The sequence below is a fragment of the Myxococcus qinghaiensis genome (assembly GCF_024198215.1).
Classification (GTDB): Bacteria; Myxococcota; Myxococcia; order Myxococcales; family Myxococcaceae; genus Myxococcus; species Myxococcus qinghaiensis.
The window spans coordinates 112,838-228,180 of record NZ_JAKCFA010000001.1 but is presented as its reverse complement, the minus strand read 5'-3'; the positions used below and the strand labels follow the sequence as shown (position 1 = coordinate 228,180).

The following is a 115,343-nucleotide window of genomic DNA, read 5'->3' as shown; positions in this document are numbered from 1 at the left end:
AAAAAAACCGGCTGCCGCCGGTCCACCTGCCACCTCGTGGGCGGGAGCCCCGAAAACCAGTCCGGAGCCCGCTCACCCGCCGAGGGTCATGCCTGGAAGTCTCGCACGCTCAGGCGCGCTGGCGCCACTCGGAGCCCTGCTGCTCCGGGGTGGCCGGCACCGCGACATTCTTGTCGCCTTCCTTCAGGTCCGACGTCACCAGATCAAGCAGCTCCGTGGCGATTCCGATGACCTGGTGCGGGGTGTACCCGCTCGCGCGCAGCTGGTTGAAGAAGGTGCGCGCCAGGATCCGGGTGCCCTTTTGATCGGTGCTCACAGTGAATGCCTCCAAATGGGGCGGCGAATTGAGGGGGGCCGCCGAGTAATCACGCGAGCCCTGGTCTTCAACCCCCGTGCCAGTTGATCTCTTCCAAAAGGATTCCCCAGCAGTTCCCGGTGGTTGAGGGAAAATGAGGCCCGGCATGGCCTCGCGAGGGGTGCGAAGCCACCTACGCACCCAGGGGGCCCCCCGGGGGAAGCCGATGGCGGGGTGCATCACGGGATACGCACCCGGATGAGGCCTCGGCCCTCAAGTGGTTTCAAGTGCTTGCAATCTTTCACCGGGGTGAAGCAGATACGCGCCCCCACCAGGAGCGAACGGCAATGGCGTATCGGGTGAACAACATCGGGCTGTGGCTGGACGAGCCGGAGGAGCTGCTCGGTCAGCGGGCCGCGGAGAAGCTGGGCGTCACCCGCTCCGACCTCGCCTCCGTGCGGGTGGTGCGCTCCGTCTTGGATGCCCGCAAGAAGGGCAGCCCCCGCTACATCTACACGTTGGAAGTGGAGATGGCCCCGGGCCGCAAGCCGGCCCACATCCCTCCGGACGTGGGTGAAGCGCCTCCGCCGCCCGAAGTCCTGCCCCCCGTGAAGGCGCCGGACCAGCGGCCCATCATCGTCGGCACCGGCCCCGCGGGGCTGTTCTGCGCCCTGGGCCTGTTGGAGCGCGGCGTGCGCAGCATCCTGATTGAGCGCGGCCGTGAAGTCGTCGCGCGCCGCAAGGACGTGGCGAAGCTGATGCGCGACGGCACGCTGGACCCGGAGAGCAACATGAACTTCGGGGAGGGCGGCGCCGGTGCGTACACGGACGGCAAGCTGTCCACGCGCATCAACCACCCCATGGTGCGCAAGGTCATCGAGGCCTTCGCCCGCTACGGCGCGCCGGACCACATCCTCATCGAGGGCAAGCCGCACATCGGCTCGGACCTGTTGCCCGGCGCGGTGGCGAAGCTGCGCGAGGAGCTCATCGCGGGCGGCTGCCAGGTGCATTTCGAGCAGCGCGTGGACGACCTCCTCTATCGCGACGGCACCGTGGCCGGCGTGAAGCTGGCCGACGGGCGCACCCTGGAGAGCAACCGCGTCATCCTCGCGCCGGGCAACTCCGCGCGGGAGCTGTACGAGCGCTTCGCCGCCGACGGCCGCGTCCTCGTGGAGGCCAAGCCCTTCGCGCTGGGCTTCCGCGCCGAGCACCCCCAGACGCTCATCAACGGCATCCAGTACGGCAGCGCCGCGAAGAACCCGAAGCTGCCCCCCGCCGACTACAAGCTGGCGGAGAACCTGGACGTGGACGGCGAGGTGCGGGGCGTCTACTCGTTCTGCATGTGCCCGGGCGGAATCGTGGTGCCCACGCCCACGCAGGACGGGCTCCAGTGCACCAATGGCATGAGCAACTCGCGCCGCAACGCGCGCTACGCCAACGCCGGCATCGTCGTCTCCGTCTCCGTGGCGGACTTCGAGCGCGAGGGCTTCCGGGGCCCGCTGGCCGGCCTGGAGTTCCAGCGGCACTGGGAAGAGAAGGCGTACGAGTTGGGTGGTGGACGCTTCTTCGCGCCCGCGCAGACGATTCCGGACTACCTGGCCGGCCGCGTGAAGAAGGACCCGGGCGGCACCAGCTACCGTCCGGGGCTGGCGCACGTGGACCTCAACCGCCTGTTCCCGGAGCGACTCACCACGTCGCTCAAGCAGGCGCTGAAGACGTTCGACCGGAAGATGCGCGGCTTCATCTCCGAGGAGGGCAAGCTGATTGGAATCGAGAGCCGCACCTCGTCTCCGGTGCGCGTCACCCGGAACGAATTGCTCCAGTCGGTGTCCATGAAGGGCCTGTACCCCGCGGGCGAGGGCTGCGGCTACGCGGGCGGCATCGTCTCGTCGGCCATTGATGGCCTGCGAATCGCGGAGCAGATTGCCACCGAGCTGTCGTGAGGCGCGGGCGGTGCCTCACGAAAGGAGACCCGCCATGCGTTACGTCGTGCGCACTCCGGACGGAGAGCTGACCTATCCGAGCATGGGTGACGTGGAGCGCGCGTACACCCAGGGCCTGGTGGACCCGGAGGACGAGGTGCGGGAGGAGAGCGCCAGCGTGTGGCGCAAGGCCGGCAGCATTCCGGTGCTCGCCCAGGCCCGGCATCCCTCCTCGGGGCTGGCCGCCCGGGGGCAGTGGCTGACGGTGGCGGGTGCGGTGCTGGTGGGCGCGCTCGCCCTGGCGCTGGTGCTGCGCGACTCCTGGCACCTGCGAATCCTGGGCATCGTCCTGGCGCTCGTCGTCAGCTCCCTCCTCACGCGGGTGACGTTCAAGGCGTTCAAGCGGCCTCCTCCCCAGCACTGAGGCTCGCTCCCTCCCCTGCCCTCCAGCGCGGGGGCCGGGCGCAGGCCGACATCGGCAAGCGCACGGCCCATGTTGTCCGCTGGAAGCACGCCACGGGCTTTCGTGCCGGTGGCTCCACGCGAGAGGGAGGACGCACCTTGCTCAGCACCTATCTGTCCCGGGATGCCGCCCGTCGCCTGAAGCATGGCGCCCCCTGGCTCTCCCGGGAGGACATCGTCTCCATGGAGGGAACGCCCCAACCCGGTGAGCCCGTGCAGCTCCGGGACGAGGACGGCGCGGTGCTGGGCCTGGGCGACGTGGACCTGGAAGCGTCGCGCGCCGTGCGCCGCCTGGGCCTGCAGGACGAGGCGGTGGAGGGCCTGATTCCGCGCCACCTCCGCCACGCCTTCGAGCGCCGGGGCCGGCTGGTGGATGACCCGCGCTTCTGCCGGGTGGTCAACGATGACGGGGACGGCCTGCCCGGCCTCATCGTGGACCGGTACGACACGCACTTCGTCGTGCAGACCCTCACCCGCTCCATGGACGCTCGGCAGCAGGAAATCACCCGCGCGCTGGTGGAGGTGACGGGCGCCGCCTCCGTGCTGCTGCGCAATGATTCCGCGCGCCGTCAGGCCCTGGGCCTGCCCACGCAGCGGCCCCACGTCCTCTATGGCACCCCGCCCCGCTGGTGCCGGCTGCTGGAGCTGGGCGCCCGCTTCACGGTGGACCTCACCTACGGCCAGGGCACGGGGTACGCGTATGACCAGCGCGAGCTGCGCCGTGTCGTCGGGCGCATGGCCTGGGACGGCCGGGTGCTGGACGCGAGCTGCAACGTGGGCGGCCTCTTCGTCCACGCGGGGTTGCATGGTGCCCGACACATCCTCGCCTTTGACTCGGACGGCGACGCGGCGGACCTGGCGCGGGAGAACGCGGAGGCCAACGGGCTGCTCGGGCGGGTGATGGTGGAGAAGGGCACCGCCATCCAGGCCCTCAGGGCGGTGCGGGAGATGTTCGATTTGGTGTTGTTGGACACACCCCGGGTGGGCTCCGAGGAGGAGTTCGTGGAGCAGGTCCGGTACGCGCTCAGGCGCACCCGCCACGGGGGGCGACTGCTCGTGGTCGGCTACCACCCACCACTGGCCCAGGGCGGCTTCGACGAGCTGGTGGCCACCGCCTGCGAGGCGGAGGCGCGCATCGCTACACGGCTGTCTCGCCCGGGACTGCCGCCGGACCACCCCACCCTCGTGGGCTCGCCCGGCGCGGAGTACCTCGATGCGGTGGCACTCGAAGTCACCTGACGCGAGTCCCCCGCGCCGCCTTCCGGGGTGCTAGTGTCCGCGCCCGCGATGACCAACGAAAACGTCCCAGAGACCGCGACCCCGGAAGGTTCCGTCGAGACCGTCCGCAAGGTGTATGCGGCCGACCTGCGTGAGAAGGACCGCGTCAACACCGTCTTCCGTGTCACCAAGAAGGAGAAGGTGACGGCCCGGAGCGGCAAGGTGTTCCTCGCCATGACGCTCGCCGACAAGAGCGGAGAGGTGGACGCGCGCGTCTTCGACAAGGTGGACGCGCTCGAGCCCACCTTCCAGTCGGGCGACTTCGTGCTCGTCCAGGGCGGCGTCATCCAGTTCCACGGCCGCACCCAGATTGTCGTGGAGGCCGTGGAGCGCCTGGACCCCGAGCCCCTCGACCCCAAGGAGTTCGAGCCGCCCCCGGCCCCGCCCCAGGAGGCGAAGCCCGCCGCCGAGGCGAAGCCCGCTTCCGAGCCCCGCGCGGAGAAGGCAGACAAGGCAGAGAAGATCGACAAGACGGACAAGGGTGACGGCCGTCACGAGGGTGGCGGTGGCGCGCGCGCCGCGGGCCTCATCCGCGAAATCGTCAACGAGCGCATCAGCGACCCGTACGTGAAGCAGCTGCTCATCGCCTTCCTGGATGACCCGCAGGTGGCCGCGGGGCTCCCGGTGTCGCCGGCGGCCAAGGGCATGCACCACGCGTGGCGCGGCGGACTGGCCGAGCACCTGCTGTCGGTGATGCGGCTGACGCTGCGGGTGGCGGACCACTACCCCATGGCGGACCGCGACCTGCTGCTGGCAGGCGCGATGCTGCACGACGTGATGAAGGTGGCTGAAATCTCGCCGGACAAGGGCTTCGACTACACGGACGAGGGCAAGCTCGTGGGTCACCTGGTGATGACGGCCCAGAAGATCCGCGAGAAGACGCTGGCCATCCCCGGCTTCCCGCCGCTCCTGGAGCAGCACCTCACGCACCTGGCCATCTCCCACCACGGGCAGCTGGACTACGGCAGCCCCAAGGTGCCGATGACGCTGGAGGCGCACATCGTCCACGCGCTGGACTCGCTGGACTCGCGCATCGCCTCGTGGCTGGAGGCCATGCAGCGCGACCCCAACGACAAGTGGACGGACGTGCTGCGCCACTACGACCGTCAGCTCTGGAAGGGCCCCTCGCCCACCACCCGGGGCCGCGCTCCGGTGGAGGGTGGCGGCGGCGCGGGTGGAGGCCGTCGCAAGTCGCGCGAGGAGAAGCGCAAGGCCCGGGGTGAGAAGGCCCCGAACCAGGGCACGCCTCCCGCCGAGGGCACCGCCCCCGTCGCCGCGCGCGAGGAGTCGCCGCGTCCGCCCCGCGAGGACCGCCCGCCGCGCAGGGAGCGCCCGCCCCGCGAGGAGCGCGCCCGGGACGAGCAGCGTCCGCCCCGCGAAGACCGTCCGCCGCGCGAGGACCGTCCGCCCCGCCCTCCCCGTGAGGACCGCCCGCCGAGAGACCCCAGCGGGCTGCCCAAGGAGCTGACGTTCAAGCCCTTCAGCGCGCTCACCACGCTGCCCCCCGCCTCCGAGTCCTCATCGAAGAATGGAGAGGGCTCCTCGGAAAGCTGAGTCGTCATGGCGAAAAAGCTGGGTGAGCGCCTCATCGAGGCGGGACTCGTCAACGCCGGGGCCGTGGAGCAGGCCCTGGAGCACCAGAAGATCACCGGCCACAAGCTGGGGGACTGTCTGGTGGAGCTGGGCCTTCTCCAGGAAGCGGCGTTGCTGCGCTTCCTGGCCGCGGAGTTCCAGACGCGCTTCGTGAGCGCGGACAAGCTGGCCAAGGCGAAGATTCCCACCGAGGTGCTGGACAGGCTTCCGGTGCGACTGGCCGAAGCGCAGAACGTGCTGCCGCTCGCGGTGGACCCGGACCGGAAGCTGTTGTCCGTGGTCGCCGCCGAGCCGCAGAACAAGGCGCTGATGGACGAGATTGCCCTGGTGACGGGCATGTCGGAGGTCTACGCGTACGTGGGCCTGCGCGGTGCCATCGCCGCGGCCATCCGCAAGCACTACTACGGAGACCCCACGGCGTTCGCCGCGCTGCTGGAGTCGGCGAGCGCGCACTCGAATCCCACGGAGTCGACGTCGCGCACGGGGGCGGCGGAGCACAACCGCACCTCCACCAGCAACCGCAGCAGCCTGTCCTTCCGGATGGAGACAGACGCGCGCATGCGGCTGCAGCGCGCCAGCGGAACGCAGGTGGCGGGGCGTCCCTCCTCCACGCAGCGGCGCGAGCCGGGCGGACCTCGCGGGCTGGTCAGCGACATCGACTACGTGGAGACGCTGGGCATCCTCGTGGGGCTGCTGGAGCAGGACCGCCAGCGCCACCGGGGACACTCCGCGCAGCTCGCGCGGCAGGCGGGCATCGTCGGCCAGCGCATGGGCATGCCCCACAAGGAGCTGGCCGCGCTGTCCATCTCCGCGTACCTCCATGATTTGGGCAAGCCCTCCGAGCGGCACTTCTCGCTCGCGAGCAACGCCGTCAACTCCGAGTGGAAGGCGCAGGCCCGCGCGGCCTGTCGCGCGCCCACCAAGCTGTTCGAGACGGTGCACCTGCCCACGCAGGTCAACACCATCCTCGCGCAGCTCTATGAAGCCTGGGATGGCTCCGGCACTCCGCAGGGCGCCAAGGGCGAGGAAATCACCCTGGGCGCGCGCATCCTCGCCGCGGTGGACAGCTTCCTGGAGCTGACGAAGAACCCTGGCAACGCGCTGGGCAAGGCGATGACCAAGGAGCAGGCGCTGGAGCACCTGAGGACGAACTCGGGCGTGCTCTATGACCCCGTGGTGGCGGACATCGTCATCCAGCTCCAGAGCGGCGAGCTCTTGCGCCACCGGCTGGAGTGCGAGGGCCGTCAGGTGCTCGTCGTGGAGCCGGACGAGACGGCCCGGGGCGAGCTGCTGGAGGCAGTGCTCAAGCAGGGCCTGGTCGCCCACGCGCTGTCCACCCCGGAAGGCGCGCAGGACGGGCTGGCCCGGCAGGACTGCGACGTGCTGGTGGTGAGCCTGCGCCTGGGGCAGCAGGAAGTGCTGGATTTGCTCCAGCAGGCGCGCTCCACGCCGGAGACGGCGGGCCTGCCCATCGCCGTGGTGGGCGAGCCGGACGCGGCCACGCGCGAGCGGCTGATGATGGGCGGCGCCACGGAGCTGCTGCTCCCGGGAGACAAGTCGCTGGTGGCCAAGGCGGTGCGCGCGCTGCTCGATGACCGGGTGCTGCACAACGGCCCGGGCCGCGTGGTGCGTGGCAGCTTCGACGAGCTGCCTCCGCGTGAGCTGCTGCGCACGCTGGGCGGCGGGAAGAAGAGCGGCAAGCTCCAGCTGCGTCAGCACACGCTGGAGGGCTCGCTCCACCTGGAGGGAGGCCGCGTCGTCTTCGCGTCCTTCGGCGGCCACACCGGAGAGCCCGCGCTCCAGGCCCTGCTGAAGATGAAGCAGGCCGACTTCCAGTACGACCCGGACGCGCTGCTGCTCGACGTGCCGCAGATGGACCAGGACCTCCAGGCCCTGGCCAGCGGCATCACCGCAGGTTGAGGTTGAAGAGGGCGGCGGCGTTGGCGGTGGTGACCTCCGTCACCGTCTCCAGCGCCACGCCCTTCAGCTCCGCCAGCTTCCGCGCCGTCTCCACCACGTGCGAGGGCTCGTTCTTCCGGCCCCGGTGCGGAATGGGCGCGAGGAACGGGCTGTCCGTCTCCACCATCAGCCTGTCCAGGGGCGCGAAGCGCACCGCGTCCTGGAGCGCCTCCGTCTTCTTGTAGGTGATGACGCCGGACAGCGAGAGGAAGAAGCCCCGGTCCAGGTAGCGCCGCGCGGCGTCCGTGTCGCCGGTGAAGCAGTGGATGACGCCCTTGGAGACGCCCACCTCGCCGAGAATCGCGTCGCAGTCCTCGTGCGCGTCACGCACGTGCACCACCAGCGGCTTGCCCAGCTTCACCGCGAGGGCGCACTGGTGCCGGAAGATGCGGGCCTGCACCTCTCGAGGAGAGTGGTCGTAGTAGTAGTCCAGGCCCGCCTCGCCCACGGCGCGGACCTCCGGCCGGGCGCAGGTGCGCTCCAGCGTGGCCAGGTCCTCGTCCGTGGCCCGCGCGGCCTCGTGCGGATGGATGCCGAGCGTGGGCGACAGGAACTCCGGATGCGCGGCGGCCAGCTCCAGCGCATTGCCCCACTCACCAGGGCCGTGGAACTGCCCCACGACGATGGCGTGGACGATGCCCGCCGCACGGGCCCGCTCCAGCACGGGGGCCACGTCCGCGAAGTCCTTCACTTCCAGGTGGCAGTGCGCATCCACCAGTCTCATGTCCCCTCCTGAAACAAGTCGTCCAGCTCTTGCCGGGCCTCAGGTGACGTGAAGGTGCTCACCGACGCCCGAACACGCTCGCGGCCGTCCGCATCCCCCATACGCCACACCCCGTCCGCCGCATCCAACCGGTCTTCTTCGTCGGCGCTCATGTCCTGGAGCAGCGCGAGCAGCCAGGGCAGCGCCCGCGTGTCCCCCAGACGCCCCAGGCCTCGCGCGGCGGCGCCACGGCAGGAATCCTTCGCGTCGTCGAGGATCTCCTTGAGCCGCTCCAGCGCGCCAGGGGCCTTCACCTCGCCCAGCAGTTCCACGGCGAGCGCGCGGTCCTGGCTCCACTTCTTGCGCGAGCGCTGGAGCAGGTGCGCCGCGCCCGCGGGGTCTCCCAGCTTCGCCAGCACGCCCGCCGCCTGCGTCCTGTCGAAGGCGGGCAGGAGCCAGCGGCCGAACAGGCGCTTCACCGCGGGCAGGGCCCGTGGGTCCTCCAGCTCGGCCATGGCGCCCAGGGCGCGAAAACGGAGCAGGTCCGCGTCCAGCGCTTCAATCAGCACCTCCAGCCCCGCGGGATGCTTGAGCGCGGCGATGCCTCGCGCGGCCTCGAAGCGAACCTCCGGGACGGAGTCTTCCAACATGCCCGCCAGCGCCCCGCGCAGCTCCGGCCGGTACAGGTCCGCCAGTCGCCCGGTGGCCTCCAGGCGCACCACCGACTCCGCGTCCCGCAGATAGGAGATGAGCAGCGCGGGCAGCTCGTCGGGAGGAAGGACCACCGTCGCGAGCGCCACCCCCGAGCGCTTCACCTCCGGCTGGGCATCCGACAGCAGCCGGGGCATCACCTCCGCGAAGTCCGCCGCCGGCGCGGGGGCCTCCAACGCGAGGTGGTGGAGCTGTTCCGCCGCCTCCGCCCGGAACGCCGGACGCTTCTCGCGCTCCAGGGTCAGCAAGGCCCGGTCCCGCTCCGCACGCCAATCCGTCACGTCCAACACCTCGCTGCCCGGCGGCCTCGGCCCCGGACCCGTGAAGGGGGAATGGCCCCAGACACCACTGGTGGGCGGAGCACCTTCGCTCCGCCCCACCAGCCCATCACTTCACGTCGCTGCCCGGCGGGACATTGCCAGGGTCCAACAACGACAGGTCCTTGCCGCCGGGGCCCGCCGTCAGGAGCATCCCCTTCGACTCGATGCCCTTCAGGCTGCGCGGCTTCAGGTTCGCGACGACCACCACGTTGCGCCCGACGAGCGACTCGGGAGCGAACGCCTCGGCGATTCCGGAGACGATGGTGCGCGGACCGCTCGCCTCACCCACGTCCACGGTGAGCTTGAGCAGCTTGTCCGCCTTGGCGACCTTCTCCGCCGCCAGCACCCTGCCCGACTTGAGCACCACCTTCGCGAAGTCCGCGTACTCAATCTCCCCCGAGCCGGCGGCCTCCGTGGCCCCCGCGCCCGAGGAAGCCTGCGTGACAGGCGCGGGCTCGGCCGGCTTCTTCTCGGCCTTCTTCTCCTTGCCCTCGGCCTTCTTCGCCTCGGGCGCCGGCGCGGCGGCGACAGTCCCCTCCGGCGTCACGATGATGGCGTTGACGCGGTCCTCTTCCAGTCGCGGCAACAGCGGCTCCGGGGTGCCGATGGGACGGCTGCGATCCAACAGCGGGTACTTCGCCCCCTCCAGCGCCTGGAACGTGAGCGGCTCCGCGCCGAGCTGCGCGAAGAGCTTCTCCGACAACCGAGGCGTCACCGGCGCCAGCAACGCGCCCAGCAGGTACACCACGTCGGCGGCGTCGGACAGGTCCGCGCGCGCGGCCTCCGCGTCCTTCTTCACCAGGGCCCACGGCGCCGCCGTCTGCACGAAGGCATTCGCCGCGGAGGCGATGTCCGTGATGACGCGGATGGCGTTGCGGTACTCCAGCTTCTCGAAGGCCTCGCGAACCTCGGGGATGCGGGCGAGCACGGACTCCACCAGCGCGCGGCCCGGACCCTCGGACCGACCCGGCGCCAGCTTTCCGCCCAGCGGCCCGGCCAGCAGCGACAGCGCGCGGTTGGCCAGGTTGCCCACGTTGTTCACCAGCTCCCCATTCACCCGCAGACGGAAGTCCTTGAGGTTGAGGTCCAGGTCCTCCACGCCCGCGCCCAGGTTGGCCGCGTAGAAGTAGCGCAGGTAGCTGGGGTCCAGCTGGTTGAGGTAGTCGCGCACCGGCACCATGGTGCCGCGCGTCTTCGACATCTTCTCCCCGTTCACCGTGAGGTGGCCGTGGACCTTGATTTCGCTCGGGATATGCAGGCCCGCCACCTCCAGCACCGCGGGCCAGAAGAGCGCGTGGAAGTAGACGATGTCCTTGCCGATGAAGTGGACGATGCGCGCGCCGCTGTCCTTGGCCCAGTAGTCCAGCGCGCTCTTCGCCTTGCCCGTCTCCTTCGCCCACTTCTCCGTCGTGGCGATGTAGCCGATGGGCGCATCCAGCCAGACGTAGAAGTACTTGTCCGTCTCGCCCGGAATCGCGAAGCCGAAGTAGGGACCGTCACGGCTGATGTCCCAGTCCGCCAGCCCCTTCTCGAAGAAGCCCTGCAGCTGCGTGGCGAGACCAGGGTGGATGAAGCCGGGCTTGCGCAGCAGCGCCTGCAGGAAGTCGGCGTGACGGGACAGCTTGAAGAACAGGTGCTCGGACGACTTGCGCACCGGCGGGGTACTGCACAGGGAACAGCGCGGGTCGATGAGGTCCGTGGGGCTGTACGCCTTGCCGCACTTCTCACAAACATCGCCGTACTGGTCCACCGACTTGCAGTTGGGACAGGTGCCCTTGATGAAGCGGTCCGGCAGGAAGCGACGGTCCGTCTCGCAGTACGCCTGTTCGACGTCCTTGCGCTCGATGTCGCCCTTCTCCTTCAGCCGCCCGTAGATGAGCTCCGCGTACTGACGGTTCTCCGGCGAGTTGGTGGAGTGGAAGTAGTCGAAGCGGACATCCAGGTCCTGGAAGTCCTTCTGATGCTCGTCCTGGAACCGGGCGATGAAGTCCTCGGGCTTGAGGCCCTGCTTCGCCGCGTTGAGTTCGATGGGTGTGCCGTGCGTGTCGTCAGCACAGAAGTAGACGACGTCCTTGCCGCTGGAGCGGAGGAAACGGACGTAGATATCGGTCTGGATGTACTCGACGGCGTGCCCGATGTGGAGGGGGCCGTTCGCGTACGGAAGTGCACTGGTGACGAGGATTCTCTCCGCCATGGACTCTCCTGGGGGCGGCGGACATTAGCCGCTCGGTGGGCCGAGGTCATCGACGGCGTGGGGGCCGCGAGCACGAATGCAACGCGGTGCCGGGAATGTTATCGACCCGAAACGCATGTGCACCATCATCATCCTTCGCCAGGTCCATCCTGAGTGGCCGCTGGTGCTCGCGGCCAACCGGGACGAACTCCTCGCTCGTCCCGCGACGGGCCCACAAGTCCTGCTCGAGTCTCCCCGGACCGTGGGGGGACGTGACGTGGAGCGCGGCGGGACGTGGATGGGGGTTACTAACGAGGGCCTCTTCGTGGGCCTGACGAACCAGCGTGGCGGACAGGCCGGGGGCCCGGCCCCCCGCTCGAGGGGAGAGGTGGTGCTCCAGGCCCTCGCCGCCGGCACCGTCGAAGGCATCGAGCGCTACCTGGACACCCTCTCGGGCACGGACTTCCTCCCCTTCAACCTCCTGTATGGCGACGCGCGGACACTTCGGGTGGCCTATGGCCGGCCCGGACAGTCCCGGCTTCGACGCGAGGACGTCCCGCCGGGCATCCACGTCCTGCCCAACGACGTGCTCGACTCCGCGGAATTGCCCAAGGTCCAGCGGGCGAAGACGCTCGCCACGGGACTGGTGCTCCAGCCCTGGCCCCGCTTCGAGGAAGGCCTGAAGGCCCTGCTGGCGGACGAGGCGCTTCCGCCCCTGGAGTCCTTGCCCGCACAGCTCTCCGGAGAGTCGTTCCCCCCGGACTTCCGCCAGCGGCTCCAGGCGCTGTGCATCCACACGCCGGCCTATGGCACGCGCTCCTCGGCCATCGTCGCCCTCGCCCCCGGGCGCGTGGGGCACTACCTGACGTCGGAGACGCGCCCCTGTGACGGTCCCTGGCGAGACGTCACGGCGATGCTTGAGACGCCGCATTCCCCCGCCTGAACCCCGCCTGTCCCGTCTCCAGTCGCGACAGCAGGGCCGACAGCAGGGCCCACAGCCGGGGCTCCTTCAAGAGTCCGGGAGCCCGCAGCGCGCGGTGCAGCGCCACGAAGTCCCGCGCCACCTCGGGGTCGTCGAGCACCGCGCCGCCCCCGAGCAGCAGCTCCTCCGCGGGAGGCTCACCCTCCACCTCCTGCACCGCCTGTCCCGAGGGAGCAGCGCCCCTCAGGTACGCGGCCGGCACCAGCATTCCGTAGGACACCCCGGGCCGCCCGCCCTCGCCGCGCAGCGCGTGGACCTCTCCCGGAGGGATGACGACCAGGCTCCCGGGCGGCGCCATCAGATTCGCGCCCCCACATGACACCTGCTGGACATGTCCGGCATCCAGGGTGAGCTGAAGCTCGTCATGGACGTGCAGGGCCTGCGAGGTCGCTCGACCGCTCACCCGGTACAGCACCAGCCCTGGATACGACGCCGGGCGCCAGACCTGCGCCGTCGCATATCCCTCCCACTCCGTCACCATGTGCGCTGCTCCCGCCCCGTCACGCACGGGTGACACGAAAGCTAGACGCGACGAAGGGTCCCCACACGTGGCCGCGCGGTCATGGGTCGATGTCCGCTGGAGGGCACTGCCCGCCTCAGCGCGGCGAGACGGGCGCGGGCTCGCCCACCAGGACGCGTGCACGGCCGTCCATGGTGAGCGTCACCTCTTCCACCGTGGCGAAGCCCCCCGTGCCGCGCGCCAGCTCGGCCAGGTGTCGCATCCACGGGTTGTAGGGCATGCCGTTGTCGGAGCAGCAGGGCACCACGGCGAAGGGCAGGCCATGCCGGGCCGCGTACTCGATGATGACGCGCGTGGCCCCGTCGGGGTGCATGCCCACCACCAGCTCCGCGTCGCACGGCTCCTCCAGCGTGAAGATGCGCTGGGCGTACGTCACCGGCAGGTGCTTGTGGCGCAGGTCGAAGGTGGTGACGGCCCGGCCACGCCGGGTCAGCGCCTCGTTGAGACGCCCCTGCCCGCCCGCGACGTCGAAGACGCGAGGGGCCACGAAGCGCGACACGATGAAGTCCGCGAAGAGGTCGAAACGACGCTTGTCCGCCATACGCGGCCTCCTCTACCCGAGCCGGACGCCAAGTGCACGTCCCCGCCGCCCGCCTGGCCCCTCAGGCGCCGAGGCACACCGTGGCCAGCAGTCGCTCGATGACGAGCCGACCGTTGCCGGAAGACTTGAGGGACAGGTCCGCCTCCGCGCACGCCACCAGCGAGCCCAAGAGCTCCTTGCGCTCGTACCCGGCGGCGGCCTTCATGCTGAAGGTGAGCGCCCAGGCGTTGGGCATCTTGCGCCGCGTGCCCTTCAGCTCCACCTCCAGCTTGGGGAACACCCGGGCCTCCACGTCCTTCGCGGAGCGCGGCGGGGTGCCCCCGGCGTAGCGGAACATCCACTCGTGGGCCTCCAGCAGGCCGCGCACGATGGAGGCCACCGCGCCCAGCAACTGGAGCGCATGCGTGCCCTGCCCCATCGCGTCCTCGGCGTAGGAGAGCGCGCCACGGAAGTCCCGCTTCTGGAGCGCTTCGGACAGCTCGAAGAACTCCTCCTCGCGAGCGTGGTGCACCAGCGACACGACGTCGGAGCGCTCGATGGCCGGCCCTTCCGAGTACGTGGCCAGCTTCTCCAGCTCCGACTGCAACAGACGGATGTTGCCGCCGACGCGCTCCTTGAGTTCCTCCAGCGCGCCCGGCCCCAGCTTCTTCTTGAAGGGCGCCAGGAACTCCTTGGAGATTTCGGAGAGGTCCAGGTCCTTGTGGCGCGCGGCCACCTTGCGCTCGACGACGTGGCCCTTGTCCTGCGCCAGCTTCAGCAGCGGGTTCTTCGCGTCCACTTCCGTGGCCGCCATCACCAGCGAGTGCCCCGCGGGGACGCCCTTCTGGATGAGGTCCATCAGCACCGTGGCGTCGCCCTCCGGCGCGGTGATGCGCTCCTCCTTGCAGAACGCGGCGGCCTCCTTGAGGAAGGCCACGTCCGCCTCGGCCAGGTCGACGTTCAGCTCTTCCTTCCACTGCTCCACCGATGGAGCACCGGACGAGGACGGGTCCAACTTGTCCACGCCCCAGCCCGCGCGCGCGGCCAGCGCCAGCAGTCGCCGGGCGCCTTCCTTGCGCTTGCCCGCCTTCCACGCCTCGCGAGCCTTGGCCAGTGGATCTCCCCGGCCCTTCTTGGGCGCGAGGAACTCCGGGTCCCTCACCACGACGACCTTGCGCCCGGGGAACAGCGGCATGGTGGCCAGCTCCTGCGCCACCTCGCGCGGGCTGCCCGCGTCCAGCGTGACGAGGTTGAGCCCCACCGCCGCGTCGGGGACCAGCAGCTTCACCAGCTCGTCGGCGCCCTTGCGGACCAGGTACTCCTCGCCCCACAGCAGATACAGCGGAGAGACCTTCCCGGCCTTCACGCCCGCGAGCACGTCCTCCAGCAGGTCCTTGCTCATCGCGCGGTCTCCGTGAACAGGTCGATGAGCATGCGCTCCAGTTGCAGCCGGGGCGCGCCGTTGCGAGCCACCGCCGCGCGAGCCGACTCCAGCAGCGAGTGACGGCGGTGCAGCCATGCATCGGAGATGCGCGAGGCCACCTCCACCGCCAGCGCGCGCAAGTCGCGATTCGCCAGCGAGTCCTCTCGTCCGGCCCTCACCAGCGCCACGTCGCGCGTCCACAGCACGAGCAACTCCAGCGTCGCCTCCGCGTCCTCGCGCGAGCCACCATGCTCGTCGGCGAAGCGCAACAGGCCCACCGCGTCCTCGCCGCGCAGGGACTCGAAGGCGGTGACGACGTCCTTGCGCCGCGCCAGCGCCTCCACGTCCAGCGCCAACGCGCGGCCCAGGCTGCCACCGGCCATGATGGCCGCGAGCTGGGCTGTGTCCGCGTCCAGCTTGCGCACGGTGCGCACGCGCTCGGCGACCAGCTCCACCGAGAGCGGACCGAAGTGCACCTTGCTGCACCGGCTGCGGATGGTGGGCAGCAGCTTGTCCATCGCGTTGGCCACCAGCACCAGCGTGGTCTCCGACGGAGGCTCCTCCAGCGTCTTGAGGAACGCGTTCTGCGCCTGCACGTTCATCGCCTGCGCGGAGATGATGATGGCCACCTTGCGACGGGACTCCAGGCCACGCAGGGCCAGCCGCTCCTGGAGGTTGCGGATCTGCTCCACCCGCAGCTCCCGGCTCGGCGTCCCCGTGAAGTCCGAGCGCCCCGCCAGTCCCCGCGACACGCGCTCATCGTCCGGCATCACCCAGGTGACGTCGGGATGGAGGCCCTTCGCCACCCGCACGCAGCTCGCGCAGGCGCCGCAGCCCACGTCAGGCTGCTCGGGGCAGGTCAGTGCCTGGGCGAGCCCCACGGCCGCCAGCTCCTTGCCCACCCCCTCCGGCCCAGCGAAGAGATACGCATGGTGCACCGCACCACCGCGAAGTGCCGCCTGAAGTGAATCAATCGCGCGGGGCTGTCCCAGCACCGATGCGAGCGTCATGGCGCGTGTATCCCTGCTTGCGCGCCACGCGTCAACCGCTGCCTTGACCCCTCGGGCGAGCGCGAGTCAAAGTCAGGGGCCCTTGCTGCCTTTTCTCCAGAGCAATCTGTCGCTGGCCGTGGGAGCGTTGCTGGTCCTGGTGCTCCTGGGGACGCGGGCCACGAGCCAGGACCCGGACCTGAAGCGGGACCTGACGGGCGCCCTGCGGCTGCTGGTGATGTTCCTGGCGCTGCGGGTCGCCGCCTGGGCGCTGCCGCACACGACGCCCCCGGGGCCGCTCAAGGCGCTCCAGGTCGCGTGGATGCTGACGTTCGCCTTCGGCGTCATCCGCGCGGGCGTGGGCTTCGGCCTGAAGCTCCTCCGGCTGCGCTCGTCGTCCGTGGGGACGCCGAAGATTCTCCGCAACGTCATCGACTTCCTGCTCTACACGCTGGCGGCCGTCCCCATCTTCCAGACGCAGCTGGACCTGGACCTGACGGGGCTCGTGGCCACGTCCGCGGTGCTGTCGGTCGTCATCGGCCTCGCGCTCCAGGAGACGCTGGGCAACCTCTTCGCGGGCCTGTCGCTTCAGTTGGACAAGCCCTTCGAGGTGGGCGACTTCATCCGCATCGGCGAGCACACCGGGCGCGTGGCGCAGGTGAACTGGCGCTCCATCCGCATCATGACGTTCCGCCGCGAGCTGGTGACGCTGCCCAACTCGATGGTGGCCAAGGAGCAGCTCAAGACGTTCTCCCAGGACCGGGAGCCGGTGGGCGTGGACACGCAGGTGCGGGCCTCCTACGACACGCCGCCCAACGTGATGAAGGCGGCCCTGCTGGACGTGGCGCGAGAGATTCCTCAGGTCCTGGTGGACCCCGCGCCCATCGCCCGCACGCTCGCGTTCGACGAAGCGTCCGTCCGCTACATGCTCCGCTTCTTCGTGAACGACTTCTCGCTCGCGGATGCGGTGACGGCGGAGGTCCACACCCGCCTGTGGTACCGGCTGCGACGCGACGGCGTGGAGGCGCCCGTGCCCCACCGTGTGCTGCGCATCCGCGAGGACGTGCCCAAGCCGGAGCTGCCCGCGCACACGGTGCTGAGCCTGCTGCGCGCGGTGGACCTCTTCCAGCCGCTGGCGGACGCGGACCTGGAGCGGCTGGGACAGGAGGTCCACGTGCGGCGCTTCGGCCGGGACGAGCACGTCATCCAGGAGGGAGACGACGGCCGCACCTTCTACCTGGTCGCCTCCGGCAAGGTGAGCGTGCGCGCGGGCAAGACGCAGGCGGAGGTCGCCCAGCTGGGACGAGGCGACTACTTCGGCGAGATGTCGCTGCTCACTGGAGAGAAGCGCGCGGCCACCATCGTCGCCTTGGAAGACGCGCTGCTGCTCGAGGTGGACCGGCCGACCTTCGCGCGGCTGTTCGCCGAGCACCCGGGACTGGCCCGCCAGCTCTCCGCCATCCTGGCGCAGCGGCGCACCCAGCTCCGGGCCGTCGCGCAGGCCAGCGGCGCCAACACGGACCCCATCCCCGCCGAAGTGGGCCGGATTCTGGGGCGGCTGCGCCAGATTTTCGGGCTCCACGCGTCGCACGAGTAGCCCCGCGGACCCGTGCCCGAGGGGGCCGTTTCCGCCCCGGTTGGGCCCGCTCGCCCTACCCGCCAGGGGGTGCATCTTCCGGCGCCCGCGAGCCCCTCCCCGTCAGAGGGAATGTCAGACCCCTCCGGTAGTATCTCTTCATTCCCGCTACCGGAAAGGAAGTCGACATGACCACCCTTCGTGAGACCCCGTGCGTTTCCGTCAACCAGTTGGGCCAGTACCTCACCGGAACGCCGTCCCTCCGCAAGCGCATCATCCACGGGCAGCGCAACCCGGTGGACCCGCAGTACCTGCGTTATCCCGCCGCCGCCCAGGCCATCACCGAGTACCTCTGCGAGGGCCGTGACGAGGTCATCCTCCGCTATCACCAGCGGCGGCTGCTCAACGCCCAGCCGGACTCGGACTTCGACGCGCACCGGCTGGCCCTGTGCGCCGAGGCCCTCCAGCGCTGCCTCCTCGCCGCGGACGACCTGGCCTCGTGCGCCATCGCCAGTCCCGCGGACATGGACCCCGCGCCCCTGGAAGTCGCTGGCGTCTCCGTCAAGGTCCGGCCGGAGGTGCTGCTGCGCGGCGTCGATGCGCGCGGGCAGATGCGCTCGGGCGTGCTGAAGCTCTACTTCTCCAAGCACGTGCCGCTGGATGAGCGCGCCGGCCAGTACATCGCCACCGTGCTCCACCGCTTCGCCGAGGAGCGCCTGGAGCAGCGCGGCCCCGTGGACCCTCGGCTCGTGGGCGTGTTCGACGTGTTCGCGGGCCGGCTCTTCATGGCGCCCAAGTCGCAGCAGCGCCGGCTCAATGACGTCCTCCTCGCGTGCGAGGAGATCGCCGGCTGCTGGAACCGGAACTGACGGACCGCCGGCCCCGCCCGTGCCCACATCGGCGCGGGGCCGGTGTTCATTTCCGGGACGCGACTTCCCGCATCCGCGAACGCACTTGGGGGAAACCCCTGTCACCCCCTGGGAAGCCAGGGGTTTTCCTCGCGGGTGAAGCTGGCACGGCCTTCGCTTTGAGGGCCGCCATGGACTCGCTCCGGCAGGATTTCCGCTATGCGCTGCGCACGCTGAGGCACACCCCGGGCTTCACCATCGCCGCGGTGGTGACCCTCGCGCTGGCCATCGGCGCGAACACCGTCCTCTTCAGCGCCATCCACGCCATGCTGCTGCGGCCCCTGCCCTTCCAGGAGTCGGAGCGGCTGGTGCGCCTGTGGTGCGAGCAGGAGACCATCAAGGAAGCCTCGGTCTCACCGCCGGAGCTGCTCGGCTGGAGGGAGCATGGCCGGGGCTTCACGGAGCTCGCGGGCTTCACTCGCCGGGACTTGAGCCGGACGGGCGGCGACGTCCCCGAGCGCGTGCGGGCGGGCCGCGTCACCCCCAACTTCTTCAAGCTGCTGGGTGTCACCCCCGCCCAGGGGCGCGCCTTCCAGGAGGAGGACGCGCAGCCCGGCGATGCGTCGAGCGTGGTGGTGGTGAGCCACTCCTTCTGGAGCAAGTCGCTCGGCGGCGCCGCGGACGCGGTGGGCAAGCCCCTCTGGCTGGACGGGCGCTCGCACACGGTGGTGGGGGTGCTGCCGGAGGGCTTCACCTTCCCGGAATTCAACGAGGACGCCGACGTGTGGCAGCCCATCTGGTTGAACCCGGAGGCGCATGGCAACCACTTCATGAACGTGGTGGGGCGGCTGGCGCCGGGCATCACCCCGGAGGCGGCGACGGAGGACGTGCGGCGGGTGGCGCTGGCCATCGCCCGCGTGGAGCCGGGCGAGAAGCCGCATGGCGTGACGACGGCGCTGTGGCAGGCGCACCTCACCTCCAGCACCCGCCCGGTGCTGTGGACGCTCTGGGCGGCGGTGGGCTTCGTGCTCCTCATCGCCTGCGCCAACGTGGCCAACCTGCTCCTCGTGCGCGCCCTGGCGCGGCAGCGGGACGGGGCCATCCGCGCCGCGCTCGGTGCCAGTCGGGGCCGGCGGATGCAGCAGGCGCTGGCGGAGAGCGTGCTGCTGGGCCTGTTCGGTGGAGTCCTCGGCCTGCTCTTGGTGATGTGGGGCATGGAGCTGGTGCGCGCGCTCCTCCCCCAGTCGATGCTGCGCCTGGCGCCCGTGGAGCTGAGCGTTCCGGCGCTGTTGTTCAGCCTCGCCCTCTCCGTGGGAGCCGGGCTGCTCTTCGGACTGGCGCCCGCGCTGCACACCGCCGGCATGGATGTGCTGCCGCTCCTGAAGCAGTCGGGGAGCTCGGTGGGCGCGCGCGCCAACCACCCCCTGCGCAACGCGCTGGTGGCGGTGCAGCTGGCCCTGGCGCTGGTGCTGCTGGTGGGCACCGTGCTGATGGTGCAGACGCTGCGCAACGTGCAGGCGGTGGACCCGGGGTTCGACGCGGAAGGCGTGCTGACGGCGCGGCTGTCGGTGCCAGACCTCAAGTACGGGACTCCGGACCGGCTGCGGGGCTTCTACGGCGAGCTGCTGGAGCGCCTGCGCGCGCTGCCCGACACGGAGGCGGTGGGCCTGGTCAACGACGCGCCGCTGGGCGGCACCAACTCCAACGGCGACTTCGCGCTGGAAGGAGCACCCGACCACTCCACCGCGCGCTACGTCGCCGAGTACCGCGTGGCCTCTCCGGACTACTTCCGCGCCATGCGCATCACCGTGCGCCAGGGCCGGGAGTTCGGTCCCCAGGACTCCGCGAAGGGCGCTCCCACCATCATCGTCAATGAGGCCTTCGTGCGGACGTTCCTGGGCGGCGGCGAGGCGTTGGGGCGGAGGGTGCGGGTGGACTGGAGCGACAATCAGCCCTTCCGGGACATCGTCGGCGTGGTCGCGGACGTGCGCCACTGGCGGCTGACGGAGCCCTCCACGCCGGAGGTCTACCTGCCCTACGAGCAGTTCCCCCTGCAGACCATGTCCGTCCTGATGAGGACGCGCCGCGAGCCGGCGACCCTGGTGTCGTCGGTGCGCCAGGAGCTGAAGGCCGTGGACGCCGAGCAGCCCATCTATGACCTGGCCCCCTTCGCCAGCCGCCTGGACCGCCAGCTCTCGCGCCCCTTGGCCACCGCGCGCCTGCTCGCCGCCTTCGCGTTGCTCGCCGTCATCCTGGCCGGCGTGGGCGTCTACGGCGTCATGGCCTACGCGGTGGGCCAGCGCACCCGGGAGCTGGGCATCCGCCTGGCATTGGGCGCGCATCCCCGACAGGTGCTCGGGCTGGTGATGCGCCAGGGCCTCCAGCTCACGGCGGTGGGCGTGGGCGTGGGCCTGCTGGCCGCCTTCGGCTGCATGAGGCTGCTGGCCACGCTGCTGTACGGTGTGAATGCAAACGAGCCGGGCGTCTTCCTGGGTGTTGCCGTGGCGCTGGCGGCCGTGTCGCTCTTGGCCACGTGGTTCCCCGCACTGCGCGCCAGCCGGGTGTCGCCGTCCGTGTCGCTGCGCTCGGAGTAGCTCCGCCCTCCTGCTCGCCCTGAGACTGGGCGTGACAGCAAGGCCGCCCGAGGCGCCCTTCCCATCTGGGGCCCATGGGGTGACTTCACCCCACCGGCCCCTCGTCGGGCGGCGGGGAGCGGACCAGCGGACGTCCCGGACGGTTGGCCCTTTGACGCTTGGCGATGGAAGGGTTTAAGAGTCCGCATGCACTTCGACTGGACCTTTCTGGTTCGCGTGAGCGCGCTGGTGTTGCCCGCCATGCTGCTCATGGTTCTGCATGGCGCGACGGCGAAGGCCGTGGAGACGAGCGCTCCGCTGGAGAAGCTGGCGAGCCGCCGCATCTTCTTCGGGCACCAGTCGGTGGGTGGAAACATCCTCGACGGGGTGAAGCAGATTCCCGCCTCCTCGCAGGGGCTGGCGCCGCGCGTGGTGGAGGTGAAGAACCCCACGGAGTCGCTGGCGCCCGGCACCCTGGCCCACGCCATGGTGGGACAGAACGAGAAGCCCGAGTCCAAGATCGCCGACTTCGAGCGGATGATGGACGCGGGGCTTGGGAAGTCGACGGACGTGGCCTTCTTCAAGTTCTGCTACATCGACTTCAACGGCGCCACGGACACGCGCGCGCTGTTCGAGAAGTACCGCGTGGCGATGGAGGGCCTGAAGGCGCGCCACCCGGGCACCACGTTCGTCCACGTCACCGCGCCGCTCACCACGGTGCAGCGGGGCGCCAAGGCGTGGCTGAAGGAGCTGCTCGGCCGTCCGGTGTGGGGCATCGCCGAGAACGTGCAGCGCGAGACGTTCAACGAGCTGATGCGCAAGACGTACGGCGGCAAGGAGCCCCTCTTCGACCTGGCGCGGCTGGAGTCCACGGCGCCCGACGGCACGCGGGAGACCTACGAGCTGAACGGGCAGACGTGGCCGGCGATGGTGCCGGGCTACTCGGACGATGGCGGACACTTGAACGCGACGGCGCAGGCGCGCCTGGCGAAGGAGCTGCTCAACTTCCTGGCGGGCCTGCCCGCGCCCGCGGTGCAGCCTCCCATCCCCGCCGTCCAAACCACGCCGTGACATGACGCCGTTACGCCAATCACTGTCACGCGAGCTTGGGGGTCTCCTGTCCCGCCTGAAGTTGAGGCGTTGTCAGGAGGTGGGGGACTCGCCCACGGTGCTGGGCCGCGTGTGGATTCACGGCGCGGGCCGCGTGCACGTGGGCTCCCGGGTGGTGCTGGATGGACGGCTGGCGCCCATCGAGCTGCATGCCATGTCCAGCGACAGCCTCATCATCCTGGGAGACGACGTCGCCATCGAAGGTGGCGCCTCCCTGGAAGCGCTGAGCTCCATCACCGTGGGTCCGGGCGCGAGGCTGGGAGCCTTCATCAAGGCGATGGACAACCAGCACCACCCGCTGAGAGGCAACCGCCACGAGCGGCCTCCGTCGGTGCCGATGGTCATCGCGGAGGGGGTGACGGTGGGCAGCCGCGCCATCCTCCTGCCGGGCGCGCAGCTCCAGAAGGGCTGCACCGTGGCGCCGGGCACCGTCATCTCGCGCAAGATTCCCGCGGGGGTGACGGTGGGCGGCGCGCCTGCCCGGGTGTTGCGCAGGGAGGTGACGGGATGACGTCGCGAATGCCGTTCGTCCGGGTGCCCGCCGTGCTGGCCCAACTGGAAGCGCTGCGCAAGTCCGTGGAGCCCCGCGCCCAGCGCGCGGTGGCCATGGTGCGCGCCCGGTGGCTGTTCCGCGACGTCCAGTCGCTGGGGCACAACGTGGCCGCGTACGGGCCGCTGTCCGTGCACAACGCGGGGGAGATGGTGCTGGGAGACCGGCTCACCTTCGTGGGCGGGATGCTGCCCAGCTCGCTCGTGTGCCATGCGGGCGCGCTGCTCACCATCGGCGAGGAGACCCAGTTCAACTACGGTGTCTCGCTGGAGGCGTGGAAGTCGGTGAGCGTGGGGGCCCGGTGCATGTTCGCGTCGTTCGTGCGGCTCGGGGACCGGGACGGACACCACACCGCGCCCATCGTCATCGAGGACGACGTCTGGGTGGCCCATGGCGCCATCATCATGCCCGGGGTCCGCGTGGGGACGCGCTCGGTGGTCGCCGCCGGCAGCATCGTCACCCAGGACGTGCCGCCCGACACGCTGGCCATGGGCAATCCCGCACGCAACATGAGCCTGGAGCTGGTTGCTCGCGACACAGGCAGCTGAGCACCTCAAGCCTTTGTTCCGGGTGCGTCTTCTTCACGCCCGGATTGTTTCCGAACCCATCCACCGTTTTTCCAGACAGGACTTCCTACCGTGAGCATTCGTGAACGCATCCGTACCTTCATCGTCGACACGTTCTTCGTGGACGAGTTCGGCGACGACGACTCCTTCCTGCGCAAGGGCCTCATCGATTCCACGGGGATGATGGAGCTGGTGGCGTTCGTGGAGCAGGACTTCGGCATCAAGCTGGAGGACAAGGAGCTGGTGCCGGAGAACCTGGACTCGCTCACGCGCGTCGTCGCCTTCGTCGAGCGCAAGCAGCAGCAGCGCCTGCCGCAAGCAGGCTGAGAGCGAGCGCGCCATGTGTGGAATCGCTGGCTTCACCTACCCGGCGGGAGGGGGCGCCGGGGCCGCGCGGGCGGAGTCCGCCGAGCGGCTGCGCCGGATGACGGCCAGCATCCGCCACCGGGGGCCGGACGCGCAGCGGGCCCTGCTGCTGGACGGCGTGGCGCTGGGCCACACGCGGTTGTCCATCGTCGACCTGGAGGGCGGACACCAGCCCATGCGTGACGCGGCGACGGGGCTCACCGTCGTCTTCAACGGGGAGATCTTCAACCACGTGGAGCTGCGCGAGCAGCTCGCGAGTCAGTACGCCTTCCGCACGCGCTCGGACACGGAGGTCATCCTCGCGGCGTTCCTGACGTGGGGCATCGACTGCGTGCGCCGCTTCGAGGGCCAGTGGGCCTTCGCGCTGTGGGACCCGCGTGACGCCACGCTGTGGATGTCGCGCGACAGGGTGGGCATCTGCCCGCTGTTCTACTCGGAGCTGCCCGGTGGGCACCTGGCGTTCGGCTCGGAGGCCAAGGCCCTGTTCGCCAGCGGGCTGGTGACGCCGTCGCTGGACGCGCGCGGGCTCAAGCAGACCTTCCAGCTCTGGTCGCCGGTGGCGCCGCGCACCTCGTTCGAGGGCGTGCGGCTGTTGCCCCCCGCGCACTCGGCGCGCTTCCGCGCGGGGACGCTGGAGACATTCAGGTATTGGGATTTGGACTTCGGCGTGGAGCCGAGCACGGCGAGCGACGCGCGCATCCAGGAGGAGCTGGGCGAGGCGCTGGAGCGCGCCGTGAGGCTGCGGCTGCGCGCGGACGTGCCGGTGGCGGCGTACCTGTCGGGGGGACTGGACTCCAGCCTCCTGTGCGCGCTGGCGCAGGGACAGTTGGGCGGGACGCTGCGGACATTCTCCGTGGGCTTCGAGCGCGCGCGCTTCGACGAGCGCCAGCACCAGGCCACGGTGGCCCAGGCGCTGCGCACGGAGCATCGCGTGGTGGAGATGCGGGATGGCGACATCGGCACGCTGGTGCCTGGCGTCATCTTCCACGCGGAGCAGGCGATGATGCGCTCGGCGCCCGCGCCCTTCCTGCGGCTGAGCGAGTGGGTGCGGGAGAACGGCATCCGGGTGGTGCTCACCGGAGAGGGCTCGGACGAGATGTTCCTCGGCTACGACCTCTTCAAGGAGACCAAGGTCCGGCAGTTCTGGGCGCGGCAGCCGGCGTCGAAGTGGCGGCCCCTGCTGTTGCGAAAGCTCTACCCCACCCTGGCGGTGAGCCAGCAGAACGTGGAGCTCTTGCGCGAGTTCTTCGGCATGGGGCTGGAGGACCCAGGGAGCCTGGGCTTCTCACACCTGGTGCGCTGGTCCAACAGCGGTCGAATCCTCCGCTTCCTCGCGCCGGAGTTCGCGGCGAGCGTGGTGGATGAGGACCCGATGGCCTCGGTGCTCGCGACGGTGCCGAAGCACGTGGCCATGTGGAGGCCCCTGGCGCGCGCGCAGTACCTGGAGGCGAAGACACTGCTATCCGGATACCTCCTGTCCGCGCAGGGCGACCGCATGCTCCTGGGCAACGCGGTGGAGGGGCGCTTTCCGTTCCTGGACACCTCGGTGATGGAGCTGGCGGCGAGAATCCCCGAGCGGGTGAGGCTCAAGGGGCTGGACGAGAAGCACGTCCTCAAGCGCTTCGCCAAGGGCCGCGTTCCCGAGTCCATCCTGGAGCGCAGCAAGTTCCCCTACCGCGCGCCCATCGCCGGAGCGCTGGTGGGACCGGAGGCACCGGCGTGGGCCAAGGAACTGCTCGCGCCCGAGGCCGTCGCGAAGGTGGGTGTCTTCGACGCGCGCAAGGCGGAGCGACTGGTGGCCAAGCTGCGTGCGCCCAACTCGACGGAGAGCGAGGCCGACACCATGGCCCTGTTCGCCATCGCGTCCACGCAGTTGCTCGCACAGCACTTCCTCACCCCGCGTCCATTGCCGCAGGCCGATGTGGACGCCGTGGTGCTGGAGGCCGCATGAGCGCGACGGACTTCGCACCCGCGTGGGTGTCTGGCCATTCCGGGCACCCGACAGCCGCTCCTTCCCTGGGACGGGAGGCCGCATGAGCGCGACGGACTCCGCACCCGCGTGGGTGCTTGCCCATGCGGAGCGCACGCCGGACGCATCTGCCGTGGACTCACCGTGGACGCGGCTCACGTATCGACAACTCTCCGAGCGGATGCGCTCCCTCGCGGGGCATCTGCACGCGGCTGGAGTCGTGCCCGGAGACAAGGTGCTCATCGCCCTGCCCTTGGGCTCGGCTGGCGCGGTGGCCGCGCTCGCGGTGCAGTCCCTGGGCGCCTGCGCGGTGGAGCTGGACCGGGAGACCGGAGCGACGTCGGCCGACGCCATCCTCGCGCAGACGGGCGCACGACATGCCTTCATCTTCGGGCAGGACGCGCGCAAGTGGACGGGCAAGCCGGGCCTGAGCCACCTGTACGTGGTCCACTCCGCGCGACCACCGGAGCGGATGCTCCAGGCGCTGTCACCTGCAACGTGCACATGGGTGCAAGAGGACGGAGCGCTCGACGCGGACGTGAAGGTGACGCCGCTGGACACATTGCCCTCGACGTCCGCGCAAGCCCACGCATCCATCGTCTACACGTCCGGCAGCACCGGCACGCCTCGCGGTGTCATCCAGACCTTCGGCAACATCGCCGCGAACACGCGCTCCATCGTCGAGTACCTGGGACTCACTTCGCGTGACAGGGCGCACCTGGTGCTCCCCCTGCACTACTGCTACGGCAAGAGCGTGCTCCAGACGCACCTGCTCGTGGGCGGCTCGGTGTTCCTGGACCCGCGCTTCATGTATCCGCAGGTGGTGCTGGAGGCGATGGCCGCCGAGAAGAGCACCGGCTTCGCGGGCGTGCCGCTCACCTTCGAGCTCTTGCGCAGACAAGCCGGCGCGGAGGCGCTGTCGAAGCTGCGACTGCGCTACGCGACGCAAGCCGGCGGAGGCATGTCCCCGGACACGATTCAGTGGACGCGCGACGCGCTCTACCCCGCCGAGCTGTACGTCATGTATGGCCAGACAGAGGCCACCGCGCGACTCAGCTACCTGCCGCCCACTCGAGCCTCCGAGAAGGCCGGTTCCATCGGCGTGGCGATTCCCGGCGTCGAGCTGCGCGTCGTGGGCGAGGATGGCAAGGCGCTGCCGACTGGCGAGACAGGCCACCTGGTCGCGCGCGGCGCCAACGTGACGCCGGGCTACCTGGGCGACCCCGAGGAGACCGCGGCCATCCTCAAGGATGGCTGGCTTTGGACCGGCGACCTGGCCTGGAAGGACGCGGATGGCTTCATCTTCCTCGTGGGTCGCGCCAAGGAGATCCTCAAGGTGGGGGGCCACCGGGTGAGCCCCGCGGAGATGGAGCATCAGCTCGCGCGGCACCCGGCGGTGCGAGAGGTCGCGGTGGTGGGCGTGCCGGATGCCCTGGGTGGCGAGGCGGCGTGCGCCGTGGTGGTGCTCCAGGAAGGCGTCGCGGTGAAGGAGGACGACCTGCGGCGCTTCTGCAGGGAGTCGCTGCCGGCGCACAAGGTGCCCAAGCACGTGGTGTTCGTGGAGGCGCTGCCGCGCGGGCCCAGTGGCAAGGTGCTCAAGGCGGAGCTGCGCACTCAATATTCGTCGATCGGTTCTTCGTGAAGGGTTTGAGAGGGGTCCACAAATGAAATTCTCCAAGCAGGTGCTGGAACTGGATTGGGAGGCGAAAGCCACCGAGCTGTCCGAAGGGCTGCGCGAGACGGTGACGAAGAAGCTGCGCAAGCGCGGCCTCGTGGTGGCCATCTCCGGCGGCATCGACTCCGCGTGTGTCGCGGCGCTGGCCGTGCGGGCACTGGGTCCCGAGCGAGTCTTCGGCATCCTCCTGCCGGAGAAGGACTCGAGCGGGTGGAGCTCGCAGCTGGGCCGCAAGCTCTGCGAGAAGCTGGGAATCAAATACCAGCTCCACGACATCGCCCCCATCCTCGAGGCCGCCGGCTGCTACCGGCAGCGCGACGAGGCAGTGCAGTCCGTCTTCCCGGAGTTCACGCCCGACATGAAGTGGAAGATTGTCATGCACGGCGACCGGCTGAACACGGACGCGGTGAACTTCTTCTACGTCGTGGTGCAAGTGAATGGCGAGGAGCGCCGCTTCCGGCTGTCTCCCCAGGCCTATACGCAGATTGTCGCCGCGACGAACTTCAAGCAGCGCACGCGGAAGATGATGGATTACTTCCACGCGGACCGGCTGAACTTCGCGGTGGCGGGCACGCCCAACCGTCTGGAGTATGACCAGGGCTTCTTCGTGAAGCTGGGCGACGGCGCCGCGGACGTGAAGCCCATCGCCGGCCTCTACAAAACCCAGACATACAACCTGGCGAAGCACCTGGGCGTCATCGACGAAATCACCAGCGGCGAGCCCACCACCGACACGTTCAGCCTTCCCCAGTCGCAGGAGGACTTCTACTTCTCCGTGCACTACTCGCAGCTGGACTTGCTGATGTGGGCCAAGAACCACGCGGTGTCCACGGACGAGGCCGCACAGGTGATGGGCCTGACGCCCACGCAGGTGCAGCGCGTCTACGACGACATCGACCAGAAGCGCCGCAGCACCGCCTACCTCCACTCGCCGCCGCTGCTGCTGGAGAAGGTGCCGGAGCTGGAGCCGTACAAGCTCGGCTGAAGCCCAAGCCTCGCGTGGACGGGAAGCACCCTCGCCTCCCGTCCCTCGCGAGTCGGGACTACTCCTCCTCGCAGACCTCGGCCTGCACCGGGATGCCCTTGCGCGCGTCGTCACGCACGTAGAGCGCGCCTTCGCGGAAGTAGTCCTTCCCGCCCTGCAGGTGAATCACGTTCCGCTTCGCATCCGCCACCGTCCACTTCAGCGTCTCACTGGCTCCACCCGGGAAGGCCACCTGCAGCGTCGAGCCGCCGCGGGCCTCTGGCTTCACGGCCTTCACCTGGCCGGTCATTTCATCCTGGCCGAAGTCGACGAGAATCGAACCGGAGGCCGCCAGCGTCACCGAGGGCGTGTTTGCCCCGCACCACTCTTCGATCATGTAGCCCTTGCCCTTGCGCCGCACCTGCACCCAGCGGCCCACGAGCGCCTTCACGTCCACGCCCTCCGCGCTCGCCGTCGCCGCGCCCGCCGTGGGGAGCGGGCAGTCCAGGTCCGAGGACCGGAGCTGCCCCACCAGCGTCTGCTTGCCCCGGAGGACGCGCACGGGCACCACGTCCGGCGGCGGCGACACCGCGTACACCTGCACCGCGTCACCCGACGCCACCGTCGTGGCCTGGTTCGAGCCATCCACCGTCTTCAGCGAGGCCTGTGCCGCCTTCACCTTGCACGCCAGCAGCGCTGAAGAGGCAGTGCGCGTGAAGGCGTCCTGTCCGGACCACCCCGCCCCGCAGCACCCCGTCCCCGGGCCCTTCAACACCAGGCGCTCGGATTCCAGGCTCAGCGTCCAAGTGCCTCCCGGTTGAAAAGTCGACAGTGTCCAATCCTTGGCGGACTTCTTCCGCACCGACAGGGTGCATTCACATTCACCCATGCCGCTGCCCTGCGGAAAAGTTGACTCGTATTGGACGAGCGTCTGGTTGTCGCCCTCGAGGACCACGAGGGTGCCGCCCTCCCTGGCATAGACGCCGGAGAGGGCCTGAGGCTGCGCGGCGGCAAGGGTGGCCCATAGACACAATGACGCGCCTGTCACGAGGCCGTAACGCAGTGCATTCATTCGCGACTCCTTGTGCGAGCTTCGCTGGAAATCGAGCCAGTCCTAGCTGGGGCGCCCCCTGGAAGTCAGTCAAATCCGTGGGGGGTGTGGCAACTCTGATTCTCATCGTCCGACAATCCGGACATCAGTTGTTCCCACACCCCTCTTTCTAAATCGCGGAGCGCCCATGTCCCCCCGCATTGAAGGTCGACAGCAGACGTACTCGCCCACCTCGGCGCAAGCCGCGGGTCTGCCCCAGGGCCGAGACGCGCAGCTGAACCTCCAGCAGCTCTGGCCGTACATCGAGAAGTACGCGCAGAAGTACGGCGCGGACCCGAAGGTCCTGGCGGGCATCGTCGCGCAGGAGTCGTCGTTCAAGAACCACGGCGTGCACCGCGACGGCACGGGCCACGGGCTCATCGGCCTGGATGACAACGGCCTGCTGCCCTCGTTCGAGAAGTGGTCCGGCATGCAGGTGGGCCGCGGGGCGAACGCGCAGACGATTCCGCCCGAGAAGCAGATGGAGTTCCTCGCCAAGACGATTGGCGATTTGACGAAGAAGCACGGCAGCAGCCTGGCCGCCGCGCGCGAGTGGCACCGGGGCGCGGGCAACATGAACGACGCTCGGGGCTACGACTACCAGAGCAAGATCCAGAACCACATGAACAGCCTGTTCCCCGGCGGCAAGACGCCGAGCGGGACGAACACCAACGTGCCCGACAGCACGGTGACGGGCGGCAACAACACGCCGGGTGGCAACAACACGCCGGGCGCGAAGCCGGGTGTGGCGCCGAACCAGGCGGACCCGCGCAAGCCGGTGGGTGAGTCGGATTATCAAATCAAGAAGGGTGACACGCTCTGGGGCATCGCCTCGAAGCTCAAGAGCCAGGGCATGCAGGGCTCGCACTGGGATGTCATCAACCAGATTCGCGAGATGAACCCGAAGATCACCAACCCCAACCTCATCCTCGCGGGTGACTCGCTGAAGCTGCCGGGTGTCGCGGGCAAGGATCAGAGCACGTACACGCCGGGCACGAACAAGCCGGGGCCGGTGGACCTCAATCCCAAGCCCACGGGCCCGCAGGCCACGGACGGCGCCGCGCCTGTCACGGGTGACGGCCGCGTGGACCCGAGCAAGGTTCCGCAGATCAGCCAGTACAACCCGGCCGGGAAGAACGGCGCGTACACGAATGGCCCGGCGAACTGCGGCCCCACGTCGATGGCGCAGATTGCGCGCGCCTTCGGCTATGGGAAGGACATGACGGACGCGCAGCTCATCAACCACCTGGGCAAGATTGGCGGCACGTCGTCCAACGGCACGGGCGTCAACGGCATCGCGTCCATGGCGAAGGCGATGGGCAAGAACGCCGTGACGAAGGGCCCCGGCGCCAACGTGGAGTGGATTACCGAGCAGCTCAAGGCGGGCAAGCTGGTGGTGGCCAACGGCGACTACCACGCCATGCCTCCGCACCAGAACGAGGGCCGCACGTCCGGCCACTACGTCACGGTGGCCGGCATGGACTCGAAGGGCAACTTCATCGTCCGGGACCCGGCCGATGCCAATGTGAAGACGATCACGCCGGAGCAGATGCGGCACTTCCTGAGCTCCAACCCCAACGGTGGCTATCAGATGGCCATCGGCTGATGTGGCGGGAGTGAAGTAGGCTTGAGCGCGGACCGACACTCCCTGGGTGCCGGTCCGTTGCGTTTCCACACCCCGAGGTTTCGTGATGACGCAGAGCAACCCGACGCACACCTGCCTCTCCTGCAAGAAGACCGAGGGGGGCGAGGTGATTGGCTCCACCTACACGTCCACGGGCGAGAACGGGATGATCGTCCGCTTCTGGATGTGTGATGCGTGCGCCCTGAAGATGGGACCTGACCAGGGCCCCATCGACATGGACGCGCCGGCCGGGGCCGCGCAGCAAGGCTGAGACGAGCCCTCGCGCGGGGCGAGGAGCCGCGCGAGGGCCCGTACCGGTGGGTGGCCTGGGGCCCACACCGGGGTGGAGCACGGGCGGCGGGCGGGGTATGGAATACGACGTCCCTGCCCCCGTCGGAGAAGTCATGAACAAGCTCCTTGGCCCTGTGTCCTTCGTCCTCGCCTCGGCCGCGCTCGCGGTGGCCCTCTGGGCCCCAGGGCGTACCGAGGCGCCTTCCGCCTCCGAGCAGCCCGAGCCCGTGGCCGCCCTGCCCGCCAGCCAGGAAGGCCTGGAGCGGCGCATCCAGGCGCTGGAGGACACCACGCTGAGCCTGTCCCGGCGCCTGATGGAGGTGGAGCGGCGGCCGGCGGGGACGGGAGGCGACGGGGGTGGCGCGGCGCCCGCGCTGACGGCGGAGTTGGATCAACTCCGCGCGGAGGTGCGGGGGCTGATGACCGGGGAGACGCTGAGCTCGGAGGGTGGCCGCGAGGCGCTGAAGGACGCGATGCGTTCGGTGCAGGAGGAGATGCGCACCGAGCAGTTCCGCTCGCGGCAGGAGGAGTGGATGCAGGCGCAGGTCCGCTCGACGGAGCAGCGCACGGAGCGAATCAAGCGGCTCGTGTCCGAGGCGAAGCTGAACTACTCGCAGGAGCAGGAGCTGACGCGCCGACTGGAGGCAGAGGAGACCACGCGCAACGCCCTGTTCGAGGAGGTGCGCACCGGCGCGAAGAACCCGCGTGAGATTCGTCAGGCCTTGCGCACGCAGCGCGAGGAGACGGACCAGGCGATGAAGGCCCTGCTCGATGAGGAGCAGCGGGCCAAGTACAACATCATGCGGCGCGAGGAGCAGATGAACTCCCGGCCCCGTGGACCTCGTGAGGGTCGGTCTCAGGATCCGTAGTCTGAGGTTGGGAGCGCGGGCATGTGGCGGCAAGATGCGCCCATGCCCACGGTGCTCCTCGTTGTCGTCGCGACATTGCTTGCCACCAACGAGGCGCCTCGGGAGTCACTCTCGCTGGCGGAGATGGCTGCGGACCACTGTCTGTATCAGGTCGCGCTGAACATCCTCGTGAAGTCCCCCTCCGCCGAGCAGGAGTCCCGAAATGGGAAGCTGCTCAAGGCACGTCTGCTCATTCAGCTCAGGAGGGGTGAGGAGGCCATCGGGATTCTCCAGGCACTGGAGACCTCGAGCAGCCGCGAGGAGGAAGCAGACCGGCACCTGGCGCTCGCCCTCGCGCAGAGCGCCGCCGAGAAGCTTGGAGCGGCGGAGCAGTCACTGGACCGCGCGGCGAAGGCAGGGGCGGACCGGGACCTCGTCGAGAGCGCAAGGGCGGGACTTCGCATCCAGGCGAAGCGCTTCGCGGTCGCGGAGAGAATGCTCCGTGCGGTGCTCAAGCGCTCACCGCTGCTGTCGGGAGCGCTCTACAATCTGGCGGTCATCCGTGTTCAGCAAGGCGATCTCGCCGAGGCTGCGGCCCTGGTGCGGCAGGCCTGGCACGCGGGGCTGCAGGACCCGAATGAACTCAAGAATGACCCCGACCTGAAGAAGCTCAGGGAGACAAAGGGGCTCATCGATGACCTCCTGTCCGCGCAGCCCGCGAGCTGTGGAACCTACTGATTGAACGCGGGTCGCCGCATCGGACTCGGATCATAGGCAATACCCTGGCACTGATTGGCCTCCGAATCAGCATTGCGCCACAAACACACACAGGCAGTGATAACGCCTGTCGCCCCAAGCGGTTGGACCATGATGAATTTCAGCCCAAGCGCTTTAATTCAGCACACACAAAATCCATTGACTTATTCTGAACAGATTGAGTTTATCTGCCTTGGAAGTTGGGAGGATGGATATGCGTGTGGGCATTGAATGCAGGCAGACCCTGGGATTGTGGCTTCTGCTGAGTCTGGCGAGCTGCGGGGAAAGCGAGACTCGGCGTGAAGCAAGTGCAGCCCAGCCACCGCCCATCCTGACGGAGCATCGAGCCACGAAAGCCGGCTCAGGGCAAATGGCGGTGGGGGAGAACTGCGCGAGTGGCTCACACTCCGACTGCGCGTCCGGCCTGTGCATCCACGCTGCGGCGCAGGGGGCCGCGCATAGGGATGCAGGGTATGTCTGCAGCAAGAGCTGTCAAAAGATGATGGATTGCCCCTCGGGATGGAGTTGCAAGCAGTTGCTCCCCTCCGCCGCTGAGCGACTCTGCGTGCCCCCGACCGAGCGGCCCAATGCATCAAAGCCCCTGAATCAAGTCGCCCCGGCGCCCTGAAGACGTTCCTTCTCATTTTTCCTCATTCAAATCAGACGTCCTGCGATGGGGAACCCCTCGGGACGCATGGAGTTTCGCCGTGCCTTCTCCAGGTAGATTTCTCGTCTTGCTAACCCTCGTCAGTCTGTCCTTCCCAGCCGCCAGTCAGGCACAAGGGTCCTGTAGCGGGTTCACCTACTCATGCGACGCAGACAACAATGAAGTGATGTGCGCATGCGGTGATGACTATGCCTGCAGCGACGACGCGGACTGCACAGACAATCCCTACTGCAACTTCTATACGCCGCGCGTCTATGTCGCGGGTCTCTGGCGCGCCAAGTGCTGCTCCAGAACACCCACGCCCGGGCAGGTCTGTGATTCGAACTCCCTGCCATCGAACTCCTGCAGCGGGGACTGCGCCACGCCTCCGCCGGATTGCGAGGACGGCGAATGCTCGTGTGGCCCCGGTGGAGTGCCACTGCCGACACTGGGAGACCCGGTCCATTCCGTCACCGGTGAGAGCATCCTGGTCGAGACAGACCTTCGCCTGAACAACAACGTCTCCCCCGTGACGCTCCGGCGCCACTACACCTCCTCGAACCGGACCTGGCTGATGGAGGACTTGGTGCGCTCGGTGCCCAAGCCCTTCGGTGCCAGCGTCGCCCAGCGCGACACCCTGAACTGGTGGCACGAGCACTACAGCTTCGTTCACGTGAGCACGTCCCGCTGGGTGGCCGTCAAGGGAACGGGCGCGGTGACACGGTTCACGCCGTGCACAGGGACGCCCTGCTCGGCAACACCCGAGACCAGCTCCGCCAGCAAGCGTGAGCGCCTGCAGCGTACGGCCACGGGCTTCGTGTTGACGGACATGGACGGACGCAAGCTGCACTTCGAGTCGAAGCATGTCGAGAGCGGAGGAAGCCAGGAGCGCTACTTCCTGAGCAGGATCCTCTCCCCCTCGGGTACCCAGGAGGCCGCTCTCACCTACTCCGTGCCGTCGGGACTCACGTGCCCTGCGGGAAATACCGGCACCGCGGCGGGCGTGCCCTACCTGGCCTCGGTCGGCACCGCGTCGGGTGCCCTGGACTTTCAGTATGCGCAACTGACCTCGGTGCTCGGCGCCAGTGAGTGCGTGGTGCGCAGCGTCACGCGGCGAGGCGAGTCAGTCCCCGCCGTCACCTATAGCTATAAGCAAGACTCGGGCAGCGTGGAGCGGCCGGGATTGATTGCCCAAGCCTCGCTGGGCAGCAAGGTCCTTACCTATGGCTACTCCAGCACCGCGCTGGAGTCTTCCGTGGGAAGCCTGCTGGTGACGCGGCATGACTACGCCACCGATGGCACCGTCACCAGCGACACCTCCGCAGGCGGGCAGTTGAACCTTGGCGCGCTGGTGGCCACCACCTGCCAGCCAGGAAGCGACTGCTGCGGCGTGCAACCCCAGGCCCGGCCTACGACCGATGTCACTGCTGGGCGAGGCGACGGCCTTACGGGAGCCCCTGGATTCGTTCGCACCTACGAAACCCTCTCCAACACCAGCCAGACGACCTCTCCACGCCTCTACCAGACGACGGACGCATGCAGCGTCACGGGAGCCTGCAGTCCCGGCACGGACCGCTATGAGTGGGTGTGCGCAGCGGGCAGTGTCCCCGCCCACGAGAAGGCTCGCAAGAACAAGCGCGACTTCTGGGAAGTCTACACCCACGCCTCTCCGGCCGTAGGCACTGGGATTCCCGCTTCCATCCTGGAGAAGACGAACGTCAAGCGAGGCGCGGTGGACATGACCGGCACAGGTGCGCTCGAGGAGGAAACCTTCTCCTACACCTACGGGCCCAACGGAGAACAGCTCCTTGCCACCGCGGAGAAGCCCAGCGTGCTCGGCGCCGCGGGGCAGAAGGCGCGCACATTCAACCGCTACGACTCTTCGGGACGGCTGGCAGCGACCATTCGGTCTGGATGGACACGCGTCTTCAATGCCTCCACGGGTGTATGGAGCAGTCAGCAACGCTGGGTGGGCACGTTCTTCCTCACCACACGCACGGGTGAGTCCACTGCGGACGCCTTGAACCGGACCCTCGAGAAACACGGCCCCTGCCTGGTGGCCAACGAGGCCGCGACTGACTGCCCCTCTGGCACGCCCTTCGCAATTACTCGCACCTACTATTGGCCAGACACGGAGACGACTCCTCGGCGCAACCAACTGCAGAAGGTGGCCACATATCCCGCAGGCCTCTCTAGCACGCCCATCGAGACCTTCTACAACGTCTATGACGCCAGCGGGCACGTCACCGAAAGCGTGGATGCCAACGGAGTCACCACCCTCTCCAGCTACCAGGACGACCAACTGCTGACGAGCACCGTGCGCGTCACCGGCCAGCCCGACGTGGTGACGACGTATGGATACGACAGTGCCGGCCACCAGCAATACGTCCTCTACCCCGAGGGCAACTACGAGGTTTCCTGCTACCGGCAGGGCACCACTTCGGGCTGCTCTGGTGGCACCCTCACGGACAAACTCCAGTGGAAGGCGAAGTCGTCAACCGCCACGGCCACCACCTGGTCCGAGAAGCTGACCTATACCTACTGGCCCGATGGCACGGTCAACGAAGAGCGGTACCTGGACGCCTCGGGGACCACGCGAAAGCTCCTGTCCTACGCCGCGGACGCCCATCGGCGCCAGACCCGCGAGAAGGTTGGCACGGGCGCTGGCAGCTTCACCTCCGCCAGGAGTCATGACGGTGCGGGTAGCATCACGGGTAAGAGCTTCGCGTTCAACTCGCCACCGGCCTGGTGCGCAGCGGGCACCGACGGCCAGCCCACTTCCACGGCGTGCACCTCGCTCCAGTACGACGGAGCCAATCGACTTCTGAGCGTGGACGAACATCCCACCAGCAGCAGCACGACGCGCACGTGCGTGAAGCACGATGTTCACGGCAACGTCATCAGCGTCGACAAGGGCCTTGCCGCGACGACGAACTGCGCCACGGCCACCCCCTCCGCCAACGCCTCGCGCTATCAATACGACGACTTTGGCCAACTCGTGGAAGCGACACAGGCGGCCAACGGAGCCGGCATCACCGCCGGAACCACCCGCTTCACGCATGATGCCGTGGGCAACCTCCTGGTGAAGCAGACCCCCGCGATGTCCGCTTCAAGCGTCAGGGCTCACCTCGCCTACACCTACGACTCCATGAGCCGACAGCTTTCAGCGGCCCACCACTCGCCACTGGTTTCCGGAGGCTCCGAGGGATTGTACGCCCTTGCCTACGACACAACAGCCCCACTGCCCTCATCGTGCGGCACGCTTGCCAATACCCTCGGCAGACCGCTCTACCGTAACGACTCTTTCGGTCGCACCTGGTTCAGCTACGACGCGTGGGGTCGCCTGGTGAAGGAGGTGAGACTGCGCACGGGAACCACCATCTGCAGCCCATCCACGCCTTTCCAGAATCCTCATACGCTCTACGCCTACAGCCTGAATGGCAACCTGACACAGGTCACACATCCCTATGGCCGCACCGTGACCTATACCTATGGCATCGGTGCCCTCGCCGACCGCGTCTCGAGCGTCAACGTATTGACCTGGGGCGCGTCCAGCACCTCGTCATCACCGCTGGTTTCGCAGGTGACGTGGGAACCGTATGGCGGGCTGCGGGGATACCGCACTCACTATGCGACTTCCGCCACGACTGGCAGCATCGAATACGCCCTGGGTGACAACTCCTCGGCGGCGCCCTCTTCCTGTCCGTCCGCGCCTCCATCCGTCACCTCCGGCGATGCGACGGGGCGCCAGCGAGCGCTGTGGGTTTCCACACTTGCCTCGGGAGTCAATTTCACTCCCGGCAGTGGCAATGGCAGCGTGCTGAAACAGCTCTACACCTGGCAGGCCGACCAGCTCATTCGAACGGATACCTGTCTGCTGGGGACCTCCTCGCCTCGCACGGAGACCTACGGCTACGACGGCCAACTGCGGCTGACAGGCGGCACCGGCACGCTCACCACGCAGGGTGGCCCCTTCGCGACTCGCGCCTTCAGCCACGACAATCGAGGCAATCGAATCACCGAGTCTGGTGAGGCCAACACCTGGACCCTCGACTATTCCAACCTCGGCCACCCCGACCAGCTCACCTCCCGCTATTCCAACCAGGCAGGCTCTCAGCTCGGCTATTCGTATTTCTACGACGCCGATGGCCGGGTCTCCAGCAAGCAGTGGCACGCGGGCCCCTACAGTTCCGCTTTCACGCTGACCTTCAGTTCGGGCCCTTCCTCCAGTGGCGCCACCGACTCCGTCTTCAAGTCCGTCAACGTCGAGGGCCTGACGTACAACTACTTCTATGACGGCACCGGCAAGCGCCGGCTCAAGGACTACCCCACGGGCATCAAGGACGAGTACTTCTACAATGCCACCAAGGGTCTCCTGGTGGATCAGGGGAACTCGTCCACCTTCTCCGCCTCCACGCATCCGGTTGACGAGTATGTGTGGCTCGACGGCCGCCCCATCGCCGTCATTCGCGGCAAGCTGGATGCCTCGTGGGCGCACCTCTCCGATGCCACCGCCGACTGCAAGCGCCTCGACGAGGCCGCCTCCTGCGGCATCTATCATCTCGTCACCGACTACCTCGGCAAGCCTGTCCTGATGTTGGACTCCCAGGGACGCGTCACCGGAACCGGCGAGTACGATGCGTTTGGCCATGTCAACCGCGTCAGCGTCGACATCGAATCGCCGCACCCGTACACGACGTCCACGGGCGTCGTTGGCGCGGTCATGAAGCAGCCTGCCGTCGCTGGCACCACCTTGAGCCAGCGCGTCCTCATCGACTCGTTGGACCTCTGGCGTGACGCGGACAACTGCCCGACGGCCCCCGTCCCTGACCACATGGACAACCTCAACATCAAAGATGTAGCGAGCAGCGGCAGGCTGACCTACATCGACCCTTATTATGCGGGGCGAATGTGGACGGAGTGGGTCATACCCGGTGCATCAGGAATCCAAGCAGCTATCGACAACTCTGCTTTCAGCCATTGTTCCCAGAGCCAGGATTGCAGCGGCATCCAATGTGTTTTCACATGCACCTGCACGCCTGCGGCGCCCAATGTCGCCAAGCCCTACACAGGCGTCGTCATCTCGGCCTACGAGTACCGTCGAGTCCAAACCGGGGCGTCATACTTCTGGACCCCGTTGCGGCTGCCTGGCCAGTACCACGACACCGAGACGGATCTCTTCGAGAACTGGAACCGCTTCTACGACCCCAACGCAGGCAGGTATCTGCAGCCGGAGCCGCTGGCCGCGCCCGACCCGACCATGGCGACGGAGCCAGCCTACGCTTACGCCAGAAGCAATCCCGTGAAGTTCGAGGACCCGACCGGCCTCTTCATCAAGGACCCGAAATTTTCGTGCCCGAACTGGTCTGCGGCCCTGCAGATTGCCAAGCACTGGGCTGGCTGCGATCCGACCGGCACCAGGAAGTCCTGCAAGTGTCAGATGGAGATGAAGAAGCAGAAGATGTGTGACATCTGTCCCTTCCTCGAAAACGGGCGGCTTCCTTATGTGTTCTTCGAGGATTGGAACATGTTTCAGACAGACGGCCTTACGAGTGTCCCTCGCGATACCGTGAGGCTCAAGGCTAAGTTCTGCGAGAATTCCTGGTTCAGCTCAAACACGGAATACCTTGCGCAGTTGATGATTCACGAGGCAATGCACTACTGCGAGCGCGTCACCGGAATCCCCGTCGACGACGACCTCTCTTGGGGCGCGTCTTCAGGCGCCAACAACGTCGCGGAGTACTGCAGGGACGCCGATGGGACATGATTCATCGACCTCCCAAGACGGCACATGCTGAGGCAAACCCTATGAGGAGCAAGCTCCCGTTGCTCCTCGTGGGCGCCGTTGCCACACTGGTCTCGGCGGCCGCCGTATCCTTGGTCGTGAGAGTTGTCATCTTCCCAGATGGCACCTGGCTCATTGCTCGCACACAGGAACAACGTGCTCCCAATGGCCACAAGTATCGGCCGTACATCGTAGGCGTTGATGCCTTCGTGCGAATCGAGCTCGATACGAACGGAGATGGCATCTACGACTTACGAGGTGACAACTGGCAGGGGGCCAAGCCCGTATGGTGCTGGAAGCGCGTTGAAGCACGTTGGGAAGCGGCGGCGCCGTCTCTGTGCGAGAGTAGTTGGCGGAGCATCCAAACGTGCTGCGAGTAGCCTGGCGAGGAGGTCATAGCGGCCTCCCGCCAGCCCGACTTTGCTCGCGAAGCTACTCCTTGAACGTGGGCGGCACCGGGCGCGGATCGCAAGCGATGCCCGGGCACCGCTTGTTCTCCGAGCAGCTCCCATCGCAACACTGGTACTGACGCGGTGGGCACACAGGGGCGCCAGCGTCTTCCACCTGGGGCAACTCAGGGCTGACCTTCGCCTCACTCGACGCATCCGGAGGTGGCGGCGGAGGCGCCTCGCGCTTCAGCTCGTCCCCAGGCCCCCTGCACCCCAGCCCCACCAGCAACGCCCCCGCCACCATCCACCGTGCCCAGTGCGGGCGCTGAATCGACTTCGCGAACATCGTCGTCCTCCGTGTGTCCAGGGCCTTCCGCCCAACACGCGGCAGCCCTCTCAAAAACAAGGGGCGGTCCCGGAAACCTCCCGGGACCGCCCCTCACACCTTCCGTTCCGGCCTCAGACAGAGGCCGGACGATTCACTAGCTCCTGCGACGACGGCGCAGCGCGAGCGCCAGCATGGCCAGGGCCGGCACCAGCGCGCTGGTGGCACTACCACCCGCCGCGCTGCAGCCACCCTCGTCCGCCAGGTTCCGCACCGTCACCGACACTTCGACAGCGTCGCTCGTGCTCACGCCATCGCTGGCGCGGACACGGAAGAGCAGCACCGACGTCTCGGACACGTCTGGGGCCACGAAGGAGGCCTCCGCCTTGTCCGCATTTTGGATCTGCACGGACGGACCCGCGATCTGCGACCACGTGTACGTGAGCTCATCACCGTCGGCATCCGTGCCCGTGGCGCGCATCTTCACGCCCGAGCCCTCGTGCACCGTGTAGCTGTTGTTCGCCGTGACCACCGGCTTGCGGTTGTCGCGCGTCACGGTGACGGTCACCGTGCTCGCCTCGCTGGCCTGACCATTGGCCGTCGCCACCAGGCTGAAGCGCAGCACCGTCGACGCCCCCGTCACATCCGGCGCCGTGAAGCTCGCGGTGGGCGTGTCCGCCCCCGTGAGCGCCACCGTCGGACCCTCGGTCTGCGTCCAGGCGAAAGTGAGGGCCTCGCCGTCCGCATCCTCGGCGCTGCCATACAGCACCACCGTGGAGCGCGAGCCGACTTCCTGGTCCACACCCGCGCTCGTCACAGGCGCGCGATCCACCTGACGAACGGTGATGGTGATCGTCGCCGGGGCGCTCGCGCTGATGCCGTCATTCGCCACCAGGCGGAAGGTGAAGGCCGTGTCCGCCGTCACCTCCGGAGGCGTGAACGTCGGCGTGGCGCTGGTCGTGGAATCCAGCACCACCGTCGGACCCGCGGTCTGGGTCCACGCGAAGCGGAGCGTCTCACCGTCCGCGTCCGTCGAACCCGCCGCGTCGAGCGTGATGCTGCCGGAGCGCTCGTCCACCGTCGTGGGGCCGCCATCCTTCACCCGAGCCACCGCGACCGGGAGGATGTTCACGTTCTGCACCAGGACCTGCACCACCCTGGGCTGGCTGGAGTCCGTGCCATCGTTCACCACGAGCTGGAAGGTGAAGATGGTGTTCGTCGGGACGAGCGCGCTGAACGACGGCGTGGCCGTGTTCGCGCCGTTGAGCGTCACCGCCGGACCACCAAGCTGGGTCCACGCGTAGCTCAGCGTGCTCTGCGCGGAAGCATCCGGGTCGACGCTGCCCGTGCCGTTGAGCGTGATGACGCGTGGGGTCCGCCCGCCACCAGCGTCCACGACGACCTCAGTCACGGTCTGGGCAAGCCCCGCCTCCGCCACCGGCGCCACGTTGCACGCCGGAGCGTTGCCCGTACCGGTGTAGGACTCCGCGACGAGCGAGTAGAACGGCGTCGTGTTGGTGATGCCCCCGAGGCGGATGTTGGCGATATCCCAGCCATACGCCCCCACGCCTCCGTCGGACCCATGACGGAACCGCACGCGCACCTGACGGCCCGCGAAACGCGTCCCGAAGTTGGCCGTGTACGCGGTGAACGAGGGATAGCCCACGCTCAACTGCGTGAATCCACGCGCGCCACCCAGGTACGCATTCCCCACATCAATCAACGCCACATTGGGCAGCGGGCTCGTGGGGGTAGGGGGAGGAATGAAGGGGTACCAGTTCTGCCAGGGCCCCTCGTCGACTGACAACTCGATGGCGCCACCGTCGAAGTGGACCCACGCCCCGCTGAGGTACGCCGACTCGAAGCTGAAGCGGTGGTAGAAGGACAAGGTGAAGTTCGCATTCGCCGCGACATTGAACAGCGGCGACGTCAGCCGCTTGTCCAGCGCTGTCGCCTCATTGGAGGCGTGCCAGAACCCGGTCGTGGCGTAGCCGTTGTCCCACATTGGCCTGTAGTTGAAGGTCGAGGCCACCCACGGCGTGTTCTGCGACTCGACATAGTCGGTGTCCGACGAATTGGCCTTCTCGTCGTAGTTGACCTGGGTGCGGAACTGACGAACGACCGTGCCGTTCAGCAGGTTGTACGGGAACGTCACGTCCACGCCCAGGACCGCGAGCGCGCCCGAAGCCTGTGCGGGAGCCGCCGTCAGCGCGACATCCACCGTCGCGGTCGCGGTCGCGCCCTGAGCGATGTTGCCGAACGAAAGCGTGGCGCCGTTCGAGAAGGTGCCCACGACGCCCGGACTCGAGCCGTTGAACGTCAGGGTGCCCGACACTCCGCTGAGGCTCCCGGCGCCCGCGTTGCGCACCGTCACCTTGAGTTTGCCGGTCTCGCCGGCATCCAGCACGCCGTCCTTGTCGCAGCCGATGCTCGAGTCATCCAGGGTGATGCTCACCACCTCGAGCGCGTTGCCCGTCTGGTAGCTCTCCACGACACCGATGTGGTCCGCGCTGTTGCGGTCAGCAACGCGCGCACCGAGCCCAGCACCGCGCTTGGCGAAGGCGTTGAGGAAGCGCTGGTAGTCAGCCGGGTCGCTGGCGGCGGCGACGGACAGCAGCGCGTCACGCCCCTCGATGAAGGTGGGGCTGACCGGCGTCACCTTGTAGGACGCAACCAGGTAGCGCTTCATGCGGTCCTGCGCCTCCGCGAACGGATGGGCGTTCAACAGGCTCACGTAGCACTCCCACAGCATCGTGGCCCAGACCTCACCTGAGTTGTGGACCTCAGCGTTGTTCGAGCCCCCGCTGAGCGGGTGGGACGGAAGGGCCGTGCCGTCCGCCATGTGGCGGAGCGTCAGGCCGTTCTTGCTCATGTCCGTGCTGTAGGGAACGCGGCGGATGCCGAAGTAGTAACCCTGGTTGCGGCCACCGCTCTGCGTGTAGCCGGCCATGCCATAGGACCCCTGCCACTGGTTGTTGCCAGTCCGGTTCACATCCTCCGCACGCACCGACAACAGCATGGCGTGGAAGTCGCCCCAGCCCTCGCCCATGGAGCCGCCCTGGTTGTTCGTCAGACCCGAGCCGTTGCCGACGAGGCGGTTGGAGATGTAGTGCCCCCACTCGTGCGCGACGATTTCATTGTCGAGCGTGCCATCGCGGTCGAGGTCGGAGTTCCTGCGCATGCGGCCCGTGATGGGCGCGGTGGCCAGTGCCGTGCGCCAGGCATCACCATCCGCCTTGGCCACCATCAGCGACGGGATGGTGATGGCGCGGTCGACGGCTGTATTGCCACTCACGCCCATCGTCCCCAGAGCACCCGCAGCGGTATTGGTGATGATGACGGCAACGGCCCCCGCGTTCTGCGCGTTGAAGACCTTGTAGGCGAACGAGCACTCTCCCCGCTCGATGAGCGCGATCTTCCCGGCGAAAGGCTTCTCGCCACCGTACGGGTCGGCGCCGGTGTCATTCACACACCCCACCCGGTAGTCCTGGGTCGTTTCCGCGTCCGGCCCGGTGGGGGGCAACGCGAACCCCACGTTGACGTCGTAGACCGTCGGTCCGAAGGACGCGTTGTACGTGAGGTAGCCGCGCGCCAGGGGCGCCGGCTCGCTCACCGTGAGCTCCGCCACGCCGTCGAAGACGTACTGCTGCATGCGAGGACGGGCGCCGTCGGCCGGGGTCGCCATGTTGGCGTTGTTACGGCCGCCGGAGTCCTGCGCCTCCACGCGGAGGCTGTCGCCCTCCAGGCCACCGCGCCCGAAGTTGCTCATCTGGGCGTTGCCGGAGGCCTCGTCGAAGCCCGCGTCGTAGAACCAGTCGTGCAGGAAGTTGGTGATGTAGAACAGGTTCACCACGGCGGCCAGGCGCTGCGTCTCATTCGCCGCGGGCGACCGGGTCAGGTCGAACGTGTAGTCGAACCCGCGGCCCGCCACGTCGCTCAGCGGCGCGCGCAGGTCGAAGCCCGGCTGGAAGCCGTCGCCCCCGCCCAGGTCCGCGTACGCGTCGACGTTGTTGCCCGTCGTCGTCGTCGCGTTCGCCGGCAGCCACGGGTCATTGTGGCTGAAGGGGAAGTTCTGCAGCGTCACCAGGTTGGACGGGACGTTCAGGGGCGCCTGATAACCATCCGGGGTGCCCGTGGGGTGCGGCGTGGACTCAGTGCCCTGGGGACCGTCGTAGGGCAGCTTGGAGATCGGGTCCGCCCACACGCGGTAGGTGAACTGCTCCGACTGCACCAGGCTGTGCTTGAGCAGCAGCGAGCCGTCCCGCGCGTCGATGACGTAGGCGGTGTACGAGGCGTCCGGGTTGGCCGCCGGGCCCGCGTTGACCTCCACGTAGTACGCCGGCACCAGCCCGTCCGGCATCGGGAAGAGGACCTGCTTCGAGCGCGGCGCCTCACCGATGCCGTGCGTCGACAGCAGGTTCGCGTCCACCGTGTAGTGGCTGTAGTCGCCCTTCGCGCCCGCGGGCACCAGGGCCCGGGCGTCGAGCGGCGTGCCCGTCATGTCCTGGAACGCGCGGGAGATGGCCTGCGGCGCCGAGACGCGGAAGGCCGACGCCTGGGCGTTGCGCTCGTCGTCCTGCTGACGCGGCTGCAGGTAGCCGGAGATGGCCACCAGCTGCTGGCTGGCGTCCATGACGACCTTGACCTCGTTGCGGAACACCTCGATGCCGTTGACCCGACGGCCGTAGGTCGCGATGACCGCGCCCTCGCCATCCTTGGGCAGGTGCACCGAGCGAAGCTCCGCGCTGTTCACTTCGGAGGCATTCAGACGGTAGAGGTCCGCGACTCCCCGCAGGTGCTCACGCGCCGCGGTGTTCGCGTTGGCCTGCGTCAGCGGACGCGAGGCCTTGGACTGCTGCGGACCCGCGCTCAGGGAGCGCTCACTGAAGACGAACGTCGGTACGCCGAGACGACCTTCCACACTGTTGATACGCAGCCCACGCTGGGATGCGGTTGCCGCGGACTGAGGCAGGGAGCGATCCGCCGGCGAGAGGAGGAAGGCATCAACCGCGGCCTGCCTTGCGAGTGCCTGCGGGGACCACATCAGCACGGCGAGCACGGCACTCACCGTGCCCATCCAAAGACGCTTCATGAACGACGACCTCTCTCGGGTGGTGTTGAGAGCCCACGCCGTCGGACGCCTGCTCGGCAAGGGCGTCCAGAGGTTATTGATTATTGCGTTTCCAACACAATAGCCCCCCGCAACTCGCCTGCTCCCCGTGCAAGAATACCAAGAATTGCCACGATTCCTGGCTGGCAATTCGGAGAAGGCAGGCTATTTGCCACACAGTTGCGTTCCCGGCGAAGCCATGCATCAGCCGAACGGTGGGCGGGCGTTGTGTGCGATGACCAGGACTTCCTCGGGCCGGGCCTCCGCGCGTGAATACGCGAGGAGCGCGGCCAGCCCATCCGAGTGCTTGGGCCCGGCGGTCTCCAACACCACATCCTCGCGGTGCGGATGGAAGAGGTCGGCCTCGCCCAGGTTCTGCTCCATCCACCGCCGCCAACCCGGCATCGGCGTGCCCAGGGACGGCTGCAGGCCCACGACGTCATAGCCCTCCGGCGTGAAGGCGCGGTGCAGCCCCACCACCGTCGCGCCCGTGCCGAAGCCGCTCACCACCAACCGCACCGTGGGAAACGCCTCGCGCACGAAGTCGCGCAGTTCGCTGGCCCAGCCCTCCACACAGCCCACCAGCGCGCCGTTGGAGAGCTGACGAGGCCAGCACCAGCCCTGACGCTCGTAGCCCAGCGCCACCTCCCAGGCCTCGGACAGCTGGCGCACGGTGCGCACCTCTCCGCCGAATCCATGCCCTCGCAGGTAGGCGGCGCCAGCCGTGTCCGTGAGCGCGAGCACCGGCAGCCCGCGCTCCTTGCCCAGCGCATCCAGCGCGAGCGACGACGAGGAGCCCGACAGCTCCACCAGCCCACAGGCGCCCTCGGGCACCGTCTCCAGGTAGCGTGAGAACGTCAGATACTTGAGCCCGCCGGAGGGAAGCTCTCCCCCCCACAGCACCAACGGCCCATCGGGGGACAGCCGTGACAGGGGAAAGTGCATCAGCGGACCTCCCTTCGGTTGAGGCCCGCGTGGACACCTCGGGCCCACGGCTGAAGCTCGGCACCGTCTTGCCCCGGCGGCCAGTCCCCCCGGCCTTCCGCTGTCGCCCCGTGGACCGCGAGGCCGCCTGTCCGCTGGCCCGGGACACTCGCCAGCCCTGGGGGGCGATGCAAAAGGTCTCCGAGGGCACCTTCCTGTGCGATAGTCACCCTCAGCGAATCGCATGTTGCGCAGGCTCCTCCCGACGCTCATCGCCCTGGGTTGCGGGCTCCTCGCCCTCGGCTGGGGGCTGGTGAGCCTCCAACGCATCTTCACGCGCGAGCGCGAGGACGCGCACGCCCAGGTCCGCTCCCGCCGCGACGCGCTCGCCCACGCCGCCACGGAGTCCCTGCGCCAGGTCCTGGCCCGCCACCTCGAGGAGCAGGTCTCCGCCATCCACGCCGCCGTGGACAACCCGCTCGCCCCCGGCGAGGGCTTCTATCTCCAGTTCCGCGGCCACCAGTTCCTCCCGCGCCTCACCCATCCCCTGCCGGGCCTGGACATGCCCGCGCGCGCCCTCTACGAGATGCTCTCCGACCACCTCCGGGGCAGCGTCCACACGGAGGGCTGGGAGCCCCGGCTCGCGAGGCTGCGCGCGGCCCAGGCCGCCCTGCTCTCGGGAGAGACGTCGCGAGCCAACGCGCTGGTGGAGGAGCTGCTGCGGCACCACTCGAGCCAGACGCTGCCCGCCGAGCAGGAGCTGCCCTTCCTGCTGCTCGCGGTGGAGCACCTGCAGCGCGGCCCCACCACCACGCCGCTCATCCGCGCCCTCTTGCGCGAGGGACTCCCGGAGGAGTTCGGCGGCATCAGCCGGGGCGCGGGGTTGCAGCGGGACCTGCTGCGCGCGCGCTCCCGCTTCTCACAGGCGGACTTCGACTTCCTCCAGTCCCGGATCCTCCGGCTGAGCGCCGCGCTGGGCGAGCCCACGCGCGACTTCCTGGAGCGCTCGCGCGAGGCGGGCGCGGGCATGCTCGTGATGCCCGAGGGCCTGGTGGAGCCCACCCTCCTGGGAGAGCAGTGGTACGTGGAGCCTCGCGGCGAGGTGCTGTACGGCATCGCCGTGGACATCCCCGCGCTGCTCGTCCCCATCACCCAGGACATGCGCACGCGCGGGCTCTTCGGCGCGGACGGCAAGGTGCGCCTGGTGGGGGACCGCCCGGCGATACCGGCCCGGGAGCTTCCGCTGCTCGTGGAGCTTCCCGAGTGGGCTCGCGCGGAGGTGGATATCGAGGCGCGCTATGGCCTGAAGACGCTGCTCGTCGCCGTGTGTGGCGCGCTCGCGGCGGCCATCGTCGCGCTGGCGCTGGTGTCGCAGCAGCGCAAGTACCGCTTCCTGGAGCTCAAGAGCGACTTCGTGGCCACCGTCTCCCACGAGCTGCGCACGCCGCTGGCCTCCATCCGCCTGCTCGGCGAGACGCTGGAGCGCAAGCTGGCCCATACGCCCGAGGTGCGCGACTACCCGGCCCGCATCGTCCAAGCCGCCGACGGGCTCCACTTCCTGGTGGAGAACATCCTGTCGTTCAACCGCATCGACAAGGGGCGCTGGACGCTGCGCTCCTCCCGCGTGCGTCTGGAGGAATTGGTCAACCCGCTGCGGGACGACCTGGCCTCGGCGACCTCAGTGCCGGTGGAGCTCACCACGGACATGGACGACGCGGAGCTGGAGGCGGACCCGTCCCTGTTGCGGCTGCTCTTCTCCAACCTGGGCCGCAACGCGTGCGCCTACAACCAGCGCAGCCCCGTGCGCATCTCCGTGAGCGCGCGGATGTTCGAGGGCCACGGCTGCACCATGCTCTTCCGCGACAACGGCGTGGGCATCCCCGAGTCCGAATGGGAGAACGTCTTCCAGGACTTCTATCGTTTGACACCTCCCGGACAGGAGGTTCACGGCAGCGGGCTGGGCCTGGCGCTGTGCCGGAAAATCATGAAGCTGCATCATGGCGACATCCAGGTGGCCTCCTCCACACCCGAGGGGACCACGTTCGCGCTGACCTTCCACGAGCCGCGTCGATGACCACCTCCACCCCACCCTCCTCCACCCGTCCCTCCATCCTCATCGTCGAGGACGATGCGCACCTGCGCGTCGGGCTTCGGGACAACCTGCTGGACGAGGGATACATCGTCTCCGAGGCCCCGAGCGCCCGCGACGCGGAGCCGCTCCTGCGCCAGCGCGAGTTCGACCTGCTCATCCTCGACGTGATGCTCCCCGGCGAGGACGGCTACAGCTTCTGCCGCCGCCTGCGCGCGCAAGGCGTGAAGAGCCTGGTGATGATGCTCACCGCGCGCTCGCTCGAGGACGACATCGTCCGGGGCTTCGACGCGGGGGCCCAGGACTACCTCACCAAGCCCTACCGCCTGCGGGAGCTGCTCGCGCGCGTGGGCGCCCTCGTCCGCCGGGCGGGCACGGCGCCCGCGCAGGTGACGACGTTCGGCGGCTACACGCTGGACCTGGGCCGCCGCACCGTGGCGAAGCCGGATGGCGCGGGCGTGGAGCTGACGCGCACGGAGTTCGACCTGCTGGCCTACCTGCTTCGCCACCGCGAGCGCGCGCTGCCCCGAGGAGAAATCCTGGACGCGGTGTGGGGCCGCGACGTGGTGGTGGACCCGCGCACGGTGGACAACTTCGTCTCCAACCTGAAGAAGAAGCTCGGCTGGACGAGCGCCTCGGGCTTCACCATCCACACCCTTCGCGGGGTGGGCTACCGGATGGAGGTCTCCTCGTCATGACAGAACCATGACGAACAGATGGACTGCCTCCGGCCATTCCACATCACCGACTCCGTAGTTTGAGTGGTGCGTGGACGGGGCGCTCCAAGCCAACTGCCCACGCCGGAGAACCACCGCGTGGTGCGGTGGACTCCGGGAGCGCCTGTCGGTGGGAGGAGGCCTTCCGTGTTCAAGTCGGTCATCGAGCGGCAGCGTGCAGGGCGGTTGGGCATGGGGTTGTGGTGGTCCGTGGCCGTCCATGCGGGATTGTTCGGCGCGGTCCTCGTCATCTCCTCGCGACCCGCGGAGCTGCCCGAGGAACCGGAGAAGGACCCCGTCCTGACCCTGTACCAGGGCCGCCAGCAGGTGGCGAAGGGGTACGCGGCGCCGGCCCAGCCGAAGCAGGCCACTCCGCCCAAGCCGCGCAAGCCCAAGCGCACCACGATGCCCACGCAGATCAACCCGCTTCCGTCGGACCCGCAGCCGGTGGAGCCGGAGCCGGTGGCCAATTCGTCGGACACCGACGAGGTGGTGCCTCCGGGTGACGGGGTGCCGGGGGGCGACCCGAGGGGAGATCCGAACAGCACCGTCATCGGCGTGCCGTACATCCCCGACCTGGGGCCCGGCGGCACTGGCACGGGCGAAGAGGTGCTCCCGTTCGGCCAGGGCATGACTCCGCCGGTGCTCATGGGCGGCCCTCCGCTCGAGTACACCGAGCAGGCCCGCATGGCCCGCGTGGAGGGGACGGTCATCGCCAAGTGCGTCGTGACTCGCGAGGGGGACGTGCGCGACTGCCGCATCCTCAAGGGCCTGGCGCACATGGACGAGGAGGTGCTGGATGCCCTGCACCACCGTCGCTACAGCCCCGTGACGTTCCAGGGCCGTCCGCAGAGCGTCTCCTACGTGTTCACCCTCCGCTTCAAGCTGCCTCGCTGACCTGGGCCCGCCGAGCGTCCGTCACAAGTCGTAGCCGCCGACGGCGGACGCCGGCACCAGGACGTGCTTGAGCACATACGCCTTGAGCCGCTGACGAACGGGGTCCTCCAGCGTGAGGACGACCTGGGGGTGGATGCGAGCCCCCACCTCGAAGAGCACCGCCTGCATCAACATGCCGTCATCGGTGATGGCGGCCAGGCGGTCCAGCGTCGGGTCCGAGCGCTCCGTCGCGCCTTTCTGCTTCTGGCTCGCGTGGACGAGAAGCGCCGAGCCCAGGCACTCCATCTCCTCCACCGTCGTGTAGTGCTCCTTCGTGGTGCCCGTCATCTCCTCGCGGTGCGACGGCTCGCCCAGCCACAGCGCCTTGCAGTTGGCGAAGGCGAGCCAGGAGGGGTCATGGTCCGGGTCGAACTGGACGGAGACGCCCTGGCCGGCGCGCTCGGCGTAGCCACGCGGGACGATGGCGTCCTCTCGGACGACGAGCCCCAGGCCGGAGTTGGTGCGGAAGAACTGACGGATGATGGGATAGCGCGGGTTCAGGACCAGGCACCACGCCCAGGACTCCAGCGCCTCATCGAAGCGACCCAGCCGCGCGTACGCGTTGCCCAGGAAGAACCAGGAGCGGTGGTCATTCGGGTTGATGCGCGTCGCGATTTTGTAGTGCTCCAGCGCCGTGGCCCCATCGCCCGCGAAGTACGCCGCGTCGCCCCGGAAGTTCCACGCGAGATAGCAGTCCGGGCACACCTTCGTGGCCTGCTCGTACAACTTCGCCGCCTCCTCATAGCGCTTCGCCTGGAAGTGAGGCTCCGCCGCGTCGAGCAGGGCCCGCGCCTTCGGGTTCTCCGGCCAGTCGAGGATGACGAGCTCGCCGTTCTCCTTCACCACGCGCGGGGCCTCACGCGATGCCACCCGCTGCGGCCAGAGCTGGTCCGCCCAGCCTCCGGGAGGCGAGTCCTTCCCTTCGATGTTGTAGGAGACCTGGGAGGACTCCAGCCGCTTCATGATCTCCGCGGGGTTGAGGAAGGGTGGCTTCGACGGCGCCGTCGACTCCACCTCCGGCGCCGGGGTGGGCACGGGTTTCCCCGTTGAAGCGCAGCCGGCCACGAGCACGAAGCAGAGGAGGACAAGGGGGCGGCGCACGGGAAGCCCTTTCGGTGAACGTTCTCTCCCAGTCTACGCCGCCCTCGCCCGTGGCTTGCCCGCTCTCGGACGATTGAAGCTCTTCCTCCCTGGAGGCTCCGCCGCCCCTGACGCGACCTGGCTCGTTTTACAATGATGTCGGATTGTGCCTGAGTTCGAGGCGCTGCAATGACGCATCCGCCACGCCCACGAAACTGGAGGCAGGTCATGGAGCGAAGCAACGCGAGGGCATTCGTCTTGGTGATCCTGCTGGCCTGGGGTTGTGGTGGAGGGCTGGAACCGGTGGAGCCCGACGTCACCGCTTCGCAATGCGGGACGGAGGCCCCCACGGAGCAGACGCTGACCCGCGTGGCCCAGGAGGCGACTCGGAGCGCGAGCGTGGTTCGGCCGCCGGGCTCGGTGCGAGTACCGACCTATGTGCACGTCATCCGCCGGGGTACTGGGGTGGCGAATGGGGATGTCCCGCTGGCGGCGATCAACGCGCAGCTCGACGTGCTGCGCGCGGCCTACAGCGCCACGCCCTTCGTGTTCGACCTGGTGACAGTGACGCGGACGACGAACGCGACGTGGTACGTGATGGGGCCCGGCAGCGCGGCGGAAGTGTCGGCGAAGAACGCGCTGCACCGGGGCGGCAAGGAGTCCCTGAACCTGTACCTGGCCAATCCCGGGGGCGGGCTCATCGCGTGGGCGACGTTTCCGTGGGCCGTCGCCGGAGCACCGCTCAAAGACGGCGTGGTGTTGCTGAATGCCACGTTGCCGGGTGGCACCGCGACGCCGTTCAACCAGGGGAAGACGGCGGTGCACGAGGTGGGGCACTGGCTGGGCCTGATGCACGTCATGACGGGCTGCGCGACGGACGATGGCGTGAGCGACACGCCTCGGGCCCAGCCCTCATACACGTGCGCGGTGGCGGTGGACTCGTGTCCGGCCGACCCGGGGCTCGACCCGATCCACAACTACATGGGCTACGCCGATGATGCGTGCATGACCGAGTTCACCCCGGGCCAGTCGGTCCGCATGGACTCGATGGCGCTCATGTATCGCTGACGCAGGCACGCGGACGTTCACCGCGCGGGCTGCGTGCGGTGGACAGTGTCGAGCGGCCCACGTTCGGCGGGAAAGACTCGCGAGCGGGGCGCGACTTCATTAGGAGCGGCTCGGGCCCGGGTGCAGGGGTCCGAGCTTCTCGGGACCTCGTCCCACCGACGCAGACCTGGACGATGTCGACCCTCGATTACGACGTGGTGGTGGTGGGCGCGGGCTTTGGTGGGCTGGCCACGGCCCTGGAGCTGACGCGGCGGGGCGCTCGGGTGGCGCTCTGCGAGACGCTGAGCTACCCCGGTGGCTGCGCCAGCACGTTCCAGCGGGACGGCTACGCCTTCGAGGCCGGTGCCACGCTGTTCTCCGGCTTCGAGCCCCACCAGCTCTTCGGCCGCTGGATTCGCGAGCACCGGCTGGACGTGACGGTGGACTGGTTGGAGCCCGTGGTGGAGTTGCGCACGCCGGAGCTGCGGCTGGCCGTGTCACGGAACCGCGCCCGGTTCATCGATTCGCTGTGCGCGCTGCCAGGGGCGCCGGCCTCGGCGGTGCGACGGCTGTTCGACCTTCAGGCGCAGGTGGCGGGAGCGCTCTGGCCCTTGTTCGATGACCCGGACCTGTTGCCGCCCCTGAATCTCCGGGCGCTGCTCCGACACGCGGGGCGGCTTCACCGGTACGCGCCGCTCGCGCGATGGATGGGGAGACCGCTGGGGGCCGTGCTGGAGCACCTGGGGCTGTCGGGCTTCACACCGCTGCGCACGTATCTGGATGCACTCTGTCAAATCACCGTTCAGTGCTCGGCCATGGAAGCAGAGGCGCCCTTCGCGCTCGCGGCCATGGACTACTACTGGCGTGGCACGGGCCATGTGAGGGGTGGAATCGGTGTGCTGGCGAAGGCGCTGGCGCACGCGGTGGAGGAGCGCGGAGGGACGGTGCTGCTGGCGAACAGGGTGAAGGCCATCGAGCCTCGGGACGGAGGCTGGTGGGTGCGGACGCGGAGAGGTGAGCTGCGCGCACGACACGTCGTGGCCAACCTGTTGCCGAGCGGGTTGATGAAGCTCGCGGGACTGTCACCCGAGCGCTTTCCCCTACTGAGGGACTTGTCCGAGCGTGTCGCGGAGGGCTGGGGCGCGGCCATGCTCTATCGCGTGGTGACGGCGCCTCGCGTCGGTGCGGCCGAAGCGAGCCACCTGGAGCTGGTGCAGGACCCGGCGGCGCCCTTCATCGAAGGCAACCATGTCTTCATGTCCATCAGCGGAGAGACGGACACGGGCCGTGCGCCCGAGGGACTCCGTACGGTGACGGCGTCGACGCATGTCCCGCTGAAGACGCTGCACGGAGGGTCTCCGGAGGAACAGGCGCGATACATCGCGGCCATCCAGTCGCGGATGCGTGAAGGACTGGAGCGACTGGCGCCCGAGTGGATGACTGAGGTCGCCCATGAGCTGACGGGCTCGCCGCGCACGTTCCAGCGCTTCACACAGCGGGAGGGCGGCGCGGTGGGTGGCGTTCCCCGACGCGCGGGATGGAGCCACTACCGACAGCTGGGTCCGCTGCGTGTCACGGAGGGACTGTGGCTGGTGGGCGACTCCGTTTTTCCAGGTCAGAGCACGCTGGCCACCGCCGTGGGCGGCGTGCGCACGGCGGCGAGCATCGCGAATCAGCGGTGAGCTTGCTCCGGCACCGCTTGCAACTCCGGCACCGCTCGCAGCTCCGTCAATCTGCCCTCGGACGGCAGCTTCATCTGCGTCGTGGCGGTCAGCTCCGCGAGGATGCCCACTGCCTCTCGCGCCGCGGCCTGCGGACGAACGCTTGTGTCGGAGATGCCCGCGATGAGCCGGGTGATGTCGTGGTCCGCCCTGCCCTGCCGCCACCACGTGCTCGCGGCAGGCGCCGTGAGGTACGCGGAGAAGGCATGGTGCCCGGAGCCCGGGCGCTCGCCGATGACGTGGATGAGCGCTCTCGGTGAGCTGTCCTCCGCGTCACCGAACAACAGCTCACCCACCTGATAGCCGGCCCTCACGCGTCCGTGCTTCAGCACCAGGTGCTCCGGCGCCACCTTCCACCCTCCCGCCTCCAGCTCCCGCCGCAACTCCGTCAGGAACGGGGACAGGTGCCCCTCGTCCATCAGCGAGCGCGCATCCAAGCCGTCCGAGACAAGAATCTGCGCATTCCAGCGCCCCTCGTGCCGCAGCCGCAGCATCCGCACCGCCAGTTCGGAAGCAGCATCCAGCCGCTCCCCCGCCGGTGGATGCAGGATGTAGTCGCGACGGTCCTCCGCGCAGGTGCGCAGCATCACCGCCTCGGGAATCCCAGCCACCGCCGAGTCCATGAGTTCCGACCAGAGCCCCACCTTCGCGTCCTCGTACAAGGCACGCAGCTCCCGCTCCAGCGAAGGCTCCAGCTCCCACGGCGCTGCGCCATGCCCCACGGCCAACGGCACGCCCCGCTCACGCACCGCCGCCATCTCGGAGCGCGCTTCCTCCAGGAGGCTCGCGTCCGAGCGAACGTCCCCCTTGCGCCGGCGATACTGCAGATAGACCCAGGCCGGGTCTCCGAAATGCTCGGTGGGGCGCCCCGCCTCGTCGATGACGCCGAGCGACTGGAAGAAGGCCCACATCCGGTCATCGACCTTCAGCCCCTTCGTCTCTCGCAGGCGCACGTGGTCCTGGAAGCTCGTCGTCAGGTAGCTGAGCATCGGGTCATTGCGCGTGGGCAGCGCCATCAGATAACCCGGCGCGGCCTCCACCACCTGCTCCAGACACCAGGACAGGTCATCCAGCGACACGTCCATGTGCAGCGTCGAGCACACGTCCAGGCCAATCATCAGCCCATGCAGCTTGCCCATGACGATGTCTTCCAGGCAGCAGCGCACGAGCTGCTCCCGGGTGCGGAACACCTCCGGACCGATGAACCCCGCCACGTCATTCACATGCACCCACGGCGCGGGCACCCGCCCCGCCCCGAGCTGCGCCAGCGCCACGCGGGCCTTCAACGCTCGGGCGAAGCCGTACTTGCGTGACTCGTGCACCAGCATGTCGCAACCGAAGTGGTGTCCGTTCGTCGCGTCCGCGCCCTGCCCCGTCTCGAAGTAGAGCCCGTAGCGCCCCGTCCGGCTCGCCGCGTGCGCCGACATCTTCTCGAGCGTGAGGTCGAAGGTCCGATTCGCCGCCTCGTTGCCCGCCAGGCTCTGGAACCAGATGCCCGTGGAGCCGGGCCGCATCGCCTCCACCTTCGCCTGCACGTCGATGTGCGAGAGCACGCAGTGGGGCATCACTTCCGTGAGCCCGAAGGTGACAAGAATGTCGTGCAGCGCTGACTCCACCGCGGCCACGGACTCCGGCGCGGACGACACCGGGTTCGTCCCGAGCACCACGTCGCCCACCGCGAAGGACCAGCCGTTGAACACCTGCCAGCGGATGTCGTCCGGGTGGTCCGTGGGCGAGTTCGGCTGGAGCCGCGCGCCCAGATACCCCTTCGCGCCCAGGTTGCTGCCCGGCAGCGAATGGAAGATGCGCGAGCCCACCGCCTTCAGCTCCGCGTCGCTCATCAGCTTCACGACACACGCGATGACGTCGCTGCCCAGGCCTCCCAGGATGGCCTTCACGTCCGCCTCGGCGGCCGTGAGCAGGTACGACTTGAGCTGTCCCAACGTCCAGTCGCCCAGCCGCTGGAGCAGCTCGACGTCCAGCGCCTCCATCATGAAGGCGTGGAGCCGGTCCTCGAAGGGAGGGTGCGAGTGCAGCTCGCCCAACCGCGTGCGAGCCAGCAGCGCGCGGGCGTTGGCCCGGGAGACCTCGTCGTCGGCGGCGATACCGAGGGCCTCGTCGCCCTCCTTGAACGCATTGGCGGCGCCGAGAATCCGCTGGAAGAGACGCGAGTCGAAGGAACCCTGAACCCGATGGATGTAGCCGAACACGTCCTCACCTGTGAGGACGTCACGGAGACTGACGCTCATGACGCGGGACAATGTATCCGGCGTTCCATTCCGGTAGCCATGCCCGCACCGCGCTGTCCGGTGGATGACGCCTGAGGGCTCGCCCACCAGTCGGACGGGGCCCGGGGCCGACTCACTCGGCCAGCAGGCCCGACCAGAAGCGCACCATCCGGACCACGTCCCCCACCCCCGCCTTCTGATCCACCTCCGCATGGCTGATGAGAGGCGTGGAGAGCTGGTGTACCTCCGTGTAGGGGCGCAATGCCTCCGCCAGCAACACCGACTCCATCGCTGGAATCACCGTGTCCCCGGCTCCGTGGAGCAGATACACGGGCGAGGCTGGCGCGGGAGACCGGGCTGGCGACATGGACGGGTCCGCAGCGAACTCCTGGACCAGCGGCAGGAGCAGCGGCCCCAGCGCCGCCACGTCCCGCGTGTTCACATACCCCATCAGCTTCGACGCCGGCTCGGGCATGCGGGTCTGCAGCACCCGTGCATGGGCGAACGTCTCCTCCGCGAGCTTGCCGTCCTTCTGCGTCTGGTGAGACGCGCGCAGGAAGGTCCGGATGCCCTCGCGCAGCGGCTCCACCTGCTCCGGTGGAACCAGCCGGTCGGCCACGTTGAGCAGGATGATGACCACGCCGTAGTCATGCGGCGCCAGGCGCGAGCCATCCGGCAGCACCCCACTGCACAAGAAGGCCAGCACCCGGGGCAGGTCCCCATGCCCTCCGAAGGACAGCGTGGCAGCGACCTTGTCTCGCAGCGCGGGCCGTCCCGCCGCGACGACGGAGAGCCCTCCCGAGAAGCTGATGCCGAACAGGTCCACCTTCCCGCCAGGCGCCAGGTCCTCGCGAGAGGCGGTCCACCGGGCCGCGTCCTCGATGACGTCGGGGAGCCGGGGGGTGATTTCGTAGCGCAGGAGGTCCGGCGGCTCCGGCGTGAGCACCGTCTGCCCGCCCGTCGCCAGGTCCTGGGCCAGCTTCACCAGCCGAGGCTCGTCGATGCCCTCGGCATGGACACCCGAGGTCAGCACCACCGTGCGCCCTCGCACCTCGTGGGGACGGTACAGCCGCGCGCGCACCTCGCCGTGACGGGTGGGAACACGCAGCTCGCTGACTTCATAGGGGCCGTTGCGCCACCGGGCCACCCCCTCGGGCACCGAGCCCTCCATCCCCGCCGCTCGCACCACGAATGACAGGCCCGGCAGCCAGTGCACGGCCAGCAGCACCACGCCCACCAGCACCACGGCCAGGCCCAGGCCCAGGTTCCGCCAGGTGGCTCGCCTCACGGGAAGAGGTGCTCCACGAACGTGCACAGCCGCTCGCGCTCGAAGGGCTTCTCCAGGAGCCCTCGCGAGTGACGACCCACGAACTCGCGCGCCTGCGCGGTGAAGGCCCCACCTGTCATGAGCCCGGTGCGAGGCACCAGCTCGGGCGCCAGCCGCTCCAGCTCCACCACGAAGTCCATTCCACTCATTCCCGGCATCATCAAGTCACACAGGATGGCATCGAAGCGCTCGCCCGTGGACAGGCGTCGCAGCGCCTCGCGCGCGTCCTGCACCGCGTGCACCTCGTAGACATCACGCACCAGCCGGCTCACCGAGTTGCCCACGGACGGCTCGTCATCGATGAGCAAGACCCTGCGGCGCACCGCCAGCGGCACCACCACGCCAAGCAACGGCGCCTCGGGCGCGGCGACCGTGCCCACCGCGAGGGCCGGCAGCACCACGCGGAAGGTGCTCCCCCAGTCCTGCACGCTGGTCACCTCGATGCGGCCCCCCATCGCCTGCACCAGTGAGAGACAGATGGACAGTCCCAGCCCCGTCCCCTCGCCCACGGAGCGCGTGGTGAAGAACGGGTCGAAGATGCGGCGCTGCACCTCCGGCGCCATGCCCATCCCGTTGTCGGCGACCTCCAGCTCCACCTGCCCCGCGCGTCCGGTGCGCAGGCTGACGCGCACGCGGTTCTCCTCGGCGGGACGGGCGGGCAGCGCCTGGAGCGCGTTCACCAGCAGGTTCAGCACCACCTGCCCCAGCCGCACCTCGTTGCCGAGGATGGGCGGCACATGCTCCAGGGTGCACACCACGCGGGCCCGATGCGTCAGCTCGTTGCGCACCAACCGCAGCGCGCCCTCCACCGCGCGCAGGACATCCACCGGGCCGTGGCGCTCCTCGTCCCCGCGAGCGAACGTGCGCAAGTCCCGGACGATGGCGTTGACGCGTCCCGCGCCGTCAATCGCATCCGCCACCACCTCGCGCAGCTCCGGCAAGTGCTCCGAGGACAGCGTCGGCTGCGCCAGCAAATCCTTCACATACGCGAGGTTGGAGCTGACGTAGGCCAGGGGGTTGTTGATTTCGTGCGCCACGCCCGCCGCCAGCGTGCCCACCGACGCCATCCGCTCCGCGAGCAGGAGCTGCGACTCCAGGCGCTTGCGGTCGGTGACGTCACGGATGATGGCCACCAGGAACGTCTCCCCGGCACCATTGAACGTGGCCTTCTTCGTCACCAGCACCCGGGACAGTCCCGTCCGGTCCGTGTGCGTCTCCTTGCTCTCTTCGGGGACACCGGAGTGGAACACCTGCTCGTCGCCGCGCCAGTAGCCGTCCGCCTCGTGAGCGGGGACGAACTCGTGGTCGGAGCGGCCCAGCAAGGCCTCCGCGGGGTGACCCATGAAGCGGCAGAAGGCGCTGTTGAGCGCCACCCAGCGGTGCTGCCGGTCCTTCACGAAGAGCGGCTCCGGCACCGCATCCAGCGCACTGCGGAGGAACTCACACGTGCGGCGCAGCGCCTGGAGGTCCCGCTCGCCCGTCTCCGTCTCCAGACGCCGACGCAGCATCACCAGCCTCGCGCCCCAGCCCCGCTCCGGGGATTCGACACACTCGTCAGCGCCGGCCTCCGCCAGCGCCTCGGCCTCCATGCCCTCGCGAGTCGTCAACACCACCAGGTGCGTGCGCGAGGAGACTCGGAGCGCGTGGAGTCGCCGCACGTCCGCGAGCACGTCCTCCAGCGGGCCACCGGAGTCGAACGTCACCAGCAGCCCCTCATCCACCGGAGAGGCAATCACGTCGGCTCCCGTCACGCACAACACGTGGCAGGACTGTCCCGCGCCCGACGCGCGCAAGCCGCGCTCCACCGCAGCCGCCACCGCCGGGGGCACCGCCACCAGTGTCGCGAGCACCGCTTCACACTCCTCGGCCCTGAGAGGCCTTGATGTCACATGGAATGAGACATGGAGACATCCGGCCGGATTGCAGCGCTCCGGCGCCCCAGGGTCAACGTCCGTCCCCATCCGACACCGAGGAACCTCGCCGTCGCGAGGCACCGGAGACCCGACGGGTCGCCGTCGCCACCACACGCGGCCCCACGAGGCAGGCGGCCAGCAACGGACAGCGCTCGCAATTCTCCGGCACCGGCTGCGCGGGACACGCGCCACTCATCCCATAGTGGCAGAGCGCGAAGTCGTAGCGGACGGGGTCCTCCGCATCCAAGGCTCGCAGCGACGTCGTCACCTCTTCCGCCGTGCGCCACGTCAAATCCTTCCGGCGCGTAAGACCCAGATGGCCGGCGATGCGGCCGATGTGCGTGTCCAACGGAATCATCAGGACCGAGGGTGCCACCCGCTTCCAGATGCCGAAGTCGACCGCGTCCGGCCCCCGAACCATCCACCGCAGGAAGAGGTTCAAGCGCTTGGCCGCGCCCGGCCCCAGCGGCGAAGGCAGCAGGTGGTGCAGTCCCCGCTCGGGTCCCATCGCCGCGCGCAGGGGCTCCATGGGCACCCGGCGCAGCGCGGTGGTGAAGGCCCCGAGCGCGCCATGCAGGCTGCCCTCGGCGGCGAGCCCCTGGACGAAGAGGGACTCCAGGTCTCCGTGCTCCCGCAGCGCGCGCCCCATGCCCAACAGCAACACGGCGACATCCGTCCCCACGTTGAAGCGATAGACGAAGCCGTCCAGCAGCGCCTTCGCGCCGGGGATGTCGAGCGCGCGCACGAAGGCGGCGGGTGATGGGCCCATGCGCTGGAGCAGCGAGTCCACCTTGGGGCGGAACAGGTCCGCGCGCCCATAGGCCAGCGCACAGGCGAGCAGCGCGCTCACCTCGATATCGCGAGCGTCCGTGTAGCGGTGGGGGAACTCCACCGGGTCGAACCCGATGCGGGCCCGGGCATCCGTGGAGGCCAGGAAGGCGTCGAGCCGGGGGCGCAGGTGCTCGGCCGCCCGGGGGCTCAGACCGGAGTTCGACTTCGAGCGGCGTGTCACGTCGGGGCTCCCAAATGCTCCTGGAACGGCGGCCCGCCGCCCACGCTTCCCGGGATTCGTCGTCCCGGGAGTCCACGCCCCCTTCCACCAGCGGAAGGGGGCATGGGGGCATCCTACGGAACTACGGACTGACGGCGAACACGATGTCGTCGTGGTCGTCGTACGACGTGGTGCCGCAAGGCGCCGCGCTGCCGTTGTAGCGGAAGCGAGCGCGCACGGCCTGCAGCGTGCCCGCGGGCAGCGTGTACGTGGCCGTCAGCGTCTGCTGACCCGTCGCGACAGGAGCGACGGTGGCGATCTTCGTCCACACCGGGCTGTTGGCGTTCGGCGCGTGGTACAGGTCCAGCTTGTCCGGACGGACGGCGAAGACCCACACGGTGGCCTCGACACGAATCACCTCGCCGGGGGCGAAGGAATTGCCGCTGACGGTGGACACGCGGATGCGGTCGTTCGACTCGTCGGTGTGATACGCGCCGGAGACGCCGTCCGCGCAGGAGTTGTTGATGGTGTTGGGGGCGTGAGCCTCGGGCCCCAGGCCGGCGCGGCCGTTGAGCAGCGTGGTGGAGTCACACACGTTGCCCACGTTGGAGCAGCGCGGAACGCGCAGCACCGTGTCGTAGATGGCGTTGCTGGAGGCGTTGGCGCTGGTGACGGTGACGGCGGTGCTGGTGGTGGCGTTGCCGATGAGGTCATACGCCCTCGCCGTCACGACGTGGCTGCCGTTGGCGACCGCGGCGGAGTTCCACGCGGACGCGTGAGGCAGCGTGGTGGCGGTGCCCACGAGGTTGCCGTCCACCAGGAACTCCACGCGGCTGATGCCCGTGTTGTCCGTGGCGTTGGCGGCGAGCGTGACGAGGCCAGAGACGGTGGCGCCGGCGGTGGGCGCGGTAACGGCCACGGTGGGCGGCACGCTGTCGGAGACCGCCGCGGTGCCCTTGGCCAGCTCCGCCATGTACGCCCCCGCGACCTTCGCGAACTTCAGCGCGTGGTTCGCGTTGTTGCCGCTCTTCACCAGCGTGTCACCCGAGGTGTGGATGAGGTTGTTGTGCTGGCCCATCAGCGCCTCGAAGGGAATCGACGCGGCGAAGCCCGCGTTCGTCCACGAGGCGTGGTCCGAGCACGCGTAGCCGCACGTGGAGTTCGCCGCCTGGATGCCCGGCACGTAGGTGGAGATGAGGCTGGTGATGAACGCGTTCTGCGCCGCGTTCGTGAAGTCCGTCATCAGCGCGACGTCGATGGTGGAGCCCTTGAAGTTCGTCATGTCGAGCTGCAGCGCGCCAATGACGTTGGCCCCGGAGTTCTTGTGCGAGTCGGCGATCTCCTTGGAGCCGCGCAGGCCCACTTCCTCGGCGGCGTACGCCATGAACTTCACCGTCTTGGCCGGCTGGTAGCCGTTGGCCATGGCCACGCGGATGACCTCCGAGATGGTGGCGATGCCGGACGCGTCATCGTCGGCGCCAGGGGCCGCGCTGGAGGAGCTGGTGGAGTCCAGGTGACCGCCCAGGACGACGATCTCCGACGGCGTCACCGAGCCGGTGATGGTCATGATGACGGACGGCTGCGCCCACGCCGCGTGGGTGAACAACTGGACGGTGACGTCACCGCCCGCCTGCGCGCGCGGACCCGCATAACCCTCCCACAACGTCTTCAGCCAGTTGGCCGCCTGCACGCCCGTGGTCGACGTGTAGTAACGCGTGGTGTAGCTGGACAGGTGGGTGATGTTCGCCAGGATGTTCGGCTCGGCCATGCTCGCCAGCAGCGTGTTGACGACCGGGCCGTTGTCCAGCGTGTACGTCACCGCCAGCGGGCTCAGGTGCGTCTGGCCGCCACCGGCGACCGCCGCCAGGGCCTCAGCCTCCGTGTCGTGGTAGACGAAGCCGCCGCAGCGGTTGAGCTTGTCGTGCATCACCCGGGAGACCCGGTCGATTTCCGACTCGGGCAGCTTGAGGGCGACGACGTCACCCTTCTGCCCCGCAAGGGAGGGAACCTTCGCGCCCGCGACGATGAACGCGGCGTTCACCTCCGACAGGGCGTCAGCGCCGAGAGTGATCCACACCTCTCGCTCCGACGCCTTCGCGAACGCCGAGACACAACCGAGCATCAACACCAACGAAGCCAGTCGCTTCATGTGCATGGGGCTCCTCCTCTTTCGGGAGGTCTGCTTTGTGGGGAACGACCTGCAAACCTATTCGCGACAGAGCAGCGAATGTTGACTACTCTGCGTAAACGTTGCCTGCGGGTCAATCCTCAAACCAGCCCCAATACAGAAAAGCAGTATCAACGGCCAAACGGCTGAATTCCCGGATGTTGATTATCGAGTGAGTTCCCGCACCGCGTGGCCGAGTTCCGGGAGGATGAGCGCGTCCAGCGCCAGTCGCGCGGCCTGCGGAGAACCCGGGAGCGCGAAAATTATCATTCCTTGATACGTGCCTGCGGTCGCCCGGGACATCATCGCGGGGCTGCCAATCTGGCGGAATGACAGCATGCGGAACAGCTCTCCGAAGCCGGGCAGTTCCTTCTCAAACAAAGCCCGCAGCGTCTCCACGGTGGTGTCGCGCCGGCCGATGCCGGTGCCCCCGGTGAAGAGGATGGCTCGAGCGCCCGCCGCCTGGGCCTCCGCCACCGCGGCGCGGATGGCCTCCGGGTCATCCTTCACGACGATGTAACCGGCGATGCCGTGGCCCGCGGCCTCCAGTCCCTCGCGGAGCACCTTGCCGCTCGCATCACGCGAGGCGTCACGGCTGTCCGAGCACGTCACGACGAAGGCACTGACGTGAACGGGCGCGCGCGACTTGTGCTCCTGAGGCACGTTCCCCTCGGGGGCCCCCTGTGAGTGGCCCCCGTGCGAGTGCTCGTGGCCGTGGGAGTGGCCCCCATGCGAGTGCTCGTGGTCATGCCCGTGGCCCCCGTGCTCGTGGCCGTGGGAGTCGCCCCCGCGCTCGTGCGTGTGGCCGTGCTCATGCGTGTGAGGGTGCTCGTGCGCATGGGTGTGCTCGTGCGCGTGGGTATGCCCGTCCTCGTGCTCATGAGGATGGCTGTGCCCGTGCTCGTGCTTGTGTGCATGAGTGCGCACTTCGCCATGGTCATGCCCGGGCTCGTGGCCATGGTCATGCCCTTGGCCGTCGCCATGACGGGGGTCGTGGTCGTGTCCGTCGTGTGCCATGTCAGGACTCCGTTGCGTCTGGCGCTTCAGGAATTGTCGGGGAGGTCGACGACGAGGGAGCCGTCCTGCACCTCGACCGTCACTGTCGGCTGGTCGTCACAGACCCCCGGGGAGGTCTCGTTGCGGCCCGTGTCCATGTCGAAGCCGACCTCATGACACGGGCAGACGACGAGGTTGTCCTCGATGCGACCTCCGGACAGCAGGCAGCCCGCGTGGTTGCACCAATCATCAAGGCCCTTGTATCGGCCGTGAATCTTCGCGATGCAGACGTTGCGCTTGCCCACTTCGTAGCCGCGCATTTCCTTTTCGGCGAAGTCCGCCGGTCCGAGCTTGATCTTCGTCATCGCCGTCCTTTTCCCACAACGAGGAGCGGCCTGCATCCCCGTTCCCCGGGCATTACCTTCCTCCGCGTGACTCCCGCCGTGACCGCTCCCATCGTCGACAAAGCCACCGTTGCCCAGGTCCTCCGGGACATCTCCCTGCTGCTCCAGCTCCAGGGCGAGAACGGCTTCCGCTCTCGCGCCTACGACATGGGGGCCGACCGCATCCTCGGCCTCACCCAGGACCTGGGCGCCATCGTCTCGGAAGGACGCCTGGAGAGCCTCCCAGGCATCGGCCCCGCGCTCGCCGAGAAGATCTCCGAGCTGGTGACCACCGGACGGATGACCTACTTCGAGGACCTGCGCGCGAAGTTCCCCCCGGGCCTGCTGGAGCTGATGAAGCTGCCGGACATCGGCCCCCGCAAGGTGGCCACGCTCTGGAAGGAGCTGGGCATCGGCTCCGTCGAGGAGCTGGAAGCGGCCTGCCGCGAGGGCCGCGTGCGCGAGCTCAAGGGCTTCGGCGCGAAGAGCGAGGCGAAGATCCTGGAGGGCATCGCCCTGTTCAGGCGCGCTCGCGGCGAGCGCAAGCTCCTGGGGGACGTCCTCCCCCTCGCAGAGGCCCTCCTGGAGCGCGTGCGCGCCTCGCCCGGCGTGGTGCGCGCCAGCCTGGGTGGCAGCGTGCGCCGCCGCGCGGAGACGGTGTCGGACGTGGACATCATCGCCTCGGCCCCCGACGCCGGGCCCGTGCTGGACGCGCTGGCCACCTCCCCCGGTGTCGCCACCGTGCTGGGCAAGGGCGACAGCAAGTGCTCCGTGCGCATGGAGGCCGGAGACCTCCAGGTGGACCTGCGCGTGCTACCGGACGAGGACTTCGCCACCGCCCTCCATCACTTCACCGGCTCCAAGGCCCACCACATCCGCCTGCGCAACCTGGGCCACGAGCGGGGCATGAAGATCTCGGAGTGGGGCGTGCACCGCGACGACGGCACCAAGCTCCCCGTGAAGGACGAGGCGGCGCTCTACGCGCTGCTCGACATGCAGTTCGTGCCGCCGGAGCTGCGCGAGGACAACGGCGAGGTGGAGGCCGCCCGCGCCGGCACGCTGCCCACGGACCTGGTCACGATGGAGGACGTCCAGGGCGCCGTCCACGCGCACACCACCTGGTCCGACGGACGCAACTCCCTGGAGGAGATGGCGCGCGCCGCGAAGGCGATGGGGCTGAAGTACCTCACCATCACCGAGCACAGCGAAGCGGCCATCTACGCGGGCGGACTCAAGGTGGACGCGCTCAAGCGCCAGTGGGAGGAGATCGACCGCGTCAACGAGGCAGTGCCTGGCATGCGGCTGCTCAAGGGCATCGAGGTGGACATCCTGGAGTCCGGCGCGCTCGACTATGAAGACCAGGTGCTGGAGCAGCTCGAGGTCGTCATCGCCTCCATCCACGTGCGGCACAGCATGGACGAGGAGCAGATGACGCGCCGGGTGCTCACCGCGCTGGACAACCCGTACCTGCACATCCTCGGACACCCCACGGGCCGGCTCCTCCAGAGCCGCGAGCCCTATCCGCTCCGGATGGAGGACGTCCTGGAGCACGCCGCGAAGCGCGGCGTGGCGGTGGAGATCAACGGCAAGCCCGCACGGCTGGACATCAAGGCCGAGTACGTCCGGAAGGCCACGCAGCTCGGCGTGAAATTGGTGGTGAGCTGCGACGCGCACCGCCAGGAGGACCTGGGCAACCTGGCCTATGCGGTGTCCACCGCCCGGCGCGGCTGGGCGCGAAAGCAGGACGTGTTGAACACGCTGCCGGCGGAACGCTTCCTCGCCGCGCTGCGCGCCGGGCGGTGATAGGCTCCGGCGCGCGCCGATGTCCCGCCTGTCACCGCTCGCCCTCGCACTGTGCCTCGTCACCCTGCCCGCCTCCTCCGCGGACCCGGGCAAGCCCTCGCGCGCCGACCTCCAGCGGGTGATGGAGCAGCACAGCCGCTCGGTGGTGACGGTCAATGGCCCCCGCCGCGCCAGCCCGGGCGTCTTCGTGGGCTCCGCCGGACAGGTGCTCACCTCCATGGAGCCCGTGGGCCTGGAGTATGTGGGCCTCAATGTCGCCACCGTGGAGCACGAAGGCCAGGCCCTGCCCGCGCGCGTGCTGCTTGCCAACGTGGCGCTGAAGGTCGCCGTCGTCGCCGCTCCGGACGGCACCTACCCCGCGGTGCCCGTGCGGCTCCTCAAGGAAGGCGACAGCCTGGAGGGGCGCTGGGTCGTGGGCGTGGTGCCCGGCGCCCGGAACCGTCCCGCGAAGCCGGAGGCCGCCCAGGCCACGCGCGCGCCGGCCCCCTTCTATGACGTCCCCCTCGCCCTGCCCCCCGGCAGTCCCCTGTTCGACTCGGATGGACGGGTGGTGGCGGTGGTGGTGCAGCGCACCCGACGCGGCTGCAGGGTGCTCCCCCTGGGCGAGGTGAAGCTCACCCTCGCCTCCTCGAACGAGCCATGAATCAGACGGTGGCGACTCCCTGGCGTCCCAACGCCGTGCAGGAAGCCGTGGGCCTGTGGGCCCTGGGCTTCGCGGGCATCATCGCCGCGTTCCTCATCTTCGGCGGCACCAGCGTCCCCAAGCTCGTGGCGACAGTGGGCTTCCTCTACCTGCCGCTCGTCCCCATGCGCTGGCGCGACGAGGACTACCGCGACTACGGCCTGTCCCTGCGCGCCTGGCGCGAGGACGTGCGCCTGTTCCTCGTGCTCTCCGCCGTGGTGGGCCCGCTCTTCTTCCTGGCCTTCGCCGGCTTCGCGGAGCTCCTGCCGCACCTGCCGGAGACGCTCGCGCGATACCTCACGCCGCTGGGAGGCGAGGTCCACTTCCGCCTCCGGCTGCCGCCGCGCTTCGGGGAGTGGGTGGTGGATCAGCTCTTCGTCGTGGCCCTGCCCGAGGAGTTCTTCTACCGGGGCTTCGTCCAGACGCGCCTGCGGGACGCCTGGCCCCAGGGCCGCAAGTTCCTGGGCGCCCGGCTGGGGCCCGCCTTCTGGGTGACGGCGGTGCTCTTCGCCCTGGGGCACCTGGCCATCTTCCAGGCGTGGCGCCTGTCCGTGTTCTTCCCCGCCCTGCTGTTCGGCTGGATGCGCGAGCGCACCGGCACCGTCGTGGGCGCCGCGCTGTTCCACGCGGCCTGCAACCTCTTCATCCGAGTGCTAGAGGTGTCGTTCTTCGGCGGGCCCTGACGGAGCCTCGCCTGGAGCCGTCATGTCTTCGTTGGACCCCGCCACGAGCGCCTCGCTCGACGCCCGCTGTGCCCTCCACCCCGACACCGTGGCCACCGCCGCGTGTCAGCGCTGTGGCACCTTCGCGTGCCACCTCTGCCTGCAGTGGGCGCGCGACGGGCGGCGCTACTGCGGCGCCTGCGCGGAGAGGGCCCTTCCACCTCTAGCCTCCCGGGAAGACCGCTTCCTCGCCAACCTGGTGGACTCCTTCGTCGTCTTCGTCCCCTTCATCGCGGGACTCGTCATGTTGGCGCTCACCAGCGAGCCGACGGACGAGGAGTTCGTCTCGTTCGGCTTCGTGCTGTTCGGACTCCTCGGCTCGCTCGTGCTGTGCCTCGTGCAGCTCTACCTCTCCGGGCAGAACGGACAGAGCCTGGGCAAGCGCTGGCGCCACATCCGCGTGGTGAGGATGGACGGAAGCCATGTTTCACTCGCGCGAATCATCTTCTTGCGCAACCTGCTCCCCAGCTTCCTGAACCAGGTGCTGTGCGTGTTTGGCCTTGCCGACGCCATCTGCATCTTCCGGGACGACCGGCGCTGCATCCACGACTACCTGGCGGACACCCAGGTCATCCAGGTCCCCGAGCACGAGCGCGGCGGCACCCCGTCCTACCGGGGTTGATTCCACCCCAGCTCCCGGGAAACCCGTTATTCCCTTCCCCTGGGCGGGTGGAAAAATGCCGGGATAATTCACCGATAATTCTCGTCCGCTGCGACAGGAGTCACCCTGGACTCCAGTAAAGGTCCTGCCCGAATTCCACCCTCAGAAGAATGAGACATACGTCCAGTCTCACAAAAGGGCCGGAATCACTGAAACACTGGCAAAAATAAGCGGAGAAAGCGGGGATGGCGCGTCGCAGCACGCAGATCCGAAACTCCATGTGACGTCAGCGCGACAATCTTCACATCCCCCGCTGTCAATGAGCTTCGAATGACCATCCGTCGAGTCGACACCAAGCCTGTCAGCGTCCGTCCCGCAACCACCGAGACCCAGCCGAAGAACACGGCGAAGGCCGCCACCCCGCTGACCACCAAGGACGGCTTCGGCCCCTCGGCGCGTCCCACGGAGCTGGCGCGTGCGGAGAAGACGCTGACCCAGGCCCCCGCTGGTCCTGGCCGGATTGCGCTGACCAGCCCCGAGGCGCAGCAGGCCGTGCAGGCCTCGCTGAACCACATCAACCCGCTGAAGGGCGCGCAGACGCTGCTGCCCCAGCCCACCACGTTCGTTCCCGCCAACGTCGAGCGCGACGCGCTCGGCATGACGCACGTCCGCCTGGACCGCGTTCACGAGGGCGTGAAGGTCTTCGGTGAGCAGATCATCTCCCACCTGAACAAGGACGGCCAGGTGACGGGCGTCACTGGCGAGCAGTCCACGGTGCCGGCCGGCCTGGGCCGCGAGCTGCCCAAGCTGAACACGCAGTCCGCCATCGACATCGCGCGCAAGGAGTTCGGCCTCAAGCCGGACAAGCAGCCGAACGCCGAGCGGGTCATCTACCAGGACAAGGCCGGCCAGTACCACTCCGCGTACCGCGTGCAGATGCAGGCGATCGAAGGCCAGGACCGCCCCCAGAAGATGAACTACCTGGTGGATGCGAACACCGGGAAGATCTTCGAGTCCTTCAACGAGATTGGCGGGTTCTACGGCTCGAACCGCGCGGCCCCCAAGGGCGCGGCGGCTCCGGAGCCCATCACCGCGACGTCCACCACGAAGGCGGAGATCGTCGACCAGGGCACCGTCACGTCGAAGCTCGCCTTCGACAAGGACGTGACCATCGACAAGCTGAAGCTGGACCTGGACATCGCCCACACGTTCAAGGGCGACCTGAAGGTCACGCTGACCAGCCCCTCCGGCACGAGCGCCGTGGTGCACGACCGCAAGGGCGGGAGCACGGACGACGTGAAGGGCTCGTTCGACCTGAGCGCGTTCGCCGGTGAGAGCGCCAAGGGCGAGTGGACGCTGACCGTCGAGGACAAGGCCCGGCTGGACAAGGGCACGCTGAACGGCTGGGGCGTGAGCGTCACCCCGACGGAGACCAAGCCCCCCGTCGAGGAGCCGCCCACGAACAAGACGGTGGACGACACGTCGCTGTACAGCGGCAAGGTGGCCCTGGAGACCACGAAGGGCGCGGATGGCAAGTACACGCTCGAGGACAGCACGCGCGGCAAGGGCGTGAACACCTACGACGCGATGAACAAGACGACGGCGTCGGGCAAGACGCAGATGACCGACGACAACAACGTCTGGGGCGAGGCCTCCGACGGTCCGCGCACCAAGGCGGCCGTGGACGCGCACTACGGCGCCGCGATGACCTACGACTTCTACAAGGACGTCCTGGGCCGCGACTCCATCGACGGCGCGGGTGAGGCGCTCAACTCCTTCGTCCACGTGCGCACCAACTACGTCAACGCGTTCTGGGACGGCACGAAGATGAGCTACGGCGACGGCGACGGCAAGACGTCCGGCCCGCTCACCGCGCTGGACATCGCCGGCCACGAAATCACCCACGGCCTGACGGAGCGCACCGCCGGCCTCATCTACCGCAACGAGTCCGGTGGTCTGAACGAGGCGTTCAGCGACATCATGGGCGCGGGCGTGGAGTGGTACGCGTCCACGAAGAACCCGGACGTGAAGTTCAACTGGACGGTGGGCGAGACGGCCTGGACGCCGACGAACGGCTCCAACGAGGACGGCCTCCGTTACATGAACGACCCGAAGAAGGACGGGTACTCCATCGACAACTACAAGGACTACCCGAAGCAGACGGAAGTCCACGGCTCCAGCGGCATCGCCAACAACGCCTTCTACCTGCTGGCGAACGGCGGCACGAACAGCACGTCCAAGCTCGAGGTGAAGGACGGCATCGGCATGGACAAGGGCCTGAAGATCTACTACCGCGCCCTGGCCCACTACATGACGCCGAACACCACGTTCGCCCAGGCCCGCGCCGCGACCATCACCGCGGCCACGGACCTGTACGGCGCGGACTCCGCCGAGGTGGCGAAGGTCAAGGAGAGCTGGACCGCCGTCGGCGTGAACTAACGCTGATGGCGGGGCCGAGGGCGGGGACCGAACTCCTCGCCCTCCGGATCCAGCCGCCACGACTGTGATTGCAGTCCCGAGGCCTGGGAACTCACGCCAGCCCACTGGCGCAAGAGCTCCCGGGCCTCGTCGCGTTCGGCCTCCGGCAGCTGCGATATCCGCGCGCCGTGATTGCCCCCCGCCACCGTGTAGAGCACGGCCTCGCGAGCGTTGCCCAGTTCGACCGCGGCCGCGGTCCACGGGTCATGGCCGCCGTAGATGAACATCAGCCGCTCGCCTTCCGTGGCGACCCAGCGCTGGATGTCCGGCATCGCCTCCGGACGGAAGACGGTGCTCACCCCGCTCGGGACGTACTGCGCCGGCACGTCGGTGCCCGGGTACTGGAGCACGTCCGCCAGGTGGTTCTCGAAGGGACTGGGGAAGCCCAGCTCCACCGCGGCCTGGTAGTGATACGGGCCGTAGTCCTCCACGTCCGCGTCGGAGAAGAAGTCGAGCCCCATGCGCCCGTCCAGTTCGTCCATGAGCGCGGCGTCGCTGGCGGAGGGCTCGGGCACGGTGCCGCAGCGGGAGAGGCCGTCGTACTGCCAGAAGTAGAAATAGTGCTCGATGACGGCATGCTCGAAGGCGCGCTCCCGGCCGAGGTGCTCGAAGGTGAGGCCGCGCTGGAGGGCCCGCGCATCCATCAGCGGCAGCAGGGCCGCGCGCCGCGACAGGGCCGCGCGCTGGAAGGCCTTCAGCCGCTCGCGGCAGGACGCCTCGCTTACGGCCTCCTGGAAGGTGATGAACCGCTCATCGTCGAAGCGGGCCAGGGGCGCCACGTAGGCCACCGTCGCGTCCACGTCCTGGGGATGGAAGCGGCGGAAGAACACCATCGTCTCGCCGCCCTTGCTCGCGCCCGTGGAGAGCCAGCGGGTGGGATACAGCGGCTTGAAGGCCTCGACGATGCGGTGGAAGTCGTCCGCGGACTGCCGGATGGTGAGCTGGCTCCAGTCGGTGGGTACGGGGCGGCTTGGGCCGAAGTAGCGGTGCTCCACGGAGAGCTGGTTGGCGCCGAGCATCTGGGTGGGCTCGCGACGCGAAGGCTCCGTGGAGACGAAGTAGCCGCCCGAGTAGAGCACCATGGGGCTCGCGCTCGAGACGTGCAGGAGCGTCAGGCGCTGCCGGAAGCGCTGGCCGTCCGGACGCGCATGGTCCACCGGCTGCTCGAACTCCATGACGAAGAAGCGATGGCCCGGCAGTTGCGCCCCCGCCGGCTCCTCGCGCACCGTGAGGCCCGGAATGGCGGCCAGCCGCGCGAGGAGGTCCTCCTCCGTCGGCGGAGACTCCCCGTCGTCACAGGCCGTCAGGAGGTACAGCAGCAGCACGCAGGCGAGACGCCCGCGACGCGAGAGGGGCTCGGCGAAAGACATGGCGCTCCCGTTCCGGCCGGGCACCACCGCCTGCGACATGCGAGCACGGCAGCCCGGCGTGTGGCGGCGAGGCTACTCCGATTCGCGCGACATCTCTGACCGGTCCCGGCGCGCGCGCCCAGGGCGCCCAGGACTCGACGCTGGCGAGCCCGGTGCGCGGGGCTCGGGCCCAGGGCACCGCGGACTCGGCGCTGGTGAGCCCGGTGCGCGGGGCTCGCGCTCAGGGCGCCGAGGACTCGGCGCTGGTGACCACCGAGGCGACCGGGCGCCGGTCATCCTGTGGCACCCCGTCCATCAACAACATCATCGTGTGCGCGCTCACGTGACGCAGCGCCTTCGCGGCGGCGTACTCAGGAGAGGACCACCACGCGCGCGCCTGCTCGACGGAGGGGAACTCCAGCAGGACGAAGCGCGGCGGCTGCCACGAGCCCTCGAGCGCCTCGGTCGCCCCACCCCGGACCAGGTAGCGGCCTCCGTAGTGGGCGATGGAGGGCGGCGCGAGCTGTTTGTAGCGCTCGTAGGTCTGCACGTCATGCACCGAGACTTCGACGACGACGTAGGCAGGCATGGGCGCTCCTGACGTGGCTCAGAACACGAAGGGGAAGCGCACGGGGCCTCCCTGCTCCTGGTGCTTGGGGAAGACCCAGGCGCCGACCTTGGCCTCGATGCAGCGCGCGAACGGCGTGCCTCGCAGCGAGCCCGTCTCGGTCACGACCTCGGACACCTCTCCGCTCGGGAGGATGGACCAGCGCACCACCACGCGAGCCCCCGCGTCCACCGGGCGCGGCTTCACGTCGGCGCACGCCGTGACTTCGCCCTTGTTGGCGAGCACCACCTCGAACACATCCGACTGCGCCAGCGACACGCGCGGATTCTGGATGGGCGCCACGGGCGGGATGTAGACGGACGGCGCCTCGTCGCGCGAACGCGAGCCCGCCGCGGGCCCCGACAGCTCCCGCGCGAAGTCCTCGTCGAGCCCCAGGTCGTCATCCGAGCCCGCCGGCGCGGGAACGGCGCGCGCGGGCTCCACCGCGGGCACGGGCGGCGGCGCCACGGGCCGCGCTCCGGAAGCGAGCTTGACCTCGGGCACGCGAGGCGACACAGCGCCGACACCTGGCGCGGCCTCGACGTCCCGCTCCTGGCTGGACGAAGCCGCGCTCGCCCTCACGGACGTCGCGAGCCCTCCGCCCGCCACGGCCAGCACCGGCACCGCGCCACCCCGCTCCACGGCGGCGACGCCCGCGAGCGAAGGACGGGCCTGGGCGACCACCGGCGGCGTCGGCAGGAGCGGGGCCGCCGTCACCGCCACGGGAGCGACGGCGCCCCCCAGCGGCGCGGGAGTCGCGGCCACGGCCTCGGCGGGCACTGGCGCGGCGACCACGGCTTCGACAGGCGGCGTGCTCACCACGGCCACGACGGGCGCGGCCACGACTTCCGTCGGTGCGGGCTTGAACAGCTCCGCGACATTCATCCGGGCGAGCAGCGCCGAGGCGCCATCCCAGCGTCCGAACAATCCCATCACGAGCGCGACAGTCACTCCGCCCGCGACACCACCGGCCAACGTGAACCACCAGCCGCCCACGCGAGTGCGGGCCTCCACCTGCTCGGAGACCTCGCTGACGTCCGCGAGCACCGCATGCTTTCCCACGACGTCCGCGGGCGCACTGGACGCAGCCCGAGGGGAGGCCTCGACGGCCCATGCGGGGATGCCCGAGGACTCCGCTGCGGTCGCCGCCATGCTCGCGGGCAGTTCGGGCCCCTCGGCGAAGGCGGCCGACAGGGCTTCGTCCACGGCGGCGCTGAGCTCCAACGCCAGGGGGAGCGGCGACAGCGATTGGATCAGCTCCGGAACCTGTCCCACCGGCTGCCACGCCTCGAAGCCCACGCGCCAGCACAGCGAGTCAGGCCCCAGTTCGCCGCGCTCCCAGGGCGCCTTGAGGGCCTCCGCGTCGAAGGGCCCCACGGGCTTGGCGCCCAGCACGATGAACCAGGCGTGCTTCTCGGTGGGGACCGGCGTCGGCGCGGGCTCCTCTTCCACCACGGACGACACGAGCGAGCGACGCACGCCCTTGTGCAGCCGCTCTCCATGCACGTCGCCGCGAGCGCGTGACGCCGCCTTCGGCACCCGTGGGTTCTTGTCCGTGCGCAGCTTGCTGACGAAGACGTCCAGCTCCGCCTCGGACACGCCACCGAACACGGGGGTGCCTCCGCCTTCAGGCTCCGTCGTGCCCCCCGGAACGTCCTCCGGCAGGCCCTTTCCTTCCCGTGAGTCGCCGACCATTCGCCAGCTCCTTGATTCCGCCCCCGCCCAGGCTCCGTGTGAATCCCTCAATGGAATGCCGATGGGCGATTTCGTCAACGGAGAGTCTCTGCGCGAAGGTGGCCAGGATCCACACTCAATGAGGATTCCAGATGGAATTCTCCATCCTCATTCCGGATAAATCGGCACACCTCCTCACATGGACGCACGAATGCGGTGAAATGCCTTCAACCGCGCCTGGGTCAGAGTCGCTCTATTCCTTCAGGGCGGCGGTGAACTGCATCAGCGTCTTCTTCGCGTCCCCCAGCACCATCATTGTGTTGGAGCGGACGAAGAGCTCGTTCTCGATGCCGGCGAAGCCCGGGTTGAGCGAGCGCTTGAGCACCACGCACGTCTTCGCCATGTCCGCGGAGAGGATGGGCATGCCGTAGATGGGGCTGCTCTGGTTGGAGCGCGCCGCTGGATTGACGACGTCATTGGCGCCCACCACCAGCGCGACGTCCGTGGCGGTGAAGTCGTCGTTGATGACGTCCAAATCATACAGGTGGTCATACGGGACGTTGGCCTCCGCCAGCAGCACGTTCATGTGCCCCGGCATCCGTCCGGCCACCGGGTGGATGGCGTAGCGCACGTCGCAGCCGTTGGCCTGGAGGATGTTGGCCAGGTCCCGCACCGCGTGCTGCGCCTGCGACACGGCCATGCCGTAGCCCGGGACGACGATGACGGAGCGGGCCGCGCGCAGCACCTCGGCGGCCTCCTCCACGCTCCCCACGTTGGGAGCGGGCCCCGACGGCGCCGCGCCCTCCGTGACGGCCTTGGCCTCCGGCGCCGCGCCGAACGCACCGAAGAGCACGTTGGCGAACGAGCGGTTCATCGCCTTGGACATCATCATGCCCAAGAGGAAGCCGGAGAAGCCGTCCAGCGCGCCGCAGATGATGAGGACGTTGTTGCCCAGCGCGAAGCCCGTGGCCGCCGCCGCCAGGCCCGCATAGGAGTTGAGCAGACAGATGACCACGGGCATGTCCGCGCCGCCGATGGGCAGCACCAGCAACACGCCAAGCAGCACGCCCAGCGTCGCGACGGAGTAGAAGGCCCACGACGCGTCGGGTGAATAGACGAGCAGGCCAATCAACCCCAGCGTGCCGACAATCATCAGCATGTTGGAGATGTTCTGCCCCGGGTACGTGACGGGCCGGCCGGTGATGAAGCCCTGGAGCTTGCCGAAGGCCATGATGCTGCCGGTGAAGGTCAGCGCGCCGAGCGCCACCTCCAGGCCCGTGGCGGTGATTTGCAGCGTGCTCATGTTGGGGCCGCCGTGCTGCAGGTACTCGACGACGCCGACGAGCCCCACCGCCAGGCCACCGAAGGCATGCGAGAGCGCGATGCGCTCGGGCATCTTCGTCATGGGAATCCACAAGCCCATGCCCGTGCCCACCGCGGAGCCGATGAGCAGCGCCACGACAATCCACTCCCACCGCACGATGACCTGCGTCACGCCCACGCCGTACAGCAGCGTGCCGGCGACGGCGGCCACCATGCCAATCTCCGCCAGCAGCACACCCCGCCGGGCCGTCTGCGCGTCGCCCAGGTCCTTCAGGCCGAGCACGAAGAGGATGGAGGCGCCCAGGTACAGCAGTTGGACGAACGTCTCCGTGAGGGACAGGGTCATCGCGCGCCGCCCTTCTTCTTGAACATCCGAAGCATGCGGTCGGTGATGAGGAAGCCGCCCACGACGTTGATGGTGGCGGCCAGCACCGCCACCGCGCCGAGCATCGTGGACACCGTCCCGTAGTGCCCACCCGCCGCGAGCAGCGAGCCCACCAGGGAGATGCCGGAGATGGCGTTGGTGAAGGCCATCAGCGGCGTGTGCAGGAGGTGCGGCACCTTGGAGATGACCTGGTAGCCCGTGAAGGCCGCCAGGAAGAAGACGTAGAGGCCGAAAATGAGCGTCAGCGACATGTCAGCCCTCTCTCCTGGCCAGGTCCGCCATGGCCATGTCCGCGACGGCCGGGTGCACCACATCCCCGCCCCGGGTGATGAGCATCCCCTTCACGATTTCATCCGCGACATCCAGCTTGAGCACGCCGTCCTTGTCGGTGACGTGCGCGAGCAGCTTCTCCATGTTGCGCGAGTACATGGAGCTGGCATGCACCGACACCTGGCTGGGCAGGTTGCGCTCGCCGATGACAGTGACGCCCGTCTCCGTGCGGTAGCGCTCCCCCGCGCGCGTCAGCTCACAGTTGCCGCCCTGCTCCGCCGCGATGTCCACCACCACCGAGCCGCTCTTCATCCGCCGCACCATGTCCGCGGGCAGGAGCACCGGCGCGCGCCGCCCCGGCACCAGCGCCGTGGTGATGACGACGTCCGACTTCGCCACGTGCGTCGCCAGCACCTCCGCCTGCTTGCGCTTCGCCTCCTCGCCCAGCTCCTTCGCGTAGCCGCCGGAGCCCGCCGCGTCCGCGATGTCGATGTTGACGAAGCGCGCGCCCAGGCTCTCCACCTGCTCCTTCACCACCTTGCGCACGTCATACGCCTCCACCACCGCGCCCAGCCGTCGCGCCGTGGCGATGGCCTGGAGGCCCGCCACACCCGCCCCCAGCACCAGCACCTTCGCGGGAGGGATGGTGCCCGCCGCCGTCATCAACATGGGGAACAGCCGGGGCAGCGCCTCCGCCGCCAGCAACACCGCGCGATAGCCGGCAATCGTCGCCTGCGAGCTGAGCACATCCATCATCTGCGCCAGCGTCGTGCGCGGAATCATGTCCGTGGCCAGCAGCGTCACCCGCCGCTTCGCCAGCTCGCGCGCCAGCGCCGGATTCGCCAGCGGATACGCCAGGCTCACCAGCACCGAGTCCGCCTTGAGCCGGCCCAGCTCCGTCTCATCCGGCGGCTGAATCTTGAGCAGCAGGTCCGCGGCGGCGTAGAGGGCCTCGACGCTCGACTCGACGCGGGCACCCGCGGCCCGCAGCTCGTCGTCGGAACACTCCGCGCCCTGGCCCGCACCGCTTTCGACCACCACTTCGTGCTTCTTGCCGACGAGGCGTTTCACGCTCTCCGCCACGAGCGCGATCCGCCTTTCGCCCGGCACCGTTTCACGGGGAATGGCGATGATCATGCGGGCCAGCATAGGCCCATCCCCTCCACCCAATTCAATCCCAGCCAACGAAAGCCTTTGCAATCCATGTCAAGCACACCCGCGTCATGAGTGTTGACCGTGCAAGTGATTGGCGTCGACGTAGTGGTTTCCACCGAGCCCGGCGCCTGGAGCGTTTGAGCCCGAAGCCTGGAGCCCCGACATCGTCCCACCCGGCCGGCCCGCGAGCGTCCGGGCTCCTACCGGCCCGACTCTTGCTGTCGGAGGCGGACGCACCCGTCCCCCCGTCGGATAGACTCCGCGAGAGAAAGCCACCATGCCCTTCGACCTCCGGGAAATCCTCCGCCCCACCGACGCCGCCTCCGACGGGGCGCTCCCCACCTGGCTGCGGGAGAGCTGGAGTGACTCCGAGGGCTTCATCGCCGCGCTCGCCACCCACCACGCGGGACGCGGCGGCCCCGCGCCGAAGAGCCGCCCGGGCCAGCACCATGACTTCTTCCATGACCTGGTCGTCCGCCACGCCGACTCCACCGCACCCGCCTTCCGCGCCTGGGACGCCACGCGAGGCTGGCAGGCCCTGGGCTACCGCGAGCTGGGCGAGCGTGCATCCCGCCGCGCCACCGAGTGGGCCGCCCAGGGCGTCAAGCCGGGCGCGAAGGTCGCCCTCGTCCATCCGCTGGGGCAGGAGCTGCTCGTCTCGCTCATGGCCTCGCTGAAGCTGGGCGCGTGCATCAGCGTCCTGCCCCCCACCGGCCCCCTCTTCCTGTCGCGCAGGCTCGCCAAGCTGGAGCCCCAGCACATCTCCGCGGAGGCCCATCAGGCGCCGCTCATCAAGGGCTTCGAGAAGCTCCTGCTGCGCTCCAAGGGAGACGCGGCGCCCTCCTTCGCCTCGCACACGTACCGCCCCGCCGATACGGTGGCCCTGCTCTTCTCGCCGCGCGTCGACCCGCCGGACACCCCCGTGCCCCTCAGCGCCGAGCGCGCGTGGACCGGGGCGCTGTGCGACGGCCTGCTCGCCTTCGGCCTGGCCTCGGGCGACGTGCTCGCCGCGCCGGGCCTCCACTTCCTCCAGCACCAGCCCGCGCTCCTCTTCGCCTCGCTGCTGCGGGGCGCCACCTTCGTCCATCTGGAGCCCGCGGACCTGGAGCGCACCCCTGGCCTGCTCCTCGAGCATCCTCCGCGAGCGCTCGGCGTCTCTCCCGCGCTCCGGGACGTGCTGACCCGCGTCCGCGCCGGGCCGCTCAAGGGCGTGGGGCACTGGTTCCGCTCCGTCGATGCCCTCCATGACTGGGAGGCCTGGCGGGAGTGGGTGCGACAGTCGGAGCTGACCAAGGTGCCCCACTCGCTGGTGCTCATCGACGCCTCGGAGGGCGGCGTGGTGCTCGCGTCGCCCCGCCGCGTCGGAGAGCTGAACGCGGCCATCGCCCCCGCGCCGGGACGCGCCTGGACGCTGAAGGACCTCAACCTGAGCGGGCAGGAGGCCGCGGGCGACGTGGGCGTCTTCACCGCGCTGCCGGACAAGGACCGGCCCCCGGGCCACGTCATCCTCACGCGCCAGCGCGAGCAATTCCTGTATGCGGGAACGCGCGACGTGCGCCGCGACGGCCGCATCTACGCCGCGGCCGAGGTCGTGGAGGCGCTCGCCGACCTGCCCTTCTGCCAGGGAGCCTGCGTCAGCACCGCCGCGTCGGGTGGCAGTGTGCAGCACACACCTCACGTCCTGCTCGTCTTCACTGGCGCCGAGGACGCGGAGCGCTTCACGCAGGAGGCGGGCAACCGTCGCCTGGAGATACGCCGCCGGCTGGAGCTGCGCCTGGGCGCCGAGCACCTCCCGGACCGCATCGAGCTGTTCCCGCTCCTTCCCCATAGGACGAAGGACGGACAGCTCAATGAGGACTGGTGCCGCTCCCAGTACCTCACCGGCGCGCTCCACCAGAAGTCCTCGGACCCCGTGTTCCAGGCCCTCACCGCGCTGAGGGGCCGTGCTCGCGAGAGCGTCCGGGGCCCCGGCGACGACGAGCGCTCCCGCTAGCGCGCGTACGCGCCGGACGCGCCCGCGTTCCCTGGCGACGCGTCCTGGCCGACCCGGCCCCCCTTCCTCCTCCCGCTCCAGGGGGAAGCGGGTGGAATCGAACGCTGGCACGCGCCGCGCAATGGCGTGACTCCGCGTCAGACGTTCCATCCCGGAACCCACGACGCACGAGGTGCTCGCATGGGAGCCCAGGTCGTCATGGGAGCGATGCTGCAGTGCAGTTTCGGCGTCGCCCCGTCGTCGCTGGTCGTGCTGCCCACCAACAAGGTGGTCGGCCCGACGCCCGCGGCGAACGTCCTCGACAACAAGCCCCTGGTGAACATCCTCCCGTTCGGGATGTGCCAGTCGCTGGCCAACCCCATGGTGGCCGCGGCCACGGCGGCGGCGCTCGGTGTCCTCACCCCCATGCCCTGCATCCCCGCCACCGCGGCGCCGTGGGTGCCCGGCTGCCCCAAGCTGATGCTCGGCAACGCGCCCGCGCTGGAGAGCAACTCCAAGCTGATGTGCTCGTACGGCGGCGTCATCCAGGTCGTCTCCCCCGGACAGATGAAGGTCATCGATGGCTGACGCGGCCCTCAACCTGGCGCCCTTCGACGGCACCTTCCTGGAGACGCCCCTGGAGGGTGAGCCTCCCCGCGCGGCGACCGCCGACGAGCCCGACACCCGCGTGGAGGCCGTCACGGAGGCCGTCGCCAGCGGCGACTACGCCACCGCGGCTCGCGGCGCGGAGGCCCTGCTGCGCGAGGGACAGCGCGACACGCGGCTCGTCGGCGCCTACCTCTTCGGGGCGTTCCAGGAGCAGGGCCTGCTGGCGATGCCGGGGCTCTTCCGCTCCATCCTCCTGGTCCTCACCACCAGCCGTGCCGCGTTCGGCCCGGTGGCCAAGCGCGACATCTTCCTGGAGAGCGGGCTGCGTTGGCTGCTCCGGTCGATGAACAAGCACCTGGCGCACAACGAGAAGAAGCAGGAGGCCACGTGGCGGCGCTGGTGCGAGGCCGACAACCGCGCGCCCATCGAAGAAGCCCTGGCGCTCTCCGAGCCCATCCTCGCCGAGCTGCCCTCCCTCCCCAAGAACGGCTGCGAGGAGCCGATGCGCAACCTCAGCCTCTGGCTGAGGCGGCACCTGGAGTTCCTCCCCGCGCCCGCGCCGCCCGCGCTCGCGCTCGCACCCCAGCCGGGCGCCGAGCCTGAGCCCGCGCCCTCTCGCGCCGACGCGCCCGCACAGAAGGCCGCGCCCCGCGCCGAGCCAGCCGCGCCCGCAAGGCCCGCCGGGCCCACCGTGCCCGTCGCCCCGCCGCTCGCGCTGCTGCTGCGCAAGCTGGAGGCGTTCGACGCGCTGCTCGCGCAAGGCGAGATGACCAAGGCGGGCGTGATTGCCGCGGACGTGCTGGCCACCGTGGAGCGGTTCGACCCGCGCGTGTACCTGCCCTCGCTCTTCACCCGCTTCTACGCCGGCCTGAGCGGACACGCGCGCGGCTTGGAGCCATTCCTGCAAGAGGCCGACTCGCTGCCCATGCGCGCGCTGGAGCAGCTCTACCGGGTGGACCTGGACGCGTTCCTCGGCCAGCCCCCGCTGAACTCCGGAGAGGAGGACTGACGCCATGCACGACATCACGCCCACCTCCTCCACCCCGGCCCTCGGAGCGCCCTCCATCGAAGCGCGCATCAGCGAGCGCGCCCACGAGTTCGACATCCCCGCGCTGCTGGAGCTGCTCTCCAAGGAGGGCTACGGCCCGGATGACCTGGAGCTGCGCAGCCACCGCGGCACCGTCCACGCCCCCCAGCTCATCCACTCCGTGGAGTTCGTCCGCAACCCGCGCCGCGCCATCATCACCGTCAACCTGGGTCTGCTCAGCGTCCAGTCGCCCCTGCCCTCCTTCTTCCTCAAGGCGATGGAGTCGCTGGACCACGACACGATGGAGAGCTTCCTCGGTTACTTCGACCACCTGCTCCTGCGCGCGCGCTTCGCCGGCCTCTTCCCGGAGCGCGACAGCTCGCTCCTGCCGGGCTGGGAGGGCTCCGCCGCGCACCGCCTGCGCCTGCTTCGCCCCGCCTGCCCCTCCACGCTGCACTGGCTGTTCGCCCACGCGTACCCGGAGGCGGAGGTCCGCGTGCGTCGCGCCACCCGCCGCCAGCGCATCGACACGCGCGGAATCCAGCTGGGCGGCGCGGCCCTGGGCGACGGCACCTCCATGGGCGGCTTCGCCACCGTGCCCACCGGCGGCCTGGAGGCCTGGCTGCACATGAGCGAGTCCTTCAGTGGCACCGGCACTGCATGGGCCATTGAAGCGCGACGCCGGCTGCGCTCGCGCGTGTTGCCCCACCTCATCGATACACCGGTGTTCCTCACCGTGGTGCTGGTCATCAAAGACCAGCACGGCCACGCCCGCGTCGAGGACACCAGTCACCTGGGCTACGAGCCCATCATCGGCGGACCCGAGCAGTCGCGTCAGGTGGTCCTGTTCTCCGGTGACACCACGCCGACCTCACCGCCTCCGCAGTGACGCAGGACCCCGGCGCGTCCCGCCGGGTCGCAGAAAGGCCTTCCACCCGAGGGAGTAACGTAGCCATGTCAATCCAGGAACAACTGCCCAAGTCGCGCATCACGCTCACGTACCGGACCACCATCAATGGCGAGCAGGAGGCGGTCGACCTGCCGCTGCGCATGCTGATGCTGGGAGACTTCTCGCTCGGCTCCTCCGAGGACCGGAAGGTGGACCTCGACGCGCGCAAGCTGCGCTCGGTCAACGGACGCAACCTGAACGAGCTGATGGCGGACATGAAGATGTCCGTGAACTTCCAGGTGCCCAACCGCATCAACCCGGACGTGGAAGCCGACCTCAACGTCGAGCTGCCCATCACCAAGATGAAGTCGTTCCACCCGGACGAAATCGTCAACCACGTCCCCAAGCTCAAGGCGCTGCAGCTGCTCAAGAAGCTGCTGTTGGAGATGCAGTCCAGCATCGACAACCAGAAGGCGCTGCGCAACATGGTCTACGAGCTGTTCTCCAACAAGGAGGCCCTCAAGGCCGTCCTCGCGGAGCTCAAGGACTACGAGTCGCTGAAGCTGCCCAAGGCGATTCCCGCGAACGCCTCGCCCGCCACCACCGGCGCCGCGGCGACCACCGCGACCGCGACCGCGCCGGCCACCGTCCCCGCGAACGCCACCGTGACCTCGTAATCCCGCTCACGTCCACACCATTTCCACAAAGGTAACCGTCATGGCTGAAACCTCTATTCTGCCCGGGTTGTTCAAGAGCGTGCGGCTGGAGCGTCCCGTGGACGCCAAGCCGATGATCTCCGAGAAGTTCGTCCCCGCTCTCGATGAGAAGGAAGTCACCATCGAGGCGCGCTTCATGTCCTCGCTCGCCGCGCTCGTGCAGAACGTGCCGCCGGCGACGACGGACTCGGGCGACGCGCTGCGCTTCGACAAGGGCCAGGTGCTGGCCGTCGTCGACCGCATCGACGCGATGATCAACGACCAGATGAACGAAATCCTCCACCACGAGCGCTTCCAGAAGATGGAGTCGGCGTGGCGGGGCCTGGAGGACCTGGTCTCCAACACCAACTTCAAGGCGAACGTCGCCATCGACCTGCTGGACGCCGCGCAGGACGAGCTGGGTCAGGACTTCGAGAACAACTCCGCGGACGTGTTCGCCGGGTCGCTGTTCAACAAGGTCTACATCCAGGAGTACGACCAGTACGGCGGCCAGCCCTTCGGCGCCATGATTGGCCTGTACGAGTTCTCCTCCACGCCGGGCGACATCAAGTGGCTGACGCAGATGGGCAAGGTGGCCAACGCGTCGCACTGCCCCTTCATCGCCGCGGTCAGCCCCAAGTTCTTCGGCTGCGACAAGGTCGAGGAGATGGAGGCCATCAAGGACCTGGAGGGCGCGCTCGCCCACCCGCGCTACGGCAAGTGGAACGAGCTGCGCAACAGCGAGGAGGCCGCGTACCTGGGCCTGACGTTCCCCCGCTACGTGCTGCGCCTGCCCTGGCATCCGGACAAGAACCCCTGCGACGACCTCCACTTCACGGAGGATTCGCAGGGTGACTCCAACAAGTACCTCTGGGGCAACTCGTCCATCCTCTTCGCCCGCAACATGGTGAAGGCGTTCGAGAACTCCGGCTGGTGCCAGTCCATCCGCGGCCCCAAGGGCGGCGGTCTGCTCACCGGACTTCCGGTGGACACGTTCTTCCTGCGTGGCCAGGAGGAGCTCAAGGCGCCCGTGGAGATCGCCATCCCGGACTTCCGCGAGTTCGAGTTCGCGCGGTGCGGCTTCATGCCGCTCGTGTACAAGAAGGGCTCCAGCGAGGCGACGTTCTTCAGCACCCAGTCCGCGAAGGTCGCCAAGCGCTTCAAGGACCCGAAGGACTCCGAGAACTCGCAGCTCGTCACCAACCTGGCCTACACGTTCTCCATCACCCGCCTGGCGCACTACGTGAAGTGCATCATGCGCGACAACATCGGCAGCACCGCCGATGCGCCCTACATCCAGCGTCAGCTCGACGCGTGGCTGGCGGGCTACGTCACGACGGTGGCCAGCCCGGATGACCTCACGGTCCGCCGGTTCCCGTTCAAGGCCACCAGCGTGGTGGTGGAGCAGCGCACTGGGGAAATCGGCTGGTACGACTGCAAGGTCGCCGTCCTGCCGCACATCCAGTTCGAAGGCCTCAACGTGGAGCTGATGCTCGAGTCCCGGCTCGGCTAGTTCCGCTTCGCTGTACTCAAACCCCCAACCATTCAGGAGTGAGTCATGCCTCAGTTCGCACGTGACCTGGACGTCTATCAGGGCTTCAACTTCAAGAAGGACAAGCAGACCCCCGTGGGCTTCATCACCTCCATCACCGTGGGCGGCATCGCGCTGGCGGCGGACCAGGAGACCATCTACGACCCGGAGCAGCCGGACAAGACGCTGGCCACCAAGTGCGTGGGCGTGCTGAGCAGCTACCTGTGGGAGACGGGCGCCACCGACGCGCTGTACCTCTCCGCGCAGATCTCCACGACGAACAAGCAGTCCATCGCCACGATGCTGCTGGGCACGTTCTCCAACATCGAAGTGGTGATGAAGTACGTCATCTACGAGTACGACCCCATCGCGAAGAAGTACTTCAAGTCCAACTTCGTGGACGCGGACCTCAACGGCATCCTGGAGAAGAACGGGGACCGGCTGAACATCGCGGTGGCGGACAACGAGTCGCGCGAGGTGCAGTCGCCCAAGAACTTCACGTTCCAGATTGGCGTGAAGCCGAAGACGATTGAGCAGTCCATCAACGTCGCCGCGGCGTCCTCGAAGAACATCGTCAAGAAGTGGGGCGTCACGGAGACGGCGTAGTCCTTCGCCGCCACACCGAGCACAACATGCCCCCCTTCAAGCTCGCACGGGTCCGGTGGCACGTCGGCCAGACGCTGCTTCCGGAGCATTTCGAGGCCCAGGATGAGTCGCTGGAGGCCCAGGTCCGCCTCCACGCCTCGCTGTCTGGCACGCCGGGCTACGGCGTGGCGGCAATGGCCTGGAGCGAGCCGTTGCTGGCCGGTGGAAGCCTGTCCGTCTCGACGATGACGGCGGTGACACCGGCTGGCTTCGTGGTGGACGTGCCCGGCAACGCGGTGCTGCCGCCCTTCTCGCTGGAGGGCACGGGCCGCGCGGAGGCCACCGTCTACCTGCATGTGATGGGGGACACGACGAACGCGCAGAGCGTGAGGCTGTACGCCGAAGACCCGCCGGTGGTGGAGCGGGTGATGCGGCGGCTTCGCCTCTCCGCGGAGCCGGTCCTGGACGGAGCGAAGGACACGCTCCCCCTGGCCGTCTTCCGAAGGGACACCGAGGGCGTGTGGCGGCTGGCGGAGGACCTGGTTCCTCCGCTGCTGCTCGTCGGCCCCCACCCGTTCCTCGGGGCCCTGCTGGAGCGGCTGGAGGCGCTCCTGGAGCAGTCGCGGCTGCAGCTCATCGCCCGGCTCTCCGACAGCTACCTGCGCACGGACCGGCTGAGCAATGCCCGCCGCGCGCTGTGCGAGGTGCAGCGGCTGCAAGCCCTGCTGGAGGACATGCACCGCCATGTCTCCCCGCACCCGTATGTCTTCTTCGATTCGCTGCGCCGCCTGTACTTCGAGGCGTGCTGCTATCTTGAGCTGATGCCCGACAAGTCGCTGCCCACCTACCAGCACGAGGCCCCGGGCAAGGGGTTCGGCCGCTGGGTGGAGTTGCTCACGCGCGCGCTCCAGCCGGAGGCCACCCGCGCCACGCACCGCGCCTTCGATGCGCGCGATGGCCAGTTCATCTTCACCCCGCTGCCGCCCGAGGTCCGGGAGAGCGGCGAATTGTACCTGCTCGTCCAGCGCCGCCTGGCCGGCGAGCCGCTGCCCATGGACGGCGTGAAGCTGGCGGGGCCCTCGCGCCTGGCCACGGTGCGCCGCATGGCCCTCAAGGGCATCACCTTCGAGTACGTGGCCCACCCGTCCTTCCCGCACGCGCTGGGCCCGGAGATCGACTGGTACAAGCTGGCCCAGGGCGAGGAGTGGCAGTTCGCGCTGCGCGAGGACGGCCTGGCCTTCTACGCGACCCCAGCGCTCCAGGGCGCCCAGGTGTCCCTCTTCTGGCGCAGGTCCTGACATGGGTCGCGCCTCCTTCCTGGACAAGTTCGCCGTCCGTGGCGACAGCCGCGCCCCCAGCCGCAAGGGCTCCAATGAGCTGGAGCACGTGCTGCGCAACCTGGAGGCCGTGCTGAACACCAAGGCCGGGTACGGCTTCTTCCGCCGCGACTTCGGCCTGGGCGAGTACACGGAGAAGTACGGCACGCGCGAGCTGGTGGAGTCGCTCACCGGCGAGCTGCGCGACGAGATTGCCCGGTACGAGCCGCGCCTGTCGGACGTGGAGCTGACGCTGCGCGGGCGCGACGCGGGGCTGTGGCTGCACTTCGGCCTCACGGGAGTCGTGGCCGGCGAGCGCCGCAAGCTGAAGCTGCGCTTCGACACCCTCAGTGCCCACGTGCGCGTGGAGGAGGAGCCATGAAGTCCAGCGGCTTCAACGACAGGCTGGTGGTGTCCGTCACCCTGACGGCGGGCGGCACCGCGCACGCCATCCCCGCGGGCGACGTGAAGTCCTTCGCGCTGGAGCTGAGGCCCTGGGGCTTCGAGGGCCGCGTGGAGTTCGACCTCGCGGACAACACGTCCGCGGGAGGCCTGGAGACGGACCCGCTCAAGGCCGCGTTCCTGGAGCAGGACCTGATGGAGGTCCAGCTCGAAATCAAGGGCACGTACACCGATACGGCGAAGCAGCCGGCGCTCACGTCCCTCAAGGTGAAGGGCCTGGTCTCCGAGCGCTCCCTGGTGGAGATGGCCGCCGCGCCCGAGCCCGGCTCGCCCCTGCTCCACCGCCGCTACGGGGTGACGTTCCAGGACGCCGCGCAGCTGCTGTGGAGCCAGCACTTCCCCTGCATCCTGTACACGCAGAAGTCGATGAAGGACGTGCTGGACGCCCACAAGGGCTCGCACATCACCTTCAACTACGACTGGAGCGCGGGCCTGGACACCGCGAGCCCGCAGCTGTTCCTGGGCCTCACGCCGGAGGAAGGCGTCAGCTTCTACGACTTCCTCGTCTGGTACGTGGACACGCGCAACGGCGTGCTGGCGTACGACTACGCGGCGGCGAAGTACTCGCTGTCCACGGCCAAGGCGGCGACGGGCACGCCCGTGCCGCTGGTGGGCCCGGAGATGGACCGGGTGGCGCTGCGCTTCCCCGAGGTGGCGCGCCACGACGTGAATGTGCTCAACGCGGTGGCGGAAGGGCCCGCCACGCGGCCCATCACCCAGCAGCGCGCCGTCACCGGCATCCGCCAGGACGTGCTCGTGCGCACGCCCATCACCACGGAAGTCGACGCACGGGTGACGCTGGAGACCGCGCGGCTCAAGCTTCGCGGCATGGAGGTCGACCTGACGTGGAAGCGCTTCCCCGCCACCGCGCTGACGCCGGGGATGCTGGTGAAGCTGCCCACGACGCAGGCCTGGGCCGCCGCGGGACTGGCCGCCGGGCAGACGTTCCGGGTGCGCTCCATCGCGTTGCGAGGGGACGCGCTCGCGTCCTCACCGGACGCGGAGCACCTGGCCAAGAACACCGGCTTCGACTTCGCCATGCACACCGTGCTGGAGCCCCAGGCGGAGACATGGGTGGAGCTGCCCGCGTACTCCCCGCCCACCTGGCCCCGCTACGTGGAAGGTCTCATCGTCAGCGAAGCGGGCGAGCAGCCGCACGAGACGTGGCAGGCGTACACCGACTCGGCCACGTCGCAGGACGGCTACAAGGTCAAGATTCCCCTCTGGGCGAATCAAATCGTCACCCTCCCCTTCAACCCGAACCTCCTGCCCGGGCACTTCTACTTCCCGGCCTACAAGGGGGAGCGGGTGCTGGTGGGGCTGGACTTCCAGAAGGCCTGGCTCAAGCGCTTCCTGGACTGGCGTGACACGGCGCGTATGCCCGCGGACGGCCAGGGCACGCATCTGTTGGTGGGCAAGACGCCCGAAAACGGCACCTCCATGCGGCACTCCTATGCGGAGGGCAAGCCGGTCTTCCTCTTGCAGAGGACCAACGCCAAGGACACGGCCCGCATCGAAATCAAGGAGGGGACGCTGACCATCCGGGTGAAGGAAGAGCCCGCGTAGGTGCGCTTCGGAGGCGTGAAGGAACCATGGGAACGCTGGTCTGCACCATCGAGCTGGACAAGCAGAAGGGCATCACCGTCACGGTGGACAACGCCGAAGGGCAGATTGTCCAGACGGTGACCATGGACGGCACCAGCATCACCCTCAAGGTGGCGGGCCAGGCGGACACCAGCACCGTGGTGCAGAAGGCGGACAGCATCGTCGTCACCGTCAAGGACTTCAAGGTGGACGCGGAGACCATCACCCTCCTGTCCTCCAAGACGTCCGACTGGAAGAGCCAGGACACGCTGACGGTGGAGAGCACGAAGGACATGACCTTCACCTCGTCGGCGAAGCTCACGCAGAGCGCCACGCAGGACGCCAGCCTGTCCTCCTCGGCCAAGATCAACGTGGAGGCCACCCAGGCGCTGGCGATGAAGGGCATGACGGCGTCCATGCAGGCGACCGGCGGCGAGGCCAAGGTGGACGGCCTCACGCTGAAGCTGTCGGGGGCGACGGACGCGTCCATGAGCGGGCTCAACGTCAAGGTGTCGGGCCAGGCCGCGCTTGACCTGGAAGCCCAGGGCATGGCCAACCTCAAGGCCTCCGGAATCACCAGCGTGTCCGGCGCGCTGGTGAAGCTGGGTTGAGGGAGTACACCCGATGAGCGGTACCAAGGACCGGCTGCACCAGGACTTCCTCGAGGAGATGGCCTCGCTGGAGCGCTTCCGTCAGCGCTTCCACGAGCGCTACCCCGCCGCCCCGCTGGAGCGCGAGGACCCGGACGTGCGCCGCCTCATCGAGGCGATGGCGTTCTTCTCCGTGCAGACGCGGCAGGCGACGCTGCACAACCTGCGCTCCACGTGGCGGCGCCTGTTCGCGGGCTTCTTCGACTTCCTGCTGGAGCCGCTGCCCACGCGCGCCGTCGTCCAGGCGATGCCCGCGGGGAAGATGGGCGAGCCGGTGCTCCTGCCGCGCGGCACGGAGCTGCGCCTGTCTCCCACCGAGGGAGAGCCCGGCATCTTCCGGCTGCAGCGCGACTTGCGCGTGCTGCCCGTCACCCTGGAGTCCACCCAGGTGCGCCCCCTGGTGCGCGGCGGGCACCGGCTCATCCTCCACTTCGAGTCGCGCCACGAGCGCGCGGACGCGGTGGAGACGCTGAGCCTTCACGTGCGCCACCTGGACGAGTACCTGCCGTCCCTGGCGGTGTTCCACTCGCTGCGCCAGCACCTGCGCGACGTCAGCGTGGTGTACGGCGAGCTGGCGGACGAGCACTCCACGGGCGCGAAGTGCGCCGTGTCGTTCGACCGGGAGCCGCCCGCGCCGGATGACTCGGCGACCTTCGCCCACCCGCTCCAGCGGCTGCGCTCGTTCTTCCTCTTCCCGGAGACGGAGCTGTTCCTCCACGTCGCGGTGCCCCCCACGCGCGGCGCCTGGCGGCGCTTCAGCCTCTGCTTCGACCTGGCCCAGGAGTGGACCGTGGGCCGCTCCCTGCGGCCGGACTTCCTGGTCCCCTTCGCGGTGCCGGTGGAGAACCTGCGCGCGGAGCCCGCCCAGGTCATCACCACGGACGGCACCCGCTCCGAGCACCCCATCCGCAACATGAGCGCGGCGCGGGAGCTGGCGCTGCACTCGGTGACGGGCGTGTACGAGATGACGAAGTCGGGCCTGGCCCCGCTCAGGCCCGCCCACCTGCCCGGCAAGGGGCCCGGCTACGAGGTGGAGGAGGTCCCCAGCCAGTACGGGCCTTCGCCCCACCTGGTGCTGCGCATGCCGGAGGCCTTCTCCACGCCCCGCAAGCTGCTGGTGGAGGCGCTGTGGCACCAGCCGCGCTTCGCCTCGGAGGCCCTGGGCCGGCTCACCGTGGGCATCCCGGGGCGCCACATCGAAGGCCTGGACTGGCGGCTGGTGGGACAGCTCCAGCCGGACCGCGAGAGCCCGCTGCGAGATGACCTGACGGCCCTCACCCAATTGCTCGCCTGGAAGGCCCAGCCCACGCTGGGCCTGGAGGAGCTTCGCGCGGTGCTGGAGCACCTGGGCACGCCGGGCGAGGGCCCCTTCCGCCGCGTCCTGCCGCTGCTGCGGGAGCTGAGCGTGTCGCGCGTGCCGGACAGCGCCCGGCAGGGCTCGGGCCTGCGCCACGTGTACGAGGTGGTGCTGGAGCCCTTCGAGGAAGGGCACGAGCCCCTGGTGGTGTGCTTCCTCACGCGGGTACGGGAATTGCTGGACGTGTGGAACAACGAAGCGACGGTGGAGCTGCGAGCGACCATCGCCGGAGCCGGTCCCCTCGTCCTTCCGGGAGCCTCCTGACATGAAGATGTCGCACTGGAAAGCCATCCTCCTGGCCTATCGACACGTGGAAGAGCTGCTCGAGCGTGAGCTGGGCTCGCCGGGCATGGACTCCGCCCTGCGCGAGCGGCTCTCCCCGGGCGCCATGGAGGCCATGTCGCGCGGCCTGCTCTACGAGCTGGAGCAGCTGCGCATCCACCTGGGAGAAGCGCTGCGCTCCGACGACGTGGAACAGGTGCTCCAGCCCTTCGCGTTCCTCGTGGACGAGAAGGTGCTCGGCAGGCTGGCGAACGACGACGCGCAGCACTGGCCGCTCTTGCAGCTCAAGGCCTTCGGCGTGGACTCCGGCGGCGACCTCTTCTTCGACCTGGCCGACGCGGGCCTGCGCAAGCAGGACACGCCGTCGCTGCTCTTCGAGATGCTGCACTTCTGCCTCACCGCGGGCTTCGTGGGCCGGCACGTGGGCCACCCCGCCCGGCTTCGCGACTACCGCGAGCAGCTGGTGGCGCGCATTCCCCGGCCGGAGGCCGTCGCGCCGGAGGTCACCACCGAGGACATGGGCCCCCCGCCCACCCTCTACGACTTCCCCTGGCGCTACTACGCCGTGACGATGTCCATCATCGTCGCGGTCCCCGTGCTGCTGTGGCACCTGTCCAACTGAGGCCCGCCCCGTGAATCCGCCGCCCCCCGCGTCGCGAATGGACGCGGCCGCGTCCCGGAAGGCCATGGCCGAGCTGGTGGAGCGGCTGGAGCAGGTCGTCACCTCGTCCCTGGGAAGCCTCGCGGAGGGCACCCGCCCCCTGCTGGACGTGCTTCGTGAGGGGGCAAAAGCCCTGGAACCCGGCCCTGGCGGCGCCCGGCTCTCCCCCAAGGAGCGGGAGGCATGGGGTGTGCAACTGGAGGCGACATTGGAGCGACTGGAGGACGTCCTCGAAGGACTCCAGCTCGCGGCCCGCGCGAAAGCGGGCGGGAAGAGGGATTGAGTCATGGCGGGCGAGAAGACCCCTGTCGCCGCGGCCGCGAGCGCGGCGGCGAACGCGAGTCCTGCGACAGTGGAAGCAGCGAAGCCCTATCTGACGTGGGTGTTGATAGGGCTGGCGGTGCTGCTCGCCGTGGCCCTCGTGGTGGGCCTGGTGTGGTGGTGGCGCAAGCGGCGCCGCGCCGCGCCGCAGGTGGAGCCGCGCAGGAAGCTGGACGCGAACGCGCTGGTGCGCATCCGCAAGCAGTTCCTGAGCGCGCTGCCGTGGCGCTACCGCGTGGCGGTGATGGACTTCCCCACGGTGGTGGTGTTCGGCCCGGCAGGCGCCGGCAAGACGACGCTCATCGACCTGGAGGTGGACTGGCGGAGGCAGGAGCGGCAGTTCATGCCCAGCTTCACCTCGGACCCGCTGCTGCAGATCTTCCTCGGGCCGGACAAAATCGTGCAGGAGGTGTCCGCGTCCCTCTTGGAGGATGACACCCAGGAGGCGCGCCGCGCGCTGCGCCGCCTGTGGGAGGCGAGCTTCCGGAGGCAGAAGGGCCGGGTCGCCATCGCGCTGGACGCACGCTGGCTGGCGGAGACGCCGCCGGACGAAGTCCGCCGGGTCATCCAGCTGATTCGCGGGAAGATCAACCTGCTGTCCGAGGTGTGCAAGGGCGCCGTGGAGACGCGGCTGTGCCTGACGCACATGGACGCGATGGTGGGCTTCCCGGACTTCGCCAAGCTGCTGAGAGACCACGGCATCCCGCTGCACTGGGACGTGCCGCCGCCGGGTGAGGAGGCGAAGCTGGCCGCGGGGCTCCAGCCGATGGAGCAGTACTTCGCGCTCGGCCTGGTGTCCCTGTCGGTGGAGGCCTTCAGCCGGCTGGAGGAGTTCTACGCGCGCGGTGGCGAGTCCTTCGCGGCGCTCTCGCGCTTCGTCACCGGGCTGTGGGAAGGCGGCACGCTGTCGTACCGCCCGGAGCTGTCGCGGGTGTACCTGTCGTCGCCCATGCCGGAGGCGCGCTCCACGGGCGTGTTCGCCATCGCCCCGGAGAAGCGCAACATCGAGCTGCGCGCGCGCTACCGGGGCAAGCACCTGAGCCGCTGCGCGCTGCTGCTGGCGGTGGGCTGTCTGCCCGTGCTCGGGGCCTACGGGAACTTCTACAAGAAGCTGGAGGAAGCCCAGCGGCACATGGAGGACTTCGAGGCGACGGTGCAGCGGCTGGGACAGCAGCACCTGACAGCCTCCGGCGAAGTGGTGGTGGACAAGGGCCAGGGCGCGATGCAGTCCATGGACACGCTGCTGGCCGCAGCGCGCTACTTCCCGCTGTTGAATCACAGCTTCATCGACGAGCAGGAGGTGCTCCGCCAGCAGCTCGCCAACACCGTCCGGCTGTCGTACCTCAAGCCACTCCTGGAGAGCTGCCAGGAGCAGTGCCAGCGCTGCGGCACGCTCATCCCCGGCTGCGCTCCGGCGGAGCTCGCGGGCAACCGCTCGCGCTGGGCGCCGACGCACGCGGACGAGCGCTGCGAGCGAGAGACGCTGTGCCGTCCGGAGCAGATGCTGCACCTCATGGCGGTGACGCGCGCGTCTCGCGGCGACGACATGGGCCGCTTCGTCCTGTCCGGGCTGAACGTGGCGTACCGCAAGCGCTGGAACTGGGCGGCGGATTCCCTGAGCTTCATCGGCACGAACGCCTCCGAGAAGGAGTCCAACTGGATGCAGGCCACGAAGCTGCGCGAGGAGGTGGTGGGCGACTACATCATCTCCAGCGACCAGGCGTGGCGCGCGGGCATGCAGGCGCAGGGGCAGTTGCCGTGGATGCGCTGGCCCTACGAGTGGCTGACGGAGGAGAGCTACCTGGGGCCGTGGAGGGACCACCTGCAGCGGCTCCAGCTGGTGCTGGGCGCCAGCGAGCTGGACCTGGAGCAGTGGCGGGTGCTGGCCAGCGAGCGCCAGCGGCTCCAAGTCACGTTGGCCCAGAGCGTCGCGTACACGTCCGCGCGCAAGATGCTCGCGCTGCTGGACGCCTCCGGCTCGCCAGAGAGCCAGGCGACGCTCAAGGGCGTGGAGAGCACGCTCGACTCGATTGACTGGCACCGCGAGCACGAGCCGATGCTGGCCGCGGTGCTGCGCATGGAGGAGGAGATCGACGCGGGCCTGAAGGCCGCCGCGGAGATGTCCACCGCGGAGCTGCTGACGCGCACCGGGGGCCTCTTCGTGCCCACCAACGGCGACTCGCGCCTGGAGGTCCGGGTGCTGCAGCAGTCCTTCGAGTTCCGTCCGAAGGAGCTGTCGCGCGTGCTGCTGGACAAGCTGCTGCGGCAGATGGAGCAGGGCCAGCGGCCCTTCCAACGGCAGACGGTGCGCCTGCCTCCGGGCGCGGTGGCGTCCGCGTCGGAGATGGGGATGGGCATGGCCATGGATGACGCGATGGACCTGGGCCGCGTGGACGCCCTGCCCTCGCGCCAGGGCTCGGAGTGGCTGACCTTCGAGACGGACATCCGCCCGCTGGTGGACGAGTTCACCATCCGCATGACGGACTCCAAGCTGTCCCGCGCGGAGGCCGCGCAGCGCCAGGGCTACGTGCTGAAGAAGGTCTCCAACTTCGGGCAGCGCTACCGGCAGGACCTCTTGGTGAAGTACCGCGACTACCGCTTCACCGCGCTGACGACATCGCTGGCCTCGGAGCTGTCGGCGGTGACGCAGCCGACGTCGGAGCTGGTGTCCATGCTGCGCGAGGTGGCGACGGGCGCGGGAATCGGCCCCATGGAGGGGCCGTACTACGAGCCGCTGCGCCAGGAGCTGTCCGCGTTCCGTCCGATTGTGCAGCTCATGACGCCGGACAAGGACGGGCAGACGGCGCAGCTCGCCGCCTATCTCTTGTTGGTGTCGCAGCTGCACACGGAGGTGTCGGGCTTCAACGCGGCGCCGGTGCTGGGGGAGCGCACCGTCATCCCCGCCTCGCTGCGCACCGGGGGCGAGGAAGCTCCCGCGACCAGCGAGGAGGGCGGCCGTCAGTTGACCGACCTGCTCTCGCCGCTGGGCCGCGTGGGCCTGTCGATGCTGCTGGACGAGGAGGGCTCCTACCTGCGCCGCGTGGATGCGTGGCTGGACAAGCAGGGCATCCTCGGGGAGCTGCGCCGGCCGTTCCGCGAGCCGTTCCTGATGACGCGTGAGCTGGGCCGGGCGGAGCTGGAGCGCGTGCTCGAAGAGCAGTGGGAGTGGCGCTACCGCACCCTGCTCACGCCGCTGCTGCGCCGCTACCCGTTCGCCGTGGAGGCGAGCCAGGAGCTGGACCCCACGGAGCTGGAGGTGCTCAAGCGCAAGGACGGCGCCTTCTGGCAGTTCGTGAACCAAGTGCTCTCCCCCGTGGTGGAGGAGCGCGGGACGGAGTGGATGCTGCGCCGCTCGCTGCGTCAGCAGCTCTCCGTCCCCCCGCGCATGCTGGCGATGCTCGGGCGGCTGTCGCGCCTGGCGAAGCTGCTCTGGAACGACGAGGGCAAGCCGCAACCGCTGATGCTCCAGGTGCGCCCGTTGCCGCTGCCTCCGTCGGGAGAGAACGGCTTCGTCACCATGTCCTTCCTGAAGTGCGGCGCGGCGGCGGCCTTCGGCTTCAACCAGACGCCCGCGTGGCAGGACTTCGCGCTGGCGTGGTGGGAGCCCCGGTCGGCGTCCGTTGGAGTGGAGCTGCGCGTTCCGGGTCGCGAGGCCAAGCGCTACCGCTCCACGGAGCTGTCGCGCTCGTCGTGGAACTGCTTCCGCATCCTGGACGCCGCCACGTTCGACGCCGAGCACAACGCCATCTGGCCGCTGCCGGGTCCGGATGGTTCGGAGCACTCGGAGATCCGCCTGCGCTTCGGCATGCGGGGCGGGCCGTGGACGCTGTTCCAGGAGGTGACGCGATGAACGCCACGAAGTGGCCGTGGCTGATGATGCTGGCGCTCGCGCTGGGCACCGTGGCCTGCGCGCCCACGCACCTGACCATCAACGTGAAGTCGCCGCCCGGGACGAACCAGGGTCGGCCCCTGCACATGGTCGTCCGCGCGGTGGACTCGCAGCGCTACATGACGGAGTTCTATGCCGACGTGGCCGAGCGCGTGGTCCACCCGGACGACTCGGTGGTGGAGACGCTCGTCGTCTACCCCGGCGAGAAGACGCAGACGCGCGTGAAGATTCCCGAGGAGTCGCCGCTGGCCATCTCCTTCCTGTTCACCACGCCAGACGGTGCCTGGCAGGTGCTGCTGGACGCGCCCATCCCGGGGCGCGTGGATATCGAGCTGGAGGAGAGCCGCATCCGCACGGACGCTCCGAAGAAGAAGCGCTCCTCCAAGGGCGGCGAGGCACCCAAGGCCGAACCGCCGAAGGTGGAGCCGCCCAAGGTCGAGCCTCCCAAGGTGGAGGGCCCGAAGCTCGAGGCCCCCTCCGCCGGGAAGTAGCCCCTGGGGCTCCGTGCCGTCGTGCGGGGCCTCGCCAACCGAAGCCCCTCACTTCGAGCAGACCCCATGAGCTACGACGACGTTCAGTTCATCGGCTATCACCATCAGCTTGGCTACAACGCGAAGAACCCTGGCGCGCCCGGGCGCATCTGGGGTGGGCAGCACAAGCTCCTCCCGGGGCCCCCGCACCAGGTCGTGTCCGGCAAGGGGACGCAGGCGTACAAGGGCCACGCGGACGACCGCACCGACCTGACGAACCGGTGTTCCTACGTGAAGAACGCCATCCTGGCGGCGGCCAACAGTCCGAACATCGACCTGGATGCCACCACCCTCAAGGTGTTCGTGATGCCCGAGTTCTTCTTTCGGGGCGTCAAGGGTGGCTACAAGCTGGAGCTCATCGCGGAGGTGCTGAAGGACTTCCGCAAGTGGGCGTTCAACGCACGGCCGGACCGGTTCAGGAACTGGCTGTTCGTGCTCGGAACCATCATCGGATACATGGATGTGATGGACCCCGTGGTGCCCAACAGGAAGACGGGCGTCGAGGTCTTCAACATCGCGCTCATCCAGCAAGGAGGCTTCCTGAACCCGGATGGGAAGCATGAGCGGCTCGTCTACAAGGAATACGTCTCCGGCATCGACTACATCAACGAGACGACGACGACCTTCGACGCGCTCTGGAACCGCACCGGACACACGGACACGCGCGGGATGAGCCTGCTCGGCGCGGTCAACAAGTACCGCACCACGGTGCCCACCCTCGGCTCTCACGACGTCTTGTCCCAGGCGCCCACCCGGAGCCGGAACCGGAGCGAGTGGTCCGACAATTCCTTGCAGGGTGGCTGCATCTTCCGGCTCGGCGATGACCACGAAGACATCAACGAGGTCTGCATCGGGGTGGAGGTCTGCCTGGACCATCTGCAGGCGCGCATGAGGAACAGTCCGGAGGGCGTGGACACCATCGAGCCCATGATTCAAATCATCCCCTCCGCCGGGATGAGCATCCGGGACCCCGCCGTCAGCGTGGTGAACACGGGCTATGTCTTCAACGTCGACGGCCTGCGCACCCAGGCGAGCGCGCCTCCCGCCATCGAGCTGAAGCAGTGGAACGGGGCGGCGACGGTCGCCCTGGAGACCGCGGGCACGTTCAACCTCCACGCAGTCCCGAATCCCGTGCGCGCCGGTGGCGCGCTGATGGCCACCGACTACTTCGCCTCCGCGGGCCAGGTGAAGATCTACGACACGCGGGTGATGCCGCCGCGCGTTCCCGTCGGCAACTTCCTGGCCAACTTGTTCGGAGCGCCCTGACGCGCGCGCTCAGCGGCACCGCATGCGGTGCCGCGGCCGTCCTGAGACAGAGCGGCTCACGCCCGGAGCGGGCCTCCAGGAACTGGGGGCACTGAAGGCACTGGCGGAACGGAAGGCCCCGGCGGCAGCACCATCCGCGCCTCCAGTGAGTCGAGCGACGCGCCAACAGAGCTCGCCACGCCGTCCACCTGGGACTTCATGCCCGAGCGAGCCGTGGTGACCTGCTCCTCGGCGGAAGCGCCCGCGGCCTCCATCTGCGACTGGGCCGCCTGCGTTCCCGCGTCGACCTGTTGCTCCAGCGCGGGGAGCCGCTCCTTCACCTGGGACTTCACCGCGTCCACCCTCGCGGCCATCTGGTCCTGGATGGTCGTGACTTGCGCGACAGCCTGGTCCCTCGCGGTCCCCACCTGCGCGACGGCGGCGGACACCGCGGCATCCATCTGCGCGCTCGCGGGCTCCACCTGCGCGAGGACGGCCTGCTTCAGCGTGTCCACCTGCTGCACGAGCTGCTGCTGGAGCGTGTCCACCTGCTGGAGGGCCTGGGTCCGTACGGTGTCCACCTGGGCGAGCACCTGCTCCTGGAGCGAGGACATCTGCGTCGCCATCTGCGAGGAGAACGTGCCGAGCTGCGTGGTGATTTGCGTCACCACCTGCGTGATGGCCTGCACCGCCGGAGTCACCAGCGGCTTGGGGAGGTTCGCGGCCGGAATCGCGTCCAACAACGTGCTCACGCGCGTGAGCAGTGCTTCCAGTGAGCCGGTGAGCGTCTGATACAGCGTCTGGAGTTGCTCCAGCACCGCGGGCAGCGGCGTGAAGAGCGCCAGCACCTGCTCCTTCACCGTGGCCAGCTGCGCGAGGACGGACTCCAGCGTCGCGAGCGCGGTGGTGACCGCCTGTTGCAACGGCTCACGGATGGCGGCGACGGCGGCGACAGCGCCTTTCACCAGCGCATCCAGCGCCTCACCCGCCTGGGTGATGATGCCTTCCACCTGCGCCTGGGCGGGCACCACGGCCTTCTCCACCGTCTCCACCTGCGCGAGCAGGGACTCGACCTGCCCGGACATCGTCGTCTCGAGCGTGCCCAGCGACGTCGTCGCGCCCTCCTGGCTCGAACGCAGCGGCGCCACCACGCTTCCCTCCAGCGCGGTCAGCGAGGACGCCATCGACACGGAGGCCCCATCCACCTGAGCGCGCAAGGGAGACAACTCCGCGCGCAGCCGGGCCGCGTCCTCGTCGTCCTTGCGCGACGCCAGCTTCGCGTCCAGCGCGTCGATGCGCCCCAGCAGCGCCGCGAGCACGGGCTCCAGCTCGGGACGAATCGACGTGATGAGGGCTTCGATGCCGCTGCCCACGGACTCGACGGCCGTGCGCGAGGAGCCCACGCGCGCCGTGCAGCCCGACCCGCATGACTCCAGGTCGCCCCGGAGCTCCGTCAACGTGCCCAGCAGTGCCTTCACGACTCGACCTCCCTTCGGCTCACTCGTGCCTCGCGCGTCACTTGAGTCGCTCCAGCGCCGCGCGCGCTTCGGCCGCGGCGCCATCCAGTGGAGCGGTGCTGCCATTGAGTCCGGACAGGGCGCCGTTGAGCGCGGCCCGCGTCTCCGCGACCTTCGCGTCCACCGCCGCCTGCGCTGACTCCAGCTTCGCCTGCGTCTCCGTCGTGGCGCCGTCCAGCTTCGCCTGCGAGGCGCCGGCCGCCGTCTTGTACGCGGCGGTCGTCTCGCCCATGGCGCCGCTCACGCCCGCCGTGAGGTCCGCGCGCGCCGTCTCGACTTGCGGCGAGACATCGTAGGTGGACTCGGCGGCGGCGACGCCGGTCTCCTCCTTCGTGCGGAACATCATCACGCCCTCGGCCATGCGCACCGTCTCGGTGTCCGGACCGGAGACTCGGCGCAGGTGCCATACGGGCTTCATGTCCTGGTAGTCGTGGACGATGGAGGTCTGACTGGTGTCGTTCTTCCCCAGCAGGATTCCATCACCCTGCCCGTCCTGGGGAAGCCGCGCGGCGTCCGCCCAGTCGAGGTGCCGGTGCAGCTCCGCCCGGTCGAAGTGCAGCTCCACCAGCACGCGCGCGTTCTTGTATGGCGGGAAGTAGAAGTGTCCGGGGAAGAAGCCCGGCTCGGCCGGCACGCTCACCGCCTTGTTCCACAGCGGCACCGTCACGCGCCACGTGAGCACCGAGGTCTTCTTGTCCTCCGACAGCAGGTAGATGCGGTCCTTCTCCCCGCCTCCGGGGCTGAGCACCTTGCCCTCGACGTGGATGGGATAGCGCGGCGTGCGATGCGCGGGCAGCGTCACCGTGGTGTCCGTCGTGCGCTCCACCAGGAGCGACATCTCCACCTCGAAGCCCGCGTCGGTGTTCTGCAACCCCGCGTGAGGCCCCTCGTCGAGCGACCGAGCCGAAAGCACCAGCTCCACCGAGCGCAGGTCCTCCCCCGTCCCCACCGCCGCGCGGCCCCACCTCGCACCCTCCAGCCGGATGCCCGCGCCGGGGCTCACCGCGACGGTGGGATAGTGGCGGAACGAGAGTCGCAGCCGTCGCTGGGGAACGCGCAGTCGGGAGACCTCCAGTGTCTGCCGCTGCTCCACCTGGGAGACGATGGGCGTGCGCACCAGGTAGTCCTGATGGAGCCCCGCGACACCGACAGTCGCCGGGACATCCAAAGTGGAGGACTGGAGCGCGGAGGCATTGAGGACGCGAGCCGCGTGCCGGGGCACCGGCGGCATCACCACCTCCACCCGCTCTACCTTCTCCCACGACAGCGGCGCGGCCCTGGCCACGGGCGCCTTGCGGCCCAGGAACGCATAGCGGTCCTTCACGCTGTCATAGGTCCAGAGTCCTCCCCGGCTCGCCGCCAGCCAGGCGACGAAGTCATGGAAGCCCACGCCCGGCGCGTCCTCCCCCAGCGCCAGACAGATGAGGGGCCGCTTCTCGTCGAGCACGTCCCAGTCGCAGTCCAGCGCGAAGGCCCCCGCCGTGTGCTCCGTCAGCAGGGCCGAAAGCGTGGTGTCCGTGCGCAGCTCGGTGGGACGGTGCTGGCGCCAGAGCACCCGGGCGACGTCCTCGAACTCCACCGTGTAGCGCCGGAAGCGCACCTGGGCCCCGTCCACCGGTCCATGCGTCCGCGCCTCCAGGCCCCGAGAACGCGCCAGTCCATGGAGCTTGAGCGGCTCTGGCGGCGTCGTCGGAACGGGGTAGCCCCCCTTGATGATGGAGAACTTCACGTCCAGGAGGTCCTGGGTGGAGAAGGCGGTGAAGAGGGCCGCGTCGTCCTTCTCCAGCCCGGTCCAGAAGCTCACCGAGGCGGTGAAGCCGTGCGGCAGGAGCTGGACGGAGAAGGCCTCCACCTGCCCCCCGGGAATGACGAAGGTCTGCCCGCCCTGGGTCAGCGTGAGGGACAGCGCGAGTCGTTCCTGGAAGGCCATGCGTCCCGACTGCACTTGCCCGTTCCGTGCCAGCCCCCAGCCGGCCTCGTGGCCCCGGAACCCGCCGCTCCGCGTCCTGGTTGCGGTCCATGGGGACGCAGCCGCGTTCCACCGGCACGCATGGCGAGGCCCTGCCTGGGGTACTTGCGACGCGGCGACCTTGGTACGTGCCTTGCTCTCGGCCTCAACCGGCACGTGTCCGCGGGCTGTCTCCCGCATGAACCCCCTTTGTCTGTCACGTGCCATGGGACGCGGATGAGCGGTTGGCGCGCCAGGTGGCTGCGGAGATGGACGCTGGCGGCGGTGCTGCTGGCGCAGGTGGCTCGCGCCCAGGAGCCGGCGGCCCTTCCAGCGTTCACCCTGGAGCGCCTGGAGGTGAACCCAGGCCCGGGTCCCCTGGCGACGGGCGGCGGCACCGTGCTGCGCGACGGCGAGCTGCGGGTGATGGTGCTCGGTCACTACCAGCACGAGCCGCTGACCTTGAACGCCAAGGGGGAGAACCTGCCCCTGTTGCGCAGTCGCTCGACGGCGGTGTTCGTCATGGGCTGGGGCCTGAGCTCCCGACTCCAGCTCGACGTGCGGCTGCCCGTGCTGACCCAGCGCGAGGGAGATGACACGCTCGCACAGGGAGTCATCGCGCCCACGCGACATGGTGTCGGCGCTCCCCGCGTGGGAGCTCGCGTGGGCATCCTGCGCACGGAGGACGACGACTCCGTGGACCTGGCGGCCGACGTGGGGGTCTTCCTCCCCATGGGGACCCAGGGCGCGCTGGCGCGCGAGTCGGAGACGAGCCTCCTCGCGAAGGTGATGGTGGGAGGACGGCTGGGCACCCACTTCGCCCCCTCCTTCGAGCTGGGCATGATGCTGCGCCCCACCGCGGTCATCCAGGTCCCCACGCTGGAGTCGCGTGAGCTGGGCAGCGAGCTGCGGATTGGCGCGGGGCTGATGACGGTGGGCTCGCCGCTGCGGGCGGAGGTCGCCCTCAACGCGGGCCTCTCCTGGAAGCAGGCGCGGGGCGCGGTGGAGCTGTTGGGAGGCGGTCGCTATGCACCTCGGGACGGCGTGGAGCTGTTCGCGCTCGGCGGCCTGGGCTTCGGCGCGGAGCCGGGCATCCCCCTGTTCCGGCTGCTGGCGGGCGTCTCCTTCTCGTACATGCTGGGTGAGGACTCGAGGCCGGACACGGACACGAGCATCGTCCACGAGTCGGTGCCCCTGCCCACGCCGACGCGGCGTGCGAGCGAGTTCCAGAGCGAGATGGGTTCGATGATTCCGGGCCCTGGCGAGATGTCGCCCATCGCGAACGTGTCGAGGGACCGCTTCGTGCTCGAGGGCAAGGTGTACTTCAGGACGGGCAGCACGGAGCTGCCCGCCGAGTCCGCCGACCTGGACCGCGCCGTGGAGATGCTGCTCACGAATCCCGCGGTGAAGATGATGACGGTCGACGGTCATACGGATGACTCGACCGCGGAGACGTTCAATCCCCGCCTGGGCCGCAGTCGCGCCGAGGCGGTGTGGCGCTACCTCGTGGAACACGGGGTGGCCCCCAACAAGCTGCGGCTCCGGAGCTACGGCCCGGAACATCCCGCTCAAAGCAACAGCACCCCCGAGGGTCGGGAGCGAAACCGCCGGGTCGAGCTCCTCCTCATGCTGCCGACAACCCAGGAAGCGACGCCATGAAATCATCGGGATGGATGCACCTACTGACCTGCGTCGTGGCGCTGGTCGCGCTTCCCGCATTCGCCGAGGCGGATGTCTTCGGGCTCGGCGCGGGGCGTGACGAAGCCCTGACGGTCCAGGCTCACGAGAGCCGGGTCATCAACAGCTATGCCGCGGTGACGGCGGCGCTGAACAAGGGGGACCACGAGCTTCGCGTCGACGCCGCTGAGGGCTTCGCGGCGGGTGACCTGGTGATGGTGTTGCAGACCGTGGGCGTCGGTCCCGTGCGGGCCTCGTCCGTGGCCACGTTCACCTTTGGCCCCCGGGAGCAGAGCCCCGAGGGCGTCTGGGAGCTGGCGCGCGTGGCGCGCGTGCGCGGAGGCCTGTTGACGTTGACCCGGCCCCTGCTGAACGACTTCGTGCCCTTCTCCACGCAGGTCATCCGAGTCCCGGAGTACACGAGCGTCACCATCCATCCCACCGGCGAGCTGAAGGCCCGGAGCTGGAGTGGGACCTCCGGTGGCGTGGTGGCATTCCTGGCCTCCGGTGCGCTGCACAACGGCGGCACCATCACCGCGAGCGGCGCGCTGCTGCGTCAGCAGCCCCTGGGTGATGGCGGTGTCGTCTTCTTCCGGGCGCGCAGGCTCACGGGCGCGGGACGCATCGAAGCCAATGGGCAGGCGATGCCGTGGGACCTGGGCACCGAGGGCGGTGGCGAGGGAGGAAGCATCTCCGCGCGGCTGGTGGAGAGCGCCGAGTGCGAGGCGCTGATGGCCCAGGGCGGGCCCGGGGCTCCCTCGGAGTCCTTCGGCATCGGTGAGGGGTTTGGCCCCGGAGCGGGTGGCAAGGTGCTGCTCCAGGCCGGCACCCTGACGGGCTGCCCTGTCCATGTGACGGGAGGCGAGAGCGCTTCCGGCGATGCGAGCACGAGCGTGGGTGAGCCGGGTGACGTCACGCTGGTGGAGCACTCGCTCGTGATTCCGAGGACGCCGGTCATCACCACGCCCGGCGACGGCCAGGGGATGCTGGCTCCGACGCCAGTCATCACCGGCATGGGAGACCCGGGTGCCACCGTCTTCCTGCGCATGGGCAATGTGGAGCGCCCCGCCACGCCAGAGCGGGAGTTTCCCGCCATGCTGGTGGGAGCCTCCGGAGAGTTCTCCGTCCGTGTGCCGAAGGACCTCGATGACGGCATCTATTCGCTCACCGCCCACGCCGAGTTCGAGGGGCTGAGCAGCCTTTCGAGCGACCCTGTCTATTTCACCCTGGAGGCCCTGGCTCCTCCCCTCACACCCGTGATTCTGACGCCGACCGAAGGCGCGAAGGTGGGCATCGCCGGTACGGCCTTCTCCGGCACCGCCGAGCCCTTGAGCAGGGTGGACATCCTGATGGATGGCGACGCCTATGACAGCATCGAGGCCACTGCCCTTGGGGACTGGTCCCTGCCGATTGACGCCACGCTCGACGAGGGAGAGCACACGCTGAGCGTCACCGCCACTGACGCTGATGACAGTACGAGCCCGGCCGCGGAGCGCACCTTCACCGTGGACAAGACGGTTCCCCTCGCGCCCGTGATTCTGGCGCCCGTCGACGACGCGAAGGTGGGCATCTCAGGCACCGCCTTCTCCGGCACCGCCGAAGTCGGGAGCACCGTGACGGTCCTCCTCGATGGCGCCGCTTACAACTCCACCGTCACCATTGCCGCGGGGACCTGGTCCTTGCCGACGACCACTACGCTCGCGGCGGGCGCGCACACCGTGAGCGTCACCGCCAGGGACCCCGCAGGCAACACCAGTGCGGCCGTGACACACGACTTCACCGTGGACAAGACCGCTCCCCTCGCGCCGGTGATTCTGGCGCCCGTCGACGACGCGAAGGTGGGCATCGCCGGCATCGCCTTCTCCGGCACCGCCGAAATCGGGAGCACCGTAACGGTCCTCCTCGATGGCGCCGCATACAACTCCACCGTCGCCACTGCCACCGGGACCTGGGCCCTGCCGACTGACACCACCCTCACCGCCGGCGCTCACACGGTGACAGCCACCGCCCGGGACGCCTCGGGCAACACCGGCCCCGCCGTGACGCATGACTTCACGGTGGACAAGACCGCTCCTCTCGCGCCGGTGATTCTGTCGCCCGTCGACGACGCGAAGGTGGGCATCGCTGGCATCGCCTTCTCCGGCACCGCCGAAATCGGGAGCACCGTGACGGTCCTCGTTGATGGCGCCGCATACAACTCCACTGTCGCCACTGCCACCGGGACTTGGGCCCTGCCGACTGACACCACGCTCACCGCTGGCGCTCACACGGTGACGGCCACCGCCCGGGACGGCGCAGGCAACACCGGCCCCGCGGTGACGCATGACTTCACCGTGGACAAGACCGCTCCCCTCGCGCCCGTGATTCTGGTGCCCGTCGACGACGCGAAGGTGGGCGTCGCTGGCACCGCCTTCTCCGGCACCGCCGAAATCGGGAGCACCGTGACGGTCCTCCTTGATGGCGCCGCGTACAACTCCACCGTCGCCACTGCCACGGGGACCTGGGCCCTGCCGACTGACACCACCCTCACCGCCGGCGCTCACACGGTGACAGCCACCGCCCGGGACGGCGCAGGCAACACCGGCCCCGCCGTGACGCACGACTTCACCGTGGACAAGACCGCTCCCCTCGCGCCCGTGATTCTGACGCCCGTCGAGGGCGCCGTGGTGGGGACTGCTGGAACCGACTTCTCCGGCACCGCCGAACCCTTGAGCACGGTGACCGTGGTCGTGGATGGCACCGCCTCCACCCCCGTCACGGCCAACGCCACCGGCGACTGGGCCCTGCCTGTCCGCACGGGCCTCACCCATGGCTCGCACACGGTGACGGCCACCGCCAAGGACGCCACTGGAAACACCAGCCCTGTCGCGCAGCGCACCTTCAACGTGGATATCACGGCCCCCATCGCCCCCGTGATCCTGACCCCCACCGAGGGTGCCGTACTGGGTACGAGTGGAACGGACTACACGGGCACCGCCGAGGCTTTGAGCACGGTGAATGTCCGTCTGGATGGCGCCCTCATCGATACCGTCCAGGCAGGCAGTGATGGCCGTTGGACGGTACTCGCGAGCAGCTCACTGGCCGAAGGGGCCCACAAGGTGACGGCCACCGCCACCGATGCCGCCCACAACGAGGGCCCGGCGGCCGAGCGCAACTTCACCGTGGACGCCACGCCGCCCTCCACGCCCGTGATTCTGACGCCCGCCAACAACGCGAAGGTGGGCATCGCTGGCACCGCCTTCTCCGGCACCGCCGAAGTCGGGAGCACCGTGACGGTCCTCCTCGATGGCGACCCCTACAACACCGCCGTCACCATTGCCGCGGGGACCTGGTCCCTGCCGGTTGACACCACGCTCACCGCCGGCGCTCACACCGTGAGCGTCACCGCACGGGACGCCACGGGCAACACCAGTCCCGCCGTGACGAACAACTTCACCGTGGACAAGACCGCCCCCCTCGCGCCCGTGATTCTGACGCCCATCGAGGGCGCCGTGGTGGGGACGACTGGAACCGACTTCTCCGGCACCGCCGAGCCCTCGAGCACGGTGACTGTCGTCGTGGACGGCACCGCCTCCGCCCCCATCACCGCCAGCGCCGCTGGCGAGTGGTCCCTGCCTGTCCGTACGGGCTTCACGCATGGCTCGCATACGGTGACGGCCACCGCGAGGGATGGCTCCGGCAACACGAGCCCCGCCGCACAGCGCACCTTCGACGTGGACATCGTGGCCCCGGTCGCCCCCGTGATTCAGACGCCGAACCCCGACACCGTGGTGGGCCCCGCGGGTACGGCCTTCTCCGGCACCGCCGAGCGACTGAGCACCGTGAACGTCAGTGTCGATGGACTCAGCGTTGGCACCACCACGGCCAATGCCACTGGCAACTGGTCACTGTCCGTCCGAACCGGCTTCGCCAATGGAATCCGGACCGTGACCGCCACCGCCACGGACGGGGCGAACAACAAGAGCCTCGAGGGAGTCATCAGCTTCACCGTGGACGTGACGCCTCCCGACGCGCCGGTGATTCAGACGCCCAACCCCGGCACCGTGGTCGGCGCCACCGGCACCGCCTTCTCCGGCACCGCCGAGCCCTTGAGCAACGTCGAGGTCCGCGTGGATGGTGTCCGCCTCGGCACCACCCAGGCCAGCGCGGGCGGGAGCTGGTTGATTGCGCCCCACACCTTCACCCATGGCACGCACACGGTGACGGCCACCGCCACCGATGCGCTGACCAACGTGAGTGTCGCCGCCGAGAGCAGCTTCACCGTGGACCTCCAGGCGCCCGACGCGCCCGTGATTCAGACGCCCAACTCCGCCACGGTGGTGGGCTCCGCCGGCACGGCCTTCTCCGGCACCGCGGAGAACCTGAGCAAGGTGACGGTCCGTGTGGATGGCACGCAGATAGGCATCGCCACCACCAGCGCCACCGGCACCTGGTCGCTGCCCGTGCGGAGTGGCTTCACGGACGGCTCCCACACCGTGACGGCCACCGCCGCCGACGCCCAGAACAACACGAGCGCCGTCACGACCATCACCTTCACCGTCGACATCACGGCCCCCACGCCGCCCGTGATTCAGACGCCCACCGAGAACCAGGAGGTGGGCACCACCGGCACGGCCTTCTCCGGCACCGCCGAGGCACTCAGCACGGTGAGCGTCAGCGTCGATGGCGCGGTCATCGACACCGCCACCACCAGCGCCGCAGGAGCGTGGGCCCTGCCCATCCGCGCGGGCTTCACCCATGGCGCGCACACGGTGACGGCCACCGCCACCGACGCCCTGGGGAACACGAGCGCCGTCGCGACCCGAGCCTTCACCGTGGACATCCAGGCGCCCGATGCGCCCGTGATTCAGACGCCCAACACCGTCACCGTGGTGGGCTCCGCCGGCACGGCCTTCTCCGGCACCGCGGAGAGCCTGAGCAAGGTGACCGTCCGCGTGGATGGCAACCAGGTCGGCATCGCCACCGCCAGCGCCGCCGGAGCCTGGTCGCTGCCCGTCCAGAGCGGCTTCGCGGATGGCCCCCACACCGTGACGGCCACCGCTGCCGACGCCCAGAACAACACGAGCGCCGTCGCGACCACCACCTTCACCGTGGACATCACCCCGCCCGCCAAGCCCGTGATTCAGACGCCCAGCCCCACCATCGTGGTGGGCCCCGCGGGCACGGCCTTCCTGGGCACCGCGGAGCGCCTGAGCATCGTCCGAGTCAGTGTCGACGGCACCGTCATCGCCTCTCCGACAGCCACCAGCGAGGGGACGTGGTCGATAGCGGTCCGCGCGGGTTACAGCGCGGGCGTTCACACGGTGACGGCCACCGCCACCGACGCCCTGGACAACACCAGCCTCCCCGCGGAGACGACCTTCACGGTCGACCTGACGCCTCCCGCCGCGCCCACCATCCTGACGCCGACCGTGGACACGGTGGTGGGCCAGGAAGGGACGGCCTTCTCCGGCACCGCCGAGCCGCGAAGCACCGTGAACGTCACCGTGGATGGTGACCCCCCGGTCGCCGCCCCGGTGAGCGCCAGCGGCAACTGGTCGCTGCCCACGCAGCGGGGCTTCACGGATGGCTTCCATCTGGTGTCCGCCACCGCCACGGACCCCGCGAACAACACCAGCTCGCCCACGGAGGTCCGCTTCACCGTGGACGTGACGGCCCCCTCCGCCCCCACCATCGGCAGCCCTGCCTCGGGCACCCTCGTGGGCCAGGCCGGAACAGGCTTCTCGGGCACCGCCGAGCGATTGAGCACGGTGAAGCTCCTCATCAACGAAAGCGCGTTCGCCACGGCGGTGACGGGCTCCAACGGGCAGTGGCTCGTGCCCGTCCTCACCACGCTGGCCAATGGCATCCACACCGTGACGGCCACCGCCACGGATGCCGCGAACAACGTGAGCGCCGCGTCCACGGGCATCGACATCACCGTGGACACCCTCGCCCCCGTGATTCCCACCCTCACCAGCCCGGCCGTCGAGGCCGTGGTGGCCTCGCAGCGCCCTGACTTCATCGGCACCACCGAGGCGGGCGCCCGGGTGAGCATCTTCATCGACAGCGCCTTGTCCGGCACCGTGACGGCGACGAGCTCCGGCAACTGGACGTTCGCCCCCGGGACGGCGCTGTCCGAGCGGCGGCACGACGTGCAGGTCAGGGCCACCGACCTGGCCGGGAACGTGGGAGACCTGTCGTCCGCGAGGGCCTTCCGCGTGGACGTGACGCCTCCCACCACGGTGGTCACCAAGCCGGCCCAGAACGCGACGCTCACCGACTCCACGCCTGAAATCAGCGGGACGGCCGAGGCGGACAGCACGGTCTTCATCACCATGGATGGCACCAGGCTGCCAGGTGTCATCGTGGACGGCGCGGGCAACTGGACCTACGAGCCGCCCGCGGCCATCTCCCACGGACGGCATGACATCCAGGTGCAGGCAACGGACCTCGCCGGCAACCAGGGGCCTCGCATCGTGCGCTCCTTCACGCTCGACCTGGTGCTCCCGGGCGAGCCCGCGCTGGTGGCTCCCGCGAATGCCTCGCTCGTGAACACGCGGACACCGCTCATCCGCGGCACGGCCCAGCAGAACTGCATCCTCACCGTGCGCCTGGATGGCCTGCCCCAGGACCAGAAGCCCGTCGTCGACAGCGCGGGCGAGTGGAAGTTCACGCCCACCACGGGCCTGACGGATGGGCTCCACCTGGTCAGCGCCTACTGCACGGACGGCTTCGGCCGCGCCAGCACCGAGTCCGGCTCCCACGCCTTCACCGTGGACACCACGGCGCCCGGGGCCCCGCTCGTCGTCACGCCCACGGCCGAGGCCATCGTCGGGCCGGGCTTCAACACCCTCACCGGCACGGCGGAGCCAGGCACCACGCTCACCGCGAGCCTCAATGGCCTGACGGTGGGGACGACGCAGGCCAACGAGCGCGGCGAGTGGGCGATCCAGATTGGACTGGCCATCATCTCCGGTCCGCAGAATCTGCTGGTCTGGGCCACGGACGTGGCGGGCAACACCGGGGCCCCGTCCACGCCGCGCGCCTTCGTCGTGGATATCCTCCCGCCGACGACCACCCTGAGCGGCGGACCCAAGGGCACCAGCACGCTCTCCGAGGTCACCTTCACCCTGACCCCCTCGGAGCCCGTCGCCAGCTTCAAGTGCACGCTGGACGGCGTGGAGCTGGAGGTCTGCGAGAATCCGCTGACCGTCCGCTCGCTGTCGGAGGGCACCCACACGCTGGATGTCCTGGCGACGGACTTCGCGGGGAACGTGCAGCTCGTCCCCGCCCATCACCAGTGGAACGTCATCCGTCCCAGCCTGGTGGAGGGCGGTGGCGTGGGTTGCTCCAGCACCGCGGGCGCCTTCCCGCTCGGCCTCGTGTGGCTTGCGTGGGTGGGCCTCGTCGGACTGCGCCGTCGGCGGTGAGGCGACCTCCTCACCGCCGAGGCGGGGCTTCACGTCACTGGATGGTGAACGAGCCCACGTAGAGGTTGTTCCAGGCCAGGGGGCCGAGGCTGCCGTTGTAGTACCAGCCGGAGTTCAGGTAGACGCCGATGAACCAGAACGACGAGTAGACGTAGTACGTGCCCGGAACCAGCTCGTAGGTGGTGGCGGTCGTCTGGTTGATGACGCAATTGTCATGCGAGTGGTGGGTCTGGTGCGTCTTCACCAGCTGCCCCTGCGCGTTGTAGATGTAGAAGTTCGCCTTGCTGCTGGGCGCGACGACGCCGTGGAAGGTGAGCGTCCCGCCCTGGCTGAGGGGGCTGAGGAAGCTCACCGCCGTGTAGCTGGACTGCCGGCACTTGTCCTCCGGGCGGCCTCCGTTCAGGGGGTACTGGGGCACGTTCGCGGGGATGTAGACGGGCGGCGTGGAGTTCTGCGCGGTGCTGATGGTGACGGGCGTGCTGGTGGGGCAGCCTTCACAGCCACCGCCACCGCCACCCGGATCCTCTTCACCGGGCAGGGGCGGGAGCGGCGCGCGGGCCGTCTCCTCGTAGGTGTCGGGCGTGGACTCCGGCAACGGCTCGCCGCAAGCGGACAGCAGCGTCGCGAGGCACAGCGTGGCAACGGCCGAAAGCATCAGCTTCATGGATGTCATCTCCGGGCTGGGACCTGGCGCGACCATCGCGCCAAGACGCGGTCAGGGCCGGCGGACCCGCCTGTTCCCCCCACGTCGTGCCAGGAGGTCGGCACCCCGGGATTTTCTTTGCATTTCCGGGCGGAGATTTCCTCGCGCCCCCCCCCTCGTCAGGAGGCCTGGACGGCGTCCATCACCGCGCGCCGGGCGGCCACCCAGCTCCGGGCTTCTTCCTCGGTGTCCACCATGCCGAACGGAGCAGTTTGCGTCCGCCCCAGCAGGCCCGAGGGCGGGCCCATCATGCTGGCCATGGTGCGCAGCGCGAAGCTCGCGCCGAAGATGACGATGCCCGCGTAGGGCATCACCTCGGGCGTCTCGCTCAACGCCTTGCGTGCCTCCAGGGAGATGCTCGAGCCGCGGCGCGCATCGCAGAGGAGGTAGAGCCGGGGCTGGACCGCCATCAGCTCGCGCCCCACTCCGCACAGCGCCTGGATGAGCTTGAGGTCGAACACCCCGACATGGACCAGTCGGACAAGGTCGGGCGACTCGAACCACATCTTGCTGTCACCGAACGTCCACATGCGGACCATGACGTGTCTCCTCGAGGAACCCGGAAGCAATCAGCACCGGGGGAGCGGGGGTGCTCACGCCACGACGGGTCAGCTGCTGGACGCGGTGCTCCTGGCCGAGGGCGGCGCCACGAAGCCGAGCATCTCGTCCGCGAGTCGCCGGGACTCCTCGCGCTCGGCCTCGGGCGTGCGCGCGCCCACCGCCCGGACGCCGAGCAGCGACAGGCCCTCCTCGAGGCCCAGCGCCGTCTCCACGTTGTCGAGCTGGATGCCCATGCTCTGGAGCGTCAGCGCCACGTCCGCGCCCATGCCGCACAACACCGTGCGCGTGCCCATCAGCCGGGCCGAGGCCGCCAGCCGCGCCAGCACCGCGCACAGGTGGCTGTCCACCAGCCACAGGCCGGAGATGTCCACCACCATCCCCTTCGCGCCGGTGCGCTGGATGTCGCGCAGCACGTCCGAGCAGAGCTGCGCCGCCTGCGCGTCGGTGATGTCGCCCTGGAGGGGGACGATGAGCTGGCCCCACAGCGGGATGATGGGGATGCGCGACAGGTCGCGCGACGGGTGGGGACTGTCCGGGTGGCTCATCACGGCTCCACGTCCGCCACCAGCACGGTGGCGTCATCGGTGGCACGGCCGAAGCGCTCCAGCAGAAGCGCACAGGCCGCGTCGGGGGACTGCGTTCGGACCTGCTCCAGGTCCAGGCGGAAGCTCAAGCCGTCGGTGAAGAGCGCGAGCCGGTCTCCGGGCGACAGCGGCGTGGAGACGGTGCGCAGCGTGCGGAACGCCTGACCGAGGATGCCTGGCGTGGGGAGCACCGGCACGCGCGTGCCCACCGTGCGCAGCTCCACATTGCCCACGCCGCCACAGTGGAGGGCGAGCCCATCGAAGACAGCGAGCATGATGGCCGCGCCCCGGCCGTGGCGCAGGGCCGCGTGAAGCGCCTCCATCAACGGCTCCACGGACGGGCCCAGCGACGTCTGGCCCAGGCAGCGCGAGGCCTCCGCCGTCACCTGCGCCGCGGCGGGGCCATGGCCCAGCGCGTCCACCACCGCCAGCAGCGTGTACGGCCCGTCCACGCGCACCACCACACCGTCGCCGTTCTCCACCTCGCCCACCTTCGGACGCGTCAGATGGGCGACGGACAACCTCACAACCACACCTCGAACTCCACCTGGGTGCCGGTGGTGCCCGTGTTCACCTCGAACTTGTCCGACAGCCGCTTCACGCCCAACAGGCCCAGGCCCATGCCCGTCTTGCTCCGGTAGGTGCCCGACAGCACGCGCTCCAGCTCGGGAATGCCCCGCCCGTGGTCCTCCGCGCGCACGCGCAACAGCTTGCGTGGCGCATGCACGGGGATGAGCTGGATGGTGCCGCCGCCCGCGTAGGAGATTTGATTGCGCGCCAGCTCGCTCACCGCCGTCGCGACCTTCTGGCACTCGTAACCGCGCCCACCCATCGACTCGCACAGCGCGCGCGCCGCGAGCCGTGCATGGCTGGCATCCGCCTCCGTGCGCACCAGATACGTGGTGGGCCGCGCGTCCAGCGCCATGGGCAGCACGGAGGCCGCGGTCGGCTCGCGTGCGCTCAGCCCCGAAGGAACGCTGGCCGTCCCCATGAGGGCCCGCAGGCGGGCGGCCAGGTCCGGACGACGGGCCGGGTCCACGAAGTGACGCGAAGCGGGCTCCAGCGCTTCGATGACGCGCGGCAGCTCCGCCGGGCCCAGCGCGTCGGCCGACAGTCGCAGCGACTCCAGCGTCCCTCGAAGCACGAGTCGCGCGGCCGTCTCCGTCATGAAGTGCTGCAAGACGCCCAGCAGCTGGGTACTCGTCACGCCCCGACTCACCACGGTCTCCTTGCTTCCAGCTTCAGGCGCTTGCGCGCGAACACTTCCAGGCCGCCGCCCACGCGATTGGAGACCCGGACCTCGTCGGTCAGCCTCCGCACCGCCGCGCCGCCTTCACCCAGGCTCTCGCCCGGCAACGGGCCCGGACGTCCCTCGCGGCCCAGGAAGAGCCGCTCCGGCTCCGACATGCCCGGGCCCCGGTCCAACGCGCGGATGCACAGCCAGGCGTCGTCCTCGCGCCAGACCTCCACCGTCCCGCCCGCCCGCGTGTGACGCACCAGGTTGGTGGCCAGCTCGCTCACCACCACCGCCACTTCCGCGCTGGAGGCCGCCGACAGCCCCGCGTCCCGGGCGAAGCGCCGCCCCAGCGAGGCCGCCACCACCGCGTCCACGGGGTGACGGACGACCACGGACAACCGGGACTCCAGCAAGGCGGCGGTGGGAAGTGGCAACGGCAAAAGTCAGTCCCGGAGTAAATCCCGTGGAATTACGCCAGCATGAGGCAATAATTGTGCGGGGATTGTAAAGCGGTTCACGAAGCACCCATGGAATCCCCTTCGGTTTCGCGAAAGAGGCGTCTAGAATCCTGGGTTTTTTCGTTTTACTCGCGCGCTTCACCCGCTTGCGCCGGGAAGCTCCGGGAATCCTTCGCTCTGACGCCGCGGCCCCCGCGAGCCACGGGGCGGGAACGACCCACGCGACGTGCGTGGGTGTTCAACCAGGAGAGCGCCTTTCGAGCTCAGCCGCCGTTGAGCAGATGCACCTGAAGGTCCATCCCCACGGCGAGGGTGGTGCCACGAGGCAGCTCCACCCAGCTCCCGGGGCGCTTCAGGTGACTGGCCACGACGACGGTGCGGCGGCGGCGGTGGGCGCCCACGGCGGGCTGGGACTCGGGAGAGCTGGCCGTCACGCCGCAGGGCTCGCACTCCGCGCCGCCTTCGAGTCGCGAATAGAACAGCGGCTCCTCGCCGAAGCGGCAGGCCACGAGGACGGAGCCGTTGGTGGCGACGAGGTTGAGCGTGGAGGCGCGGGGGATGCCCGCGTCCACGGAGCGCTTGATGACCTCGCGCGCGGTGTCCGCCAGCAGGCGACCGGAGACCTCGGCCTCCAGCCTGGGGTCATCGGTGCGCCCCACGTCGCGCAGCTGACGCAGGAAGAGGGCGAACAGCACCTCGCTGTCCGTCGCGCCGTGCACCTGGCGCTGCAGGTGCTCCGGCAGCGAGGCCAGCAGGGAGGCGCGCAGTTCGTCGAAGCCGCTCACGCTGCCCTGATGGGCGAACAGCCAGCGGCGCGAGCGGAACGGCTGGGTGTTCTCTTCCAGCGACGCGCCCACGGGGAGTCGGCTGGCATGGAAGAGCAGGGCCTCCGACTCGCCCGGTGGGGCGAGCCCCACGAGCGAGGGTTCACCTTCCGCGCTGGAGAAACGGCGCAGGAGGACCTCGTCCTGGGCATAGGCTCCCACCCCCACCGCGTTGGCGCGAGGCTCCGTCTGTACGAGCACCTGCCCGGCGAGCCGGTGGAGCTCGCACCTGAGCAGGTTCGGGTCTGACGTGAGGGCAGCGAGGACGACGGACATGAGGGAGAACTCCTTTGCTCCATAGATAATGACGTCGCCTCCCCCCCTCAAGCCAGCGGGCACGCCCCCTTGCCGCTTCGCTAAGTGCTTGAAATGGCTGGGCTTTACATTGAACGAACATTGACACGTCTTCCGGAGGCTCCTAACCTCCGGGCGCTTCACCGACGGCCTCGGGCTAGACCCTTCACCGGAGATGGAATGTCGGACGACATCGCAATCGGCATCGACCTTGGCACGTCGTACTCGTGCGTGTCGGTGGTCCAGGATGGCCAGCCCATCGTCATCCCCAACGAGTGGGGAGAGACGACGCACGCCTCCTGCGTGTCATTCCTCGAGGATGGCTCGGTGCTGGTGGGCAACGCGGCCAAGAAGAACATCATCACCAGCCCCGAGACGACGGTGTACTCCGCCAAGCGTCTCATCGGTCGCTACTACTTCTCCGACGAGGTGAAGAAGGCGCAGGCGGTGATGCCGTACCGCATCGTCGAGGGCGAGAACAACTCGGTGCGCATTGGCGTGCGCGAGCGCGCGTACTCGCTGCCGGAGATCTCCGCGCTGGTGCTCAAGGAGATGAAGGCCGTCGCGGAGACGTACCTGGGACGTGAGGTGACCAAGGCCGTCGTGACGGTTCCGGCGTACTTCAACGACAACCAGCGGCAGGCCACCAAGGACGCGGGCCGCATCGCCGGGCTGGAGGTGCTGCGCATCCTCAACGAGCCCACGGCGGCGGCGCTGGCGTACGGCTTCGGCCGGGACGTCAACCAGCGCGTCGTCGTCTACGACTTGGGCGGCGGCACGTTCGACGTGTCCATCCTGGAGATCGGCAAGGACGTCTTCGAGGTGCTCGCGACGGCGGGCGACACGTACCTGGGCGGCGACGACTTCGACGACCGCATCATGACGTGGCTGGCGGACGACTTCCTGAACAAGACGCGGCTGGATTTGAGGCAGAACAAGTTCTGCCTCCAGATGCTGAAGGAGGCCGCGGAGAAGGCGAAGATCGACGTGGGGCAGACGGGCTCCGCGGACATCCTGTGCGCGGGCATCTGCCAGGACGCGCAGGGCAACGTGATGGACCTGCGCCACACGCTGAACCAGGACCAGTTCAACCGGATGGTGATGGACCTGGTGCAGCGCACGTTCAAGGTCTGCGACGAGGCGCTGCAGAGCGCGCGGCTGACGGCGGCGGACATCGACGCGGTCATCCTCGTCGGCGGGCCCACGCGTTTGCCCATCATCCGCAACTCCGTGAAGCACTACTTCCAGAAGGCACCGCTGGAGGGCATCAACCCCGACCAGGTCGTGGCCATGGGCGCGGCGCTCCAGTCGCATGCGCTGCTGGACAGCAGGACGGAGACGTTCCTGGTGGACGTCACGCCGCTGACGCTGCGCATCGGCACGGTGGGCGGGTACACCGAGAAGATCATCGACAAGAACACGCCGGTGCCCATCGACCGCTCGAAGGCGTTCACCACCAGCCGCGACGGGCAGGAGAAGGTGAAGATTCGCGTGTATCAGGGCGAGTCCAACCGGGCCGACGAGTGCGAGATGCTCGGTGAGTTCGAGTTCGCGGGCTTCCGCATCGGCTATCGCGGCGAGGTGAAGATTGAGGTCACCTTCGAGATCAACACGGACGGACTGGTGAACGTGTCCGCGTGCGACACGGAGACGGGACAGAAGACGTCGACGACCATCACCTTGTCGTCTGGCATGTCGGAGGCAGACATCCAGAAGTCCATCCAGTCGAACCGCAGCACGCGCCTGGCTGGACACAACAACAACGACCTGCCCGCCGTGGCCCAGTAGACGAGCGCGATGTCCGAGCCTACCGATCCCAGCTCCGGCAAGCCGCCGGGAAGCCCGCCGGGGACACCGGCGGCTCCCGCGCGTCCCGCCATTCCGAGGATGACGGCCGCCACGCCGGGCCCCGTCGTGCCGCCCACGCCGGCGCCGGTGGCTCGCCCGCCCGCGGCCGCCCCCGCGCGTCCCTCCGCCACGGGCACCGCGCCCGCGGGTGCGCCGACGGCGAAGCCTCCGGGCATCGCGGCGCCCGCCGTGCCTCC

Annotated in this window: 87 protein-coding genes (1 of these 87 cut by a window edge); 52 read left to right on the top strand and 35 right to left on the bottom strand. The window is 69.1% G+C overall.

What is annotated here, in order from left to right:
• Positions 1-2, top strand: partial view of a diacylglycerol kinase family protein gene (locus tag LZ199_RS00950; RefSeq protein WP_253991728.1) — a 2-nt sliver only. It extends 682 nt beyond the left edge of the window; only 2 of the gene's 684 nt are visible here; its start codon lies off the left edge, out of view; the stop codon is cut by the window's left edge — 2 of its three bases fall inside, at positions 1-2.
• A gap of 107 nt (positions 3-109) precedes the next feature.
• On the opposite strand, the gene LZ199_RS00945 is transcribed toward LZ199_RS00950, so the two are convergent.
• On the bottom strand, positions 110-316 hold the full coding sequence (locus LZ199_RS00945) for a hypothetical protein (protein WP_253991727.1): 207 nt from the start codon (positions 314-316) through the stop codon (positions 110-112).
• A gap of 326 nt (positions 317-642) precedes the next feature.
• Between LZ199_RS00945 and LZ199_RS00940 the strand changes: the two genes are divergently transcribed.
• From LZ199_RS00940 to LZ199_RS00920, 5 genes are all read left to right on the top strand, one after another.
• A complete protein-coding gene (locus LZ199_RS00940) occupies positions 643-2,238 on the top strand; it encodes an NAD(P)/FAD-dependent oxidoreductase (RefSeq protein WP_253991726.1) in 1,596 nt (531 codons plus the stop codon).
• 34 nt (positions 2,239-2,272) lie between these two features.
• On the top strand, positions 2,273-2,641 hold the full coding sequence (locus LZ199_RS00935; protein ID WP_253991725.1) for a hypothetical protein: 369 nt from the start codon (positions 2,273-2,275) through the stop codon (positions 2,639-2,641).
• A 137-nt stretch (positions 2,642-2,778) separates the two neighbouring features.
• On the top strand, positions 2,779-3,918 hold the full coding sequence (locus tag LZ199_RS00930) for a class I SAM-dependent rRNA methyltransferase (protein WP_253991724.1): 1,140 nt from the start codon (positions 2,779-2,781) through the stop codon (positions 3,916-3,918).
• Between the two features lie 48 nt (positions 3,919-3,966).
• A complete protein-coding gene (locus tag LZ199_RS00925) occupies positions 3,967-5,511 on the top strand; it encodes a 3'-5' exoribonuclease YhaM family protein (RefSeq protein ID WP_253991723.1) in 1,545 nt (514 codons plus the stop codon).
• A gap of 6 nt (positions 5,512-5,517) precedes the next feature.
• Positions 5,518-7,470 carry an HD domain-containing phosphohydrolase gene (locus tag LZ199_RS00920; protein ID WP_253991722.1) on the top strand — a complete coding sequence of 651 codons (1,953 nt, stop codon included), beginning with the start codon at positions 5,518-5,520 and terminating at the stop codon, positions 7,468-7,470.
• Here LZ199_RS00920 and LZ199_RS00915 read toward each other — a convergent pair.
• The 3 genes from LZ199_RS00915 to metG form a co-directional block, all read right to left on the bottom strand.
• Entirely contained in the window at positions 7,457-8,233 is a 777-nt protein-coding gene (locus tag LZ199_RS00915) for a TatD family hydrolase (RefSeq protein WP_253991721.1), read from the bottom strand. The two genes, LZ199_RS00920 and LZ199_RS00915, sit on opposite strands and share 14 nt — an antisense overlap.
• On the bottom strand, positions 8,230-9,204 hold the full coding sequence (locus tag LZ199_RS00910) for a HEAT repeat domain-containing protein (RefSeq protein ID WP_253991720.1): 975 nt from the start codon (positions 9,202-9,204) through the stop codon (positions 8,230-8,232). Before LZ199_RS00910 ends, LZ199_RS00915 begins: the two co-directional genes overlap by 4 nt.
• 106 nt (positions 9,205-9,310) lie before the next feature.
• The gene (metG, locus tag LZ199_RS00905) at positions 9,311-11,437 is read right to left on the bottom strand and encodes a methionine--tRNA ligase (RefSeq protein ID WP_253991719.1); all 2,127 of its coding nucleotides are present in this window, start codon (positions 11,435-11,437) and stop codon (positions 9,311-9,313) included.
• Between the two features lie 115 nt (positions 11,438-11,552).
• On the opposite strand from metG, the gene LZ199_RS00900 reads away from it, so the two are divergent.
• Positions 11,553-12,359 carry an NRDE family protein gene (locus LZ199_RS00900; RefSeq protein WP_253991718.1) on the top strand — a complete coding sequence of 269 codons (807 nt, stop codon included), beginning with the start codon at positions 11,553-11,555 and terminating at the stop codon, positions 12,357-12,359.
• Here the strand turns inward: LZ199_RS00900 and LZ199_RS00895 are convergent.
• The 4 genes from LZ199_RS00895 to holB form a co-directional block, all read right to left on the bottom strand.
• Positions 12,322-12,879 (bottom strand): AraC family ligand binding domain-containing protein, encoded by a 558-nt coding sequence (locus LZ199_RS00895; protein WP_253991717.1) that lies wholly within the window; start codon positions 12,877-12,879, stop codon positions 12,322-12,324. The genes LZ199_RS00900 and LZ199_RS00895 overlap by 38 nt on opposite strands.
• 115 nt (positions 12,880-12,994) lie before the next feature.
• Positions 12,995-13,459: a hypothetical protein gene (locus tag LZ199_RS00890; protein ID WP_253991716.1), complete on the bottom strand. Its 465-nt coding sequence runs from the start codon at positions 13,457-13,459 to the stop codon at positions 12,995-12,997.
• Positions 13,460-13,520: 61 nt separating this feature from the next.
• Positions 13,521-14,840, bottom strand: a complete 1,320-nt coding sequence (gene holA, locus LZ199_RS00885; protein ID WP_253991715.1) for a DNA polymerase III subunit delta — start codon at positions 14,838-14,840, stop codon at positions 13,521-13,523.
• Complete coding sequence (gene holB / locus LZ199_RS00880) at positions 14,837-15,871, bottom strand: DNA polymerase III subunit delta' (RefSeq protein WP_253991714.1); 1,035 nt, start codon at positions 15,869-15,871, stop codon at positions 14,837-14,839. The genes holA and holB overlap by 4 nt, the downstream gene beginning before the upstream one ends.
• Positions 15,872-15,953: 82 nt before the next feature.
• On the opposite strand from holB, the gene LZ199_RS00875 reads away from it, so the two are divergent.
• From LZ199_RS00875 to nadE, 10 genes are all read left to right on the top strand, one after another.
• Positions 15,954-17,447 carry a mechanosensitive ion channel family protein gene (locus tag LZ199_RS00875; protein WP_253991713.1) on the top strand — a complete coding sequence of 498 codons (1,494 nt, stop codon included), beginning with the start codon at positions 15,954-15,956 and terminating at the stop codon, positions 17,445-17,447.
• 167 nt (positions 17,448-17,614) lie between these two features.
• A complete protein-coding gene (locus tag LZ199_RS00870; RefSeq protein WP_253991712.1) occupies positions 17,615-18,295 on the top strand; it encodes a hypothetical protein in 681 nt (226 codons plus the stop codon).
• A 170-nt stretch (positions 18,296-18,465) separates the two neighbouring features.
• Complete coding sequence (locus LZ199_RS00865) at positions 18,466-20,868, top strand: ABC transporter permease (RefSeq protein ID WP_253991711.1); 2,403 nt, start codon at positions 18,466-18,468, stop codon at positions 20,866-20,868.
• 186 nt (positions 20,869-21,054) lie between these two features.
• Positions 21,055-21,918, top strand: coding sequence for a hypothetical protein (locus tag LZ199_RS00860; RefSeq protein WP_253991710.1), 864 nt, complete (start codon positions 21,055-21,057; stop codon positions 21,916-21,918).
• Positions 21,919-21,997: 79 nt separating this feature from the next.
• Positions 21,998-22,468: an acyltransferase gene (locus tag LZ199_RS00855; protein WP_253991709.1), complete on the top strand. Its 471-nt coding sequence runs from the start codon at positions 21,998-22,000 to the stop codon at positions 22,466-22,468.
• On the top strand, positions 22,465-23,055 hold the full coding sequence (locus tag LZ199_RS00850; RefSeq protein ID WP_253991708.1) for an acyltransferase: 591 nt from the start codon (positions 22,465-22,467) through the stop codon (positions 23,053-23,055). The genes LZ199_RS00855 and LZ199_RS00850 overlap by 4 nt, the downstream gene beginning before the upstream one ends.
• Positions 23,056-23,145: 90 nt before the next feature.
• Positions 23,146-23,400 (top strand): acyl carrier protein, encoded by a 255-nt coding sequence (locus tag LZ199_RS00845; protein ID WP_253991707.1) that lies wholly within the window; start codon positions 23,146-23,148, stop codon positions 23,398-23,400.
• Between the two features lie 13 nt (positions 23,401-23,413).
• Positions 23,414-25,390 (top strand): asparagine synthase (glutamine-hydrolyzing), encoded by a 1,977-nt coding sequence (gene asnB, locus LZ199_RS00840; RefSeq protein WP_253991706.1) that lies wholly within the window; start codon positions 23,414-23,416, stop codon positions 25,388-25,390.
• An 82-nt stretch (positions 25,391-25,472) separates the two neighbouring features.
• On the top strand, positions 25,473-27,050 hold the full coding sequence (locus LZ199_RS00835; RefSeq protein WP_253991705.1) for a class I adenylate-forming enzyme family protein: 1,578 nt from the start codon (positions 25,473-25,475) through the stop codon (positions 27,048-27,050).
• 22 nt (positions 27,051-27,072) lie between these two features.
• Positions 27,073-28,068 (top strand): NAD(+) synthase, encoded by a 996-nt coding sequence (gene nadE, locus LZ199_RS00830; RefSeq protein WP_253991704.1) that lies wholly within the window; start codon positions 27,073-27,075, stop codon positions 28,066-28,068.
• A 58-nt stretch (positions 28,069-28,126) separates the two neighbouring features.
• On the opposite strand, the gene LZ199_RS00825 is transcribed toward nadE, so the two are convergent.
• The gene (locus LZ199_RS00825) at positions 28,127-29,119 is read right to left on the bottom strand and encodes a hypothetical protein (RefSeq protein WP_253991703.1); all 993 of its coding nucleotides are present in this window, start codon (positions 29,117-29,119) and stop codon (positions 28,127-28,129) included.
• A gap of 166 nt (positions 29,120-29,285) precedes the next feature.
• On the opposite strand from LZ199_RS00825, the gene LZ199_RS00820 reads away from it, so the two are divergent.
• The 5 genes from LZ199_RS00820 to LZ199_RS00800 all read left to right on the top strand — a co-directional run bounded on the left by LZ199_RS00820 (position 29,286) and on the right by LZ199_RS00800 (position 39,069).
• Positions 29,286-30,743, top strand: a complete 1,458-nt coding sequence (locus LZ199_RS00820; protein ID WP_253991702.1) for a C39 family peptidase — start codon at positions 29,286-29,288, stop codon at positions 30,741-30,743.
• A gap of 82 nt (positions 30,744-30,825) precedes the next feature.
• Positions 30,826-31,032: a hypothetical protein gene (locus tag LZ199_RS00815; RefSeq protein WP_253991701.1), complete on the top strand. Its 207-nt coding sequence runs from the start codon at positions 30,826-30,828 to the stop codon at positions 31,030-31,032.
• Positions 31,033-31,165: 133 nt separating this feature from the next.
• Entirely contained in the window at positions 31,166-31,921 is a 756-nt protein-coding gene (locus tag LZ199_RS00810) for a hypothetical protein (RefSeq protein WP_253991700.1), read from the top strand.
• Positions 31,922-31,942: 21 nt separating this feature from the next.
• Positions 31,943-32,638 carry a tetratricopeptide repeat protein gene (locus tag LZ199_RS00805; RefSeq protein ID WP_253991699.1) on the top strand — a complete coding sequence of 232 codons (696 nt, stop codon included), beginning with the start codon at positions 31,943-31,945 and terminating at the stop codon, positions 32,636-32,638.
• Between the two features lie 752 nt (positions 32,639-33,390).
• Complete coding sequence (locus LZ199_RS00800) at positions 33,391-39,069, top strand: RHS repeat-associated core domain-containing protein (protein ID WP_253991698.1); 5,679 nt, start codon at positions 33,391-33,393, stop codon at positions 39,067-39,069.
• A 450-nt stretch (positions 39,070-39,519) separates the two neighbouring features.
• On the opposite strand, the gene LZ199_RS00795 is transcribed toward LZ199_RS00800, so the two are convergent.
• From LZ199_RS00795 to LZ199_RS00785, 3 genes are all read right to left on the bottom strand, one after another.
• Positions 39,520-39,822, bottom strand: coding sequence for a hypothetical protein (locus LZ199_RS00795; protein WP_253991697.1), 303 nt, complete (start codon positions 39,820-39,822; stop codon positions 39,520-39,522).
• Between the two features lie 136 nt (positions 39,823-39,958).
• The gene (locus tag LZ199_RS00790) at positions 39,959-44,893 is read right to left on the bottom strand and encodes a myxosortase-dependent M36 family metallopeptidase (RefSeq protein WP_253991696.1); all 4,935 of its coding nucleotides are present in this window, start codon (positions 44,891-44,893) and stop codon (positions 39,959-39,961) included.
• 222 nt (positions 44,894-45,115) lie between these two features.
• Entirely contained in the window at positions 45,116-45,856 is a 741-nt protein-coding gene (locus LZ199_RS00785; RefSeq protein ID WP_253991695.1) for a PALP domain-containing protein, read from the bottom strand.
• Positions 45,857-46,079: 223 nt separating this feature from the next.
• Here LZ199_RS00785 and LZ199_RS00780 point away from each other — a divergent pair, with 223 nt between their 5' ends.
• From LZ199_RS00780 to LZ199_RS00770, 3 genes are all read left to right on the top strand, one after another.
• Positions 46,080-47,909 (top strand): sensor histidine kinase, encoded by a 1,830-nt coding sequence (locus LZ199_RS00780; protein WP_253991694.1) that lies wholly within the window; start codon positions 46,080-46,082, stop codon positions 47,907-47,909.
• The gene (locus LZ199_RS00775; protein ID WP_253991693.1) at positions 47,906-48,622 is read left to right on the top strand and encodes a response regulator transcription factor; all 717 of its coding nucleotides are present in this window, start codon (positions 47,906-47,908) and stop codon (positions 48,620-48,622) included. The genes LZ199_RS00780 and LZ199_RS00775 overlap by 4 nt, the downstream gene beginning before the upstream one ends.
• Positions 48,623-48,787: 165 nt before the next feature.
• On the top strand, positions 48,788-49,537 hold the full coding sequence (locus LZ199_RS00770) for an energy transducer TonB (protein ID WP_253991692.1): 750 nt from the start codon (positions 48,788-48,790) through the stop codon (positions 49,535-49,537).
• Positions 49,538-49,558: 21 nt separating this feature from the next.
• Here LZ199_RS00770 and LZ199_RS00765 read toward each other — a convergent pair whose 3' ends face one another.
• On the bottom strand, positions 49,559-50,611 hold the full coding sequence (locus LZ199_RS00765; protein ID WP_253991691.1) for a tetratricopeptide repeat protein: 1,053 nt from the start codon (positions 50,609-50,611) through the stop codon (positions 49,559-49,561).
• Between the two features lie 273 nt (positions 50,612-50,884).
• On the opposite strand from LZ199_RS00765, the gene LZ199_RS00760 reads away from it, so the two are divergent.
• Together LZ199_RS00760 and LZ199_RS00755 are read left to right on the top strand one after the other, a co-directional pair.
• Positions 50,885-51,724 (top strand): zinc metalloprotease, encoded by an 840-nt coding sequence (locus LZ199_RS00760; RefSeq protein ID WP_253991690.1) that lies wholly within the window; start codon positions 50,885-50,887, stop codon positions 51,722-51,724.
• Between the two features lie 173 nt (positions 51,725-51,897).
• Positions 51,898-53,385, top strand: coding sequence for a phytoene desaturase family protein (locus LZ199_RS00755; RefSeq protein WP_253991689.1), 1,488 nt, complete (start codon positions 51,898-51,900; stop codon positions 53,383-53,385).
• Here the strand turns inward: LZ199_RS00755 and eutB are convergent.
• The 7 genes from eutB to LZ199_RS00715 all read right to left on the bottom strand — a co-directional run bounded on the left by eutB (position 53,376) and on the right by LZ199_RS00715 (position 63,411).
• On the bottom strand, positions 53,376-55,673 hold the full coding sequence (gene eutB, locus LZ199_RS00750; RefSeq protein ID WP_253991688.1) for an ethanolamine ammonia-lyase subunit EutB: 2,298 nt from the start codon (positions 55,671-55,673) through the stop codon (positions 53,376-53,378). The two genes, LZ199_RS00755 and eutB, sit on opposite strands and share 10 nt — an antisense overlap.
• A 112-nt stretch (positions 55,674-55,785) precedes the next feature.
• Positions 55,786-56,940 (bottom strand): dienelactone hydrolase family protein, encoded by a 1,155-nt coding sequence (locus LZ199_RS00745; protein WP_253991687.1) that lies wholly within the window; start codon positions 56,938-56,940, stop codon positions 55,786-55,788.
• The gene (locus LZ199_RS00740; protein WP_253991686.1) at positions 56,937-58,829 is read right to left on the bottom strand and encodes an ATP-binding protein; all 1,893 of its coding nucleotides are present in this window, start codon (positions 58,827-58,829) and stop codon (positions 56,937-56,939) included. Before LZ199_RS00740 ends, LZ199_RS00745 begins: the two co-directional genes overlap by 4 nt.
• A gap of 94 nt (positions 58,830-58,923) precedes the next feature.
• Complete coding sequence (locus LZ199_RS00735) at positions 58,924-59,904, bottom strand: TIGR02757 family protein (RefSeq protein WP_253991685.1); 981 nt, start codon at positions 59,902-59,904, stop codon at positions 58,924-58,926.
• Between the two features lie 121 nt (positions 59,905-60,025).
• Complete coding sequence (locus LZ199_RS00730; RefSeq protein ID WP_253991684.1) at positions 60,026-62,038, bottom strand: M20/M25/M40 family metallo-hydrolase; 2,013 nt, start codon at positions 62,036-62,038, stop codon at positions 60,026-60,028.
• Positions 62,039-62,215: 177 nt separating this feature from the next.
• Positions 62,216-62,713, bottom strand: a complete 498-nt coding sequence (locus tag LZ199_RS00725) for a MogA/MoaB family molybdenum cofactor biosynthesis protein (RefSeq protein WP_253992056.1) — start codon at positions 62,711-62,713, stop codon at positions 62,216-62,218.
• Between the two features lie 380 nt (positions 62,714-63,093).
• A complete protein-coding gene (locus LZ199_RS00715) occupies positions 63,094-63,411 on the bottom strand; it encodes a Rieske (2Fe-2S) protein (protein WP_253991683.1) in 318 nt (105 codons plus the stop codon).
• 78 nt (positions 63,412-63,489) lie between these two features.
• On the opposite strand from LZ199_RS00715, the gene polX reads away from it, so the two are divergent.
• The 5 genes from polX (at position 63,490) to LZ199_RS00690 (ending at position 69,676) form a co-directional block, all read left to right on the top strand.
• Entirely contained in the window at positions 63,490-65,232 is a 1,743-nt protein-coding gene (polX, locus tag LZ199_RS00710; protein ID WP_253991682.1) for a DNA polymerase/3'-5' exonuclease PolX, read from the top strand.
• Positions 65,233-65,251: 19 nt separating this feature from the next.
• Positions 65,252-65,875 carry an MXAN_2756 family trypsin-like serine endoprotease gene (locus LZ199_RS00705; RefSeq protein WP_253991681.1) on the top strand — a complete coding sequence of 208 codons (624 nt, stop codon included), beginning with the start codon at positions 65,252-65,254 and terminating at the stop codon, positions 65,873-65,875.
• Positions 65,872-66,597, top strand: coding sequence for a myxosortase MrtX (gene mrtX, locus LZ199_RS00700; protein ID WP_253991680.1), 726 nt, complete (start codon positions 65,872-65,874; stop codon positions 66,595-66,597). The genes LZ199_RS00705 and mrtX overlap by 4 nt, the downstream gene beginning before the upstream one ends.
• Before the next feature lie 22 nt (positions 66,598-66,619).
• Positions 66,620-67,258 (top strand): RDD family protein, encoded by a 639-nt coding sequence (locus tag LZ199_RS00695; protein WP_253991679.1) that lies wholly within the window; start codon positions 66,620-66,622, stop codon positions 67,256-67,258.
• 309 nt (positions 67,259-67,567) lie between these two features.
• Positions 67,568-69,676, top strand: coding sequence for a M4 family metallopeptidase (locus tag LZ199_RS00690; RefSeq protein ID WP_253991678.1), 2,109 nt, complete (start codon positions 67,568-67,570; stop codon positions 69,674-69,676).
• On the opposite strand, the gene LZ199_RS00685 is transcribed toward LZ199_RS00690, so the two are convergent.
• The 6 genes from LZ199_RS00685 to LZ199_RS00660 form a co-directional block, all read right to left on the bottom strand.
• Entirely contained in the window at positions 69,673-71,085 is a 1,413-nt protein-coding gene (locus tag LZ199_RS00685) for a S28 family serine protease (RefSeq protein WP_253991677.1), read from the bottom strand. The two genes, LZ199_RS00690 and LZ199_RS00685, sit on opposite strands and share 4 nt — an antisense overlap.
• A 220-nt stretch (positions 71,086-71,305) precedes the next feature.
• Entirely contained in the window at positions 71,306-71,653 is a 348-nt protein-coding gene (locus tag LZ199_RS00680) for a DUF1330 domain-containing protein (protein ID WP_253991676.1), read from the bottom strand.
• Positions 71,654-71,671: 18 nt separating this feature from the next.
• Complete coding sequence (locus LZ199_RS00675; protein ID WP_253991675.1) at positions 71,672-73,366, bottom strand: GYF domain-containing protein; 1,695 nt, start codon at positions 73,364-73,366, stop codon at positions 71,672-71,674.
• Positions 73,367-73,598: 232 nt separating this feature from the next.
• The gene (locus LZ199_RS00670; RefSeq protein WP_253991674.1) at positions 73,599-75,014 is read right to left on the bottom strand and encodes an NAD(P)(+) transhydrogenase (Re/Si-specific) subunit beta; all 1,416 of its coding nucleotides are present in this window, start codon (positions 75,012-75,014) and stop codon (positions 73,599-73,601) included.
• Positions 75,011-75,304, bottom strand: a complete 294-nt coding sequence (locus LZ199_RS00665) for an NAD(P) transhydrogenase subunit alpha (RefSeq protein ID WP_141646315.1) — start codon at positions 75,302-75,304, stop codon at positions 75,011-75,013. The genes LZ199_RS00670 and LZ199_RS00665 overlap by 4 nt, the downstream gene beginning before the upstream one ends.
• Position 75,305: 1 nt before the next feature.
• Entirely contained in the window at positions 75,306-76,472 is a 1,167-nt protein-coding gene (locus LZ199_RS00660) for a Re/Si-specific NAD(P)(+) transhydrogenase subunit alpha (protein ID WP_253991673.1), read from the bottom strand.
• Positions 76,473-76,755: 283 nt separating this feature from the next.
• Here LZ199_RS00660 and LZ199_RS00655 point away from each other — a divergent pair, with 283 nt between their 5' ends.
• From LZ199_RS00655 to LZ199_RS00575, 17 genes are all read left to right on the top strand, one after another.
• Complete coding sequence (locus LZ199_RS00655) at positions 76,756-78,471, top strand: AMP-binding protein (protein WP_253991672.1); 1,716 nt, start codon at positions 76,756-76,758, stop codon at positions 78,469-78,471.
• Between the two features lie 180 nt (positions 78,472-78,651).
• Entirely contained in the window at positions 78,652-79,038 is a 387-nt protein-coding gene (locus LZ199_RS00650) for a DUF4280 domain-containing protein (RefSeq protein ID WP_253991671.1), read from the top strand.
• Positions 79,031-80,068 carry a type VI secretion system protein IglI family protein gene (locus LZ199_RS00645; protein ID WP_253991670.1) on the top strand — a complete coding sequence of 346 codons (1,038 nt, stop codon included), beginning with the start codon at positions 79,031-79,033 and terminating at the stop codon, positions 80,066-80,068. The genes LZ199_RS00650 and LZ199_RS00645 overlap by 8 nt, the downstream gene beginning before the upstream one ends.
• 4 nt (positions 80,069-80,072) lie before the next feature.
• Positions 80,073-80,975, top strand: coding sequence for a type VI secretion system baseplate subunit TssG (locus tag LZ199_RS00640; RefSeq protein ID WP_253991669.1), 903 nt, complete (start codon positions 80,073-80,075; stop codon positions 80,973-80,975).
• A gap of 65 nt (positions 80,976-81,040) precedes the next feature.
• Positions 81,041-81,652, top strand: coding sequence for a type VI secretion system contractile sheath small subunit (gene tssB / locus LZ199_RS00635; protein ID WP_253991668.1), 612 nt, complete (start codon positions 81,041-81,043; stop codon positions 81,650-81,652).
• Positions 81,653-81,692: 40 nt separating this feature from the next.
• A complete protein-coding gene (gene tssC, locus LZ199_RS00630) occupies positions 81,693-83,183 on the top strand; it encodes a type VI secretion system contractile sheath large subunit (RefSeq protein WP_253991667.1) in 1,491 nt (496 codons plus the stop codon).
• Positions 83,184-83,228: 45 nt separating this feature from the next.
• Positions 83,229-83,807: a hypothetical protein gene (locus tag LZ199_RS00625; RefSeq protein WP_253991666.1), complete on the top strand. Its 579-nt coding sequence runs from the start codon at positions 83,229-83,231 to the stop codon at positions 83,805-83,807.
• Positions 83,808-83,833: 26 nt separating this feature from the next.
• Positions 83,834-85,084, top strand: a complete 1,251-nt coding sequence (gene tssK / locus LZ199_RS00620; RefSeq protein ID WP_163865852.1) for a type VI secretion system baseplate subunit TssK — start codon at positions 83,834-83,836, stop codon at positions 85,082-85,084.
• 1 nt (position 85,085) lies between these two features.
• Positions 85,086-85,484, top strand: coding sequence for a GPW/gp25 family protein (locus tag LZ199_RS00615; RefSeq protein ID WP_253991665.1), 399 nt, complete (start codon positions 85,086-85,088; stop codon positions 85,482-85,484).
• Positions 85,481-87,130, top strand: coding sequence for a hypothetical protein (locus LZ199_RS00610; RefSeq protein ID WP_253991664.1), 1,650 nt, complete (start codon positions 85,481-85,483; stop codon positions 87,128-87,130). Before LZ199_RS00615 ends, LZ199_RS00610 begins: the two co-directional genes overlap by 4 nt.
• A gap of 26 nt (positions 87,131-87,156) precedes the next feature.
• Positions 87,157-87,759, top strand: coding sequence for a hypothetical protein (locus tag LZ199_RS00605; protein ID WP_253991663.1), 603 nt, complete (start codon positions 87,157-87,159; stop codon positions 87,757-87,759).
• A gap of 13 nt (positions 87,760-87,772) precedes the next feature.
• Positions 87,773-89,419, top strand: a complete 1,647-nt coding sequence (locus tag LZ199_RS00600; RefSeq protein WP_253991662.1) for a type VI secretion system baseplate subunit TssF — start codon at positions 87,773-87,775, stop codon at positions 89,417-89,419.
• A gap of 1 nt (position 89,420) precedes the next feature.
• Positions 89,421-90,059 carry a DotU family type IV/VI secretion system protein gene (locus LZ199_RS00595; protein ID WP_253991661.1) on the top strand — a complete coding sequence of 213 codons (639 nt, stop codon included), beginning with the start codon at positions 89,421-89,423 and terminating at the stop codon, positions 90,057-90,059.
• A 10-nt stretch (positions 90,060-90,069) separates the two neighbouring features.
• Positions 90,070-90,381: a hypothetical protein gene (locus LZ199_RS00590; RefSeq protein WP_253991660.1), complete on the top strand. Its 312-nt coding sequence runs from the start codon at positions 90,070-90,072 to the stop codon at positions 90,379-90,381.
• Between the two features lie 3 nt (positions 90,382-90,384).
• Positions 90,385-94,269: a type VI secretion IcmF C-terminal domain-containing protein gene (locus LZ199_RS00585; protein WP_253991659.1), complete on the top strand. Its 3,885-nt coding sequence runs from the start codon at positions 90,385-90,387 to the stop codon at positions 94,267-94,269.
• Entirely contained in the window at positions 94,266-94,799 is a 534-nt protein-coding gene (locus LZ199_RS00580; RefSeq protein ID WP_253991658.1) for a hypothetical protein, read from the top strand. The genes LZ199_RS00585 and LZ199_RS00580 overlap by 4 nt, the downstream gene beginning before the upstream one ends.
• A 66-nt stretch (positions 94,800-94,865) precedes the next feature.
• The gene (locus LZ199_RS00575; protein WP_253991657.1) at positions 94,866-96,104 is read left to right on the top strand and encodes a hypothetical protein; all 1,239 of its coding nucleotides are present in this window, start codon (positions 94,866-94,868) and stop codon (positions 96,102-96,104) included.
• A 56-nt stretch (positions 96,105-96,160) separates the two neighbouring features.
• Here the strand turns inward: LZ199_RS00575 and LZ199_RS00570 are convergent, their stop codons facing one another.
• Entirely contained in the window at positions 96,161-97,561 is a 1,401-nt protein-coding gene (locus LZ199_RS00570) for a hypothetical protein (RefSeq protein WP_253991656.1), read from the bottom strand.
• 37 nt (positions 97,562-97,598) lie between these two features.
• The gene (locus LZ199_RS00565) at positions 97,599-99,530 is read right to left on the bottom strand and encodes a hypothetical protein (protein WP_253991655.1); all 1,932 of its coding nucleotides are present in this window, start codon (positions 99,528-99,530) and stop codon (positions 97,599-97,601) included.
• A gap of 255 nt (positions 99,531-99,785) precedes the next feature.
• On the opposite strand from LZ199_RS00565, the gene LZ199_RS00560 reads away from it, so the two are divergent.
• Positions 99,786-101,207, top strand: coding sequence for an OmpA family protein (locus LZ199_RS00560; RefSeq protein ID WP_253991654.1), 1,422 nt, complete (start codon positions 99,786-99,788; stop codon positions 101,205-101,207).
• On the top strand, positions 101,204-108,637 hold the full coding sequence (locus LZ199_RS00555) for an Ig-like domain-containing protein (RefSeq protein WP_253991653.1): 7,434 nt from the start codon (positions 101,204-101,206) through the stop codon (positions 108,635-108,637). Before LZ199_RS00560 ends, LZ199_RS00555 begins: the two co-directional genes overlap by 4 nt.
• Before the next feature lie 34 nt (positions 108,638-108,671).
• Here LZ199_RS00555 and LZ199_RS00550 read toward each other — a convergent pair whose 3' ends face one another.
• From LZ199_RS00550 to LZ199_RS00520, 7 genes are all read right to left on the bottom strand, one after another.
• On the bottom strand, positions 108,672-109,301 hold the full coding sequence (locus LZ199_RS00550; RefSeq protein WP_253991652.1) for a hypothetical protein: 630 nt from the start codon (positions 109,299-109,301) through the stop codon (positions 108,672-108,674).
• Between the two features lie 158 nt (positions 109,302-109,459).
• On the bottom strand, positions 109,460-109,879 hold the full coding sequence (locus LZ199_RS00545; protein WP_253991651.1) for a SpoIIAA family protein: 420 nt from the start codon (positions 109,877-109,879) through the stop codon (positions 109,460-109,462).
• 69 nt (positions 109,880-109,948) lie between these two features.
• On the bottom strand, positions 109,949-110,446 hold the full coding sequence (locus tag LZ199_RS00540) for an STAS domain-containing protein (RefSeq protein ID WP_253991650.1): 498 nt from the start codon (positions 110,444-110,446) through the stop codon (positions 109,949-109,951).
• Positions 110,446-111,012: a SpoIIE family protein phosphatase gene (locus LZ199_RS00535; RefSeq protein ID WP_253992055.1), complete on the bottom strand. Its 567-nt coding sequence runs from the start codon at positions 111,010-111,012 to the stop codon at positions 110,446-110,448. Before LZ199_RS00535 ends, LZ199_RS00540 begins: the two co-directional genes overlap by 1 nt.
• Positions 111,009-111,704 carry an ATP-binding protein gene (locus tag LZ199_RS00530; protein WP_407667152.1) on the bottom strand — a complete coding sequence of 232 codons (696 nt, stop codon included), beginning with the start codon at positions 111,702-111,704 and terminating at the stop codon, positions 111,009-111,011. The genes LZ199_RS00535 and LZ199_RS00530 overlap by 4 nt, the downstream gene beginning before the upstream one ends.
• On the bottom strand, positions 111,701-112,114 hold the full coding sequence (locus LZ199_RS00525; RefSeq protein WP_253992053.1) for an ATP-binding protein: 414 nt from the start codon (positions 112,112-112,114) through the stop codon (positions 111,701-111,703). Before LZ199_RS00525 ends, LZ199_RS00530 begins: the two co-directional genes overlap by 4 nt.
• A 329-nt stretch (positions 112,115-112,443) precedes the next feature.
• Positions 112,444-113,280: a class II glutamine amidotransferase gene (locus LZ199_RS00520; protein WP_253991649.1), complete on the bottom strand. Its 837-nt coding sequence runs from the start codon at positions 113,278-113,280 to the stop codon at positions 112,444-112,446.
• A 198-nt stretch (positions 113,281-113,478) separates the two neighbouring features.
• On the opposite strand from LZ199_RS00520, the gene dnaK reads away from it, so the two are divergent.
• Positions 113,479-115,086, top strand: coding sequence for a molecular chaperone DnaK (dnaK, locus tag LZ199_RS00515; RefSeq protein WP_253991648.1), 1,608 nt, complete (start codon positions 113,479-113,481; stop codon positions 115,084-115,086).
• Positions 115,087-115,343: the final 257 nt, after the last annotated feature.

Excerpts from the sequence above, each read along its gene's own strand:
- LZ199_RS00940 (WP_253991726.1), top strand. The coding sequence starts at position 643 with ATGGCGTATCGGGTGAACAACATCGGGCTGTGGCTGGACGAGCCGGAG.
- LZ199_RS00935 (WP_253991725.1), top strand. The coding sequence starts at position 2,273 with ATGCGTTACGTCGTGCGCACTCCGGACGGAGAGCTGACCTATCCGAGC.
- LZ199_RS00925 (WP_253991723.1), top strand. The coding sequence starts at position 3,967 with ATGACCAACGAAAACGTCCCAGAGACCGCGACCCCGGAAGGTTCCGTC.
- LZ199_RS00920 (WP_253991722.1), top strand. The coding sequence starts at position 5,518 with ATGGCGAAAAAGCTGGGTGAGCGCCTCATCGAGGCGGGACTCGTCAAC.
- LZ199_RS00915 (WP_253991721.1), bottom strand. The coding sequence starts at position 8,233 with ATGAGACTGGTGGATGCGCACTGCCACCTGGAAGTGAAGGACTTCGCG.
- metG (WP_253991719.1), bottom strand. The coding sequence starts at position 11,437 with ATGGCGGAGAGAATCCTCGTCACCAGTGCACTTCCGTACGCGAACGGC.
- LZ199_RS00900 (WP_253991718.1), top strand. The coding sequence starts at position 11,553 with ATGTGCACCATCATCATCCTTCGCCAGGTCCATCCTGAGTGGCCGCTG.
- LZ199_RS00895 (WP_253991717.1), bottom strand. The coding sequence starts at position 12,879 with ATGGTGACGGAGTGGGAGGGATATGCGACGGCGCAGGTCTGGCGCCCG.
- LZ199_RS00890 (WP_253991716.1), bottom strand. The coding sequence starts at position 13,459 with ATGGCGGACAAGCGTCGTTTCGACCTCTTCGCGGACTTCATCGTGTCG.
- holA (WP_253991715.1), bottom strand. The coding sequence starts at position 14,840 with ATGAGCAAGGACCTGCTGGAGGACGTGCTCGCGGGCGTGAAGGCCGGG.
- holB (WP_253991714.1), bottom strand. The coding sequence starts at position 15,871 with ATGACGCTCGCATCGGTGCTGGGACAGCCCCGCGCGATTGATTCACTT.
- LZ199_RS00870 (WP_253991712.1), top strand. The coding sequence starts at position 17,615 with ATGACCACCCTTCGTGAGACCCCGTGCGTTTCCGTCAACCAGTTGGGC.
- LZ199_RS00865 (WP_253991711.1), top strand. The coding sequence starts at position 18,466 with ATGGACTCGCTCCGGCAGGATTTCCGCTATGCGCTGCGCACGCTGAGG.
- LZ199_RS00860 (WP_253991710.1), top strand. The coding sequence starts at position 21,055 with ATGCACTTCGACTGGACCTTTCTGGTTCGCGTGAGCGCGCTGGTGTTG.
- LZ199_RS00850 (WP_253991708.1), top strand. The coding sequence starts at position 22,465 with ATGACGTCGCGAATGCCGTTCGTCCGGGTGCCCGCCGTGCTGGCCCAA.
- asnB (WP_253991706.1), top strand. The coding sequence starts at position 23,414 with ATGTGTGGAATCGCTGGCTTCACCTACCCGGCGGGAGGGGGCGCCGGG.
- LZ199_RS00835 (WP_253991705.1), top strand. The coding sequence starts at position 25,473 with ATGAGCGCGACGGACTCCGCACCCGCGTGGGTGCTTGCCCATGCGGAG.
- nadE (WP_253991704.1), top strand. The coding sequence starts at position 27,073 with ATGAAATTCTCCAAGCAGGTGCTGGAACTGGATTGGGAGGCGAAAGCC.
- LZ199_RS00825 (WP_253991703.1), bottom strand. The coding sequence starts at position 29,119 with ATGAATGCACTGCGTTACGGCCTCGTGACAGGCGCGTCATTGTGTCTA.
- LZ199_RS00820 (WP_253991702.1), top strand. The coding sequence starts at position 29,286 with ATGTCCCCCCGCATTGAAGGTCGACAGCAGACGTACTCGCCCACCTCG.
- LZ199_RS00810 (WP_253991700.1), top strand. The coding sequence starts at position 31,166 with ATGAACAAGCTCCTTGGCCCTGTGTCCTTCGTCCTCGCCTCGGCCGCG.
- LZ199_RS00805 (WP_253991699.1), top strand. The coding sequence starts at position 31,943 with ATGTGGCGGCAAGATGCGCCCATGCCCACGGTGCTCCTCGTTGTCGTC.
- LZ199_RS00795 (WP_253991697.1), bottom strand. The coding sequence starts at position 39,822 with ATGTTCGCGAAGTCGATTCAGCGCCCGCACTGGGCACGGTGGATGGTG.
- LZ199_RS00790 (WP_253991696.1), bottom strand. The coding sequence starts at position 44,893 with ATGAAGCGTCTTTGGATGGGCACGGTGAGTGCCGTGCTCGCCGTGCTG.
- LZ199_RS00785 (WP_253991695.1), bottom strand. The coding sequence starts at position 45,856 with ATGCACTTTCCCCTGTCACGGCTGTCCCCCGATGGGCCGTTGGTGCTG.
- LZ199_RS00780 (WP_253991694.1), top strand. The coding sequence starts at position 46,080 with ATGTTGCGCAGGCTCCTCCCGACGCTCATCGCCCTGGGTTGCGGGCTC.
- LZ199_RS00775 (WP_253991693.1), top strand. The coding sequence starts at position 47,906 with ATGACCACCTCCACCCCACCCTCCTCCACCCGTCCCTCCATCCTCATC.
- LZ199_RS00760 (WP_253991690.1), top strand. The coding sequence starts at position 50,885 with ATGGAGCGAAGCAACGCGAGGGCATTCGTCTTGGTGATCCTGCTGGCC.
- LZ199_RS00755 (WP_253991689.1), top strand. The coding sequence starts at position 51,898 with ATGTCGACCCTCGATTACGACGTGGTGGTGGTGGGCGCGGGCTTTGGT.
- eutB (WP_253991688.1), bottom strand. The coding sequence starts at position 55,673 with ATGAGCGTCAGTCTCCGTGACGTCCTCACAGGTGAGGACGTGTTCGGC.
- LZ199_RS00730 (WP_253991684.1), bottom strand. The coding sequence starts at position 62,038 with ATGCACATGAAGCGACTGGCTTCGTTGGTGTTGATGCTCGGTTGTGTC.
- LZ199_RS00715 (WP_253991683.1), bottom strand. The coding sequence starts at position 63,411 with ATGACGAAGATCAAGCTCGGACCGGCGGACTTCGCCGAAAAGGAAATG.
- LZ199_RS00705 (WP_253991681.1), top strand. The coding sequence starts at position 65,252 with ATGTCCCGCCTGTCACCGCTCGCCCTCGCACTGTGCCTCGTCACCCTG.
- mrtX (WP_253991680.1), top strand. The coding sequence starts at position 65,872 with ATGAATCAGACGGTGGCGACTCCCTGGCGTCCCAACGCCGTGCAGGAA.
- LZ199_RS00695 (WP_253991679.1), top strand. The coding sequence starts at position 66,620 with ATGTCTTCGTTGGACCCCGCCACGAGCGCCTCGCTCGACGCCCGCTGT.
- LZ199_RS00690 (WP_253991678.1), top strand. The coding sequence starts at position 67,568 with ATGACCATCCGTCGAGTCGACACCAAGCCTGTCAGCGTCCGTCCCGCA.
- LZ199_RS00685 (WP_253991677.1), bottom strand. The coding sequence starts at position 71,085 with ATGTCTTTCGCCGAGCCCCTCTCGCGTCGCGGGCGTCTCGCCTGCGTG.
- LZ199_RS00680 (WP_253991676.1), bottom strand. The coding sequence starts at position 71,653 with ATGCCTGCCTACGTCGTCGTCGAAGTCTCGGTGCATGACGTGCAGACC.
- LZ199_RS00675 (WP_253991675.1), bottom strand. The coding sequence starts at position 73,366 with ATGGTCGGCGACTCACGGGAAGGAAAGGGCCTGCCGGAGGACGTTCCG.
- LZ199_RS00670 (WP_253991674.1), bottom strand. The coding sequence starts at position 75,014 with ATGACCCTGTCCCTCACGGAGACGTTCGTCCAACTGCTGTACCTGGGC.
- LZ199_RS00665 (WP_141646315.1), bottom strand. The coding sequence starts at position 75,304 with ATGTCGCTGACGCTCATTTTCGGCCTCTACGTCTTCTTCCTGGCGGCC.
- LZ199_RS00660 (WP_253991673.1), bottom strand. The coding sequence starts at position 76,472 with ATGCTGGCCCGCATGATCATCGCCATTCCCCGTGAAACGGTGCCGGGC.
- LZ199_RS00655 (WP_253991672.1), top strand. The coding sequence starts at position 76,756 with ATGCCCTTCGACCTCCGGGAAATCCTCCGCCCCACCGACGCCGCCTCC.
- LZ199_RS00650 (WP_253991671.1), top strand. The coding sequence starts at position 78,652 with ATGGGAGCCCAGGTCGTCATGGGAGCGATGCTGCAGTGCAGTTTCGGC.
- LZ199_RS00645 (WP_253991670.1), top strand. The coding sequence starts at position 79,031 with ATGGCTGACGCGGCCCTCAACCTGGCGCCCTTCGACGGCACCTTCCTG.
- LZ199_RS00640 (WP_253991669.1), top strand. The coding sequence starts at position 80,073 with ATGCACGACATCACGCCCACCTCCTCCACCCCGGCCCTCGGAGCGCCC.
- tssB (WP_253991668.1), top strand. The coding sequence starts at position 81,041 with ATGTCAATCCAGGAACAACTGCCCAAGTCGCGCATCACGCTCACGTAC.
- tssC (WP_253991667.1), top strand. The coding sequence starts at position 81,693 with ATGGCTGAAACCTCTATTCTGCCCGGGTTGTTCAAGAGCGTGCGGCTG.
- LZ199_RS00625 (WP_253991666.1), top strand. The coding sequence starts at position 83,229 with ATGCCTCAGTTCGCACGTGACCTGGACGTCTATCAGGGCTTCAACTTC.
- tssK (WP_163865852.1), top strand. The coding sequence starts at position 83,834 with ATGCCCCCCTTCAAGCTCGCACGGGTCCGGTGGCACGTCGGCCAGACG.
- LZ199_RS00615 (WP_253991665.1), top strand. The coding sequence starts at position 85,086 with ATGGGTCGCGCCTCCTTCCTGGACAAGTTCGCCGTCCGTGGCGACAGC.
- LZ199_RS00610 (WP_253991664.1), top strand. The coding sequence starts at position 85,481 with ATGAAGTCCAGCGGCTTCAACGACAGGCTGGTGGTGTCCGTCACCCTG.
- LZ199_RS00605 (WP_253991663.1), top strand. The coding sequence starts at position 87,157 with ATGGGAACGCTGGTCTGCACCATCGAGCTGGACAAGCAGAAGGGCATC.
- LZ199_RS00600 (WP_253991662.1), top strand. The coding sequence starts at position 87,773 with ATGAGCGGTACCAAGGACCGGCTGCACCAGGACTTCCTCGAGGAGATG.
- LZ199_RS00595 (WP_253991661.1), top strand. The coding sequence starts at position 89,421 with ATGAAGATGTCGCACTGGAAAGCCATCCTCCTGGCCTATCGACACGTG.
- LZ199_RS00585 (WP_253991659.1), top strand. The coding sequence starts at position 90,385 with ATGGCGGGCGAGAAGACCCCTGTCGCCGCGGCCGCGAGCGCGGCGGCG.
- LZ199_RS00580 (WP_253991658.1), top strand. The coding sequence starts at position 94,266 with ATGAACGCCACGAAGTGGCCGTGGCTGATGATGCTGGCGCTCGCGCTG.
- LZ199_RS00575 (WP_253991657.1), top strand. The coding sequence starts at position 94,866 with ATGAGCTACGACGACGTTCAGTTCATCGGCTATCACCATCAGCTTGGC.
- LZ199_RS00565 (WP_253991655.1), bottom strand. The coding sequence starts at position 99,530 with ATGGCCTTCCAGGAACGACTCGCGCTGTCCCTCACGCTGACCCAGGGC.
- LZ199_RS00560 (WP_253991654.1), top strand. The coding sequence starts at position 99,786 with ATGAGCGGTTGGCGCGCCAGGTGGCTGCGGAGATGGACGCTGGCGGCG.
- LZ199_RS00555 (WP_253991653.1), top strand. The coding sequence starts at position 101,204 with ATGAAATCATCGGGATGGATGCACCTACTGACCTGCGTCGTGGCGCTG.
- LZ199_RS00550 (WP_253991652.1), bottom strand. The coding sequence starts at position 109,301 with ATGAAGCTGATGCTTTCGGCCGTTGCCACGCTGTGCCTCGCGACGCTG.
- LZ199_RS00545 (WP_253991651.1), bottom strand. The coding sequence starts at position 109,879 with ATGGTCCGCATGTGGACGTTCGGTGACAGCAAGATGTGGTTCGAGTCG.
- LZ199_RS00540 (WP_253991650.1), bottom strand. The coding sequence starts at position 110,446 with ATGAGCCACCCGGACAGTCCCCACCCGTCGCGCGACCTGTCGCGCATC.
- LZ199_RS00520 (WP_253991649.1), bottom strand. The coding sequence starts at position 113,280 with ATGTCCGTCGTCCTCGCTGCCCTCACGTCAGACCCGAACCTGCTCAGG.
- dnaK (WP_253991648.1), top strand. The coding sequence starts at position 113,479 with ATGTCGGACGACATCGCAATCGGCATCGACCTTGGCACGTCGTACTCG.